Source organism: Solirubrobacter soli DSM 22325, assembly GCF_000423665.1.
Classification (GTDB): domain Bacteria; phylum Actinomycetota; class Thermoleophilia; order Solirubrobacterales; family Solirubrobacteraceae; genus Solirubrobacter; species Solirubrobacter soli.
On the sequence record NZ_AUIK01000029.1, the window covers coordinates 57,672 to 168,998 of the forward strand.

Consider the following 111,327-nt stretch of genomic DNA (forward strand, 5'->3'; position numbering starts at 1 on the left):
CATCCTCGCCGAGCCGGACCTGATCGTCCCGGACCTCTCGCCCTGCTGGCTGACCCGCCTGCGCGGCCACCTGGACGCCAACCCGGACTTCGGCCTGATCGGCATGGGCCTGGACCCCGTCAACCGCCCGTCGGTGCTCGGGCCGGAGGTCATCGACCCCGCCTCCCGCCACGGCGAGGACATCGTCGAGGGCAACCTCGGCATGTGGTTCCAGATGCTCCGCCGCGACGCACTGCTCGTCCCGTATGAGCTCGACGCGCAGGCGTGCGAGGCGATCCGCAACGCCGGCTACCGCGTCGGCTGGACCGACACGCTGCGCTCGTACCACCTCGGCTGGGACGACTACAAGCTGCACCCGGGTCACCTCGCGTCCAAGAACCCGAAGGTGAACCGCGCGTACGCGCACTACAAGGAGATCGAGCTGATCGATCGCCCGCCGTCGCTGGTCGAGCTCGCCACCGCCGCGCCGGTCCTCGCCACGACGCGCGAGGCGGGCATCCCGGACGCGTCCGTGCTCGAGCTCGCGTGGGGCGGACCCGCGGTCGCCGCGTCGGTCAAGGGACCGGTCGCGCTCGACGCGCCGCCCGCGAGCGACCTCGGCCTCGCCGCCGGCGCCGCCGGCGCGGTCGCGCTCGTAAACCCGCCCGAGGCGCAGGCCACGTCGCTGCTCGCCGAGGCCTTCCGCATCGCCGCCGACACGGTCGTCGTCAGCGCGCCGCTGACGACCTTCGGCGGCGCGCTCGCCCCCGACCTCGCTCCCGAGGGCTGGACCGGCCGCGAGCTCCCCGGACCCGCCGTCGTCCCGATGGCGCTGGCCAAGGCCGCCGACGCCGACCCCGAGCTCGAACAGCACCTCGGCTACAAGACCCTCGACGAGCGCGAGAACTGGCTGGCCCTGTTCGCCCAGGCGGGCTTCGGCAACGGCCCGGGCCGACTCTGGGTCTGGCGCCGGACCGAGCCGCTCGCCGTTCCGGCCGAGGTCTCCCTCGCCGGCGCCCGCGTGCCGGCCTGGCAGCCCAAGCCGCCGGAGGTCGCCGCGGCGCCCGCGTTCACCTTCATGGACCGCGTCCGCGGCAAGCTCTACCGCACCGCGCTCAAGCGCCGCGTGCGCGCCGCCCAGGGCCGCGCCTAGCCCGCCCCGGGGGGAGTTCGTTCCGGTTCACCCTGTGTGAACCAAAACGGAACACCCCCCTTAGCGGCGCGGGAGCCAGCGGGTCTTGTGGGCCGTGCGGCGCGGTTTGGACGTGTCGGCCGACGGAGCCGGGCCGGAGGGGACGGCGGCGGCGGTGACCGGGGTGTCGCGGTCGATCGCGAGCTCGGCCGGGGAGAGCGCGCGGTCGTAGACGCGGACGTCGTCGAGGGTGCCCTTGAACGCGTCCGGCCAGAGGCGTGTTCCGCCGATGCGCAGCGGGCGGGTGGACGAGGTGAGCGCGCCCTTGAGCGGCGAGTGGGCGAGCTCGCGGCCGTCGCGGTAGAGGCGGGCGGTGCTGCCGTCCCAGGTGATCGCGAGGTGGCTCCAGCGGCCGCGTGGAAGCTTGGACGGCGCCGCGAGGCCGGTGTCGCGCGAGACGAAGACGTGGCCGCTCGGGAGGCCTGAGTCGCTGGCGGCATAGAGGCCGTAGGCGAGTTTGCCGGTCTGCTCCTTGACGACGACCGCGCGCCACGCGCCGGTGACGGTCGCCGGCTTGACCCACGCCTCGAGGGTGAGCGCGCGGCGAAGGTCGAGCGAGGGCGCGTCGGGGATCGTGACGAGGTCGTCGACGCCGTCGAACGCGAGGCCCCGGCCGCTGTGGCCCGCGACCCGCCGGGCGCCGGAGATCGTGCCCGCGTTGCCCTGAGCGGACGCGTCGGCCACGACCGCGCCGGAGGGCTCCTCGAAGCCCCATGCGCCGACGAGCCCAGCGGAGTGCGCCGCGACGTCCATGACCGCGGGCGGGCGCTCGCTCGGGGCGGGAGTCGGGGTCGCGAGAGGCAGCGCGATCGGCGTCGGGGAGGCGGTGACGGTCGCGGTCGGCGTGGCCGTGGGCGTCGCGCTGACGGTCGGGAAGACGGTCGCGGTCGCGGTGGGCGTGGGGTCGGCGGTCGCGGTGGGCGTGGGGTCGACCGTCGCCGTGGCGGTCGCCGTCGCCGTGGCGGTCGCCGTCGCCGTGGCGGTCGCCGTCGCCGTGGCGGTCGCCGTCGCCGTGGCGGTCGCCGTCGCCGTGGCGGTCGCGGTCGCGGTGGGCGTGGGGTCAACGGTCGCGGTCGCCGTGGCGGTTGCGGTCGCGGTCGCCGTGGCGGTCGCGGTCGGCGTCGCTGTCGCGGTCTCCTCGGGCGTCGCGGTCGCGGTCGCGGTCTCGGTCGGCGTCGCGGTCGCGGTCTCGGTCGGCGTCGCGGTCGCGGTCTCGGTCGGCGTCGCGGTCGCAGTTTCGGTCGCCGTCGCGGTCGGTGTCGCGGTCTCAGTGGGCGTCGCCGTCACCGTCGCCGTCTCGGTCGGCGTCGCCGTCGCGGTCGCCGTTTCCGTCGGCGTCGCCGTGGCCGTCTCGGTCGGCGAGGCCGTCGCGGTCTCCGTGGCCGTCGCGGTCTCCGTGGCCGTCGCGGTCGGCGTGGGCGTCGGGTTCCCCACGGGCGGCACGCCGTCGAACTCGAACGCACCCGCGTCGGGCACGCCGTTGCGTCCCCACCCGCGCGCGTCGTACACAGGCGAATCCACCGGGTCGCCGTTGTCGACTGCGATCGCGCCCGGGAGCAGGCGGAAGTCGCCCGCCGCCGGGTCGACGAACTGGTTCATCGCCTCCGGCCGCTGGCGGTCGGTGTGGCCGCAGCGCGTGTCGGTGAAGATGTTGTGGGAGTACGCGAGGTCGGTGCGGCAGCCGCCGATCGGGCCGATGTTGTTCGAGAGCCGCGAATTGACGTAGGTGCCCTGGAGCGCGGGCGCCTGCTCCCAGACGTTGTTGCGCAGCACGAGCCCGTCCCAGGGCAGGTCGCCGGTCATGAACGTGAAGAAGCCCGGCTTGCCGTCGAGGTCCGTCGACGCGCCGAAGACGGTGTTCTCGATCAGGACGTCGCGCGGGTTGGGGTCGTCGCCGATCGCCGAGAGCAGGATGTCGAACACGGCGCAGTTGGTGAAGCGGCTGTTGCGGATCGTCAGCCCCTGCACGCCCGCGGCGAGCAGGCATTCGGTGTGCACGTCGCCTGAGGAGCGCGTCGCGTCGTGCCAGACGACGCCGTCGTACACGGCCCCGTAGCTCGCCGGCGTCCCGCCGATCATGCTGACCTTGTCGTCGTGGGAGGGCCCGATCGACCCGCCCTGCCAGAAGAAGTCGCGCGTCCCGAGCAGATAGTGATTGCGCGCGCTGAAGTTGTAGATGCGCACGTCGTCGGCGGTGTCCTCGATGCGACCTTCGACCGTCAACGCGCCGTTGCTGACCATGTCGCGGACGACGATGTGGTCGGCGTTGATGTCCAGATGCCCGAGCTCCACGCGAGCGCCGAGCGCCGGCTCGAACGTCACCGACGGGCCCTCGCGCCCCAGCGCCGGGATCAGCTGGTCGCCGTAGACCCCGCCCGCGACCTCGACGACGTCGCCGGGCGCGGACAGCTTGTACGCGCGCTCGAAGCTCGCGCACGGCACCAGCACCGAGCAGTCACCGTCGGCCAACCCGTCGGGGGCCACGTGAAGGGTCGCGGCGCGGGCGGAAGCGGGAAGCGTCAGGCACGCCGCAACCACAGCGAACACCCGACAAGACCACCCCAGCCGAACCACACAAACCCCCGACAAAGAACCACAAACCGAACCGTCCGACTATCGCAGACAGCGGACGCTGCGTGTGACTATTCCGGCGCGCCGCCGCGCAGCGCGACGGAGAGCCGCTGCCGCGCCCGCAGCGCGTCGATGACGCGCGCGTCAGGGCAGCGCGGCGCGCGCGTGAACGCACCCGTCACGTAGCCCCAGATCAACCCGACCGCGGCGCGATCCCCGCGCGTGCGATAAAGGCTGCGCAGCACCAGGTACGAGGGCCGGTAGCCCATGTACCAGGCGGCACGCCCGGACAGCGCGTGCGCCCGCACCCGCGAGGACTCGCGCAGCCCTTCGGGCCGATGGTGCTCGAACGGCAGGTCGATCATCGTGCCGGTCTTGAAGCCCGCGAGCTGCGCCTGGATCTCGTCGATCCCGTCCCAGCCCACGTTGGGCTCGAGCGCCAGCGCGATCGACACGCACTCGCCGGCGCGGTACGCGCGCGTCGCGCCCCACACCGCGGAGGGTACGACCTTACGCCTCACCCACTCGCCATCCTGCAGCTCATGGCACGAGCCACCCGCCATCCCCAGCGAGGGCTCGGCCTCGAACCAGCCGATCAGCCGTTCGAAGAAGTCCGGCTCGAAGTTGACGTCCGCGTCGACCTTGACCACCACGTCGACCTCGCTCGGCAGCGAGCGGATGCCGTACTGGAACGCGAGCAGGTCGCGCCCCTGGCGGCGGCCGTCGCGCAGCGCGCCGTCCGCGTTCTCCGTGCCCACGACCATCAGCGCGGGGTCGAGCTCCCCCAGCGAGCGGGCGAGCTCGCGCGTGCCGTCGGTGGAGCCGTCGTCGACGACGATCCAGTGGGCGGGACGGCGGGTCTGCTCGCGCACCGCGGTCGCGAGACGCTCGAGATTCGCCCGCTCGTCGCGAGCCGGCGTGATCAGGGCATAACGGAGCACGAGGCGGATGCTAGGTGCGCGCCGCCTGGCCGAGCCTGTGCGGAAGGGTAGGTGCAAGCCGCCCGACCACGACCATCATCCACGCCATGTGCGGAATCGGCGCCCTTCTCGACCCCGCGGGCATCGCGGGGCCCTCGACGGCGGAGGCCATGGTGCGCGCGCTGCGCCACCGTGGACCCGACGGCGACGACTGGCGGCGCGTCGGTCCCGCCCTGCTCGTCCACACCCGGCTCTCGATCATCGACGTCGCGGGCGGCGACCAGCCGTTCACGTCCGAGGACGGGACGATCACGCTCGTCGCCAACGGCGAGATCTACAACTACCTCGAGCTGCGCGCCGGGCTGGAGCAGCGCGGCCACACGTTCGCGTCGCGCTCGGACTGCGAGATCATCCTCCACCTCTACGAGGAGGACGGCCCGGAGTGCGTGCACAAGCTCAACGGGATCTTCGGCTTCACGCTGTGGGACGCGCGCCGGCAGCGGCTCGTCGCCGCCCGCGACGCCTTCGGCGTCAAGCCCGTCTACTGGGCTGAGCGCGGCCGCCGCGTCGCGGTCGGCTCGGAGGTCGGCGCCGTCCTGGCCGCGGGCCTCGGCTCGACGATGATCGACCCGATCGCGCTCGACCACTTCCTCGCCTGGCGCTTCGTGCCCGCGCCGCGCACGCTGTTCGCGGGCGTCCAGAAGCTGCCGGCGGCCTCCTACCTGGTGGCCGAGGTCGACCAGCCGGTCAAGGTCACGAGCTACCGGACGGCGCCCGGCGCGTCCTTCGACGCCTCGCCGGCCGAGCTCGCCGACGGCCTCGCCCACGAGTTCGGCCAGGCGGTCGGTCGGCAGATGATGTCCGACGTGCCGTACGGCGCGTTCCTGAGCGGGGGCATCGACTCCGCCGGCATCGCGGCCGCGATGACCGCCCACGACGACAAGCCGATCCAGACGTTCACGATCGGGTTCCCCGGCCACGACGACACGCTCGACGAGCGCGCGGCGGCCGAGGCGTCGGCGAAGGTGATCGGCACCGACCACCACAGCGTGGCGATGAGCGCGACGGACTTCCGCGGCCAGATCCGCGACACGATCCACCGCCTGGAGGAGCCGTGCGGCATCCCGTCGGCCCCGGCGCTCCTGCAGCTGAGCGAGTTCACGACCAAGTCGGTGACGGTCGTGCTGTCCGGCCAGGGCGCGGACGAGCCGCTCGGCGGCTACTCGCGCCATCAGGCGGCGGCGATGCTCCAGTACGTCGCCAAGCTGCCGGGCGCGGTCGCCGGACCCGCCAGGAGGCTCGCGGGCGCGCTCCCGCGCAACGAGAAGGCCAAGCGCGCCGCCGGGCTGCTGGGCGCGGGTGACGCGACCGACCGCCTGCTCGGCATCTTCGACATCGCTCCTTCAGAGCTGCGCGCCGCGCTGACCGGCGCCGACGGCAGCGAGGCGGCCGCCGAGCGCCGCGCGCTCGCCGAGGCGGTCCTCGACGACGTCCGCGACCGCGACCCGCTCGAGCAGACGCTGTACCTGGACACGCATCTCTTCCTGCCCGACGGCCTGCTGATCTACGGCGACAAGATGTCGATGGCGCATGGCCTCGAGCAGCGCGTCCCGTTCCTCGACGTCGAGCTGATGCGCTACGTCGAGCGGATCCCGGCCAAGGTGCGCGTGAAGGGCCTCAAGCGCAAGTGGCTGCACAAGCAGGCGATGGCCAAGCTCGTGCCGCGGGAGATCATCGACCGCCCCAAGCTCGGCTTCTCGACGCCGTACGACCGCTGGCTGCGCGAGGAGCTCGGCTCCGAGGTCGCGCGCCGGTTCGCTCCCGGCACCGACCTGGCGGCGACGATCGACCCGGCCACCGTGAGCGCGCTCGTCTCCGGCCACCAGAGCGGCCGCGCCGACAACAAGCGCCTCCTGTACTGCCTGCTCGAGCTGTCGGAGTGGCAGTCGCTGTTCTCCGGCGCCGAGGCGCCCGAGCTGGTGGCCTCGTGAACGTCGACGTCGCGATCGTCGCCTACAACAGCGGCGACACCCTGCGCGGCTGCGTCGAGCCGCTGGCGGGCGTCGAGGGCGTCAACGTGGTCGTGGTCGACAACGCCTCGCCGATCGACCCGTTGCCGACGATCGCCGACCTACCGGTCAAGACGATCCGCGCCGAGCGCAACGGCGGCTTCTCCTATGGCTGCAACATCGGCGCGAACGCCGGCAGCGCCGACTACGTCCTGTTCCTGAACCCGGACGCTGTGCTCGCGCCCGCCGACCTCCAGAAGCTGGTCGACCTGCTCGACGCCAACCCGGAGATCGCCTGCGCGGGGCCGAAGATCCTCGGCGGCGACGGCGAGCTGCTCTTCAGCCGCCGGCGCGAGCCGCGCCTGCGGACGACGCTGGCCAACGCGCTCTTCCTGCACCGGGTGTTCCCGAAGGCGGCGTGGACCGACGAGATGGTGCTCGACCCCGCCGCGTACGAGCGGCCGGGCGACGCCGAGTGGCTCTCCGGCGCCTGCCTGTTCATCCGGCGCAGCGCGCTGGAGGAGATCGGCGGCTTCGACGAGTCGTTCTTCCTCTACTGCGAGGACACCGACATCTGCGTGCGGCTGCGCGCCGCGGGCCATGCGGTCCGCTACGAGCCGTCCGCGATCGCCCGCCATCAGGAGGGCAGCTCGGCGCCGCGCTCGGAGCTCGCCGCGATCCACGCGGAGAGCCGCGCCCGCTACGCCCGCCTGCACTATCGGCCAGTGGCCGCCCGCCTCGAGGCGGCGCTGCTGGCGCTTTCCGCGGTGACCCACGCGATCGTCGCCTACCCGCGACGGCGCGCGCACGCTCGCGGCCATGCCGCCGCGCTGCGTGCCCTCACCAGTCGTGGTGCCCAGAACTAGCCGATCGTCCTGGCTCCGCCCCTTATCAACTCCTCCTCCCGTCCTTAGGTTCCAAGACATGTCCTCCTTGCGCGATGCCAGCCGGCCGGCCGCCGGCACTACTGATGTGAACGTGGTGCCGCTGGTCGACCCGGCGCACGCGCGCCACGTGTACCGCGGCCACAAGAGCGAGTTCCCGGCGCAGCAGCGCGACGCGATCGTCCACGTCGTCGGCGCCCGCCCGAACTTCGTCAAGATGGCGCCGATCATCACCGCGCTGGGCGCCCGGCACACGTTCCGCCAGGTGATCGTCCACACCGGCCAGCACTACGACAAGAAGCTGTCCGAGGACGTCCTGGCCGACCTCGACTTCCCGGCTGTCGACCGCTTCCTGGGCGTCGGCTCCGGCTCGCACGGCGAGCAGACCGCGAAGGTCATCTCGATGTTCGAAGAGGTCCTGCTCGAGGAGCGCCCGGTGGCCGTCGTGGTCGCCGGCGACGTCAACTCGACGCTGGCCTGTGCGCTGGTCGCCGCCAAGCTCGGCATCCCGGTCGCGCACATCGAGTCCGGCCTGCGCTCGGGCGACTGGACCATGCCGGAGGAGGTCAACCGGGTCCTGACCGACGCGATCTCCGACCTGCTCTTCACGCACAGCCCCGAGGGCGAGGCCAACCTGGCCGCCGAGGGCATCGGCGCCGACCGTGTCCACTACGTCGGCAACACGATGATCGACTCGCTGCGCCGCTGCGAGCGTCGCGCCCGCGGCCGCGCGGTGTGGCTGGATATCGGCCTGCGCGAGCGCACCTACGTGCTCGTCACGCTGCACCGGCCGTCGAACGTCGACGACGCCGGGCAGCTCGGCCGGATCGTCGAGAGCCTGCTCGAGCTGGCCTCGCGCCACCCGGTCGTCTTCCCGATCCACCCGCGGACGCGCAACAAGCTCGCGAGCATGGGCGCGCTGGAGCGCCTCGAGGGCGCCGGCGTGCGCTGCATCGAGCCGCTCGGCTATCTCGACTTCCTCTCCCTGCAGGCCGGCGCGGGCGCGATCCTGACCGATTCCGGCGGCGTCCAGGAGGAGTCCTCCGCGCTCGGCATCGCGTGCTTCACGCTGCGGCCGAACACGGAGCGCCCGGTCACGATCACGCACGGCACGAACGTCCTGCTCGGCGACGACGCGTCGCTGATCGCGAGCGTGCGCCCGCCGGTGTGGGAGCCGACGCCGTCGGCGATCCCGCTGTGGGACGGTCACGCCGCCGAGCGCGTCGCCGACGTCCTGGTCGCGAACTACGCGGTCCTGCGCATCAACGGCGCCGCCGCGACCGCCTGATGCGCGTCAACGTCCTCGGCTGCGAGATCGATGCGCTCACGATGGATCAGACCGTCGCGCGCTGCGACGAGCTGATCCAGACGCAGGGCGGGTTCGCTCAGCACATGGCGATCAACGCCGCCAAGGTCGTCAAGCTGCGCGAGGACGACAAGCTGCGCGACATCACCAACCGCTGCGAGCTGATCAACGCCGACGGCGCGGCGGTCGTGTGGGCGTCGCGCCTGGTCGGCCAGCCGCTGCCCGAGCGTGTCGCCGGCATCGATCTGATGCACCGCCTGATGGCGCTGGCGGCCGAGAAGGGCTACCCGGTCTTCGTCCTCGGCGCCAAGCAGGACGTGCTCGAGACCGCGGTCGCGAAGCTGCGCGAGGAGCATCCGGCGCTGCGGTTCGCCGGCTACCGCAACGGCTACTTCTCCGACGAGGAGACGCCCGCGCTGATCGACGAGATCCGCGCGTCGGGCGCGAAGCTGCTGTTCGTCGCGATGTCGACGCCGCGCAAGGAGTACTTCCTCGGCGAGCACGGTCCCGCGATGGGCGTGCCGTTCGTGATGGGCGTGGGCGGGGCGATCGACGTCGTCGCCGGCCTCACCCGCCGCGCCGGCCCGACCTGGCAGAAGCTCGGCCTCGAGTGGCTCTACCGCCTGCTCCAGGAGCCGCGCCGCATGTTCGGTCGCTACGCCCGTACCAACACGGCCTTCATCTGGCTGCTGGGCCGCGAATTGGTCCAGCGCAAGACCCGTCCGGCCTAGCCGCCTGGCCAGGGTCCCCAAGCTGTTCCAGACGTACGGTGAGGTGCGATGAACCCTGATGAGATCCGGAGTCGCGTCGTGCGCGGCATCGGCTGGGTCGGCGCGGCGCAGGTGGTGCTGCAGATCACCCGGTCGATCGGCGCGATCGCCATCGCGCGGCTGCTGACGCCCGACGAGTACGGCCTCGCGATGCTCGCGCTGGTCTTCTCGAGCCTCGTGCTGGTCTTCTCGGACCTCGCGTTCGGGGCGGCGCTCGTGCAGCGGCCGAAGATCAACGAGGCCGACAAGAACACCGCGTTCTGGATCACGATGGGCAGCGGCGTGCTGTTCACCGGGCTCGGCGTGCTGCTCGCCCACCCGGTGGCGAGGGCGTACGGCGAGCCGCAGGTCGCGCCGCTCCTGGCCGCGCTCTCGGCGAGCTTCATGATCGGCGCCCTGGGCTCGACCCAGCAGTCGCTGCTGCTGCGCGAGATGGCGTTCAAGAAGACCGAGACCCTCGGGATCGTGGCCGCGATGGCCGGCATGATCGGCGCCGTCGTGTTCGCGGCGATGGGCACCGGCGCGTGGGCGATCATCGTCCAGCAGCTGGTCACCGCGGCCGTCTCGAGCCTGCTGCTGTGGCGCGCCTCGAGCTGGCGACCGCGCCTGCAGTACTCCAAGGCGAGCGCGAAGGACCTCTGGAGCTTCTCCTCCTACCTCGTCGGACACCGGCTCCTCTACTACGCCCACGCGAACGCGGACCGGTTCATCATCGGCCGGTACCTGGGCACGGCCGCGCTCGGCGCCTACGCCGTCGCCTACAACGTGATGCTCCAGCCGGTGGCGAAGGTGGCCGGGCCGGTGCAGCGCGTGCTGGCGCCCGCCTTCGCCCGGATGCAGGACGAGCCGGAGCGGATCGCGGCCGCCTGGGCGCGCGCGACGCGCCTCGTCGGGATGCTCTCGATCCCGACGCTCGCCGGCGTGATCGTGGTCGCGCCCGACTTCGTGCCGGTCGTCCTCGGCGACAAGTGGGACGCCGCCATCCCCGTCATCCAGATCATCGCCGTCGTCGGCATGGTCCAGGCCGTCCAGGGCGTGAACGTCGACATCCTGATGGCCCGCGACCGCACCAAGACCCTCTTCCGCTACAGCATCGTCTTCACGGCCGCCCACATCACCGCGTTCCTGATCGGCGTGCACTGGGGCATCAAGGGCGTCGCCATTGCTTACGCGATCTCCACCGCGCTCGTCGAGCCGATCCTGACCGTCCTCACCTCGCGTGCGCTGGGCGTCTCAGTAATGGTCTTCGTGCGCAGCCTGTCGGGTGTGGTCCAGGCCTCGGCGGTCATGGTCGCCGTGGTGTTCCTCGAGCGGATGTGGCTCGTCGACATGGGCGTCCCCGCGGCCGCCCGCCTGCTCTTCTGCGCGCTCACCGGCGCCGCCGTCTTCCTCACGCTCTGCGTCTGGCGCGTGCCCGAGGTCGCCCGCGACATCCGTCAGCTGCTCGCCAGCCGCCGCGGCGCCTCGCTCGCCGAGACCCCCGCCTAGCCGCCGCGGTACTCGTACGCGCCGGCGTCGGGCTTGCCGGTGCGGGAGTGGCCGCCGGCGTCGCGGGTGGGGGCGGCCTTCGGGTCGCCCGCGTTGATCGCGGCGGCGCGGGGCTTGAGGCGCCAGTTGCCCTCGCGGGGGTCGACGAACTGGGTGAAGGCGGACGGGACGACGCGGTCGCTGCGGTCGCAGCGCTTGTCGGTGAAGACGTTGTTCGTGTAGCGGACGCCGTCGGCGCAGGAGGCGGCGCGGCCGATGTTGCCGGTGATGTGGCCGTTGGCGATCGGGCCCTGGAGGGCGAGGCCGAGGTCCCAGACGTTGTTGCGCAGGGTCAGGCCGTCGAGGGGGTCGGCGCCGGTCATCAGCGAGTAGAAGCCGGGCTTGTCGCCGAGGTCGATCGACTTCTCGAGCACGGTGTTCTCGATGACGACGTTGCGCGGCGGCGGGTCGGCGCCGATGCGCGAGAGCAGGATGTCGAACACGGCGCAGTTGGTGAAGCGGCTGTTGCGGATCGTCAGGCCCTGGACGCCGAGCGCGAGCAGGCACTCCGTGTGGACGTCGCCCGAGGTGCGGGTGGCGTCGTGCCAGGTGACGTGGTCGTAGGTGATGTCGTAGCTCGTCGGCGTGCCGCCGATCATGCTCGCCTTCTCGTCCACCGAAGGGCCGATGCTGCCGCGCTTCCAGACGAAGTGTTTGACCCCGAGCAGGAAGTGGGTGGCGGTGTGCATGTCGTAGAGGCGGACGTTCTCGACGGGGTCGGCGGCGTTGCCGCTGTCGACGGTCAGGTAGGACGTGCTGCTCATCCCGCGGAGGATCACGTTGTCGGCTTTGATGTCGAGACCGTCGAACTTGACGCCGCGTCCGGAGGCCGCAATTTCTACTGGTTTTCCGGGCTTTGTCAGCACGGGAACAACTTGAGCGGGATATGAGCCTGGGGCGACCGCGACCAGGTCGCCTGCCTTGGCTGCCGTATAGGCCGCTTCCAGGGACCCACAAGGTGCCGATTTGCTGCACTTTGTGCCAGTGGCGCCGGGCGCCACATAGAGCTGCGGGACCCGCTTCGGCGCGACCGGGATCGCGGCGGATTCGCCACAGGCCCCTAGAAAAAGGGCGATCAACGACAGCGCGAAAGACCGCTTCATAGACGTCATTGATAGTGGGTCGTCCGCTATAAGGAACGCAGTCGGGCAGGTTTCGTGCTCGTCGTTGGCGAGCATCAGCGGGTCCGGAAGTTCGTCAGGGGAACATCGCAGGTTGGTCAACCCTGTGGGAGCAGGGGTTCCTGCGGTACATAGCGGGTCGAGGGGTGCCATGGGAGGCGCTTCGGCTTCGCGCTGCGTCGCGTTGATGCGCGGCGCAGGTGGAACGCATCGGGAGGTGCAATGTTCGTGCAGGGGAGCACGGCGGCTTCGGGCCGTCGTTGGTCGACGTACCCGCGCAGCAAGCGCGGTCAACTTTTCGGGAAGCTCGTAGCGGGGGCCCTCGTGGCATCGGCGTTGGTCAGCGCCGCTCCCGCGGCAGCGGCACCCGCAGGCCTCGTCGGGGCATGGAGCTTCGACGAGACGTCGGGGACGAAGATCACCGACACGTCCGGCGCCGGGAACAACGGCACCGCGGCCAACACCACGTTCACGACCGGCAAGTACGGCGGGGCGCTGAACTTCGACGGGACGAGCTCGATGGTGACCGTCCCCGACTCCGCGTCGCTGGACGCGACCACCGGCGTGACGGTCGAGGCGTGGGTCAAGCCCTCGTCGCTGAGCGGCGCGTGGCGCACGATCCTGGTCAAGGAGCAGCCGGCCAACATCGTCTACGGCGTCTACGCGGTCGATGCCAACGGCCGCCCGAGCGGTCACGTGTGGACGAACGGCGACAAGGTCGCGACGGGCAGCTCGGCGCCGGCGCTCAACGTGTGGTCGCACGTCGCGCAGACATGGGACGGCGCCACGATGCGCCTCTACCTCAACGGCACGCAGGTCGGCAGCCTCGCGGTGAGCGGCCGGGCGATGACGAGCTCGAGCCCGCTGCGCATCGGCGGCAACTCGATCTGGGGCGAGTACTTCAAGGGCGCGATCGACGACGTCCGCGTCTACAACCGAGCACTCACCGCCGCCGAGGTCGTGAGCGACTCCAACACGCCGGTCACGAGCGCGAACCCCGCGCCGACGCCGACGCCGACGCCGACCGCCACGCCCACGGCGACGGCGAGCCCGGACCGGACGGCACCGAGCGTCCCGCAGGGCCTGAACACCAGCGCCCGCACGCAGACGTCGGTGACGCTGAGCTGGAACGCGTCCACCGACAACGTCGGCGTGACCGGCTACCGGATCTACAACGGTGACACGACGAGCCTGCGCGGCACGACGACTCAGCCGAGCTACACGATCACCGGTCTGGCGTGTGGCACCAACTACTCCTTCGGCGTGACCGCGGTCGACGCGGCCGGCAACGAGTCCTACCGCCCGGAGGCGGTCGCCGGGACGTCGACCGCCGCGTGCTCGGCGACGCCGACGCCGACGCCCACCCCCACGGCAACGCCGACGGCCACGCCCAGCGCCACGCCGACGGCAACGCCCACCGCCACGCCCACCGCCACCCCGACGCCGCCCGCCTCGGACAAGGCGAACCTGTGGGTCGACACCAACGGCGGCAGCTGCTCGCGCCAGTCCACGGCGGGCGCATACGCCGACGCGGCCGCCTGCGGCACGCTCGACGCCGCCTGGAAGGCCGCCTCGATGGGTGACACCGTCGGGATCCGCGCCGGCAGCTACGGCTCCCAGACGCTGAGCAACCGCAGCGTCCGCGGCACCTCGCCGGGCGTCACGTTCCGCGCCGTCGGCGGCACGGTCGCCATCAACGGCCAGCTCGACTTCGGCGCTGACCCGGTGTTCGGCGGCTCCGGTCAGCTGCGCGCCGACTGGATCACGATGGTCGGCCCGTTCACGATCGGCAGCATCCGGTTCTTCCACACCACCAACATCACGATCGACGGGTTCACCTCCGACAAGAAGTGGACCGAGGGCAAGGCCGTCTACTTCGGTGGTGACACCGACAAGACCACGCTGCGCAACGCGGACATCTGCTGCAACCTCGACAGCCCGCTGATGGAGTCCACCGTCCCGGGGCCCGCGTCCAACGGCTACGGCCCGAACGCGAACATCACGTTCCAGGACGCGGAGATCCACGACATGCGCCGCACCGCGGCCGACGTCCACAACGAGTGCTTCCTCGCACCGGCGACGCCCGGCCTGACGCTCAACCGCACGCACTGGTACGGCTGCAATGTCATGAACATCAACATCGGCGCCTTCGGTGACTCGACGCCGTACTCGCAGTCCAACTACACCTGGACCAACAACATCTTCGAGTCGCCCACGGACCGCAACGAGAACGACAAGACCGGCTTCCCGATGTTCCAGGGCTGCAACACGCCCAGTCCCTCGACCAAGCCGGGCTGGGTCGTGGCGTACAACATCATCGAGACCGGGTGGTACTCCTGCCCCGGCGAGAGCGGCCTGACGCTGCGCGCCAACGTGGGCAAGATCGGCTCCAGCTGCCTCGGCGGCGGCGTGACCTTCGAATACAACGTCTGGTCGGACCGCACCTGCGGCAGCACCGACAAGATGAGCTCGACGCTCTTCTCGAGCGCGAACTTCACCAACATCGCCGCCCACGACTGGAGCTACCGCCCCGGCGCCTTCCAGATCGACAAGGGCAACCCGTCGAACTATCCCTCGACGGACATGAACAACCGCGCGCGGCCGGTGGGCGCTGCCCCTGACGCGGGCGCCTACGAGTACGGAAACTAGCCGCCCGGAAGGCGCGGCGGTCCTGCCCCCAGGGCCGCCGCGCCGCTTATAGCAGCACCCGCGCCTCCCCGAATAGGGGGAGCACCCTATGCCGCCTGGACCGCCGCGTGGCCGATGGGAGAGGGAATTCGTTTCGAAGCCCCCGTTGGTCCGGGGGCCTGGTCACAACCCCCTCTTCCGCTTTGGAGGTCCAGATGTCGCACATCGATCAATCGATGCGCTCCCGCATGCAATCGCTGCACAGAACGGCGCGGCGTTCCGCCGCCATCCTGGCCACGCTCGGCCTGGCGATGACAGTCCCGGCAGGCGTCGCCGCAGCGCAGTCCAACGGCCTCGTGGGTGCATGGTCGTTCGACGAGACCTCCGGCAGCACGGTCGCCGACGTCTCCGGCGCCCGCAACAACGGCACCGTCGCCAACATCGCCCGCACGACGGGCAAGAACGGCGGCGCGCTCGACTTCAACGGCACCAGCTCGATGGTCACGGTGCCGGACTCCGCGTCGCTCGACCTCTCGGGCGCGCTGACGATCGAGGCGTGGGTCAAGCCCTCGACGATCACCGGCCAGTGGCGCACGGTCGTGCTCAAGGAGCAGTCCGCCAACCTCGCCTACGCGCTCTACGCGGGTGATGACGCCAGCCGCCCGGCCGGCCACGTCTGGGCCGGCCGCGACGCCGCCACGCAGGGCCCGTCCACGCTCGCGCTGTCGAAGTGGACCCACCTCGCAACGACCTGGGACGGCGCGACGCAGCGCGTCTTCGTCAACGGCACGCAGGTCGCCTCCGCCGCGCTGAAGGGCTCGGCGCCGATCTCCGGCAGCCCGCTCCGCATCGGCGGCAACTCCGTCTGGGGCGAGTACTTCAAGGGCGCGATCGACGACGTCCGCGTCTACAACCGCGCGCTGACCGCGACCGAGATCATCGCCGACTCCAACAAGGCCGTCACGACGCCCGCCCCCGCGCCGACCCCGACGCCCACGCCCACGCCGACGTCCACGCCGAGCCCGACCCCCACGGCGAGCCCGACGCCCACGCCGGTGCCGGACAGCACCGCGCCGAGCGTCCCGCAGGGCCTGAACACCAGCGCGCGCACGACCACGTCGGTGACGCTGAGCTGGAACGCCTCGACCGACAACGTCGGCGTGACCGGCTACCGCCTGTACAACGGGACGACGCTGCTCGGCTCGACCGTCTCCCCGTCCTACACCTTCTCCGGTCTGACCTGCGGGACCGACTACGCGTTCGGCGTCACCGCGGTCGACGCGGCCGGCAACGAGTCCTACCGTCCCGAGGCCGTCGCGAGCACCTCGACCGCGGCGTGCCCGGTCGCGACGCCCACGGCGACGCCTTCGCCCACGGCCACCCCGTCGCCCACCGCGACCGCGACCCCGAGCCCGACCGCGACCCCGACCCCGACCGCGACGCCCACCCCGCCGAGCGGGAACCTGAGCTCCGCGAACCTGTGGGTCGACACCAACGGCGGCAGCTGCGCCCGCCAGGCGACCGCCGGTGCCTACAACGACGCCGCGGCCTGCGGCTCTTTCGACGCCGCCTGGAAGGCCGCCTCGATGGGTGACGTCGTCGGCGTCAAGGCCGGCAGCTACGGCGCTCAGACCTTGAGCAACCGCAGCGTCCGCGGCACCTCGCCGGGCGTCACGTTCCAGGCCGCCGGCGGCACCGTCGCCATCAACGGCCAGCTCGACTTCGGCGCCGACCCGGTCTTCGGCGGCTCCAGCCAGCAGCGCGCCGACTGGATCACCCTGATCGGCCCGTACACGATCGGCAGCGTCCGCTTCTTCCACACCACCAACATCACCATCGACGGCTTCACCACCGACAAGAAGTGGACCGAGGGCAAGGCCGTCTACTTCGGCGGCGACACCGACAAGACCACGCTCCGCAACGCGGACATCTGCTGCAACCTCGATACGCCGCTGATGGAGTCCACGGTGCCGGGTCCGGCCAGCGCGGGCTACGGCGCGAACTCGAACATCACGTTCGAGGACGCGAAGATCCACTCGATGCGCCGCACCAGCGACACGGTGCACAACGAGTGCTTCCTCGCCCCGGCGACCCCGGGCCTGACGCTCAACCGCACGCACTGGTACGGCTGCAACGTCATGAACATCAACATCGGCGCCTTCGGTGACTCGACCCCGTACTCCCAGTCCAACTACAAGTGGACGAACAACATCTTCGAGTCCCCGACCGACAAGAACGAGAACGACAAGACCGGCTTCCCGATGTTCCAGGGCTGCAACACGCCCAGCCCTTCCACCAAGCCCGGCTGGGTCGTCGCCTACAACATGATCGAGACCGGCTGGTACTCCTGCCCCGGCGAGACGGGCCTGACGCTGCGCGCCAACGTGGGCAAGATCGGCTCCAGCTGCCTCGGCAGCGGCGTGACCTTCGAGTACAACGTCTGGTCGGACCGCACCTGCGGCTCCACCGACAAGATGAGCTCGACGCTCTTCTCGAGCGCGAACTTCGCCGACATCGCCAACCACAACTGGTCGATCAAGGCCGGCGCCGTCCAGATCGACAAGGGCAGCCCGACCAACTACACGGCGACTGACATCAACAACCGGCCGCGCCCGGTCGGCGCGGCGCCGGACGCCGGGCCCTTCGAGTACGGAAACTAAACCTCGAAGTTCGATCGGCCCGCGCCCACCGGCGCGGGCCGATTCGCTTCTACATCTGGTTTCCCGGGCGGCAGTCCGAGGTATCAACGCTGCCGAGAGGTTCGTCAGGGGAACTTCGAGCATCTCATTTGACCTCGATGTCACACGGGTCGGTCGCGCGTGGCATCACTTCGATCTGCCGTACGTGCGCCTAGGGGAGGTGCCGATGACGCGTATGGGGTCTGAGCCCTATCCGGATCAATTTCGGTGCGCCGATGACCTTCAAAGACAGGTCATTGCCACCGCCGCTCTCCCCTCGGAGGACCCGATGCCGGACCGCCTCACCCTCATGACGACCATCCGCCGCTGCTCGGCAGCACTCGTGACCGCCGCGGCGGCCGCCGCGCTGCTCCCCGCCACCGCATCCGCGGCCGGCTCCGGGCTGGCCGGCGCCTGGGCGTTCGACGAGGCCTCCGGCGACGTGTTCTCCGACGCCTCCGGCGCGCAGAACAACGGCACCGCCTCAGACGTCGCCCGCACCGGCGGCCGTCATGGTGGCGCCGCCCTCTTCAACGGCAAGACCTCGGTCGTCACCCTGCCGGCGACCGCGGCAAGAGCCGTGACCGTCGAGGCGTGGGTCAAGCCGACCGCGCGCAACACGCGGCGCGTCGTGCTGGTCGCGGCCGGCCGCGGCGGTGCGCAGCTCGTGCTGGGCGCCGGCCTCGAGGTGGCCTCCGACAAGCGCCTGACGCTCAACCGCTGGGCGCATCTGGCCGTCACCACCGACGGCCGCACGCAGCAGGTCTTCATCGACGGCAAGCGAGTCGCAAAGGGCACGCAGACGACGGCCGGCGCGGCCGACGCCCTGCGGCTCGGCGCGGGCTTCAAGGGCGCGCTCGACGACGTCCGCGTGTACACGCGGACCCTGAGCACGGCGGATCTGAAGGCCGACCGCGCCGCGGCGGTCCTGCCGCCGGCGTTCACGTCGGTCGACCCGGGCCCGCTGGTGCCGACGTTGCCGCCGCTCCCGCCGCTCCCGCCGCTGCTCCCGACGCCCACCGCGACGCCGGAGCCCACCGCGACGCCCGCGCCGACCGTCACGCCGACGCCGACCGCGACCGCCACGCCGACCCGGACGCCCACGCCGACGCCGACCGCAACGCCCACCCCGACCGCGACGGCGACCGCCACCGCCACGCCCACGGCGACCCCCACTTCGACCCCGACGGCCACGCCCACGGCGACCGCGACCGCCACGCCCACGGCGACCGCCACGGCCTCCCCGACGGCCACGCCGGACCGCCAGGCGCCGAGCGTGCCCCAGGGCCTGACGACCAGCAACCGCACCACGACCTCGGTGACGCTGAGCTGGAACCCGTCGACCGACAACGTCGGCGTGACCGGCTACCGGATCTACAACGGCAACACCTCCAACCTGCGCGGCACGACGACGCAGGCCACCTACACGGCCACGGGCCTGGCCTGCGGCACCAGCTACGACTTCGGCATCACCGCCGTCGACGCGGCCGGCAACGAGTCCTACCGGCCTGAGGCGATCGCCAGCACGTTCACGGCGGCCTGCCCGGCCACGCCGACGCCGACGCCGACGGCGACCCCCACCGCGACGGCGACCCCCACGGTCACGGCGACCCCGACCGCGACGCCTACGGCCACGCCTTCGCCGCAGCCGACGGGCTCGGCCAACCTGTGGGTCGACACCAACGGCGGCAGCTGCTCGCGCCAGTCCACCGCGGGCGCCTACGCCGACGCGGCTGCCTGCGGCTCGCTCGACGCGGCCTGGAAGGCCGCGAGCATGGGCGACACGGTCGGCATCAAGCCGGGTACGTACGGCTCGCAGACCATGAGCAACCGCAGCGTCCGCGGCACCTCGCCCGGCGTGACCTTCCGCGCCGACGGCGGCACGGTCGCCATCAACGGCCAGCTGGACTTCGGCGCCGACCCGGTCTTCGGCGGCTCCAGCCAGCAGCGCGCCGACTGGATCACCCTCGTCGGGCCGTTCACGATCGGCAGCATCCGCTTCTTCCACAGCACGAACATCACGATCGACGGCTTCACCACCGACAAGAAGTGGACCACCGGCAAGGCGGTCTACTTCGGCGGCGACACCGACAAGACGACGCTGCGCCACGCCGACATCTGCTGCAACCTGGACACGCCGCTGATGGAGTCGACGGTCCCGGGTCCGGCGTCCAACGGTTACGGCCCGAACTCGAACATCACCTTCGAGGACGCGAAGATCCACTCGATGCGCCGCAACAGCGCCGATGTCCACAACGAGTGCTTCCTGGCACCGGCGACACCCGGCCTGACGCTCAACCGCACCCATTGGTACGGGTGCAATGTCATGAACATCAACATCGGTGCGTTCGGTGACTCGACGGACTATTCACAGTCCAACTACAAGTGGACGAACAACATCTTCGAGTCGCCCACCGATCGCAACGAGAACGACAAGACGGGCTTCCCGATGTTCCAGGGCTGCAACACGCCGGCGCCGTCCACCAAGCCCGGCTGGGTCGTCGCCTACAACGTCATCGAGACCGGCTGGTACAGCTGCCCCGGCGACAGCGGGCTCACGCTGCGGGCCAACGTCGGCAAGATCGGCTCGAGTTGTCTCTCTGGCGTGACGTTCGAATACAACGTCTGGTCGGACCGCACGTGTGGCAGCACCGACAAGATGAGCTCGACGCTCTTCTCGAGCGCGAACTTCACCAACATCGCCGCCCACGACTGGAGCTACAAGGCCGGCGCGTTCCAGATCGACAAGGGCCACCCGTCCAACTACACCGCGACGGACATGAACAACCGTGCCCGTCCGGTCGGCGCGGCACCTGACGCCGGCCCGTACGAATACGGCAACTGACACCCGTGGGCGAGGCGTCCCGGGCTCCGGGACGCCGCCCCGCGGCGGGGTCGTACACCTTTCGGCTTCGTTGACTATCTCCTCCTAGCCGAGGTCTGTATATTGACCCCGCCGAGGCGGCATGAGTCGCTTCGTCGTGGGCGTACCTGTACATGGTCAGTGCAGGCTGGGGTCCGCGCATGGTCAGCGCGGTCGAATCGCACATGCCGGATTTGCGCAACGGGATGCGTAGACGGCGAACGGGGTGGTCGTCTTGAGGATGGGTTCGTTCCCACGCGTATCCGCGCGTGTCCGGGTGGGTCTGGTGGCGGTGGCGCTCGCAGCGCTCGTCTGCCCGACCGCCGCGCATGCGGCGCCCGGCACCCCCGCGATCAACTCACCGGGGAGTTACACGTGGAGCACCTCGAGCACGATCGTGTTCACGGGTACCGCCGAGGCCAACGTGACGGTCGAGCTCTTCGACGACACCACCTCGGCCGGCACGACCACCGCCAACAACTCCGGCGCCTGGTCCAAGACGCTCACCAACGTCGCCGACGGCGATCACCTGTTCAGCGCGAAGGCGTCCAACGCCACCGGCACCTCGCCGGCGTCCGCGATGAAGGTGATCCGCGTCGACTCCACCGCGCCCGCCGCGCCGGTCTTCACCGCGCCCGCCGAGGGAAGCTCCGTCCCGTCGGACTTCACGCTCACCGGCACGGCCGAGAACGGCGCCACGGTCGAGGTCTTCGAGAACGGCTCCTCGCGTGGCACCGTCGCGGTCAGCGGGGGGTCGTGGTCTCGCGCGATGACCGGCGTGACCACCGGGACGCGCACCTTCACCGCCCGCGCCCGTGACATGGCGGGCAACATCTCCGCCGCCGGCACGCGCACCGTCACGGTCGGCAACTCGCCCGCGCCCGACACGACCATCACGTCCGCCTCCACCGGCGCGTCGTCGTCGTTCAGCTTCAGCGCGACGATCTCCGGCTCGACCTTCGAGTGCCGCCTGGACGGCCCCAGCGGCGCCGGCAGCTTCTCGCCGTGCTCGTCGCCGAAGTCCTACAGCGGCCTCGCGGCCGGCAGCTACACGTTCCTCGTCCGCGCGATCAGCCCGTCCGCGACCGCCGACCCCAGCCCGGCGTCGAACGCGTTCACGGTCGCCGCGGCCGCCCCGCCCGCGCCTGCGATCACGAGCCCCGCGGACAACGCCTGGTACACGTCGTCGACGGTCACCCTGTCCGGCACCGCCGCGACCAACACGACGATCACGGTCTACGAGGGCGCGACCGTTCGCGCCACCGCGACGACGTCGATCTCCGGCACGTGGTCGGCCTCGATCGGCGGCGTCGCCGACGGCACGCACACGTACACCGCGACCGCCACCGCCTCCGGCGGCGCGACCTCACCCGCCTCGACGGCGCGCAGCGTGCGCGTCGACACGCGGGCCCCGGCCGTTCCCGTCGTGCTCACGCCGGCCGACGGCAGCGTCCAGGGCTCAGCGACGGTGACCGTCTCCGGCACGGGCGAGGTGGGCGCGACGATCGCCGTCTACGACGGCGCCGTCTCGCGCGGGAACACCACGGTCAACGGCGGCGGCAGCTGGAGCCTCGTGCTCAGCGCCGTCGGCGAAGGCGCGCACGCGTACTCCGCCTACGCCTCCGACGCCGCCGGCAACACGTCGGCGGCCTCGTCCGCGAACCGGGTCACGATCGACACCGTCGCGCCGGCCGCGCCCGTCGTCGGCTCGCCGGCGGACAACGCGCTGCTCGCCTCCTCCTCGGTGACGCTCTCGGGCACCGCCGAGGGCAACGCCGCGATCGCCGTCCTCGACGGCGCGACCACGGTCGCCACCGCCCAGGCCGCCGCCGGCGGCGCCTGGACCGCGACGGTCAACGGTGTCAGCGATGGCACACACGGCTTCACGGTCACCGCGACCGACGCCGTGGGCAACCGCTCGGGCGCGTCCGCGACCCGCACCGTCCGGATCGACACCACGGCGCCTGACGCGCCCGCGATCACCTCGCCGGACGAGGGGGCGCTGCTCGCCTCCAAGACGGTGTCGGTGTCCGGCACCGGCGAGGCGAACGCCTCGGTGGAGCTCTTCGAGGGCCTGGCTTCGCTCGGCGTCGCCACGGCCGACGACTCGGGTGCCTGGTCCGTGCAGGTCCCCAACGCCGCCGACGGCTCGCACACGTACTGGGCGCGCGCCACCGACGCGGCGGGCAACCCCTCCGCGCCCTCTTCGGCCCGCACGCTGCAGGTCGACTCGTCCGTGCCCGCCTCCAACATCAACTCCGGCCCGTCCGGCCTGACCTCGACCCGCAGCCCCTCGTTCACGTTCGCGGCCGACGCGAGCGGGGCGACGTTCAGCTGCCGCCTCGACGGCCCGGGCGCCACGACGGGCAGCGACGGCGCCTGCACGTCGCCGAAGGCGTACTCGTCGCTCGCCGACGGCGCCTACACGTTCTCGGTCGTGGCGACCAGCGCCGCCGGCCGCACCGGCGCCCCCGTCACCCAGACGTTCACGGTCGACGCGACCGCCCCGTCGGCGCCGACGTTCTCGTCGCCGTCGGAGAACGCGTGGGTGACCACGTCGACCTTCACGCTGAGTGGCACCGCCGAGGCGGGCTCCTCCGTGACCGTGTCCGAGTCGGCCGGGCCGCGAGGCACGACGACCACCAACGGCTCGGGCGTCTGGACGCTCCAGCTCACCGGTGTCAGTGACGGCACGCACGGCTACTCGGCGCGGGCGACCGACACCGCGGGGAACGTGTCCACGGCGTCGTTCACGCGCACGCTGCGCATCGACACGATCGCGCCGGACACGAGCATCTCGTCGGGTCCGTCGGGCTCGCAGACCGCGACGTCGGCGTCGTTCGCCTTCACCGCGACCGAGAGCGGCTCGACGTTCGACTGCCGCCTCGACGGCCCGGGCTCCACGACGGGCAGCTGGAGCACCTGCACCTCGCCGAAGGCGTACAGCAGCCTGGCGCTCGGCGCCTACACGTTCCGTGTCCGGGCCAAGGACGGGGCGGGCAACACCGATGCCAGCGACGCGACGCGCGCGTTCACGGTCGACGCGGCGCCCACGCCGACCCCGACCCCGACCGCGACGCCCACGGCCACCCCCACGGCCACGCCCACCGCGACCCCCACCGCCACCCCGACGGCCACCCCGACGGCGACGCCGACCGCCACGCCCACGGCGACGGCGACCCCCACCCCGACGCCCGACAAGACCCCGCCGAGCGGGATCAAGGGCCTGGTCACCAGCGCCCGCACCGACACGTCGGTCACGCTGAGCTGGAACGCGTCGACCGACAACGTCGGCGTGGTCGGCTACAAGGTCTACAACGGCGACACCAACAGCCTCCGCGGCACGACGGTGCAGCCGACGTACACGATCACGGGCCTGGCCTGCGGGACGAGCTACCAGTTCGGCATCACCGCGGTCGACGCGGCGGGCAACGAGTCCTACCGCCCCGAAGCGGTCGCCGGCACCTACACGAACGCGTGCCCGACGCCCACCCCGACGCCGACGCCCACCGCGACCGCGACGCCGACCGCCACGGCCACGCCCACGGCCACGGCGACCCCGACCGCCACGGCCACGCCGACGGCGACCGCTACGGCCACCGCCACCGCCACGGCCACCCCGACGGCGACCGCGACGGCCACGGCGACCGCCTCCCCGACGGTCACCGCCACGCCCACGTCGGTGCCTGACACCGGCGACCTCACCCAGGCCAACCTGTGGATCGACCCCAACGGCGGTACCTGCGCCCGCAAGACGACCGCGAGCGACTACGTCGACGCCGGCGCGTGCGCGACGTTCGACGCCGCCTGGAAGGCCGCGAGCATGGGTGACGTCATCGGCGTCAAGGCCGGCAGCTACAGCGGCCAGAAGCTGAGCAACCGCAGCGTCCGTGGCACCGCCCCGGGCATCACGTTCCGCGCCTCCGGCGGCACGGTCGCGATCAACGGCCAGCTCGACTTCGGCGAGGACTCCGCGTTCGGTGGCACCGGCCAGCGACGCGCGGACTGGATCACGCTGATCGGCCCGTTCTCGATCGGCAACGTCCGCTTCTTCCACACGACCAACATCACGATCGACGGCTTCACGATCGACAAGAAGTGGTCGACCGGCAAGGCCGTCTACTTCGGTGGTGACACCGACAAGACGACGCTGCGCCACGGCGACATCTGCTGCAACCTCGACACGCCGCTGATGGAGTCCACGGTCCCCGGCCCGTCCACGAGCGGGTACGGCCCGAACTCCAACATCACGTTCGAGGACGCGAAGATCCACTCGATGCGCCGCACCGCGGCCGACGTCCACAACGAGTGCTTCCTCGCGCCCGCCACGCCGGGCCTGACGCTGAACCGCACCCACTGGTGGGGCTGCAACGTGATGAACATCAACGTCGGCGCCTTCGGCGACTCGGCCCCGTACGACCAGACCAACTACACCTGGACGAACAACATCTTCGAGTCCCCGACCGACCGGACGGAGCTCGACAAGACCGGCTATCCGTTCTTCCAGGGCTGCAACACCCCCGACCCGTCGAAGAAGACGGGCTGGTTGGTCGCCTACAACGTCATCGAGACCTCCTGGTACGGCTGCTCCGGCGACTCCGGCGCGGTCATCCGCGGCAACGTCGGCAAGATCGGCAGCTGCCTGAAGGGCTCGGTGACGTTCGAGTACAACGTCTGGTCGGACCGCACCTGCAGCTCGACCGACCGCATGGTCTCGACGCTGTTCTCGACGGCGAACTTCACCAGCATCGCCAACCACGACTGGTCGTACCCGAAGGGCGCCGTCCAGATCGACAAGGGCAGCCCGACGAACTACCCGTCGGTCGACATGAACAACAAGCCCCGCCCGGTCGGCGCCGCCGCCGACGCGGGTCCCTTCGAGTACGGAAACTAGCCACCTAGCGAATGGTCGAGGTCGAGACTGACCAGGGGTCGACGTGACCCGGTCGGGGATGCACTAGCGTGACGAGCGATGCACGAGACCGCTCAAGCGCTCCGCAGCGCCCCCGAATCGGCGTCCGCGCCCCTGGTGTCGGTCGTGGCCGCCACCCACAACCGCCGCGAGCGCCTGCAGCGGATGCTGGACGCGCTGGCCGCGCAGACGGTCGGAACGGACACGTTTGAGGTCATCGTGGTCGACGACGGCTCATCCGACGACACGCCGGCGCTGCTCGCGGCCGGCGGGCCGGAGGCGCTCGCGCTGCGCACGCTGCGCCAGCCGCAGAGCCGCGGTCCCGCCGCCGCCCGCAACCGCGGGTGGCGTGAGGCGCGCGGCACGCTGATCGCCTTCACCGACGACGACTGCGAGCCGCAGCCGTACTGGCTCGAGCAGCTGCTCGCCGGAGCGGGCGGGCGCACGGACGTCATCGTGCAGGGCCGCACGCTCCCGAACCCGGCGGAGGCCGACCGCAACGGCGCGTTCGCCCGCACGCTCGAGGTCAACGGGCCGAGCCCGCACTACCCGACGGCGAACATCCTCTACCCGCGCGCGGTCCTCGAGCAGCTCGACGGCTTCAACGAGCACTACGGCGCCCCGGCGGGCGAGGACACCGACCTCGGCTGGCGCGCCAAGGGCCTGGGCGTCGAGAGCGTCTACACGGAGGACGCGCTCGTCTACCACGCCGTCCACGAGCGCGGCCCGATGAACACGCTCAAGGACGCGTTCCGGGCGACGGACTGCATCAAGACCTACAAGGACTACCCCGAGCTGCGGGCGCACCTGGACAAGGGGATCTTCTTCCACCCCTCGCACCCGCTGCTGGCGCAGGCCGTCGTCGCGGGCGTGCTGGCGCGCAAGCAGCCGGCGGCCGCGGTGTTCGCGCTGCCCTACGCCGCCCACGTCGTGCGCCGCGCGCGCCAGGCCGGCGCGCCCGCCTACATGGCGCCGTTCTTCGCCGTGCGGGACGCGGTCGAGGTCGTGGCGGTGCTGCGCGGCTCGGTCAGGCACCGCACGCCCGTCCTCTGATGGCGCCCGGGCCGCGCGGCCAGGACGTCGTCTTCAGCTTCTTCCTCAGCTCGTGGGCGCATGGCGTGTCCACGGGCTCGTCGTTCTCGGAGGACCGGCTGGCGGCCACGCTGATGGCCCACCCGGACGTCCGGAGGCTGCTGATCGCCAACCCGTACCGCAGCCTCGCCGGCAAGCTGACCGCCCGCGTGCGGCGCAGCGGCGATCCCGAGTTCCCCGCGACGGCGACGCGGCAGCTGTTCGAGCCGATCCGCCTGCGCCGCACCGACCCGCTGGACCCCGCGCGCACCGTCGCCCGGTATGAGGCGCGGCTGCGCCGGGCCGCGCGCCGGAACGGCCTCGAGCGCCCCGCGATCATCACCGGGAGCCCGCTGATCGCCGGCTTCGGGGACTTCGCCTGGGCCGGTCCGGTCACCTACTACGCGTGGGACGACTGGCTGGCATCGGAGCCGCAGCGGCAGTACTGGCCGGCCTATGAAGAGGCCTTCCGGCGCGTGCGCGAGCGCGGCCGGCGCGTCGTGGCCGTCACCGCCAAGGCGCTGGACCGGATCGCGCCCACCGGCCCGAACGCGGTGATTCCCAACGGCGTCGACGCGGACGAGTGGGCGACGCTCGGCGCGCCGCCGGCGTGGTTCGCCGGCAAGCCGCACCCGCGGCTGCTCTACGTCGGCAGCCTCGACTCACGCGTGGACGTCGGCCAGGCGCAGGCCGTGGCCGAGGCGTTCCCCGACGGCTCGCTCACGTTGGTGGGGACGATGCTCGACGAGGCCCAGTTCGCCACACTGCGGACCTTGCCCAACGTCGAGATCCACGATCCCGTGGCGCGCGAGGAGGTCGTGCGCCTGATCGGCGCCGCCGACGCCTGCCTGGTCCCGCACGCGCGCAACGCGCTGACGGAGGCGATGAGCCCGCTGAAGCTGTTCGAGTATCTCGCCGGCGGGCGGCCCGTCGCCGCCGTCGACCTGCCGCCGATCGCGGCCGTGCAGGGCGCGGTCGAGCTGGTGGGCGAGGGCGGCGACTTCGCCGCGGCCACGCGCCGCGCTCTCGAGCGCGGTCCGGCGGGCGAGGCGGACCGGCTCGCGTTCGTCGCCGCCAACAGCTGGGCCAGCCGCTTCGACGCGTTCCTCGAGCTCGCGCTCGCGGACTGATGCGGGTCCTGTACTCGTTCCCCACCCGCCTCGGGACGAGCGGGATCGGCACGACCGCCTGGCACGGCGTGACCGGGCTGACCGGGATCGGCGTGACCGTCGACGTCACCGCCGGCAGCGTCGAACGCCCGGCCGACGGCGCGACAGTCCGGTTCGAGTCGATGCGCGTCGGCCCCTTGAAGCTGCCCTACCGGGCGCTCGGCCTCGAACGCGCGATGGCCTACCACGACGCCCGCACCGCCCGCCTGATCGCCCGGCACGCGGACCGCTACGACGTCGTGCACACCTGGCCGCAGGGCGCCGAGCGGACGCTGCGCGCCGCGCGCGCCGCCGGTGTCCCCGCCGTGCTCGAGCGCCCCAACGCCCACACCGCGTTCGCCGCCGAGGCCGTGCTGGCCGAGACGCGCCGGATCGGCGTGCCGATCGACCCGAGCAGCCCGCACCTGGTCGAGCCCGCCCGGCTGGAGCGCGAGGAGCGCGAGTACGCCGCCGCCACGGCCCTGCTGTGCCCGTCGGACTTCGTCGCCCGCACCCACCGCGAGCACGGGACCCCGCCGGAGAAGCTCCTGCGGCACCGGTACGGGTACGACCCGGCGCGCTTCCCGGTCGGCCCGCCACGCCCGCCCGGACGCCCCTTCACGGCGGCGTTCGTGGGCCGGATGGAGCCGCGCAAGGGCCTGCACACGGCGCTGGAGGCGTGGATCGCCGCCGGCCTGCACGAGACGGACGCGCGCTTCGTCGCCGCCGGCAGCATCGACGCCGGCTACGACGTGGTGCTCGCGCCGCTGATGCGCGAGGCGCGCGTCGAGCACCACGGCTTCCACCCCGACCCGGGCGCGCTGATGCGCGAGGCCGACGTGCTCGTGCTGCCGTCGGTCGAGGAGGGCTCGGCGCTCGTGACCTACGAGGCGCGCGGCTCAGGCTGCGTGCTGGTCGTCTCCGACCACAGCGGCGCCCAGTGCACCGACGGCGTCGACGCGCTCGTGCATCCGGCCGGCGACGTCGCGGCGCTCACAGCGCACCTGGCGACGCTCGCCGGCGACCCTGCGCGACTCGCGCAGCTGCGCGAGGCGAGCCTGGCGGGCATCGGCGACCTCACGTGGGAGGCCGCCGCACACGCGCTCGCGGCCGCCTATGCGGCGGCCGCGAAGCTTCAGGCTCAGGCTTAGGCTCAGGCCGCCGCGGCGGCCAGGACGCGGTCGGCCAGGATCTCGGCGATGCGGGTCGCGGAGCGGCCGTCCCACAGCGGGATCGCGGCGGGCGTCGCCGCCGCCGGGCCGGTCTCGACGAAGCGGATGTCCCCCGGCTCGTCGCCCAGCAGGATGTTGGTGCCGTAGGTCAGCGTGGCGATCCGCTCGGTGCTGCGGCGCAGCGTGTAGCAGCGCACGCCCAGCGCGGACGCCTCGTCCTGCACGCCCGCCGAGTCGGTGAGGATCGCGCCCGCGGACTGCTCGAGCGAGAGGAAGTCGAGGTAGCCCAGCGGCGGCGTGACGTGCACGCCGGCGGCCTCGAGCCGCGAGACGTCGCCGAGCTGCTCCATCAGCGCGCGTGTCATCGGGTGCAGCGGCATCACGACGGGCGTGCGGCGGGCCAGCTCGACCAGCTCACCGGTGATGGCGAGCATCCGGGCGTCGTCGCGGACGTTCTCGGAGCGGTGCAGCGTGGCCAGCACGTAGCCGCCGGCGCGCAGGCCGAAGCGACGGTAGGCGGCGCGCTCGCGCGCGGCGGCCTCCCAGCCGCGCATCAGGTCGATCGCGGGGTTGCCCACGACATGGACTCGGTCGCCGCCGATGCCCTCGCTCTCGAGCGCGTCCGCGGCCAGGCGGCTGTCGGTGAAGATGATGTCGGCGACGCGGTCGCCCATCACGCGGTTGATCTCCTCCGACTGGGAGAAGTCGCCGCTGCGCAGGCCGCCGCCGACGCGGGCGATGCGGATGCCGAGCTTGGACGCGGCGAGCGCGAAGGCGAGCGTGCCGTCGGCGTCGCCGCCGAGCACGAGCATCGAGGGCGGGCTCTCGACCAGCGTCCGCTCGGCCGCGGCGAGCGCGCGGGCCGTGTGCTGGACCTCAGAGCCCTGGGGATGGTCGACGAGGGCCTTGGTGTCGGGGCGGCCGTCGGCGTCCAGGACGTCGACGTCGGCGCCCTGTGGGCCGACCAGGCGGGCGATCGTCTGACGGATGCCCTTGGCCCGCAGCGCCGCGATGACCGGCGCCAGGCGCACGGCCTCCGAGCGGGAGCCGATCGCGTGGAGGATCGCACCGCCCGCGGGGCGGTCGGTGTCCTCGACGCGCTGAGTGAAGATGCGTACGGTGTTGTCTGAGATGCTGGTCACGGGAATCTCCGGCGAGCTTAAGCTGCTGCAATCAAGGGGTCGTGCGATCCTCCCCCTTCGTTCAGGGTCCCTCCAACCGGAGGGCCAGCCGAGCAGATGTCCCACGCGGTGGACGCGGTCGCGTAGATTGGAGCGGCGGCCGTAGCGCCGACCTCCTCGTATGAGCTCGCACGGACGACGACTCGACCACTGGACCACCTCTCTCGACGCCGTCGAGGCCCTGCGCCTGCGCATGGCCGAGGTCGAAGGCGCGCAGGAGGATCCGATCACGCGGCGCCTGATGGCCCAGGTCGCGCACGCCAAGTCGTCGAGCTTCATCGCGCTGCTCGACGGCGACGGGCACGTCCTGGACGTCAACCCGGCGGCGCTGATCGCGGGCGGCGTCGACCGCAGCGAGGTGATCGGCCTGCCGCTGTGGACCACCGGCTGGTGGCTCGGTGCCGACAAGACGGCGATCATGACCCTGCGCCAGGCGATCGAATCGGTCGCCGACGGGCGGTTCGTGCGCTTCGACACCGATGTGCGGATCGAGAGCGCCGGGCGCGACATCGGGACGCTGGACCTCCTCCTGCGCCCGCTGCGCGGCCGTGACGGCCAGGTGGCGTTCATCGTCGCCGAGGGGCGTCCGATCACGGACCGCAAGCGGGTCGAGCAGCGGCTCGCCCGCCAGAACGCCGAGCTGTCGGCGCTGACGCAGCGACTGGCGCGGGTGCACGACTACCGGGAGCGACTCCTCGGCGAGCTCTCGCACGACCTTCGCGCGCCCCTGCACGTCGTCATCACCCGCTCCGAGCAGGTGCTGCGGACCGCCGCGAGCGACGACGTGCGCGCTCAGGTGACGGGCATCCGGCTCGCCGCGATGGACGCGCTCGAGCAGATCAACGACATGCTCGAGCAGGTCAAGGCCGACCATGGCGAGGTCCAGCTCACGCTCGTCAACGCGGACATGTCACAGGCCGTCCGCACGGTCGCGGAGCAGTTCGCGCCGCTGGCCGAGGACCGCGACATCGAGCTCGAGCTGTCGCTGCCGAACGCCGTCTCGGCGCGGTTCGACGTCGAGCGGCTGAGCCGGGTCGTCTCCAACCTGCTCGCCAACGCGATCCGGCACGCGCCGATCGGCGGCCGCGTGCGCTGCTCGCTCGCCGCCGGTGACGGCGCGGCGTCGCTCGAGGTCGCCGACTCCGGCCCGGGCGTGCCCGAGGAGCACCGCGCGAAGGTCTTCGGCCGCTTCCGCTCCGGCCTCGACGGCGACGGCCGCTCCAGCGGCGCGGGCGCCGGCCTGGGACTGGCGATCGTGCGCGAGTTCGTCGAGCTGCACGGCGGTGAGATCGAGCTCGGCCAGGCGCCGGAGGGCGGCGCGCTGTTCACGGTCACGCTCCCGCTGCGCCCGCCGGAGTCCACGAGCGCGACCGCCTCGCTCGCCCAGCTGGCCGCGGCGGCGCAGCGCACGGAGTACGTGCGCTCGCACCTCGAGGTCGAGCTGATGGGCGAGCCCGTGGCTCCCGCCGTTCCGACCGTGGTCATCGTCGAGCGGGTCCCCGGCCGCGCCGAGTCGATCCTCACGGGCATCGGCAGCGCCGCGGTGACCTGCGTCGCCGAGGACGCGGAGGAGGCGTTGCGCCTCGCCGTCGAGCTGCGGCCGGACGCCGTCGTCGTCGGCACGGCGACGGGCGACATGCCCGCCACCTCGTTGCTGCGCCGCCTCGCCGCCGACGACCGGCTGGTGGGCGTGCGGCGCGTGGCGCTCGCGGGCGAGCGCGAAGAGGACCCGTCGCCCGAGTCGCTGATCACCGCCGGCGCGCAGCTCGTCCTCCCGGCGGGTGCCGCCGAGGAGCTCGGCGGCCGCCTGTGGGCGGCCGCCACCGCGGCCGATCGCTGACGGCCCGCGGCACCGCCGCGCGGTGCCGCGCGCCTCGCGGCGCCGTCCCTACTCGACCGTGACGGTCTTCGCCAGGTTGCGCGGCTGGTCGACGTTCAGGCCGCGCAGGCGCGCGATCCGGTAGGCCAGCAGCTGCAGCGGGATGACCGCCAGCAGCGGCTGGAGCATCCAGTCCGTGCGCGGCACCTCGAGCGTCTCCTCCGCGTACTCGCCGAGGTCGGTCCCCTCGCTCGCGACCGCGATCACGTGCGCGCCGCGGACGCGGACCTCCTGCATGTTCGAGATGACCTTCTCGAGCACCGGCGAGTCGGTCGCGACGACGACGACCGGCGTGTCCTGGTCGAGCAGCGCGATCGGGCCGTGCTTCATCTCGCCCGCCGCGTAGGCGTCGGTCGCGATGTAGGAGATCTCCTTGAGCTTGAGCGCGCCCTCGAGCCCGACCGGCAGGCCGACGTGGCGGCCCAGGTACAGGAAGAAGTCCTTCTTGAAGTGCCGCTCGGCGGCGCGGTCGATGGCCTCCGAGCCGCGGTCGAGCATGGCGCCGATGTCGTGCGGGATGCGCTTGAGCCGGGTCACGAGCTCCGTGCGGCGCTCGACGCTCAGCGTGCCCTTGAGCTCGCCGATACGCAGCGCGAGCAGGTACATGACCGCGACCTGGGCGACGAAGGTCTTCGTCGCGGCGACGCCGATCTCCAGGCCCGCGCGGGTGTAGATGACGCCGTCGGCGTCGCGCGTGGCCTGCGAGCCCATGATGTTCGTGACGGCGATGACGCTCGCGCCGCGCTCGCGGGCGAGCCGCATCGCGGCCAGCGTGTCGAGCGTCTCGCCCGACTGCGTGATGCCGATCACGAGATCGCCGGGGCCGACGACCGGGTTGCGGTACCGGTACTCGGAGGCGATGTCCATCTCGACCGGGACCCGCGCCCACTCCTCGATCGCGTAGCGGCCGATCAGGCCCGCGTGGTAGGAGGTGCCGCAGGCGACGATGATGATGCGCGAGACGCCGCGCAGCAGCTCGTCGTCGAGCTCGGGGAGATCGACGCCGTCGGGGCGGACCGTGCGGTCGGCGATCGTGTCGGCCACCGCGTCGGCCTGCTCGTGGATCTCCTTGAGCATGAAGGTCTCGAAGCCGCCCTTCTCGGCGGCGTCCGCGTCCCAGTCGATCCGCTGGGTCTCGCGCTCGAAGCTCTCGCCGGCGGCGGTCAGGAACGTCGCGCCGTCCTCGGTGAGCACGACCAGCTCGTCGTCCTCGAGCGCCTGGACCGTGCGGGTGTGCGCCAGGAAGGCGGGGATACCGGAGGCGAGGAAGTTCTCGTCGTCGCCGCGGCCGACGATCAGCGGGCACTCCTTGCGGGCGCCGACCAGGACGCCGGGCTCCTCGGCCGCGACGGCGACGAAGGAGTAGTGGCCGCGCAGGCGGTTGTAGGTCAGCCGGGTGGCCTCGACCAGGCCGTGCTCGTCCAGGAGGTCGGCGATCAGGTGGGCGATCACCTCGACGTCGGTCTCCGAGCTGAAGTGCGCGCCCTTGGCGAGCAGCTCCTGCTTGAGCTCGGCGTAGTTCTCGACGATCCCGTTGACCACCACGTGGACCCGGTTCTCGGGGTCGTAGTGGGGATGCGCGTTGTCCTCGGTCACGCGCCCGTGCGTCGCCCAGCGCGTGTGGCCGATGCCGGTCGTGGCCGGCGGCGCCATCACGGCGACCGAGCCGTTCGCGTCCTGCTCGCCCATGGCGGCCTTCAGCGACGACAGGTTTCCGACTGCGCGGATCGAGCTCAGACCCTCATCGGTCTGCATCGAGATCCCGGCCGAGTCGTAGCCGCGGTACTCCAATTTCTCCAGGCCGGACAGGAGGATCTCCTGCACCGACCGCTGTCCGACGTAGCCCACGATGCCGCACATGGCCGTGCCTCCTTCCGGCGGGTTTGAACGCATTCTAGGCCGGGCCCCAGGGTCCTCCCCCGGCCTTCAGTTCAGGATGGCGTCGGCGCGGGGCCCGGCGAGAGCCCCGCGCGAACGTGGTCTTGCTAGCGGCTCGGGCGGTTGAAGATCGACGAGAACGCCGACCAGATGCCTGAGACGTCGAGCGCGTCGGACCACACCATCACCTGGTCGATGTCGCCGGTGAAGAGCAGGTCGCAACCGGCGTGGTAGCCGCCGATGGTGGTGTTTCCGGACGGCAGGCCGTAGTCGATCGTGGCCGAGGAGCTCGAGCCGCCCGGCTGCAGCTTGCCGTCGATGTAGAGCTTGGAGAGCGTGCCGTCCCAGGTGCCGGCGACGTTGTGCCACTTGCCGTCCCAGATGGTCTGCGGCGCGGCGCCGGAGAGGTACTGGTGCGCGCCGTCCCAGACGTAGAAGTCCAGGCCGCCGTGCCAGCCGGTCTGGATGCCGTAGGACGCGGCGGTGCAGGCGTTGCCGCCCTTGGCCAGCAGGTACTTGAAGGTGCCCGGGGAGCTCGAGCCCCGGAACCACATCGAGACCGTCAGCTTCTGCGGCTCGAGCTTGTCCGAGTCCGGGATCGTGACGAAGTCGTCACCGGTGAAGCGCAGGCCGGCGCCGATGCCGAAGATGCCCTTGATCCACGTCGGATCGTTGCTGTCAACGCCGGTTGTCGACCCGAGGTAGCCGTTGAGCTTGTTGCCGGACCAGTCGCCGACGGTCTGCCCCTTGCCCTCGTACAGCGGCCACCAGGCGCGCAGCGGGAAGTCGGCGGCCGACGCGATCGAAGGCGCGGCAAGGACGGCGGAGACGGCGAGAGACCCGGCCACAGCGGCCAGGCGAGTGCGAAAGTGACCGTTGCGGCTCATGTGTTCAGCTTCTCGTCACGGGTGTCTGCACACAACTGGCCAGTAGTCAAGGCCTTGATAAAGAATGTGACTGAATCGATCATCACGCACCGATCAGTGCCGAGGTGCCGGCGGCCTCGAGCGTCCGCTGCAGGCCCTCGCGCAACTGGACCGTCGGCTCCCAGCCGAGCAGCTCGCGGGCGAGCGAGATGTCGGGCTGGCGGACCTGCGGATCGTCGGTGGGGAGCGCCTCGAAGACGATCTCCGAACGCGAGCCGGTGATCTCGATCACCGCGTGGGCGAGCTCGAGCAGCGTGAACTCGTTCGGGTTGCCGATGTTGACGGGCAGGTGGTAGCCCGAGTCGGCGAGCCGGATGATGCCGTCGATCAGGTCGTCGACGAACGTGAACGAGCGGGTCTGCGAGCCGTCGCCGAAGACCGTGATCGGCTTGTCCTGCAGCGCCTGGCGCAGGAACGTGGGGATCGCGCGGCCGTCATGCGGTCGCATCCGCGGCCCGTACGTGTTGAAGATCCGCACGATCGCCGTGTCCACGCCCTGCTGGTTGTGGTAGGCCATCGTGAGGGCCTCGGCGTAGCGCTTGGCCTCGTCATAGACGCCGCGCGGGCCGATCGGGTTCACGTGCCCCCAGTAGGTCTCGGGCTGCGGGTGGACCTGCGGGTCGCCGTAGACCTCGCTCGTCGACGCCGTCAGGAACCGCGCGCGGTGCAGCTTGGCCAGGCCGAGCGCATGATGCGTCCCGTAGGAGCCGACCTTGAGCGTGTGCAGCGGCAGCCGCAGGTAGTCGATCGGGCTCGCCGGGCTCGCGAAGTGGTAGACGAAGTCCACCGGTTCGTCGACGAAGAAGGGCTCCGTCACGTCCTTGTGCATGAACACGAAGTGCTCGCCGCGGAGGTGATGGATGTTGGCGAGCGATCCGGTCTCGAAGTTGTCGACGCAGATCACCCGGTGACCGCGTGACAACAGTGCATCGCACAAGTGCGAGCCGAGAAAACCGCTGCCACCGGTCACGAGACATGTGGGCATGCTCGACATTGTTGTTCGGTCAGGGTCGGTGGACCCTGACCGGAGGGCTAGCTACGCCGCGGCTTCGAGCACCGCGACCAGGCGGGCGCAGGCGGCGTCGGCCTGCTCGGCCGTCGGCGCCTCGACCATCACGCGGACGAGCGGCTCGGTCCCGCTCGGGCGCAGCAGCACGCGGCCAACGCCCTCGAGCGCCGCCGATTCGCGGTCGACCGCCTCGCGGACGCTCGCGGCCTCCGCGACCGACCGGTCGCTGACGCGGACGTTGACGAGCTTTTGCGGGAGCTTCTCCATCGCGTGCCGGTGGGCGAGGTCGGCGCCGTTGAGCGCCTCGAGCGTCAGCAGCGCGGACGCGATCCCGTCACCGGAGGGCACGAAGTTACGGTCGATGATGTGGCCGGACTGCTCGCCGCCGAGCGCCCAGTCGCGCTCGCGCAGCGCCTCGAGCACATAGCGGTCCCCGACGCCGGTGATCGCGACCTCGACGCCGTGCTCGCGCATCGCCGTGTGGAAGCCGAAGTTCGTCATCACCGTCACCGCGACGCCGTTGCCGGGCAGGCGGCCGGCCTCGCGCAGGTGGATCGCGGCGAGCGCGATCAACTCGTCGCCGTCGACGACGACCCCGTTGCGGTCGACCGCGAGCATGCGGTCGCCGTCGCCGTCGAAGGCGAAGCCGGCGATGTCGTCGCCGGTCTGCATGCCGGCGCGGAGCTTGCCGAGGTGCGTCGAGCCGCAGTCGTCGTTGATGTTCCGGCCGTCGGGCTCGTGGGCGATGATCCCGATGTCGGCGCCGAGCCGGCGGAAGATCTCCGGGGCGGCGCGGAACGTCGCGCCGTTGGCGCAGTCGAGCAGGATCCGCTGGCCGGTCAGGTCGAGGTCCTTGAAGCGCTCCTGGAGCGCGCGCAGGTAGTCCTCGAGCGCGCCGTGGAACGTGCGCACCCGGCCCGGATGGTCCGGCACCGCGAACGGCTGCTCCAGCGCGGCCTCGATCTCGGCCTCGGTGGCGTCGGAGAGCTTGTAGCCGTCGCCGCCGAAGAACTTGATCCCGTTGTCCCGGTACGGGTTGTGGGAGGCGCTGAGGACGGCGGCCAGGTCGAAGCCGTGGCGCTCGATCAGCAGCGGCGCGCCCGGGGTGGGCAGGATGCCGCCGATCAGCGCTTCGCCACCGGCGGCCGCCACACCCGCGGCCACGGCGGACTCGAGCATCTCGCCCGACTCGCGCGTGTCGCGGATGATCAGGACGCGCGGGGGGCGCCCGTCGGGGCGCTGGATGCGCGCCGTGGCGGCGCGCGCCAGCGAAAGGGCGAGCTCCGCGGTGAGGAACTCGCCCGCGACACCGCGCACACCGTCGGTGCCGAACAGCCTGCGGGCGGCGCTGTAAGGCGCCGCGCTCACTACCGCTTCGAGAACTGCGGCCGCTTACGGGCCTTCTTGAGGCCGGCCTTCTTGCGCTCCTTCACACGCGCGTCGCGCGTGAGGAAACCGCGCCGCTTGAGCTCGGTACGCAGGTTGGGGTCGGCCTCCAGGAGCGCGCGCGAGATGCCGTGGCGCAGAGCGCCGGCCTGAGCCGACACGCCGCCGCCGTGCATCGACGCGACCACGTCCATCCGATCGTCGTAGCCGACCGTCTCGAGCGGCTGGCGGATCGTGCGCTGGAGCGTGGCGCGCGGGAAGAACTCGTTCAGCGTCTTGCCGTTGATGACGTAGGCGCCGGTGCCCGGCTTGAGCGTGACGCGCGCGACGGCGGTCTTGCGCTTGCCGGTCGCGCGGTAGCGCGCACCCGCGGCGAGGTCGATCGAGGCGTCCGCGATCGTCTGCGGGAGCTCTTCCTCCTGCTCGTCGCCTTCGGCCTCGTCCTCGTCGTACTCGTCGTCCTCGCTGTAGCGCGGACGGTCGCCGCCGAGCAGCCCCTCGCCCTCGCGGACGATGTCGACCTCGAGGTCCATGCCCGGGATCGCCGGCTTCACGCGCGGCGTCTCGTCCTCCTCGATGTACTCGAGGTCCTCGTCGGTGTCGACCTCGTCGCCTTCGACCACGATCTCCTCGGCGGTCGGTTCGACGGGCGCCTCGGCGGCGGGCGTCTCGGGCGCGTCAGCGGCGGGAGTCTCCTGCGACGGAGTCTCCTCGGGCTCGTTGACCTGGTCCTCGTTCTCGGCCATGGGAAGTCTGGTTCTCCTACTTCTGCTCGATCAGCGCCATCGGCTGCGGCTGCTGAGCCGCATGCGGATGGTCGGGGCCCGCGTACACCTTCAGCTTGGTGAGCTGCTTACGGCCGAGACGGTTGCGGGGCATCATGCCCTTGACCGCGAGGCGGATGACCTCTTCGGGCCGGCGCTCGAGCATGTCGTTGAGCGTGCGGGACTTCAGGCCGCCCGGATACCCCGAGTGGCGGTAGTACATCTTGTCCGTGCGCTTGGTCCCGGTGACCGCGATCTTCTCCGCATTGATCACGACGACGAAGTCGCCCGTGTCGATGTGCGGCGTGTAGGTCGGCTTGCGCTTGCCGCGTAGGGCGTCGGCGATCTGGGTCGCCAGACGACCGAGGGTCAGGCCCTCAGCGTCGACGACGAGCCAATTGCGCTCGCGGTCTGTGGGTTTGGCGACGTAAGTCTTCACGTTTGGATCTCTGGCCGAGGGCGTAAAACGGCCACGCGAAGGCCGCGCGGCGGCGTTGGATGATAGCGAGCGCCGACACGGGCGCACCAGCCTGGTCATTCGGGGGGTGGCCGCGCGGTCCGGGCACTCAAGACTCTCCACTGATCGGCGAGCCCTGTGCGGCTCGCGAGCAGCTGAGAGGAACGCCAGTGTCTGCACGTCCATCGCTCCGCACCGCGCGCGTCGTCAGCGCCGTGGTGGCGGCGCTGCTGCTGGCCGCCGGCCCCGCAGCCGCGGCCGCACGCGCCATCCCGCCTGACAATTTCACCCCGCCGCAGATCCAGCGCGTGGGCTCGCAGCTCGATTGCCTGGGCGGTGAGTGGGAGGGTCAGGACCGCCCGCTCGCGTACGCGTGGGAACGTGATGGCGTGCTGGTCGACGGCGCGAACGACCACCTCTACACGCCTTCTGCCCAGGACGCGGGACGCGCGTTGGTCTGCGTAGTGACCGCGACGAACTCCGACGGGTCCAATACCGCACGTTCCGCACCGGTGACGATCGGCGCGCTGCCGACATATCGGTTCGGGCTCTACTCGCGCGTGGTGAGCGGCGACGTCGGCTCAGGCGTCGCGGGCTGGACGGTGTCCGCGTCGCTCGTGCGCGCGGGCGAGACCGTGGATGTGTCGCCGGCGGCCCCGGTCAATGCCGTGGACGGCACGTGGGCGGTCACGCTGGGCGCGCACGGGTTGGCCGAGCGCGACCGCGTGGTCGTGCAGTTCACGGGTGCGGGCGCGCCGCCGGCGCGGACGTTCGTCGTGGGCGACAAGTCCCTCGGTGCCGGCGAGGACGCGACGCCGCTGTTCGCGTCGGCCGGCGTGTCCGCCGACGGGTCGGCCTTCTCGCTCGCCTGCGATCCCGCGTGCGACCCGGCGTTCGTCGACTTCACGTTGACCCGCGCGGGTGAGACGTCCGACCACGAGTTCACCTGGCAGTTCCCGGCCGTCCCGGCGGACGTCGCGCCGCTGACCGCCGACGACGCGGTCGTGATGCACTACCGCAGCCCGATCTACGCGGGCGGGTCGAGCGAGGTCGCGTACGCGACGCTCGACGTGCCCGCCGGGATGCCGGGGACGGCGCGCGCGGCATCGTGCGACGGCGACCTGGTGACCGGTCGCGTCAGCTGCTCGCCGCTGGCGCCCGGGGACTACACGCTCGTGCGCCGCCGCGGGGGCGTCTCGACGACGGACACCGTCGGCTCCGGCCACGTGTTCACCGCGACCCTCGGCGGGCTCGTCGCGGGCGACGTGGTCGAGCTCCGGCGCGGCGCGCGGCTGGTGACGGCGCTCACGCTCTCGCCCCTGCGTGTGGACGTCGACGCCGACGGCAACGTCACCGCGCTCTGCTCCGGCGGCGCGTGGCTCACCGCTGAGCTCGTGTGCGGCGACACGGACTCGATCTACGTCGCGGGCGGCCCGATCGTCGGCGGGACGCAGGTCGACGACACCAGCGGCGGGCACACGACCCTCGACTACGCGTCGGTGTCCGAGACCGCGCCGCTGTACGGCGAGTCGGTCTACGCGGGCACGTTCCGGTTCTACGCGGAGACGGTGGGCGGGTCGGCCCACGGCGTCGCGGCGCCCGAGGTCACCTTGAGCGTCTCCAAGGTCGGCTCGGGCGTGGCGTCCGAGCCCGTCGAGGTCGACCCCGACACGGGCGCCCGCGTCGACGCGCTGACGCCCGGGCGCTGGGAGGCGACGTGGGCGGCGACCGACGCCCACGGCGACGTCGTCCGCAGGCGCACGAAGTTCTACGTGCAGGAGGCGCCGACCGGCGGCGGCGCTCCGGGCCCGACCGGCCCCGCAGGCCCGGCTGGTCCCGCAGGCCCGGCCGGCCCGGCCGGCCCGACGGGCCCCGCAGGCTCGACAGGCCCCGCAGGCCCAGCAGGCCCGGCCGGCTCGACCGGTCCCGCCGGTCCCGCCGGCTCGACGGGCCCCACAGGCCCGGCAGGCCCGACAGGCCCGGCAGGCCCGGCAGGCCCGGCAGGCCCGGCAGGCCCGGCAGGCCCGGCAGGCTCGACCGGTCCCGCCGGTCCGGCCGGCTCGACGGGCCCCGCAGGCTCCACGGGCCCGGCGGGTCCGGCGGGCGCGACCGGCCCGGCCGGCGCCGCCGGCAAGGACGGCGCCAACGGCACCTCCGTCCTCGGCTCCCCGGGCGCCACGGGCCCGGCCGGCCCCGCCGGTCCGGCCGGCCCTGCGGGCCCCGCCGGTCGCGACGCCAAGATCGGCAAGATCACCTGCAAGCTCAGCGGCAAGAAGGTCACGTGCACGATGGCCGGCGCCAAGAGCGGCACCCTCAAGGCCCGCCTCTCCCGGGGCGGCCGCACCCTCGCCCTCGGCCACACCCACAAGGGCCGCCTGAGCCTCCGCACCGCCCGCCGCCTCACCCGCGGCCACTACACCCTCACGCTCGTCCAGGGCACGACAACCACCACCCACACGATCGTCATCCACTGACGCTGTTCGGGGCGCCCACCAGGGCGCCCCGACCCTCGCTGAGGGGACGCCACAACCCGGGGGGGCCAGGAAAACCGTCCTCTGAGTCAAGAAATCCTGGCCACCCCCCTGCCTCACGCCGCACCGCCTCCCCGCGCCACCCCCTCCGTGCCGCGCGCCGCCCCGCCCCTCCGCGCCGCCTTCCCGTGCCGCGCTCCCCTCCGCGCAACGCCTCCGCGCCCCGGCGCCTCATCGGCGCCCGGCAGCTCCCGGCCCCGCCGCGACCTCACCGCGCCGCGCCGCCTCCCCACGCCGCGCCACTCCCCGCGCCGCGCCACACCCACGCGCCCCCTCTCGACGCCGCGGCACCCCACGCCGCGCGCCCCACCCCTCGACGCCGCGGCACCCCACGCCGCGCGCCCCACCCCTCGACGCCGCGGCACCCCACGCCGCGCGCCCCACCCCTCGACGCCGCGCCACCCCACGCCGCGCCCACCCCTCGACGTCGCCCCACCCCTCGACGCCGCACCGCCGTCGACGCCGCACTCCCTCCCCACGCCGCGCGCCCCACCCGACGCGCCCTCTCCGCGCCGCGCCACCTCCCCACGCCGCGACCCTCTCGCCGCCGCGGCGCCGAGACGGGGAGGGGGTGGGCGACGCGGAGGTCCACAGCGGACCTTCCTGTCGCCCACCCCCCCGAACGACGGAGGCCGCCCACAGGGGGCGGCCTCCGGATGCAACAGGGACTCGGGCCCGGCGCTAACTGACCGGCGTGTTCATGTCGGTCGTGATCTGCGCCGCGGTCAGGGCGGTGTTGTAGATGCGGATGTCGTCGAGCTGGCCCTTGAACCATTCGCCCCACACGGCGTTGCCGCCGATCTTCACCGGGCCGGTGCCGACGGCGATGCTGCCGGCGCGGGTCACGGAGCTGATCAGCGTGCCGTTCTTGTAGAGCTTCAGGGTCGTGCCGTCGTAGGTGCCGGCGAGGTGCGTCCAGGTGTTGTTGGCCGGCGCCGAGCCCGCGACATTGCCCGCCTCGCCGTAGCCGGACTGGCCGGTGTTGGTGATGGTCGCCAGCGGCGTCGTGGCGCCGCCCGAGTACAGCGCGTAGGAGAGGTCGCCGGACTTCTCCTTCATCACGGCGGTGCGCCAGTTGGTGTTGGCGGTCGGGTTGACCCAGGCCTCGAGCGTCATGCCCGTGGTCAGATCGAGGTCGTCGGCGTCGGCGACGCTGACGAAGTTGCTCGTGCCGTTGAAGCTCAGCGCGCCGCCGGTCTTGCCGGTGGTGGTGCGCGTCGCTCCGCTGATCGTGCCGGTGTGGCCCTTGCCCGTGGTGTCGGTGACCGTGGAGCCGCTCGCCTCATTGAAGTTGTAGGCGGCGACCGGGACCGGGCCGGCGGGGACGCTGTTGTCGACCGTGACCGACACGTCACTCGCCGTCATCGAGTTCCCCGCGGCGTCGCGGGCGACAGCGGTCAGCACGTGGGCGCCGGCCGAGGCGGCCGTCGTGTCCCACGCGACCGAGTAGGGCGCGGTCGTGTCCTCCGCCCCCAGCGCGGCACCGTCGAGCTTGAACTGGACGCCGGCCACGCCGACGTCGTCGCTCGCGCTCGCGGTCACGGTGACGATGGATTTGACCACCGAGCCCGCCGCGGGCGCGGTGACGGCAACGGAAGGAGCGGTCGTGTCGGCCAGCGCCGTGCCCGAGACCTCAGGCGAGGCCGGCCCGATGTTGCCCGCGGCGTCGACCGCGAACACGCGGTAGTAGTAGGTCCCGGCCGTCAGCGGCGTGTCGTTGAACGTCAACCCGGTCGGCGTCCCCACGCGGTTCGCGGCCGAAGGCGTGAACCCGGAGGTCGTCGAGCGGTGGACGTTGTAATGGTCCACGCCCACGTTGTCCGTGGCCGCGCCCCAGCTCAGCCCCACGCTGCCGAGCGCACCGGTGGCCGTGACGGTCCCGGGCGCCGACGGCGCCGTGGTGTCCGGCGCGGGGGCGCCGCCGACCGGCGTGTTCATGTCGGTCGTGATCTGCGCCGCGGTCAGCGCGGTGTTGTAGACGCGCACGTCGTCGATCTGGCCGGCGAACCACTCGCCCCAGATCGCGTTGCCGCCGATCTTCAGCGGCCCGGTGCCGGCGTTGATGCTGCCGGTGACCGCCTTGGAGGAGATCAGCGCGCCGTTCTTGTAGAGCTTGAGCGTCGTGCCGTCGTACGTGCCCGCGAGATGCGTCCACGTGTTCACGGCCGGCGCCGAACCGGCGGGCCCGGGGGCCTCGCCGTAGCCGGCGGAGGTGGTGATCGTCGACAGCGGCGTCGTCGACCCGCCCGCGTACAGGGCGTAGGTCAGGTCGCCGGTCTTCTCCTTCATGACCGCCGTCCGCCAGCCGGTGTTGTTCGTCGGGTTCACCCACGCCTCGAGCGTCATGCCCGTCGTGAGATCGAGGTCGTTGGCGTCCGGGACGCTGACGGAGTTGCTCGTGCCGTTGAAGCTCAGCGCCCCGCCGGTCTTGCCGGTGGTGGTGCGCGTCGCGCCGGTGATCGTGCCGGTGTGGCCCTTGCCGGTGGCGTCGATGACCGAGCTGCCGCTCGTCTCGTCGAACGCGTACGCGGCAACGGGCGTCGGGCCCGGAGGCGTCGTGTTGTTGACCGTGACGCTCACGTTCGCCGCGGTGCCGGGGTTGCCCGCGGCGTCCTTGGCCACCGCCGAGAGCACGTGCGAGCCGGCCGTGGCCGTGGTCGTGTCCCAGTTGACGGTGTAGGGCGACGACGTGTCGAGCGAGCCGAGGTCGGCCCCGTCGAGCTTGAACTGCACGCTGGCGACGCCGACGTCGTCGGACGCGTTGGCCGTCACCACGACCGTGCCGGAGACGGTCGACCCGCCCGCGGGCGCGCTGATCGACACCGTCGGGGCGGTCGTGTCGCCCGGCACCACGCCGGACGCCTGGTTGGACGGCGTGCTCGTGTTGGAGGCCGCGTCCTCGGCGACCACCTTGTAGTAGTAGGTCCCGGGCGAGCGGCCGCTGTCCACGTAGGAGAGCGTCGCGGCGTTGACCGTCGCCACCAGCGTCGAGGAGCCCGGGGTGAAGCCCGCCGTCGTCGAGCGGTGGATGTCGTACTTGGTGACCGCGACGTTGTCCGTCGAGGCGGACCAGTTGAGCGTGACCTTGCCGGTCGCGCCCGCCGCCGTGAGGTTCGTCGGCGCCGACGGGGCGACGGTGTCGTCGCTGGTCAGCATCGGCAGCATCGCCGCGACGGACGGGACGCCGTTCCCGTTGACGAGGAAGACGTAGTAGACGCCGGGCGGAGCGAGGTTCGAGTTGGCCGGCGCGTCGATGACGAGCTTGCCGTTCTGCTTGGTGAACGTCGCCTCCATGTAGCGCTGGTCCATGTTGAGCCCGTGCGTGACCGAGCCGGTGCGGATCAGGGCGACCTTGGCGATCGAGTCCGCGTCAGGCGTGTCGATCGTGAACTGCGTGCCGTACTGCATCCGCGTCGGCGCGGAGGTGATCGTCGGCCGCGGGCCCTTGTTCAGGTAGGGCGGCGAGAAGATCTCCGCCGTCTGCTCGTTGGGCATCAGCGAGCCGTCCAGCCGGCCCGAGCCGGCCAGCAGGATGCGGCCGTCCGGGAGCAGCAGCGAGATGTTGTGGTAGCCGCGCGGCCGCTGCGACGAGGCCATCGAGGTCCACGTGTCGGTCTCCGGGTGCCAGATCTCCGGCTCGAGCACCGCGCTCTGCGTGACGTCGTTGCCGTTCGGGGTGCGCGTGCCGCCCATCGCGAGCACGTCGCCCGTCGGGAGGACCGTGAGCGTGTGGAAGGTGCGCTTCCACTTCATCGGCGACACCTCCTGCCACGTCGGCACCGTCTGGTTGAGGTCCAGGACGGCCGCGCGGTTGGTCACCGGGGTGTCGGTCGGGAAGTCGGGGTCGGCCCAGGTGCCGGACTTGAGGATCTTGCCCGGGCGGTACATGACCGCGCTGTGACCGTCGATCGGCGACTGCGACGCCAGCGTGCTCCACGTCCCGGTCTGGACGTTGAGGATGCGCGTCACCTTGTCCGGGCCGGCCGAGACGACACGGCCGTCCGGCGCGACGAACATGAACGGGTACAGCGGCATCCGCAGCGCCGCGCTCGGCATCGCGGTGATCGTGTTGGTCGCCGGGTCGTAGATCTCCGGGATCGTGTCCGACGGCCGGTAGAAGGCGTTGTAGCCGCCGGGCGTGTCGGAGATCCCGTCGCCGGAGACGATCAGCACGCGCCCGTCGGGCAGCGTCGTGGTCGTCGGGTACCAGCGCCCGCGCGCCATCTGCGGGCCCGCGGTCCAGGAGCCGGTCAACGGGTTCAGCAGCTCGGTGTCGGTGATGCCCGCGTACGCGAGCACGTGCCCGCCCGCGGTGAACAATCGCCCGTCGGGCAGCAGGACGTGGCCGGCGCAGAAGAGGTTCAGCCCGGAGGGCGTCTGCTGGAACGTGCCGGTCGCCGGGTCCCAGATCCGCTCGGAGCCCATGGCGGCGCCGAAGGCGTCCCACATCGCGACCTTGCCGTTGGAGAGCATCGACGCGTGCACGGCGACCAGCGGCCAGTTGACCGGCGGCGTCCAGCTGCCGACCGTCGAGGGTGACGGCGGCTGCGGGTCGGCGTTCGGCGGCGTGCCGGCGACGACGGGCGCGGCCATGTCGGCCTGGATCTCGGTCGCGGCCAGCGCGCGGTCGTAGATGCGGACCTCGTCGATCGTGCCGTCGAACCACTCGCTCCAGACGTTGTTGCCGCCGATGTAGAGGTCGCCGGTGCTGACGTTCAGCGAGCCGCTGTAGGCGGAGGACGCGGTGAGCACGCCGTTGATGTAGAGGCGCAGCGTCGCGCCGTCATACGTCGCGGCGAGGTGCGACCACGTGCCCTGCGGCAGGACCGACGAGCCGTCGGCGCGCTTGTAGTCGCCCGCCCCGGCCGTCAGCTGCGCGCTCGGGGTCGACGGGCCAGACCCGTACAGCGCCCAGGCGAGGTCGCCGGGCCGCTGCTTCATGACGACCGTGCGGTACGCGCCGGCGCTCATGGGGTTCACCCACGCCTCGATCGTCATGCCGGCCGTCAGGTCGAGCGAGTTCGAGTCGAGGACTCTGACCCAGTCACTGGTTCCGTCGAAGGACAGGGCTTTGCCGAACTTGCCGGTCGTTACCCGGGTTGCACCGGTGATGGTGCCCGTGTTGCCGTTGCCGGACGAGTCGGTGGCGGTACTGCCGGACGTTTCTTCGAAGCCGTAGGAGGCGACTGGATTGGTCGCCGCGGAGGCCATGGTGGGAGCGATGAAGAACGCGAGGGAGACGAGAAGGGGGAGGGTCCTGCGCATCCCACGAGTGTCCCGCTCCTGACGTTTCGCCGGTACTGGCCGGAGGTCCAGCAACGATGAGTGTCCGCCTGCATATGTATAGTGCCCGCTCGTTCGAGCACGCTTTGGTCGGCGTGCGCAGAGGGGGATCGTGGGTCGCAGACTGCGGAAAACCGCATACGTCGTCGTTGCGTGCTGTGCGCTTATGGCACCGTCCACCGCGCTCGCGCAGACCGGCGGCGCCGTCGTCCCCACTCCCACGCCCACGCCCACGTCGACGACTCAGTCGACCGCGTTGACCAAAGCCGCCATGACCGCGCCGATGGCCTCGAGCCCGGCGTCGGTCGCCAAGCTCGCGTGCGCGTCCGGTTGCGCCGCCGCGGGTGCCGTGCGCCCCGGCTCACTCCTGCGCGTGCGCGGGAAGACGCTGTCGAAGGCCGACGAGGTCGTGTTCCTCGGCGCCGAAGGGCTCGACGACGACGTGACCGCGGCGACGACCGTGCGCCGCAAGACCTCGGTGGACGTCCGCGTCCCGCTCGGTGCCGCGCCGGGGCCGGTCGCGATCGTGGACTCCAACGGCGCCGTCTCCGCGCCCTCCGCGGGTCCGGTCGTGGTCGCTCCGGCCGTGCCCGCCACCGCGCCCTCGATCGAGGTCGCGATCCGCGCGCCGCGCGCGTACTACGACGCCGCGACCCCCGCGGCGGCCACCTACGTCGTCCACAGCGCCACGCCGGTGGCCGTCGGGGTCGACGTCGTGCGCGCGACCGACGGCGCGGTGATCACCCACTGGGACGTGCCGAACGTCGCCCCCGAGCTCGCGCAGCGGGTCGTGTGGGACGGGACCGTCGCCGGCGCCCCGGCCGCGGACGGCCAGTACGCGTTCCGCCTCACGGTCACGGGGCTCGCGCCCGCGAGCGCCCCGTTCGAGTTCTACGCGGACCGCTTCCCGATCCTCGGCGGGTCGCGCTTCGGCACCGGCGTCGCGGCCTTCGGCGGCGGGCGCAACCACCAGGGCGAGGACACGTTCGCCGCCTGCGGCACCCCGCTCGTGGCCGCGCACGGCGGCAAGGTCAAGTTCGCCGGCTATCACTCTGCGGCGGGCAACTACCTCGTGATCGACAACGCCGGGGTCGGGACCGATTACGTCTACATGCACCTGCGCGACGTCGCCCTGGTCAAGACCGGCGACCGCGTGCTGACGGGCCAGCCGATCGGGTTCGTGGGCCAGACGGGCCGCGCGACCGGCTGCCACCTGCACTTCGAGATCTGGACGGCGCCGGGCTGGTACTCCGGCGGCTCGCCGATCGACCCGCTGCCCACGCTGCGCAGCTGGCTCGCTCGCTCCTAGTCTCTTCCGGGTGCGCGTCCTCACCGTCGTCGGCAACCGGCCGCAGTTCGTCAAAGCCGCCGCCGTCTCCTCGCGGCTGCGCTCGGTCGCGACCGAGGTGCTCGTCCACACGGGCCAGCACTACGACGACGCGCTGTCGCGCGTGTTCTTCGACGAGCTGTCGTTGCCGCGGCCGGAGCACCGGTTCGACCTCGGGGGCGGGTCCAACACCGAGCAGACGGCGCGGATGCTGTCCTCGCTGGCGCCGCTGCTGGAGGCCGAGAAGCCCGATGTGGTGCTCGTCTACGGCGACACGAACTCGACCCTCGCGGGCGCGCTGGCCGCGGCCCAGGCGGGTGTGCCGGTGGCGCATGTCGAGGCGGGGATGCGCTCGTATGACCGGCGGATGCCGGAGGAGCTCAACCGCGTGCTGACGGATCACGCGTCGTCGCTGCTGCTGTGCTCCGCGCAGGCCGCGGTCGACACCTTGCGGGCCGAGCAGGTCGTCGGCGAGGTCGTCCTGGTGGGCGACGTGATGGTCGACGTCTTCGAGCTGCTGGCGCCGCGGGCGGACACGGCGGTGATGGCTTCGCTCGGCGTGGTCTCAGGGGAGTACCTGCTGGCGACCGCGCACCGGGCGGGGAACGTCGACGACCCGGTGCGGCTGCGCGCTCTGGTGGACGTGCTGACGGGGATGCCGCTTCCGGTCGTCCTACCGCTGCACCCGCGCACGCGGGCGCGGTTGGTCGAGTCCGGGCTGGCGGACGCGTTGGACGGCGTCGTCGTCGCTCCCCCGCTCGGCTACCTCGAGTTCGCGGGGCTGCTGCTGGGGTGCCGGGCGGTGCTGACCGACTCGGGCGGCGTGCAGAAGGAGGCGTACCTGGCGGGCAAGCCGTGCATCACGCTGCGCGACACGACCGAGTGGCGCGAGACCGTCGAGGCGGGGTGGAACGTGCTCGTGGACCTCGACCGCGCGGCCGCGCTGGACGCGCTGGCCCGTCCGGTCCCGGTTGCGCGGCCGCCGCTGTACGGCGACGGGCGGGCGGGCGAGCGCGTCGTCGAGGCACTGGTCAGGATGGCGGGATGATCCATCCGACCGCCGTGGTGTACGACGGCACGATCATCGGCGAGGGCGTCGAGATCCAGGCCGGCGCGATCGTCGGCAAGCCACCTTCGCTCTCACGCTCGTCGACGGCGTCGCGGGCAGCGCTGCCGCCGCTGGAGATCGGCGCGGGCGCGGTGATCTGCGCCCAGGCGATCGTCTTCGCGGGCTCGCGTGTGGGCGAGGGCGCGATCGTCGGCGACCAGGCGTTCGTGCGCGAGCGGGTGACGCTCGGTTCACGCTCCGTGGTCGGCCGCGGCTCGACCGTCGAGAACGACACGGCGATCGGCGCCCGCGTGAAGATCCAGACGCAGGTCTACATCACCGCGTACATGACGATCGAGGACGACGTCTTCGTCGGCCCCGGGGTGACGACGACCAACGACGACACGATGGGCCGTCACTCGCGGGAGTACGCGCTGCGCGGTCCCGTGTTGCGCCGGGCGTGCCGGGTGGGCGGCGGCGTGACGCTCTGCCCGGGCGTGGAGATCGGCGAGGAGGCGTTCATCGCCGCCGGCGCGGTCGTCACGCGCGACGTCCCCGCCCGCGGCGTCGCGATGGGCGTCCCCGCCCACGTGGTGCGCGAGGTCGGCGACGAGGACCTGCTCGAGCGCTGGCGCTGAGCGCCAGCGCTCGCTGTCCCCCTAGGGGCCGGTGACCGCCCGTGTCGAGTCGCTCTGGATCTCGACCGCCGACAGCGCACGGTTGTAGACCCGGACATCGTCGATCAGGCCCTTGAACCACTCGCCCCAGACCGCGTTACCACCGATCTTCAACGCTCCCGTCGAGTTGCCCATCGCCCCGGGCGCGGTCTTGGTGGCCACCTGCGTGCCGTTGACGTAGAGCCGGACCGTGGAGCCGTCGAACGTCGCGGCGAGATGCGACCACGCGTTGAGGGTCAGACCCGCGGTCCCGCGCGCCTCGTACTCGTCGTTGGTGAACACGTTCCCGCTCGGCCGGCCCGTGTCGGTTCCCGCGTAGAGCGCGTACTGCAGACCACCCGTGCGTTCCTTGAGCAGCACCGTCCGCCACGTCGAGCCGAGCGCGTTGGGATTCACCCACGCCTCAAGCGTCATCCCGTTGCTCAGGTCCAGCGCGTTGTTGTCGGCCACCGTGACCAGGTCATTGACGCCGTCGAACGACAGCGCGCCCGCGTTCTTGCCGCTCGCCGAGCGCACCGCGCCCGAGATCGTGCCCGACCGCCCGTTGCCCGAGTTGTCCGTGGCCGTCGTGGCCGAGGACTCGTCGAAGCTGTAGGCCGCGACGAGCCCGGTCGGGGTCGCCGTCGGGGTTGCCGTGGGCGTCGCGGTGGGCGTGGCCGTGGGCGTCGCCGTCGGGGTCGCCGTGGGCGTCGCGGTCGGCGTCGCCGTCGGGGTCGCCGTGGGCGTCGCGGTCGGCGTCGGCGTCGGCGTCGGCGTCGGCGTCGGGTCCGGGTGGTCGACGGTCACCTGGATCGTCGACGACGCCCCGATCGTGCCGTCGATCCGATAGATCTCCGCCTTGAGCGTGTAGTTGCCCTCGGCAAGGCTCGTCGTGTCCCAGATCGGCATCGGGTCGATCTTCCGGCGGCTGCTGTCGAGGACCGTGCCGTTGACGCGGAAGATCAGCTTGTCCTGGGTCACGCCGCCGGTCCAGTTGAGCGCGATCTGGACCGCGCCATCGACCGCCGCGCCATCTGTAGGCGTAGCCCACGAGAGCGAGATCGCCGGCGGCAGGTCGACGACGAAGCTCCTGGGTGCCGACGTCCCGACGTTGCCGGCGGCGTCACGCGCGGTCGCCGTGACCGTGTGGGTTCCGTTGCTCAGCGAATACACGTTGAGCGGGACGTCCCAGCCCCAGTTCAGCGCGGTCACCGGTGAGCCGTAGTTGACACCGTCGACCTGGAACTGCACCGTGGTCAACCCCGGATTGTCGTAGACCGTCGCCTGCAGGCCTTGGGTGATGTTGTCGGTCATCACCTGGTTCGCGTACGGCCCGGTGATCGTCACCTTCGGCGCCACGTCCTCGACCGTCGCCTGGACCGGGTCAGACTCGCTCTGATTGCCCGCGGCATCGCGCGCCACGACCGTATACGAGTACGTCCCGGGCGCGAGCTTCGGGTCGGTGTAGGCCCGGGTCGTCGACCAGTCGCCGATGAACCCGCCGTCGCGCTTCACGCGGTAGCCGGTCACGCCGGCGTTGTCGGTCGAAGCATCCCACGCGAGCTTGACATCCGGCCCGTCGTCGTCCGCCGTGACGTTGCCGGGCTTCGACGGCGCGGCGTGGTCGGAGTTGTCGACCGTGACCTTGAACGCGTCGTACCCCATGATGTGCAGCAGCGACCAGCGTTGCACCGTGATGGTGTACGTGCCGTCGGGCACCGTCGTGGTGTCCCACGTCCTGCCGGGCGACGTGCGGGGCTCGCGAGCCCCGAGCGGCGTGCCGTTGATGAGCCACTGCGCTTCCTCCCATGGCGCGCCTGGGTCGCCCGCGAACTCCGCGTCGAGGTTGACGGTGCCGGACACGGTGGCGTTTTCCGTGGGCGACGTGATGTCGATCGTGTAGTCCTGGTCGCCCTTGATCAAGAAGCGCGCCGCGGAGTCGGTCCCGGTGTGACCCGTCGAGTCCGTCGATTCAGCGATCAAGACGTGCGGGCCGACCGTCAGCATCGACGCGGGGATTCCGAGCTGGATGTTCGTACCCGCGTCGCGCACGATCGGTGCGCCGACCGGCACGCCGTCCAGCTTGAACTGCGTCGTGATCACGCCCGGGTTGTCGTAGACCGTGGCGCTGATGAGAATGCTCCCCGGCGAGTACCACTCACCCTCGCCGCGCGGCCAGATGATGAACGTGCGCGGCGTGACGTCGGCCACCATTGCCTGGACCCCGTTGGACGGCGCGCTGAGGTTGCCGCCGGCGTCCTCGGCCACCACCTTGTAGGAGTGGGACCCGGCCGGAACGGACTGGTCGGACCAGGAGTACTGGGTCCCGGGGACGGTGGCCTGCAGGTCCGCCGCGGTGGGCGTGAAGCCGGAGTCCGTCGAGCGATAGATGCGGAACTTCGACGCGCTCGGGCTGGGCGCGTCCCAGGCGAGATTGACCCGCTCATTGGCGACCGTTGCGACCAGACCGGTCGGCTTCGCGACCGTCGGCGTCGCGGTCGGGGTGGGCGTGGCGGTCGGAGTTGGCGTGGGCGTCGCGGTCGGTGTGGCCGTCGGGGTCGTGGTGGGTGTGGCCGTCGGGGTCGGGGTGGGCGTCGGGTCCGGACCCGGGGTCGTGATCTGCGTGGCCATGTCGGTCGCGATCTCCGTGGCCGTCAGCGCGCGGTTGTACACACGGACCTCGTCGATCAGGCCGGAGAACCACTCGCCCCACACGGCGTTGCCGCCGATCCGCAGCGGGCTCGACGACGCCTTCAGGGCACCGGTGACCGCGCGACTGGAAGCCTGCGTGCCGTTGACGAACAAGCGCAGGTTCGCGCCGTCGTACGTCGCGGCGAGATGCGTCCACGAGTTCAGCGCCAGGTTGGCCGTGCCGCGCGTGTCCAGCTCGGAGTTGGTGAAGGTGTGGGCACTCGGGCGCGCCGTGTCCTCGGCCGCGTAGAGGGCGTAGGCGAGAGCGGCGGGCTGTTCCTTGATCAGCACCGTGCGCCACTGGCCGCTGAGCGTGGTCGGCTTGACCCACGCCTCGAGCGTCATGCCGGTCGCGAGATCGAGCGAGTTCGAATCAGGGACGTCAACCTTGTCGTTGACACCGTCGAAGGACAGCGCGCCGCCGAACTTGCCGGCGGTCGAGCGCGTCGCGCCGGAGATCGTCCCGGTGTTGCTCGATCCAGACGCATCGGTGACCGACGCCCCAGAGGCTTCATCAAAGCTGTACGCGCCGACCAGGCCAGCGCTGTCGGCATTGGCGGCAGCCGGCACCGCTAGGCAGATGGCGGCGCAGGCGGCCGCGACGAAACGTGAGAACCGCATGGAACCGACGCTATGCGACCGCGCAGCGATCTCACACTGGTCGAAGGGCCGGGTTTGCGGACCAGTAGGTGTTGAGGTCTCTACACGCCCGCGAGCGCTCCCGCGGCGGCAACGACCTGATCTGCCTGCTCACGGGTGAACACCGGGCTCATCGGGACGGCGAGGTTCGTGCGCGAGGCCTCCTCGGTCCCGGGGAGATCGACCCGCGCGGGGTACTCGCGCATCGCCGGCTGCAAATGCACCGGCACGCGGTAGTACGCGGCGGTGCCGATGCTCGCGTCCTTCAGCACGCCGAGAAGCTCGTCGGCGCGGTCGGACTTGACCACGTACAGGTGCCACGCGGGCTCGGCGCCGGGAGTCGGGACGGGGAGCGACACGAGCTCGCCGAAGCCCGCCTCCTCATAGGCCCGGGCAGCGGCGCGACGCCCGTCGGACCAGGTGTCCAGGTGCGGGAGCAGCACGCGCAGAATGCCTGCCTGCATTGCATCGAGACGTGAGTTGTGGCCGACCTCGGTAAACGTCCGTTTGTCCTTGGAGCCGTGGAAGCGCAGGGTCTTGATGCGGTCCGCGAGCTCATCGGAGTTCGTCGTCACCGCGCCGCCGTCGCCGAACGCGCCGAGGTTCTTGGACGGGAAGAAGGAAAAGGTCGCCAGCGTGGCGCTGAGCGCGCCGGGGCGGCGGCCGTCGGTCAGGCGGGTGCCGGCGGACTGCGCGGCGTCCTCGATCACGGGCACGCCGAGCGCCTCGATGTCGGCGATCGGCGCGACGTTGCCGAACAGGTGCACCGCGATCACGGCCTTCGTGCGCGGTGTCAGCACCGCGCGCACGTGCTCCGCGGTGCTCACGAACGTCACCGGGTCGATGTCGCACCACACCGGGGTCGCGCCGACCAGCGCGATCGGCTCCGCGGAGGCGAAGAACGTGAACGACGGGACGATCACCTCGTCCCCGGGCCCGATGCCCAACGCCCGCAGCGCGAGCAGCAGCGCGTCCGTCCCGTTGGCGACGCCGACGGCATGGGTCGTGCCGATATACCGCGCGAACTCGTCTTCGAAAGCCTCGACCTCAGGCCCGAAGATGAAGCGCTTGGAGTCGATGACCTCGTTGACCTTCGCGCGGATCTGCGCGTCGATCGGGGCGAGCGGTGTGGCGGTGTCGAAGAGCGGGACGGCCATGCCGTCCACCCTAGCGACGCTTCCGTTTGCGTCGTTCGTCGACTTCCTTGAGCAGCAGGAAGACGACCACGCCGCCCAGCAGCCCGCTGACGACGCCGGGAAGCCAGCCCGTGCGCGGGCCGAACGTGACGATGTAGAGCGCCGCGAAGACGACGCCGACGATCGCCCGGTTGCGAAGACCGAGCAGATCGTCGTGCGGCGGTTTCTCGGGCTCTACTCCCACTCGATCGTGCCCGGCGGCTTGCTCGTGATGTCGAGCACGACGCGGTTGACCTCGCGGATCTCGTTGATCATCCGCGAGGCGATCTGCTCGAGCAGGTCGTACGGCAGGCGAGCCCAGTCGGCGGTCATGGCGTCGTCCGACGTCACCGCGCGAATGGCGACCACGTAGCCGTACGTGCGCTCATCGCCCTGGACGCCCACCGTGCGGATGTCGGGCAGGACGCAGAACGACTGCCACAACTCGCGGTAGAGGCCGGCCTTGCGGATCTCGTCCTGCAGGATGAAGTCCGCGGCACGCAGGGTGTCCAGACGCTCCTTGGTGGCCTCGCCCCCGACGACGCGGATCGCGAGCCCGGGGCCCGGGAACGGCTGGCGCCAGACGAACTTCTCCGGCAGGCCGAGCTCGGCGCCGACGGCGCGGACCTCGTCCTTGAACAGCGCCCGCAGGGGCTCGACGAGCTCGAACTGCAGGTCGTCCGGCAGCCCGCCGACGTTGTGGTGGGACTTGATCGTCGCCGCCCCCGTGCCGCCGCCGGACTCGATCACGTCCGAGTACAGCGTGCCCTGCACGAGATAGTTGGCGTCGCCGATCTTCGCCGCCTCCTCCTCGAAGACGCGGATGAACTCGGCGCCGATCGCCTTGCGCTTGGCCTCCGGCTCGCTCAGCCCCTTCAGGCGCTCGAGGAAGCGCGCCTCGCCGTCCACGGCCACCAGCGGCACGTGGAACTGGTCGCGGAACGCGGCGATCACCTGCTCGCCCTCGTTCTTGCGCATCATCCCGTGGTCGACGAACACGCACGTCAGCTGGTCGCCGACCGCCTTGTGGACGAGCAGCGCCGCGACGCTCGAATCGACGCCGCCGGAGAGCGCGCAGATGACCTTGCCGTCGCCCACCTGGGCGCGGATCGCCGCCACCTGCTCGTCGATGATGTTCGCCGCGCTCCACGTGCGCGCGCACCCGCAGATGTCCTCGAGGAACGTCGTCAGGACGTGCTGGCCGTACGGCGTGTGCACGACCTCGGGGTGGAACTGGATGCCGTAGAGGTCGCGTTCGACGTCCTCGACCGCCGCCACGGGCGACTCGGTCGAGCTCGCGAGCGCCGTGAAGCCCTCAGGCGCCTCGTAGACCGTGTCGCGATGCGACATCCAGCACGCCTGCGAGTCCGGCGTTCCCGCGAGCAGGCGGCCGTGCTCGGCCACGGTGAGCTGCGAGCGCCCGAACTCCCCCACCTCGGCGCCCTCGACTCGGCCACCGAGCGTCAGCACCAGCGCCTGCATCCCGTAACAGATGCCGAGCACGGGGATGCCGAGCTCGAGCAGCGCAGGGTCGAGCTTCGGCGCGCCCGGCGCGTACACCGACGCGGGCCCGCCGCTGAGGATCAGGCCCTTCGGCGCGCGCTTGCGCACCTCCTCGACCCCCACGTGATGTGGCAGCAGCTCAGAGAACACGCCGAGCTCGCGCACGCGGCGCGCGATCAGCTGCGAGTACTGGCCGCCGTAGTCGAGGACGACGACCTCGTCCGTGGCGAGCTCGCGCTCGAGCGCGAGCTCCTCGACCGGCTGATCGGCCGGCAGCGAGGAGCCGTGCCCCAGTGAGGTGGTCTCAGTCAACTGCAACCGCGACGGCGCCGCCGCGAGCGCCCATGCCGATGGCCTGGTCGCGCTGGAGCGCCTTGCCCTCGGTCTGCAGCGCCGGCGCGATCATCAGCTCAGCGCGGTTGAACTCCGCGATGTCCTGGTAGCCGCAGGTCGCCATCGAGGTGCGCAGGCCGCCCATCAGGTTGAACGTGCCGTCGTTCTCGCGCGCGGGACCCGTGACGATCTCCTCGAGCGTGCCGTTCTGCGTCGTCTTGACGCGGGCGCCGCGCGGGAGCGTCGGGTGGAAGGTCGCCATCCCCCAGTGGAAGCCGTGGCCCGGCGCCTCGTAGGCGCGCGCCAGCGGGGAGCCGATCATCACCGCGTCGGCGCCGCAGGCGATCGCCTTGGCGACGTCGCCGCCGGTGCGCATGCCGCCGTCGGCGATCACGCGGCAGTACTCGCCGGTCTCCAGCATGTGCTGCGAGCGGGCCGCGGCCACGTCGGCGATCGCGGTCGCCTGCGGGACGCCGATGCCGAGCACGCCGCGGGTGGTGCAGGCGGCGCCGGGGCCGACGCCCACGAGCACGCCCGCCGCGCCGGTGCGCATGAGGTGCAGGCCGGTCGAGTAGGAGGCGCAGCCGCCGAGGACCACCGGGATCGGCAGCTCGCGGACGAACTCCTTGAGGTTGAGCACATGGCCCTGCGAGGAGACGTGCTCGGCCGAGATGACCGTGCCCTGGACGACCAGGATGTCGAGGCCGGCATCGAGACAGAGCTCGTAGTAGCGCTCTACCCGCTGAGGAGTCAGCGAGGCGGAAGCGACGACACCGTGGGCCTTGATCTCCTGGATGCGCTGGGTGATCAGCTCTTCCTTGATCGGCTCCTGGTAGATCTCCTGCATCTCCCGGGTCGCCTCTTCCTTGGGCAGCGAGGCGATGCGCTCGAGGATGTCGTCGGCGTCCTCGTAGCGGGTCCAGATGCCCTCGAGGTTCAGAACGGCGAGGCCGCCCAGCTTGCCGATGATCCCCGCGCTGTCCGGGGAGACCACGCCGTCCATCGCCGAAGCGAGCAGCGGAAGCTCGAAGCGGTACGGACCCAGGGTCCACGTGATGTCGACGTCGTCGGGGTCGCGCGTACGACGAGAGGGGACAATGGCGACGTCATCGAAGCCGTAGGCGCGGCGCGCCTTCTTGCCTCGGCCGATCTCAATTTCCATGACGGAATCCTAGGGTGGGGTGCGGACGACGGCCCGTGCGGGGAACCCTCTACGTTAGCCACCTCGCGGGTGGTTATGGAGACCTGGTTCCGGCAGACTGCGCACGATGCCCGAACCTGCGCACGCGCCCGCGCCTCCCGCTCCCGCGGTCAGCGTGGCCGAGCAGATCGCGGCCGTGCCCGACGCGCAGGTCGAAGCGGTGCTCTCCCTCCAGCGCACGGCGGGCAACCGTGCCACGCGCCGGGCGATCGGCCGGGCGCCGGACGATCGCACCGAGGAGATCGACCGCCACGCGGCCGACGTCGGTAACGGCCTGTCCCAGCAGACCGCCGATGCTCACAACACCGCGTTCCGCATCCTCGCCGGGCTGGACATGAAGCTGTTGCTCGACGTGCTCGCGCGCATGCGCCAGCTCGGCACGCTGCACACGGTCGAGGAGGAGCTCGCGGCGTCCGACCTCGACGAGGGCGCGAAGAACCGGGTCCAGAGCGCGCTCGACGCGCTGCGCGGGCGCGCGGGGATGGGCGAGGGCGACGTCGACGCCCTGCCCGCGGGCGAGCGCGACACGGTGGGCGAGTTCGGGCCCGCCAAGCCCGGCACCAGCGGCGACGACCCGGAGGGCAACACCTACGTCGTCTACGACGGGCAGGTCAAGACCTACTTCATGACCAAGGTCGAGCCCAAGCGCCGCTCGTCGGTCTGGCTGGCGAACAACCCCGGCAACTCCGACCAGCTCGGCGGGATGGGCTACGGCACGAGCATGAAGTGGGGCAGCCACAAGTTCGCGATCTTCCCGACGATGACCGCCGGACGCGCGGCGCTCTGGGCGAAGATCAAGGAGAAGCCGACGCTGCAGGCCTATCTGAACTACCACCTCGGTCAGCAGACGGATGGGACGTTCCCCGAGGGCAACGACCCGAACACCTATCTCAAGCACATCCAGGACAAGGCGCCCTTCGTGCAGTTCTCGACCCCGCCGAAGGAGATCGAGGAGCGCGGCGCCGTGGAGGACCTGCTGAACGGCTTCATGAACGCCGAGGGCATCGTCGAGGGCAACACGCTGACGGGCAGCGCGACCGTCAGCGCCGGGATGACCCCGGCGCAGCAGAAGACGATGACCTTCTACCTGAAGCTGCTGGGGATCAGGGCTAAGTGACCGGACTCGGCCGCTCGACCTCGACCTCGCCGAGCAGGCGCTCGACCCGCTCGGGGTCGACGAGGCCGGCGCCGAGGTGCTGCGTGGACTCGGCGCCGCACGCGACGCCGAACGCCAGCGAGTCCTCCACCGACTTGCCCTGGTAGCGGGAGGCGACGAAGCCGGCGAGGAACGCGTCGCCGGAGCCGACCGTCGCGCGCGGCTCGATCGCGCCGCCGCGGACGCGCACCCGGTACAGCGAGGGCTCGGGCGATCCGTCGGCCGGCAGCATGCGGGCGAACACGCCGTCGGTCATCGTCATGATCGCCTCGCGCGCGCCGAGCTCGCAGATCTCCTTGACGGCGTACGTGCGGTCCTCGTCGTCGTTGAACTCGTGACCGACGAGCTCCTCGGCCTCGAGCACGTTGGGCGTGATGATGTCGGGCTCGGAGCGGACCGCGCGGCGCAGCGGGTCGCCGTCCGTGTCGATCACGGTCGTGACGTTCAGCCGCCGCAGCTCGCGGATCAGGAACGCGTAGATGTCGGTGTCGACGTCGCGCGGCAGCGAGCCCGCGAACACGCACACGCTCGCGCCCTTGGCCAGGTAGAGCAGCTTGTCGACGAACAGCTCGACCTCGTGCGGCGTGACCTTCGGCCCGCGCTCGTTGATCTCGGTCTGCTCGCCGGTGGTCGGGTCGATCACCGCGGTGTTCGTCCGCGACTCCTCGCCGATCCGGACGAAGTCGCTGAGCACGGAGAGCTGCGTGAGCTGGTCGACGATGCGGGTGCCGGTCGCGCCACCCGCGAGCCCGGTGGCGATCACGGGCGCGCCGAGTGTCTTGAGCACGCGCGCGACGTTGACGCCCTTGCCGCCCGGCATCGTCGTCTGCTCGACGGTGCGGTGGCGGCGCCCGAGTCGGAAGTTGGGCACCGACAAGGTCTTGTCGATGGCCGTGTTGAGCGTGACGGTGACGATCATGCGGCGCTCGTCTGGCGGGGCCGCCGGCGGCGGATGGTCCGCGCCCGGCGACGTGCTGCCAGCAGGACCGTAGCGGCAAGCACGGCGAATGCGACGCCGATGATCAACCACGGGCTCCCCGCGGCCGCCTTCGTACGCTGCGCCGTGTTCGCCGCCGGGACCGCGGCCTGCGCGATCAGCGCCACCGTCGCGACGACCTTCCCGCCCTGGCGCACCTCGACGCTGCCCAGCCGCTGTCCGCTGCGGATCGGTCCCTCGACGACGCTCGGCGCGTCGACCTTGAGCGTCACCGCGTCGCGATGCCCCCGCTGGACGATCCGCCGGATCGTCCGATCCGGCACCAGCCTGAGCTTGGCGCCGGCCCGATAGCGGATCTTCGCCGTCGCCATCGGCCGGCCCTCGATCACCGCGCGAATGCGCTGGAACTTCGGGAATGCGTAGCGGTACAGCGCGAGCGTGTCGGCGTCGCGGGCCGCCTCGGACGGCGTGGCGAGCACGGCGCTCACGAGCTGGATCCCGTTGCGGCTGGCACTGCCCACGAGGACGTAGCCGGCGCCGCGGGTGTGACCGGTCTTGACGCCGTTGACGAACGGGTACTTGACGACCAGCGAGTTGCGGTTCGTGAACGTCCGCGGGTGGATCCCCGTCTTGAGGGTCCCTCGCGGGGAGTCCACGATCTTCTTGAAGAACGCGTTCGTGCGCAGGACCGTCGCCAGCGTGACGAGGTCGCGTGCGCTCGAGTAGTTGCCCGGGCCGTCGAGGCCGATCGGGTTGTCGTAGTGCGTGTGGTCGAGCCCGAGCTTGCGGGCGCGCTGGTTCATCTCCCTGACGAACGCCTTCTTGGAGCCGGCGACGCCCTCCGCCAGCGTCATCGCCGCGTCGTTGCCCGACTCGAGCAGCAGGCCGCGCATCAGGTCGGAGACCTTCATGCGTTCGCCCGGCTGCAGGCCGATCTGCGACTCGATCGGCGACGGCCGGTAGCTCGATGCCTTGAACGTGTCGCTCAGCTTCGCGTCCTCGAGCGTCAGCAGCGCGGTCATCAGCTTCGTCGTCGAGCCGATCGAGCGCTCCTTGTCGGCCTGGCGGGCGCACGCCACGGTCCCGGTCGAGACCTCGATGACGATCGCGCTCGGCGCCTTGACCGTGTCCGGGCAGTCCGGCGGCTTGGCCGCGTGGGCGGGCGTGGCCGTGGCTGCGAGCGCGACTGCGGTTGCGAGCGCGAGCGCCGCCTGCAGGGCCGCGCCCGGGCGGGACAGCCGGCTCACCTGAGCCTGAGTTTCTCGCCCGGCGAGAGGGTGTCCGCGTCGGGGTTGAGTTTGTTCAGCGTCTCGAGCGACACCCCGGTCTTCTCCGCGATGCCGGACAGCGTGTCGCCCGACTTGACCGTGTAGGTCTTGCGCTTCTTGCTCGCCTTGGACTTGCTCGAGGACTTCTTGGAGCCGGCGGTCGGCGTCGCGGTCGCGTTCGACCCGTTCGAGTTGGTCGGCGACTTCTGGGTGTCCTGGACGACGGAATACAGCGCGAAGGCGAAAGCGACCAGCGCGATGGGCGCGAGGAACCGCGCGGGGCTGCGACGCATCCTGAACAAGTCTATCCGAGGTTCCACGCCTGCTCGCGCAGGCGTTCCGCCTCCTCACGAGCGGCTTCCGGCGGGGGGACGTTGCGGTTGACGTGCGCGTTGGCGATCGAACGGCTCGCGGTCACGAGCCCGCCTGCGCGGCCTGGCGCGAACGCGGGAGCAAGCGCGGCGACGTCCCCGCCCTGGGCCCCGATGCCCGGCAGCAGGAACGGCGTGTTCGGCATCAGTTCCCGGAGCCGCGCGAGATGCTGCGGCTCGGTGGCGCCCGTGACGGCGCCGACGTCCTTGAGGCCGCTCGGCCCTTGTTCGCCGAGCTCATCGACGATCATCGCCAGGCGTTCCCAGAGCCGCTCGCCCGTGGAGAGCTCGAGATCCAGGATGTCCGCGGCGCCCTTGTTCGAGGTGCGCACGAGGACGAACGCCCCCGCCTCGTGGGCGCGGGCGGTGGTGATCAGTGGGATGAGCGTGTCGCGGCCGAGCAGCGGATTGGCCGTGAAGGCGTCCGCTTGGAGGCCCGACACCGGGCCGAACGGGCTCGGCGTGCTCGACACCAGCGCCTGCCCGTAGGCCTGCGCCGTGACGGGGACGTCGCCCCGCTTGCCGTCCGCCAGCACGAGCAGCCCGCGGGCGCGGGCGTGCTCACACACGTGTTCCAGCGCGAGCCAGCCCGGCGCGCCGAGGCGCTCGAAACAGGCCAGCTGCGGCTTGATGGCGATCACCGCGGGAGCCGCGGCGTCGACCAGCGCACGGCAGTGCGCAAGCACCGCCGCCGCTGTTTCCAGGCGCGAGATCACACCGGCGTTACTGAGGCCGGTGCCCGCGTCGCCCACACCCCCGGCGGCCTCCTCGGCCTCCGAGAGCGTGGACGCGAGGCGCGCCCGCGCCTCGCTCGTGGACTCGACCGCCGCCGGCCACAACTTCGCCGGATCGGGATCGATGCCCAGCACGATCTGGGACTGGCGTTCGGCCACCGCTCGGGTGAGCCGATCGCCGAAATTCGGGCGCGGGGCCGGGCGGCCATCGCCGTTGCCGTTACGCGCGGTCACTGTTCCTCTGCGCGCATCGTTCGCCCGCGTGCCCGTTCGGGCGCCGGCGAATCACCGGCGCCCCTCGAGGCGTCTTACTTGACGGCCTTCTTGAGGCCGGAGCCCGCCGTGAAGCGCGGGACCTTGCTGGCGGCGATCGTCATCGTCTCGCCGGTGCGCGGGTTGCGACCCTCGCGGGCGCCGCGCTCGGCGACGTGGAACTTGCCGAAACCGGTGAAGTTGACTTCCTCGCCTGCACCGAGAGCGCCCTCGATCGACTTGATCACGGAATCGACCGCGGCTCCGGCGTCCTTCTTGCTCAGTCCGCTGTCGGCCGCGACTCGGTCGACGAACTCGTTCTTCGTCATGCGTCCTCCTGTGTATCCCTCGGGGGATTGGGGTGGAGGGCCGAAGCTAACAGTGGCTCCGGACGGGGTTGGAGGTTTTCTCGCGAAAAAGTCGCAAATTGCGACATTTTGAGGCTCGAATTCGTACGTTTTCTTGGCTCTGGGACGCCGAAAACGGTCCTAGACCGCGTCCAGAAGAGCCCCCGTCCGGGCCTCGTCGAGGCGCCCGATCGGCCCGATCGGCGCGTTTTGGCCCCCCAGCGCGGACAGCGCCGTCCGAAGGTCATGACGCGTCACCCGCGCGAGCGCGAACGGCCCCGTGACCACCACGATCGTGTGCCGCTCGTCACGTGCGACGAACACCTTCCCGCGGGTGTGTTCACCGACGAGCTCGCCCCACGGGGCGGCGTCGTCGGGGCCGCGGACACCGGCCGTGTCGGCGCCGCCCGCCACCTCGCCCGCCGTGTCGTCGCCGCCCGCCGCCTCGCCCGCCGTGTCGTCGCCGCCCGCCACCGCGCCCGCCGTGTCGTCGCCGCCCGCCACCGCGCCCGCCGTGTCGTCGCCGCCCGCCACCTCGCCGCCGCCGCCCGCCGCGCTGCCGCCGCCCGCCACCGCGCCGCCCGCACGCGCCGCGCCGCCCGCGCCCGCCGCGCCGCCGGCCGCCGCCGTGTCGTCGCCGCCCGCCGCCTCGCCGTTCACGTGCGCGAGCGCGCGTGCCGCCTCGGCGAGCCGGGCCGGGCCGGCGAGGTGCGCGCCGCCGGCGTCGAGCACGACCGCGGCGCGGATGTCGGCACTCAACGCGGTGATGAAGTCGAGCGCGAGGGAGGGGGTGAGGGACGCCGTCGTCACGGTTCGCGACAATAGAGCGCGGTCATGTCCCAACTCGCGCGAATCTCCTGGCTCGTCACCGTCGGCATCTGCCTCATCGCGGCGCTGATCCTCCTCATCTCCGGCTACGACGGGTACGCCGGCGTCACGCTCGCGGTCGCCATCGCCGCGGGCATCAACCTGCTCTGACGCGGCGCGATCCGCGGAGCGGATCCTGGGGGTGTGATTCTCCACCGTCCCCACGGGACGGTAGATCAACACACCCCCGCCCGGACCCGCCGCCGCCGGGGGGTGTGATGCTCCGCTCCCGCATAGCGAAACACCAGCAGCACACCCCCCGGCCAGGTCGGTCGCGTCACACCGCCGGGCAGAGGTCGGTCGCGTCACAACGCCGGCCGAGGTCGGTCGCGTCGCACGGGCCGACCGGAGGGCGGTCAGCCGCGTCACGCCGCCCAAGGGGCATGGTCGGTCGCCTCACCCCGCCGGCCGGGCGACGGTCAGCCGCGTCACGCCGCCCACGGGCCGTGGTCGGTGGCGTCACAGCGCCGGGCCGACCGGGCCGAGGTCAGCCGCGTCACGCCGCCCAAGGGGCATGGTCGGTCGCCTCACCCCGCCGGCCGGGCGACGGTCAGCCGCGTCACGCCGCCCACGGGCCGTGGTCGGTGGCGTCACAGCGCCGGGCCGGCCGGGGCGAGGTCACCCACATCACGCCGCCCGGCCGGGCCGACGTCAGCCGCGACACACCCCGCCGGGGTCAGTCGCGTTTGAGGGCCTCGCCTGGGCGGACGCGGTCTTCGGGCTCGAGGTGGATCAGGACGTCGGCGCCCTTGAGCTCGTCCTCGATCGTGTCCTGGATCTCGTGGCCGAGCCGGTGCGCTTCTTCAAGTGTGGTGCCGTGGACGAACTGGACGTGCAGGTCGACGTAGCGGCGGGCGCCGGCCTGGCGGGTGCGCAGTTGGTGGTAGCCGACGACGCCGCGGTCGGCGAAGGACTCGATGGCGCTGGTGATCGCGGCGACGTCCTCGTCAGGAAGTGCCTCGTCGACCAACACGCGGATCGACCCGGCGGTGATGCGGACGCCGGTGATGACGATCGCGGCGGCGATGATCAAGGCGACGACGGGGTCGAGCCAGTGTGCGCCGGTCACGCTGACGAGACCGAGGCCGATGAGGACGCCGATCGACGTGTAGGCGTCGGTTCGGAGGTGCGCGGCGTCGCCTTCGAGTGCGGGGCTCGAGGTCTCGCGCGCGCGGCGGAACAGCCAGGTCGAGACGCCGAGGTTCGCGATGCTGGCGAAGCCGATGACGACGATGCCGATGCCGAGGTTCTGGAGCTCCGGGCCGTGGATGAGCGCGCGGATCGCGGCGTAGGCGATCACCGCGCTGCCGGCGAGGATCAGCATGCCCTCCGCGGCCGCCGCGGCGTTCTCGAACTTCTCGTGGCCGTAACGGTGTGACGCGTCGGCCGGCTCTTCCGCGCGGCGGACGGAGAAGAAGGCGATGAAGCTCGCGAGCAGGTCGATGCCCGAGTGCAGGGCCTCGGTGAGGATCGCGACCGAGCCGGTGAGCACGCCCGCGATGATCTTCAGCGCGATCAGCGTCGTGTTGGAGATGATCGAGATCGCGGCGGCGCGGCTGCGCGCGCGGGCGTGCTGCGGCTGCTCCGTCGTGGCGGCGCCGTTTACCGCGTGGCCAGCCATCGGGAGAGCTCCCGGGCGGCGTGACCACGGTGCGAGATCGCGTCCTTCTCCGCATCCGAGAGCGCAGCCATCGTCCGGCCGGGCGTCTCGTCGGCGACGAAGATCGGGTCGTAGCCGAACCCGCCCGCCCCATGCGGCTCCGCCGCCAGCGTCCCCTCGCAGCGGCCCTCGAACAGCCGCTCCTCGCCGCCGGGCTCCACGTACGCGATCACGCACACGTAGCGCGCGCGGCTTCCCGCCGGGGCCTCGCGGTGCAGCTTGGCCAGGTTCTCGCCGTCGCTGGCGTTCTCCCCCGCGAAGCGCGCGGTCCGCACGCCCGGGCGCCAGTCGAGCGCCTCGGCCTCGATCCCCGAGTCGTCGGCGAAGGCGGGCTGGCCGGTCGCCTCAGCCGCCGCCCGCGCCTTGATCAGCGCGTTCGCGCCGTAGGTCTCCCCTGTCTCCTCGGGGCTCTCCAGCCCGTCCGGCAGGGGCGCGAACGGCACCCCGGGCAGGAGGCGCTCGAACTCGCGGACCTTGTGCGCGTTGCGCGTGGCGAGGATCACGCCAGCGCGGCTTCCTGCGCGGCCCGCAACCCTTCGATGCCTGACTGCGCGAGCGCGAGCAACTCGTCGAGGTGGGTGCGCGACAACGGCGTGCGCTCGGCGGTCGCCTGGACCTCGACGAGGCCGCCGTCGCCGGTCATGACCACGTTCGCGTCGACCTCGGCGGTCGAGTCCTCGGGGTAGTCGAGGTCGAGCATCGGAATCCCGTCGACGACCCCGCACGACACGGCGGCGATGCTCCCCGTCAGCGGACTGCGTGCGATCAGGCCGTCGGTCTGCAGCTTCCGGACCGCGAGCGCGAGCGCCACGTAGCCGCCGGTGATCGCCGCGCAGCGGGTCCCGCCGTCGGCCTCGAGCACGTCGCAGTCGATGTAGACGGTCCGCTCGCCGAGCACGCCGAGGTCCGCCACTCCGCGCAGGCTGCGGCCGATCAGCCGCTGGATCTCGATCCCGCGCCCGTCCTGCTTCCCGCGCGCGATGTCGCGCTGCTTGCGCTCCCCCGTCGACGCGGGGAGCATCCCGTACTCGGCAGTCATCCAGCCTGTGCCGCGGCCCGCCATCCAGCGCGGGACCGACTCCTGGACCGACGCCGTGCAGATCACCCGCGTCCCGCCGCACGAGATCAGCGCCGAGCCGGCCGCAGTGCGGACGAACCCAGGCTCGATCGTCACGGGCCGCAGCTCATCCGCGGCCCGCCCGCCGCTGCGCGTGCGCACGCTCGTCATCGCGGCACCAGCTCCGTCTGCACCGCGACGTGCTCCACCGAACCGATCGGCAGCTGCAGGAACCGGGTGCCGGACGCGCGCAGGGCCTCGGGGTCGCCGGACGTGAGGAACCGGTATTCGCCCTCCATGCTGGAAGTGTTCCCCAGCCCGCGGCTGCCGAGCACGTGCTCCACCTGCCGCGCGATCGCCGTGCCGGAGCTGACGATCTCCACCCCGCGGCCGAGCATCCGCTGCAGCAGCGGTCCGATCAGCGGGTAGTGGGTGCAGCCGAGGATCACCGTGTCCACCTCCGCCTCGCGCAGCGGGCGCGTGTAGTGGCGGACGGCGTCGACCATCTCGGAGTCGAACGGCGATCCGCGCTCGATCAGCGGCACCAGCCCGGGGCAGGCGACGCCCGTGACGGTTACGAACGGGTCGGCCGCCGCGATCGCCTTCTCGTAGGCGCCGCTGCGGACCGTCGCCTCGGTCGCCATGTAGCCGACGCGGCCGTTGCGGGTCGCGGCCACGGCGCGCACCGCGCCGGGCTGGACGACGCCGAGCACGTCCACGCCGAGGGTCGTCTGCATGAGCCGCTCGCGCAGCGCCGGCAGCGCCGCGGAGGACGCGCTGTTGCATGCGACGACGAGCAGCTTGATCCGGCGCGCCAGGAGCTCCTCCGCGATCTCGAGCGAGAACGCCTCGATCTCCCCCCGCGGGCGCGGGCCATACGGCACCCGCGCGGAGTCGGCGAAGTAGACGAAGTCCTCGTTGGGCAACTGCACGAGCAACTCGTGCAGCACCGTCAGGCCACCGACCCCGGAATCGAATACGCCGACGGGCCGACGGCGCAGCGCGTCGGGCGCGGACGGGGGCACGGACGGCGCGACCACGCCGCCAGTCTGGCAGGCCGTCCGGACCCGCCGTCCGTTCGCCGCGCATCAGGACTTGAGCCCGTCGATCGTCTTCTTGAGCTTGTCGGCGATCGCCCCGGCGATCTCGCCGCCCTTGATGTCCTTCGTCGCGGCGACCACGCCCGCGAGCAGGACGCCCATCAGCAGGATCAGGCCGACGTACTCGACCGTCCCCTGCCCTCGTTCTCGCAGCAGCGCGGCATGCGCGCGCCCCATCCACTCGTACACACGAGCCTCCTTCGAATCCCTGCCCGGCACCATGCGGGGCACGGTCGGGAGTCTCGGTGCGGGGCCTGCAACGTCTCTACGCGCATTCGTGACTTTTCTGCACCAAAAGTGCAACAAAAGTGTTCCCTGGCCCCATGACCAGGGGCTGGACCTGTACCTATGCGATCGGAGGGGGTCACAAGGGCCCGCCCGGCTTAGCGTCAACACGCGATGTACACAGTCCAGGACAGCAGCGCGATCCGAAAGAACCTCACGACGGGGCGTCTCAAGCAGCGCGTGGGCGGCACGGTGCTGCTCCTCGGCACCTGCTCGCTGCTGACCGACATCTCCTCGGAGATGGTGTCGGCGATCCTGCCGCTGTACCTGGTCGCCACGCTCGGCTTCTCCCCGCTCCAGTACGGGATCGTCGACGGCCTCTACCAGGGCGCGAGCGCGATCGTGCGGCTGATCTCGGGTTTCCTGGGTGACCGGCTGAACCGGCACAAGACGGTCGCGGCGTTCGGGTACGGGCTCTCGGCGGTCTGCAAGCTCGGGCTGGCGGTGGTCGGCGGCGCGCTCGGGAGCCTCAGCGCGCTGATCCTGCTCGACCGCACCGGGAAGGGCATCCGGACCGCGCCGCGCGACGCGATGATCTCGCTGACCGCGCCCAAGAAGGATCTCGGCCTCGCGTTCGGCGTGCACCGGGCGATGGACACCGCGGGCGCGATGATCGGGCCCGTGCTCGCGTTCGTGCTGCTCGCCGCGGCGCCGAACGCGTGGAGCAACCTGTTCCTGATCTCGTTCTTCATCGGGATGCTCGGCTTCTTCGTGATCGCGCTCCTGGTCCGCGAGCCGCGCCAGAAGGCACCCGCCGCCGAGAAGCCGGACCTCAAGGCCGCGGTGAAGCTGCTCGACGGCCAGAAGTTCCGCTCGCTGACGATCGCCGGCGCCGCGCTCGGGCTCGCCACCGTCAGCGACGGCTTCATCTACCTCACCCTGCGCCAGCAGGTGGACTTCTCCAACGCGGTCTTCCCCCTGCTCGCGACCGGGACCGCGCTGCTGTACATGCTGCTCGCCGCGCCGCTCGGGCGGGTGGCGGACCGGTTCGGCCGCGGGCGGGTGCTGATCGGCGGCTACGTCGTCCTGCTCGCCGTGTACTGCATCCTGATGCTGCCGTCGGCGGGCTACGCGTCGCTGGTCCTCGTGCTCGCCCTGCTCGGCACGTATTACGCTGCGACCGACGGCGTCCTGATGGCCATGGGTTCCCAGCACATCCCTGAGCAACTGCGCGGCAGCGGGCTCGCGCTGCTCGGGACCGCGACGAGCGTCACGCGCCTGTTCGGGTCGATCCTGTTCGGCGTCTTGTGGACGGTGGCCGGCGTCGAGGCCGCGATCGCGATCTTCGCCGCGGGCCTGATCGTGGCGATGGGGCTGGCGGTGCGCGGGCTCCAGGTGGCGCGTGCGTAGCCGCAGCATCGCGTTCGCCGCGCTGGCCGGGATCTGTGTCGTCGCCGCGATCGTGTCGGGCGCGATCGCCGTCGTGGGCAACAAGAAGACCGTCGAGAAGGGCAACAAGGCCGTCGCCGCGGCGCGCCCGAACGCCGAGCGCGTCATCGGCGGCGGGGAGCCGTTCGTCGCGTTCCGCACCCTCGACCGCACGAACCCGGCCAACTACGGCAGGTTCGCCGTCGCGCCGCTGACCGCCGAGGGCCCCGGCAAGGCGGTGCTCGCCGGGCCGGTGTGCGAGCGGGTGACGTTCCGCGCGTCGACCGGCATGTGTCTCGCGCGGGCGGGAGCGACCACGTTCCCCGCGATCCAACTGGACCAGGACATGAAGGAGGTCCACCGGTACACGATCGCCGGCGTCCCCAGCCGGACGCGGATCTCACCGGACGGCCGCTACGCGGGCATCACCGCGTTCCTCACCGGTCACTCCTACGCGCAGCCCGGCCAGTTCTCGACGGCGGCGACGATCATCGACCTCAAGGCCGGGAAGGTCGTCGGCGACCTCGAGAAGGACTTCAAGGTCTTCAACGACGGCAAGCTGATCGACGAGCGCGACCGCAACTTCTGGGGGCTGACGTTCGCGGGGGACGGCGACACGTTCTACGCGACCGTTGCCACCGGGACAGAGAACACGTGGCTCATCAAGGGCTCGATCAAGGCCAAGCGCGCCGAGACGATCCACGCCAACGTGGAATGCCCGTCGCTCTCGCCGGACGGGACGCGCATCGGATACAAGAAGGCCGTCGGCCACGGCCCCACGGTGTGGCGCTTCACCGTCCTCGACCTTAAGACCGGCAAGGAGACGCCGACGGCGGAGACGCGGCCGATCGACGACCAGGTCGAGTGGCTCGACGACCAGCACCTGCTCTACCGCGACGGCGAGACGACCTGGATCGTCAATGCGGATGGAAGTGGCGAGCCGCGCCTGTGGATGAAGGCGAGCGACTCGCCCGCCGTCGTGCGCCCGTAGGTGCGTTACGCCGCTCCCGCCAGGCGGGAGCCACGTCACCCACGTCCCTAGGGTGTGACGCGCGTGCGCGTCCTCGTCGTCACGAACATGTACCCCTCACGCGAGCGGCCGTGGCTCGGCCCGTTCGTCCGCGACCAGGTCGAGGCGTTCCGCCGCCGCGACGATCTCGACGTCGAGCTGTTCGCGTTCGGGCCCGGCCCGCGGGCGCTGGCGCGCGCGGCGCTGACCCTGCGCTCGCGATATCGCGGGCAGCGCTTCGACATCGTCCACGCCCACTTCGGGTTGACCGCCTGGCCGGCGCTGCTGGCGAGGCTGGGGCCGGTGGTCGTCACGTTGCACGGCAACGACCTGCTCGTGCGGCGGTCCTACCTGGCCACGCGCGCGGCGATGCCGTTCACCGCGCTGGCGGCGGCCGTGTCGCGCGAGTTCAGCGAGAACCTGCCGGGCGCCGGCGTGACGCGGCGCGTCGCGGTGCTTCCGGTCGGGATCGACCTCGAGCGGTTCCGCCCGATCCCCCGTGCCGAGGCGCGTGCGCGGCTCGGTCTTGATCCGGACGGGCGCTACCTGCTGTTCCCGCACGATCCGGTGCGGCCATTGAAGCGCTACGACCGGGCGGTCGAGGCGGCGGGCGATGTCCCGCTGCTGACGCTCGGCGACGTCCCGCCGGATGAGGTCCCGTACTGGATCAATGCCGCCAACGCGGTGCTCGTCCCGTCGGCGGCGGAGGGGTTCGGGCTCTCGGTGATCGAGGCCCTGGCGTGCGGCGTCCCGGCCTTCGGGACACCGGTCGGAATCCACCCGGTGGCGCTTCACGGCATCGATGGCGCGTATTGCGGCGAATGGGATCGCGACGCCTGGCGAGCCGCGCTGCGACCCCACTTGGAAGCGGCCGATCCGCGGGTCGACGGGCGCGCCCGCGCGGGGCTCTTCAGCGCCGACGCGATGGCCGCTCGTGTGGTGGAGGCGTGGCGCGATCTGCTCACTCAGACCTAACGATCGGCTCAACCGGGGTCGTGTGAGGACGAGCCGACCCTATACTCGACGTGCGGGGCCCCGTGCCGACGAGGCCCTTTAACGACCTATGAGCGGCCTGTTCAAACGCTTGTCAAGCCGGCGCTCCGCGGGTCCCGAAGGCTCAGAGCCGCAGCAGGCGCACGAGCCCGGAGCCGCGGACGCCCCCACCCCCGCCGAGCCGGCGGGGCATCAGTCGCTGCTCACGGACCCGGCCGCGCCGACCCGCGTGCTGCCCGATAGCGGTCTGACGTCGGGCGATCCGCTCGGCGCCGGCCACCCGAACGACCCGGCTGCGGCACCCCAGCCCGACCCGTACCGACCGGCGCCGGCGGACGCACATCAGCCCGATCCGTCCGCGCCGGCCCCGTTCGACCCGCCCGCGCATGATCCGTTCGCGCCGCCGGCGGTCCCGTTCGGGCCGCAGCCTGCGGGCGCGCAGCCGAACCCGTTCGGCCCTCAGCCGGCGGGCGCGCAGCCGAACCCGTTCGCCCCGTCGCCGTACGGCCCGCAGCCCGCGCCGTACGTCGCGCCGCCGGTCGAGCCGGTTGCCGACCTCCCGGCGGGCCTCGATCCGGACGAGCTCGCCGCCGCGCCGGGCATCAGCGCCCGCCGCGGGAAGCTCCGCCGCCGCGCCGCGTTCCTGCGCGCCGCCCGCGAGCTCCTGCTGCGCGACCTCGGCGGCTTCGTCTACGAGCTGCATCGCACGGCCCACGACATCGAGGCCGACGCCCATCGGCGACTGCGCGAGACCAAGCTCGCCCGCCTCTCACGGGTGGACACGGAGTTGCACGAGCTCGAGATCCGCCTCGACGACGTCCGCCGCCAGGTCCTCGTCCGCGAGCCCGGCGTCGGCGGCGAGTGCCCGCACTGCGGCGAGCTTTTCAGCAGCGCCGCCCACTACTGCTCGCACTGCGGCAACCCACTGACCGAGGCCGCCCGCCGCGAGCTGGCCAAGGCTCAGCAGCCGATCGAGCCCGTCGTCGCGCCCCAGCCGGCCCCGGCCGACCAGTCGACGCAGGAAATCGCGTCCCCCGAAGCCTTCCAGTGGCCCGCCCGCCCGGCCACCGACGCGGCCGCGCCGGTCGGCGAAGGCGAGCCGGCGACCACCGTGCTCGGTGCAGACGAGAAGGCCGCCGTGGCCGACGACACCCCACGTGGCGATGAGGCCGCGGCACCGATCGGCGAGGGCGACGCGGCGACAACGGCAGGCGCCGAGGCAGCGACGCCGGTCGGCGAGGTCGAGCCGACGACCACAGGCGCGGCGCGCGAAGACGCGCCGGTCGTGGCCGAGGGCGCCGAGGCGGCGACGTCGGTCGGCGAGGACGACGCGGCGACGACGGCCGGCGCGACGCACGACGACGCCGCCGTGGCCGACGACGCGCCCGAGGGCGCGGACGCGGCGACGCCGGCCGGCGAGGGCGAGCCGACGACCACGGGCGCGACACGCGAAGACGCGGCGACCGCGGCCGACGATGTGCCCCGAGGCGGCGAGGCGGCGACGCCGGCCGTCGAGGGCGAGCCGACAACCACGGGCGCGACACGCGAAGACGCGGCGGCCGTGGCCGACGAGGCGCCCGAGGGCCCGGAGGCGGCGACGCCGGGCGGCGAGGGCGACGCGGCAACGACGGCCGGCGCGACGCACGACGACGACGCCGCGATCGACGACGCGCCCGAGGGCGCGGAGGCGGCGGCACCGGTCGGCGAGAGCGACGCGGCCGCCGAGGCCGACGACGCGCCGCATGGCGACGAGGCGGCGCCGTTCGGCGAGGGCGAGCCGACGACGACCGAAGGCGCGGCCGGCCAGGACGCCCCGGTCGTGGGCGAAGAGGCGCCCACGAGCACCGACGCGACGACGTCGCAGGACGGCCCGCGCGGGGACGAACCGTCCGGCGGGCCGGACGGGTCCTCGACCGGCGACGGGGAGCGTGCGAACGGGGCCGGGGAGGCCGGTCGGGCGCCGGGTGAGTACGAGACGTGGCGGGGACAGGCCGCCAATGGTCATGATGAGTCGATCTTCAGTCCTGTGGAGCGGCGGCAATGAGCACGATGGAGACTCCCCCACCTGAGACGCCGGTGCAGGCCGGGCCGCCGGAGCGGCGGTGTCCGCGATGCGGGCACCAGCTCGCGCCGGAGCAGGAGTGGTGCCTGAACTGCGGGGCCGCGGCCGGGACCGAGGTCGTCGAGGCCAGCGGGTGGAAGGTGCCGCTGTACCTGGGTGGCGGGCTGGCGGCGTTGGCGGTGATCGGGGTGATCCTGGCGATCGTCGCGCTGGCGAGCCGGAACGACGTGGTGGCGGGCAGTCCGACGCCGACGCCGACGCCGTCGGCGGCGGTGCCGCCTGGCGCGACCGCGACGACGCCGCCGCTGGCGACGGAGACGCCGCTGCCGAGCACGACGCCGGACCCGAACGCGACCGCGACGACGACGCCGGACCCGAACGCGACGGCCACGACCACGCCGGCGGCGACGCCGAGCCCCACGGAGACGTCGACGCCTGAGGCGACCTCGACGCCGGACGCGAGCAGCTCGACGTTCCCCGGGTGGACCGGCGCCGACGGCGACTACACGATCATCCTCGAGTCGGCGACGTCGCTGGAGCAGGCGGAGAAGGCCGCGCAGAAGGCTCAGGACGCGGGCATGGCGGACGTCGGGATCCTCAACTCGGACGACTACTCGTCGCTCAACGGCGGCTACCAGGTGGTCTTCTCCGGCACCTACACCAGCAAGTCGGACGCCGAGGACGCGCTGAGCAGCGCGCGCGACGTGGTCAAGGACGCCTACGTCAAGCAGATCAAGACCTAAAGGGGTCAGGCCCCTTTAGGTGAGCGACCACCACGCGGAGAGCCGGTCGAACGCCCGCCGCGCCAGCGGGTGGACCTCGACCTCCTGCGCACCCGGCGTGACGCTGTCGATCAGGACCGGCATCAGCGCCGCCATCGACCCGCTCAGCGCGCCGAGGTCGTAGCCGCCCTCCAGCACAAGCCCGAGCGGAGCGCCGACCGCGTCACAAGCGCGCCGCAGCGACGCGGTCATGCCCGCGAACCCCGCCTCGCTCACGCGGCACGTCGCCAGTGGGTCATCCCGGTGGGCGTCGAACCCGGCGCTGATCAAGACGAGTTCGGGCTCCCACGAGCGGATCAGCCCGCACGCCACGTGCTCGATCAGGGACCGGTACACGGCGTCTCCGCTGCCACCCGGCACCGGCAGGTTCACGGTGTAGCCGACGCCGTCGCCGGACCCGACGTCGCTCGCCGGTCCGGTCCCGGGATACAGCGGCGACTCGTGGATCGACAAGAACAGGACGTCGGCATCGGCATGGAAGATGTCGTTGGTCCCGTTGCCGTGGTGCACGTCCCAGTCGACGATCATCACCCGCGAGAGCCCGTGCGCGGAGGTCGCGCGCCGCGCGGCGACGGCGACGTTGCCGAAGAAGCAGAACCCCATCGCCCGCGCGACCTCGGCGTGGTGCCCGGGCGGGCGGAGCGCGCTGACGCCGACCGCAGCGTCCCCGCCCAACAACGCGTCCACGAGCGCGACGGCACCGCCCGCGGCCCGCAACGCGGCGGCATACGTGCCGGGGACGGCGAACGTGTCGGCGTCGATGGCACCGCCGCCCGCCTCGGACAGAGAGCGGATGAAGTCGATGTGCGACCCCGGGTGCACGAGTTCCAGCGCCTCACGTGAGGCCGACGGCGCCTCCACCCGCCGCACGCCGAACCAGTCATGGGCGCTCATCTCGGCCTCGAGGGCGCGGATCCGCGCCGGACGCTCGGGATGACCGGGCACGTCGTGGGCGAAGATGTCGTCGTGGCGCAGCCAGACGGCGCGGCGTGAGGTCTCCTCCATCGCCACACCGTAATACCGTGTTCACGCGTGCGATCCGACCTCGTCGTCGTCGGCGCCGGCGCGGCCGGACTCTTCGCCGCACTGACCGCTGCCCGCGAGGGCGCCACCGTCACCCTCGTCTCCGCCCGCCCGCTGGCCGAGACCGCCTCCTACTGGGCCCAGGGCGGGGCCGCCGCGGCGCTCGCGGTCGACGACAGTCCCGAGCAGCATCTCGAGGACACGCTGATCGCCGGCCGGGGCCTCACGCGACGAGCCGCGGCCGAGGTGCTCACCGCGGAGTCCCCGGCGCGCGTCAAAGACCTGATCGACCTCGGCGTCCAGTTCGACGCCGACCGCCACGGCGACCTCGCCCTCGGTCTCGAGGGCGGCCACAGCCACCGCAGGATCATCCACGCGGGCGGCAGCGCGACCGGCCGCCGCATCCTCAGAGGCCTGTCGGCGCGGGTCGTCGAACACGACAACATCACGGTGCTGGAAGGCACGCGGGCGGCGGCGATCCTCAAGCACGGCGGCGTCCGCCTCACCGACGGCACCGACCTCACCGCGCGCGCCACGATCCTCGCCACAGGCGGCGCCGCGGCGCTCTACAGCCGCACGACCAACCCGCCGGGCTCGTTCGGCTCAGGGATGCTCCTCGCCCGCCACGCGGGCGCGATGCTCGCCGACCTCGAGTTCACGCAGTTCCACCCCACCGCGGTGGTCGGGCTCAAGGGCAAGGAGGGCTTCCTGATCTCCGAGGCCGTCCGGGGCGAGGGCGCGACCCTGCACGACGAGACGGGCGAGCGCTTCGTCAACGAGCTCGATCCGCGCGACGCCGTCGCCCGCGCGATCTTCAACACGCTCAAGCGCACGAACGCGACGTCGGTCGGGCTCGATATGACGATGGTCGACCCTGGGCGCTTCCCGAACGTCGTCGCCGCCCTCCAGGAGGCTGGCCTGGACCCGACCACCCAGCGGGTTCCCGTCGCGCCGGCGAGCCACTACGTGATGGGCGGGATCGTCACCGACCTCGACGGGCACGCCACCGGGGTCGAGCGGCTCTACGCCGTCGGCGAGTGCGCCTGCACCGGCCTCCACGGTGCCAACCGGCTGGCGTCGAACTCGCTCAGCGAATGCTTCGTCTTCGGGCGTCGCGCCGCGCTCAAGGGCCTCGACGAGCACGAGCCGGGAGCTCCTGAGCCGTTCGCCGGCGATCCGGTCCAAGCGCCCACGCGTGAGACCCGCAAAGCCGTCTGGGCGCTGGCCGGCCTCGAACGCAGCGCCGACGACCTGGCGCAACTGGCGAACGACCCCCACCCACTCGCCCGCCTCGTGGCCGTCTCCGCGCTGGCCCGGCACGAGACGCGGGGCTCCCACGCCCGTACCGAGTTCCGTCAGCGCGACGAGACCCTCGACGCCCACCACACGATCCTGGACGCCGGCAGCGACACGCCACGGTTCGAGGTATGGCCCTCCTGATCGACTGGGGCGGCGTGCTCACCACGAGCATGCTGGACGCCTTCGACGCCTTCAAGCGACGCGAAGGCGCCGACCCGCGCGCCGCGTTCCTCGGCCCTGGCCGGGAGGCACTGGTCGAGCTCGAGTGCGGGCGGATCGACATCCCGACGTTCGAGCGGCGGCTCGCCCCGATCCTCGGCGTCGAGCCCGCCGGCCTCGCCGACCGCCTCACACAGGATCTGCGCCCCGACACCGCGATGCTCGACGCCGTCCGCGCCTTCCACGACGCCGGCATCCCCACCGCGCTCGTCAGCAACTCGTGGCGGGAGGACGACTACGACGTCGACGAGCTCTTCGACGCGATCGTGCTCTCGGGCCGGATCGGCATCCGCAAGCCGGACCCACGGATCTACCGGCACGCCGCCGACGCGCTCGGCATCCCGCCCGCCGCCTGCGTCTTCGTCGACGACCTCGGCGGGAACCTCAAGCCGGCAAAAGCCCTGGGTATGACCACAATTCGTCACACCGGAGCTTCGTCCACGATCGCCCGGCTACAGCGGCTACTTTCGCCTCCCGCTCCTTCTTAACGCGAAGTCAACAAACAAGACGTTCGAGTTCTCGCGTGTGCGGCAAACACTCCCGCACCGGGCCACGGAAGGGGACCGCCGCCGGAGAGGGCAGTCCCGGGGAGACGAGGATGTACCACTTCAGTCGTTCCATCTATCGCGAGCTTGCTTCCGACATCGTCGAGGAGCACGATGGCGGGACCACGAACCACGAGCGCGTACTGCGGTCGTGCGAGATGTGCGTCGAACGGCTCGCCACGGACTGGCACTACTTCGCCAAGCCGACCAAGACGCTGTTCAACGACATCCGGATCTACTTCCCGATGTCGGCGCAGTTGCGGGTCTACAAGACCGTGGATCGCTACATGACGTTCGCGCGCGACTACTTCGCGAGCAATCCGGTCGCCGAGCGTCTCGAGTGCCGCGCGACCACGCGCCGCGGCACGCCCTGTCAGCGCACGCCGTTGCCGCACAACGGCTACTGCCCCTCGCATCAGCACCTGGCTGAGACCGAGGAGCTGCACCAGCTCGCAGCCTGAGCCCTAAGCGCTAGCGTCCACGCCCTGTCCGGGGGCGTGGACGCGCCTCACCCTCCAGTTGAGGTTGAGAGAGTTATGGCTGAGCAGGTCGGTTTCATCGGGCTCGGGATCATGGGCTCGCTCCAGGCGATGAACCTCGCCAAGGCGGGCTACGAGCTGACGGTCTTCAACCGAACGCGTGAGAAGGCCGAGGCCTGGGTCGCCGAGCACGGCGGGACGGTCGCCGACTCGCCGCGCGCGGTCGCCGAGGCCTCGGACGTCGTGATCACGATGGTCGTCGACGGCGCGCAGGTCGAGGACATGATCGGCCAGGCGCTCGAGGGCGCACGGCCGGGAACCCTCTTCGTCGACATGTCGACAATCGCTCCCGGCACGGCGCGGGCGCTGGACGAGCGCCTCGGCGCGGCCGGCCACACGTTCGTCGACGCACCGGTCACCGGCTCCTCTCCCAAGGCGCGCACCGGCACGCTGACGATCATGTGCGGCGGTGCTGACGCTGACATCGAGCGCGCGCGCCCACTGTTCGAGGTCATGGGCGAGAAAATCGTGCTCTGCGGCGAGGCGGGTCAGGGCCAGGCGGTGAAGGTCATCTCACAGGCGATCACCGCCGTCAACTGCGCCACGCTGGCCCAGGGATTGGTCCTGGCGCGCCAGGTCGGGGTGAATGTCGACGCCCTGCTGCAGACGATGGACGGCGGCTCGTCGGACTCGACGATGCGGGCGCTGAAGGGCAAGCCGATGCTCGAGCACGACTTCACCCCGCTATTCAAGCTTGCTCACATGCTCAAGGACGTTCAACTTTGTCTGGCCGAGGCGCGCACGGCCGGCTCCGCTTTTCCATTTGCCGGTCTAGCGGCAGAGCTCTACGGCGCGGGTATGGGACGCGGCCTCGGCGACCAGGATTTCGCCGCGGTGCTCGAGGTGGTCGAGGGCATCACCGGCACGCGTCTGTAAGCAATGTGGCGCAATTGCACTCTGCGCGAAAATTCGTGCGTCGATCGTAAAACTCGCTCATTTGCAGCGATGTTTTGAGATTTCTCGAGCTTGTGCATAGTATGTGACGCCTGGACCGGAGGTTTCCCGGTCCGAGTCGCGGGCAGGGTCGTGGCGCATAGTCCCTGTGCGGGACAAGCAGGCTTTTTCAACTCTCTCTTCACCCACCTTTATGCCGATCGCTTTCAAGGAATGGGCCGTCACCGTGCGCGCTCTTGCCGAGGGTGAGCAATTGCTCACACTTCGCAAAGGCGGCATCCGCGAGCCGGGTAAGCACTTCTCGCTCGAGCACGACCGCTTCTTCCTGTACCCGACGTTCGATCACCAGCGCAACGACCTGGTGCGCGAGTCGCACCAGCCCGAGTTGCGGCGCGCCCTTGAAGAGGGCGTGTGGCCGGAGGGTGAGCCGCCTGCACGGGCGCTGACGATGGACGGCGGGATCCCCCAGCCGGACCGCGTGCGCATCCGAGCGTGGGCCGAGGTCGCCGGCGCGTGGACGATCACCGATCGCCGCGCCCTCGACGCCCTCTGCCCGTTCCACGTGTGGACGACCGACTACGCCGAGAAGCGCCTCGCCTGGAAGCGCCGCCACCCGCTCAACGTGCTGCTCCTGCGCACGTACCGCATCCCGCGCCCGGTCACGGTGCGCGTGCGTGAGGACTACGGCGGATGCCGCTCCTGGCTCGAGATCACGCGCGACCTGCCGTTCGAGGGCACTCCGGTGCTGTCGGACGAGGAGTTCGAGCGCGCCTCCGAAGAGATCGCCAGCATCGCCGCCAACAACGGCGCGCCCGCGTACGCCTAGGGCGTCGACCCGCGCCGCGCGCTGACGGCGCGCGGCGGCGCGGCGACCCCCGCGCGGCGGGGGCGGCGTCAACGTCCCGCGCGCTGAGGGCGCGCGGCGGCGCGGCGACTCCCGCGCGGCGCCAACGTCCCGCTCGCAGACGGCGCGCGGCGGCGCCGACTCCCACGCGGCGGGGGCGGCGCCAACGTCCCGCGCGCTGACGGCGCGCGGCGGCGCGGCGACCCCCGCGCGGCGGGGCGGCGTCGACGTCCCGCGGGTTTGTGATCATCGTCACGGATTGACCGCACGGTTTCCGGGGTATCGGGTCGCGGTGTTTGTCCGCACCGTCGCCGGCCCCCTTACCGCCCTCGCGCTGTTCGCCGCCCCCGCGAACGCGCAGCTGCCGCCCGCGCCCCAGCCCTACCAGGCCAACGACGCCACGGGGTTCCGTTCGGTCCTGCCGAGCGGCACCCGCGGGCGCTACTCGCTGCCGGAGCTGGCCGCCAACCTGACCACCGGCGCGACCGTCCCGCATTGCTGCGACCAGCTGCCGATGTACGAGCGCCTGGTCTACGCGACGCCCGGCCTGCAGTCCCAGGACATCCCGAAGTACTTCAAGGACGGCTCGTTCGGGGTGCAGCCCGGCAGCGTGGAACGCACCTACTCGCCGCGCCCTGACGTCACCATCGTGCGCGACAAGGGCTTCGGCGTCCCCCACATCTACGGCACGACGCGGTCAGGCGCGATGTTCGGCCTCGGCTACGCGGGCGCGGAGGACCGGCTGTTCTTCATGGACGTCCTGCGCCACGCGGGACGCGGCGAGCTGTCGAGTTTCGCGGGCGGGGCGAACGCGGGCCAGGACGCCGAGCAGTGGTCGGTGGCGCCGTACACGGAGCAGGACCTCGAGCGCCAGGTGAACGACCTGCCGAAGTACCTCGGCGCCCAGGGCACGCAGATCGTCGCCGATGCCACCAACTACCTCGCGGGCGTCAACCAGTACATCCTCGAGGCCAAGCTCGACCCGGCCAAGCTGCCCGGCGAGTACGCCGCGATCGGTCGCCTGCCGGAGCCCTTCAAGCCCGCTGACATCATCGCCACCGCCGCCATGGTGGGTGGGATCTTCGGCAAGGGCGGCGGCGAGGAGCTGCAGTTCTCCCAGCTCGCGGACGCGCTCGAGGAGCGCTTCGGCGGCAGACAGGGCGCCAAGGTCTTCAAGGACTTCCGCAGCGCGGAGGACCCCGAGGCGCCGGTCACCGTCCCCACTCGCTTCCCGTACCAGGTGCCGCCGAAGAAGGCCGTCGGCGTCGCGCGCCCTGACAAGGGCACGCTGAAGCTGAATGCCGTCAGCACCACCGGCTCGTTCTTCCCCACCCGGATGTCCAACGCGCTCCTGATCAGCGCGAAGCGTTCCGCGAGCGGGCACCCGCTGATGGTCGCCGGCCCGCAGGTCGGCTACTTCAACCCGCAGATCCTGATGGAGCAGGACGTCCACGCGCCCGCGAGCCCGGACGGGCCGGGGATCGACGCCCAGGGCGCGTCGTTCGTCGGCATCAACCTCTACGTGCAGCTCGGCCGCGGCCGCGACTACGCGTGGAGCGCGACCTCCGCGGGCCAGGACATCATCGACACGTTCGCGCTCGAGCTCTGCGACGACACCCACTACCGGTTCCGTGGCAAGTGCGAGCCGATCGAGGTGCTGACCAAGACCAACCGCTGGACCCCGACGCTCGCCGATCAGACCAAGGCCGGCTCGCAGACGCTCACCGCCGAGCGCACCAAGCTCGGCCTCGTCGCCGGCCGCGGCAAGGTGCACGGCAAGCCGGTGATCTTCACCCGCCTGCGCTCCACGTACTTCCACGAGGTCGACAGCGCCGCGGGCTTCATGGACTTCAACACGCCCGAGGTCGTCAAGGACGCGGCGTCCTTCCAGCGCGCCGCGTCCAAGATCGGCTACACGTTCAACTGGTTCTACGCCGACGCCGACCACATCGCCTACTTCAACTCCGGCGCGAACCCGGTCAGGGCGGCCGATGTCGACCATGACTTCCCGACCACCCGCGAGTGGCAGGGCTGGAACCCGGACACGTGGCAGTCGAAGGTCACGCCCTTCGAGCAGCACCCGCAGGCGATCGATCAGGACCACTTCGTCAACTGGAACAACAAGCAGGCGCGGGCGTACCGCTCCGCGGACGCGAACGCCTACTCGAGCACCTACCGGTCGGTGCTGCTCGAGGACCGGCTGAAGCCCAAGATGACCCTGCCGGAGCTGATCGACGCGATGGAACTGGGCGGCTCGACCGACCTGCGCGCGTGGGTGGACCTTCCGCTGGCGCTGCGGGTGATCGGCAACCCGTCGGACCCGGCCCTCGAGGACGCCGTCGCCAAGCTACGTGCGTGGCGAGCGGACGGCGGGCTACGCCGCGACGCCGATCGCGACGGCCACTACGAGCACAGCGACGCGATCCGCATCCTGGACCAGTGGTGGCCGCTGTGGGTGAAGGCGCAGTTCGAACCGACCCTGGGCGCTGAGGCGTTCAAGACGCTCACAGAGACGGTCGCGACCGACAACCCGCCCAACAACCACGGCGAGCACCTCGGCTCGGCCTTCCAAGGCTCCTGGTACGGCTACGTGAGCAAAGACCTGCGAACCACCCTCGGCGACCCCGTGAAGGGCCGCTACGCGCGCCGCTACTGCGGGTCGCGCAAGCGCTGCCGAGCGGCGCTGCGCGCGTCGCTGAGGGCCGCGCTGAAGGCGCCCGATCCCTACGCCGGCGACGCGGTCTGCGCGGCCCAGAAGAGCCTCGACCCGCAGTGGTGCTTCGACGCGATCCGCCAGCGCCCGACCGGCGGAACGAGCCAGCCGCTGATCCACTGGATCAACCGCCCGACCTACCAGCAGGTGGTGGAGATCCCGCAGCGCCTGCCACGTTGAAACGGCGCGGCTAGCGTAAGGACCCACATGGCCTGGGTCGACACCGCTTCAAGGACGTTCGTGGCGCGCCACGACGAGCGTGACGCTGATGATGCCGACCGCGTGCTCGCGCAGCTCGAGTTCGCCCGCGAGCGGCTCGAGGAGCGGTTCGAGACGCGGCCGGGCGAGCTCGCGGTCGTCCTGCACTCGAGCACGGCGCAGCTCGACGCCGCCCAGCCGTGGCTCCCGCTCGCCCGCCGCCTCACGGCGCCCGCCGCGCGCCGCTATGTCGTCGGCGTCGCCGGCCAGCGCGAGTTGCACGTGCTCTGCCCGCGTCAGCTCGCCCACCGGGCCTCGAACGTCGAGGGCTCGCTGGAGATGCTGATGCTCGCGCCCTCGGCGCTGCTCGCGCGCCGCTATGTCGCCGACAGCCACCCGAAGCTGCCGCCGCCCATGACCCCCGGCCGGCTCTCCCGCTGGAACCGCTGGGCCTGGCTGGTCGAGGGCGCCGCGCAGTGGCTGTCGGGGCAGACGCGCCACGTCCGCCCGGCCGTCCAGCGCCGGCTGCGCGAAGGGCCCGAGCCGGCCTTTCCCCCCTCGCGCACGGACGCGCTCCTGCTCGGCGGCTCGGTGTTCGATCTCCTCGCCCGCGAGGAGGGCGACCGCGCCTGCGTCACGCTCGCCCGCGGGCCGCACCCGGACGGCCCGATCCGTGCGCTCGAGATCGCGTTCCCGCGTTCGATCCGCCACACCGAGAACGCGTGGCGCGCCCACCTCGAGCGGCTCGCCGACTAGTGCCGAGCCCTCGCGGCGAGTCGCGCGGCCGCCGCGACCGTGAGCACGGCGGCGATCACGACCTGGGCCATGTCCCACAGCAGGAACAGCCAGCTCTCCTTCACCTCACCGCTCGCGAACGCCGCCAGCGAGCCGAGCGCGATCGCCGCGGCGGCGATCAGCCACCTTCGCGCGCCCGAATCGAGACGCACGGCGACGAGACCGGTGAGGACGCCGCCAAGGATCGGGATCAGCTCGTACACGTCGTCCTCTCTAGCCGTCGGCCACGGCTTGCAGATGGAGCAGCAGTGCGCGGTGCGTGCCCTGGAGCCCCGCCACGTCGCCGCGCTCGACCGCCTGCTGCAACGCTCCCACGAGGCGCTCGAAAGCGGCGGCGTCGCCCTTGCGCTTGAGTGCGGCGAAGCTCGGCTGCGTGCCGCGTAGGAGCGTCACGTACTCCGCGTCGCCCGCCTTGCGCGCGCCGTACGCGGCGACGAACTTGACCGCGGGCGCGGAGAGCTTCGCGGCGGCCGGGTCGGTGCCGAACGGCTTGTCGCGATCGAAGAGCTCCGCGTGCCAGCGCGCCGTCTGGAGGATGTCGCCGCGGTTCCCGGGCTCGAGCACCCGCATCGTGATCGCCATGTCGGCGCGTTCGAGCAAGCAGCCCAGCGCGACGATCGCGTCCGCGGGCTTGCCGCCGAGCACGGCCTTGGCCGCGTCGACGCGGCGCTTGTCAACGCCCGCCGCCACGAGCAGCGCGGCGATGCGGTCGAACCGCCCCTGCACGCCCTTGACCCAGACGGCCGCCGTCGGCGGCTTGCGCTGGGCCGTGCGCGCGGCCTTGACCTCGTCGTCGGCGCCGGCGACGCCCAGCGCCGCCGCGCGCGTGAAGACGGACCGGTGGCGTTCGAGGACGTACACGACGGTCTGCGCGCTGTCGGCGAGGCGCGTCCCGAGACTGAAGCCGTTGACCGCCATGCCGTTGACCAGCTCGGCGAAGTCGACGCGCGCGACGTCGCCCGCACGCCCGGCCGGCGGGACGAAGCTCACCGCGATCCAGCGGTTCTCGCCGGGCTCCATCGCCTTCAGCGTGAGGGTCCCGGATGGCTTGGCCCGCACCTTGCGCAGGTTGAGGCCCTCGAGGCCGACGGTCTCGACGCGCTGCAGCAGGCCGTCGAGCGCGTAGCCGATCACGACGTCGCGGCGGAACGTGGCGGCGTTGTGCACCAGGCCGCAGAGGCACGTCTCAGCCGCCTCCACCCCGCGCGCGGGCGTGGTCGACAGGCCCATGTTGCGCTGCGCCTTGTTGTTGTCGTCGAGGATCTCGAGGTCCTGGTCGGGCCAGCCGGGCGCCCGGCCGCGCAGGCTCTGACCCGCGAACGGATCGCCGGGCGAGCTCAGCTCGACCGCCAGGCACAGATGCGTCGAGGCGACGGGGTTCAGATGCCACGGGAACGCGACGGTCGTGATCGGCCCCGCGTCCGCCGGGGCGAAGTTCACCGTCGGATCGGGGTCGGGGAACGCGACGTCGGGATCGGCGGAGCTCGCGTCGAGGAAGTTGCTGCCGGTGCCGAGCGGTGAGACGAGGAAGTGCGCCGTCGCGGCGACCGCGGCGCCGGCGGCATCGGCGCGCCGCCGGCGCACCCGCGCGAACGCCCAGTTGTCGCCGAGGTTCCCGACGCCGTTGCCGGCGGGCTCGTTCGACGGCTGGTCGTTCGGGAACGGGCCCGGCAAGGTCCCGCGCCGGTTCCAGACGTCGGGCACGGCCCAGAACGCCGGTCGGATCGACGGCTCGACGCCGGTGTCGAACACGGTCGGGCTATCGGTCCAGTCGCGCACGAAGACGTCCTGCTCCGGCGCGACGTCGCTGAAGAACGCGTAGAACGGGTCGATCGAGTTCGCCCGTACGGTGACGCCGTCGTTGCCCAGCAGGCGCTGGTTGGGGAAGTCGGCGTTGCGGAGGTAGGTGACGCCTTGCGGGAAGTTGGCGGCGACCGGCTGGTTGAACCCGCAGAACGCGGCGTGGAAGTCCTTGCCGACGGCGATCAGGTTCGCGTAGTCGCCGATCGTCGGCTGGAACGTGCCGCCGAGGTCGGGCAGGTTCGCGAGCGTCAGGTCGGTGCGCACCGTCGCGAACCGATCGACCGAGATCTCGAGGTGGGTCTCGAAGCGGTTTCCGCCCGCCGGCGTCGTCAGCCGCTGGTAGAGCAGCCCGACCGTGCCGCGGACGTTGACCGCCAACCCGGGGTTCGTGACCTGGTCGATGGTGCGCAGGTCGCCCGTCCAGGTCGCGCCGCCGTCGTCGGACCGGCGCAAGTGCAGTCGGAACCCCGGCGGCACGGCCGGCATCCCGTCGCACCAGGCGAGGTACACCCGCCGCCGGTTGCGGGGGTCGACCGCGATCGCGATCCGCGAGCTCACGCGGACGCTCCCGAGCAGCGTCCCGACCGGCGGCACCGTGACGCCGGTCACGACCCGCCGGCCCGCCACCCCGTCGCCGGGATCGACCAGCGCCGCCCATCCGCCATTGCCGCCGTCGTCGTCGCGCACGACCACGACGTCCGAACCGCCGGCTCGCACGCCGATGAAGGTCGCGTACACCACCCCGGCGCGATGGACCGCCGTGCGCACCGACGGCCGGTCGCTCCCGGCCCGCGCCTCGATGTCCACCGCCGCTCCGAACCCGGCCGGCGCCCCCGCGGTGCCGGCGTCGAGCGAGAACTGCGCCTCGGCGGTCCCCGTGTTCGCGGTGACGTAGACGCGGTCGCGCGTCGTGTTGCCGCCTGCCCCCGCCCACGCGGCCTCGACCCACGGCTGGTCCGGGCCGGCGCGGTCGATCAGGACGGTCATCAGACCGACCGGCGGGAACGACGGGGCGCGGAGGATGTCCATCCGGCCGTTGTCCGCACGCAGGATGCCGCCGTAGAGGCGGCCGTCCGAGCCCGAGAAGCGCAGCGAGATGTCGCCGGTCATGTTCCCGCCCGGGACGCACACGTTCAGCGCCCAGGTCGCGCCGCCGTCCGTGGACACGAAGATCGGCGCGCTCCCGGAGCCGGCGGGATCGCTGGTGAACGCCGAGAGCGCGATCTGGCGCGGGTCGGCCGGGTTGGCCGTGACGCTCGCCTCGCTGTCCTGGCGCGTCTCGTCGCTGAGCGTGTTCGGAATGACGTTGACAACCCGCGTCGCCATCGCTCAGCGCCCCGTCTCGGCGATGAGGATCTCGAGGAAGGGCAGCAGCCCCGGTGCCTGGAAGTCCAGCGGGTGCAGCGCGGTGAACCCGTTCGGGACGTCGGGTACCTCGACCTTCCCGGCGGCGAGCGTCTGGCCCCGGGCGGGTTGGAGGAGCCACACGCCCTCTTGGCCTTCGACGAACAGCGGCACCTCGGACCATTTCTGCGTGCGCGGGAACGGGTGGACGACGTGCGGGTCGGGATCGGGCGCGCCCTTCAGCGTCCGCCAGACCTTCAGGACGGCGGAGCGGAAGCGTGGCGCCGCCTCGCCGACGACCTGCGCGCCGACGGACCCGTCGGCGGTGACGGGCTCGATGCGGCTCACGACCCCGTAGACCACGGTCGAGGCCAGGCGCAGCCGATCCGCGAGGACGTCGCGCTGCTCGCCGAGCCGCGCCTCGAACACCTCGTCGCGGAGCCGTCGCTCGTCGCGGCGCCCCGCCGGGACACGGGCGAGCTCGGCGACCGCGATCTCGTCGCCGAAGTGCAGGCTCGTCGCCACGAACAGGTGGCGCGAACCCCGGGTCAGCCGCTCCGCCGCACTGAGGTGCACGGTCAGCTCACGGCCCGTGAGGTCGCCGACCGCCTCGGGTGCCGTGACCGGCTCGTCCACGCGCACGACCGCTGTCGGATACTCGTCGCCGTCCAGCATCTCCACTGTCGAGCCGGTAGGGCGGAGAACGGTGGCGAAGAACACGAACGGCGCTGTTCGAGCCGCCGTCAGGAGCTCCGGAGGAGCCGGCATACTGCCGTTCCTATCCCCTCCAGCACTACCGAGTCAATGACCGAACGGGCAGACCGTTCTCAATCGAAGAACGGCGCGATGATGCTCGCGGCGAACACCACGACCACCGTGAACGCGAGCGTGAACGCCAGCGCTCGCATCCAGGCGGGGTGACGCTCCGCGGGCAGGCGGCGGGGCGCGCGGGGGTCGCCGAGGATCTCGCGGGCGGCCTCGAGGCCGCCGGCGGCGACCATCACGTCGCGCGGGCCGGCGGCGAGGAAGTCCGGGACGTCGAAGCCGCCGGAGCGGCGGGCGAGCGACGGGATGCCCTCTTCGAGCAGCAGGCCCTGGATCAGCTCGGCCTCGGCCTGGTTGCGCGCCCACGCGGCGCGGACGAGCGGGCCTTCGGCGTAGGTCTTGTGGACCTTGCGGGCACGCTCGGCGAGCTCGGAGCGCGGCGGCTCCTCGGCCGGGCCTTCACGCACGAGCGGAAGGCCGCAGTCCAGGCAGAAGCGCTCGTGCGGCTCGTGCGTTCTCGCGCACGAGGGGCACACGAGCGCCGGGCTCAATCGGTGACCTCGAGCTCGACCTGCTCGTAGGACCGGCCGACGATCGACCACAGGCGCAGGTCCGGCTCCGCGTTCTTGGTGCCCACGATCAGGTACAGCGTGCCGGGCCACGCGGGGTCGTCGGTGTCGCCGAAGCGGGCGAGGTTGACGTCGGTCTCGGACGGGATCGGGTCCGAGCGCGTATGCGAGTGGTAGATCATCCCGAGGTCGAGGCCCGCGTCCTCGATCTCGTCGGTGATCCGCAGCTGCTCGCGCGGGTCCATGACGTACTTGAACTTGCTCTTGGCCGTGTTGACCGTGCGGTACACGGCGACGGCCTCGCCGTCACGGGAGGAGATCAGGCCGCAGCACTCGTTCGGAGCGTCGGCGTATGCGTGCTCGACGACGTCGTCGAGGAGTGCCTTGGAGATGCGCAGGGGCCGGTTAAGGTCGGATGATCGGGGTGGGGCGGAGGGGCTGCTGCCGTTACTTCGCTCTATTGAGAGGAGTCTCGTCCTCGTCGTCGCTCGTCGAGTTGCCGCTGAGCGAGTCCTTGAACTCCCGCATCCCGCGGCCGAGTGACTTGCCGACCTCAGGGAGGCGCTTGGGCCCGAGTACGAGCAGGGCGATGATGAGCACCACAACCAGCTCACCCGGCCCGATGTTGTTGAACGGCATGGAACGTTCCCTTCGGCGGTATGACCTCTTAGCTTACCCGCCGTCAGTCTGGCGCCGGAGGATGAGCGCGTGCTGGGAGTGCGACGCCAGGATGGTCGCCGCCGTCATCGCGATCTTCGAGTCCGACAGGTTCGGGAGCGCGTTCTGGTAGAGCGCGACGAGCTCCTCCTCGAGCACGAGCGCGCGGGTCTTGGCGGTCTCGGCGTCGGCGCGGGCGAGCAGCTCGGCGCTGGCATCGATCTCGCTCACCCACTGCGGCGGCCGCGGCGTCCCGAGCCCGACCGCGGCCAGCTCGGTGGCGATCGCGGCGGCATGGTCGAACTCGTGTCCACGCAGCGTGACGAACAGCGGCTCGAGGTGCGCGACCCGGTCGTACGCGAGCGACGCCCCCATCTCGCGCCGCCACAGCCCGAGCAGGAGCCCGCCCTCGTCGGTGGCCGCGCCGGCGAGGGCCGGCCGCGCGAGGACGCCGGCGGCGAGGGCGGCCGCACCCGCGCGCAGGGCGGCGCGGCGAGAGACACGCCGCGGCGCGTCGGCGCGGGGCGTGGCCGCGGCGGGCTCGCCCGCGCGGGTGTCGTCGCGGCGCGCCATCAGACGGGCTGTCCCGGGAAGGCGGTGGGCGCGGCGGGGCGCTTGAGCATGGTCAGGAGCGCGGACTCGCTCGCGGCGGCGTCGGCGATCAGGCCCGCCAGGAGCTCGCGGTACGTGGGGTCCTCGAGCTCGCCCACCGCGGCGACGTGGCCGCGCAGCGCGGCCTGCTCGGCGGCCAGCGCCGCCTCGACGCCCGTCGCGCCGGATGCAACACGCGGCGGCGTCCCGCCCGCGGCGCGCAGCGCGGCCTCCAGCTTCTCGACGCGCCGCGACGCGCCCACCCCACCCTCGCCCGCGACGCCCGAGTAGGCGTCGGCGACGGCCTGGGTCAGCCGCAGCTGCTCCGACAGGACCGCGGAGGCATCGGCCGGGGGCTCCTCCTGCGGCCCGCAGCCGGCCAGCAATGCGAGAGCGCCGGCGCCCAATAGCGCACGGCGCGTTACCACCAGACCGTCGTGTCCAGGTTCTCGAGCTCGTCGACGGGCGTCGTGTAGAGCCCGCTCGACAGGTACTTCCAGCCGTCGTCGCAGACGATGAAGACGACGTTGCCCTCGTCGAGCTCGTTGGCGATGCGGACGGCGATCGAGGCGATCGCGCCCGTCGAGACGCCCGCGAAGATGCCCTCCTCGTCGAGCAGCCTCTTGGTCCAGAGGATCGCGTCGCGGTTGGTGACGAAGATCTTCCGGTCCAGCAGCGAGAGGTCGATGATCGGCGGGATGAAGCCGTCGTCGAGGGAGCGCAGGCCCTGCACCGGCTCGCCCTGCATCGGCTCGGCGGCGACGATCTTCACCGCGTCGCCCAGCTCCTCGCGCAGGCGACGGCCGACCCCCATCAGAGTCCCGCCCGTGCCCAGACCGGCGACGAACGCCGTGATCTCGTCGAGCTCCTCGAGGATCTCCGGCGCGGTGCCGTAGTAGTGGGCGTTCGGGTTCGCCTGGTTGCCGTACTGGTACGGCATGTAGTACGAGGGGTCGGCGGCGGCCATCTCCAGGGCCATCGCCACGGCGCCGTTGGAGCCCTGGTTGCCCGGCGAGTAGACGATCTCGGCGCCGTACATCTTCAGCAGCTGCGTGCGCTCGGGCGTCACGTTGTCGGGCATGACGACCTTCAGCCGGTAGCCCTTGCGCGAGCAGATCATCGCGAGCGAGATGCCCGTGTTGCCCGAGGTCGGCTCGAGGATGGTCTGGCCCGGGCGGATCGCGCCCTTCTCCTCGGCGTCCTCGATCAGGGCGCGGGCGACGCGGTCCTTGACCGAGCCCGTCGGGTTGAACGACTCCATCTTCGCCCAGACGCGCACGCCCGGCTTCGGCGAAAGTCGCTTCAATTCCACGAGCGGCGTGTTGCCGATCGCTTGGACGATGTCGCCGTAGCGGCCGCCGCATGGACGGTTGCGGAGTTCCTGGGCCATGACTTCACGAAGTGTAGTGTCCGATCCCCTGCGCGCGCTCAAGGCTTCCTTGGCCGAACAGCTGGCAACTCTGCGCGGTGTGCAACCTGACCAACTGCCGCCGGCGCTGCTGGACATCAGCGTCAGAAGGGTGGGTGACGCCTACTACGTCTGCCCAGCCGACTGGGAGCAGCTCCGGCACGAGGAAGGTGGTGCGGGACGCCCCGTCCCGTACTGGGCGCGGCCGTGGCCGAGCGGCCAGACGCTCGCCGCCCACCTGCGCGAGCGACCGGTCGAAGGCCGCGTGCTCGAGCTCGGCTGCGGGCTCGCGCTCCCCTCCGTCGTCGCCGCGCAGGCCGGCGCGAGCGTCCTCGCCACCGACGGCCACACGGACGCCGTCGCCTTCGCCGCCCACGTGCTGGCGATCAACGAGGTCGAGGGCGAGGTCGCCCACGTCGACTGGGCCGAGCACGGCGACCAGCTGGTCGAGCGCGGCCCGTGGGACCTCGTCCTGGCCGCCGACGTCCTCTACACGAGCGCGAACGTCAACGCCGCGCAACACCTCTTCCACCGCCTCGTCGCCCCCACCGGAACGCTGATCCTCGCCGACCCGAATCGCAAGGGGGCGCAGGGCTTTCTCGCTTCCGCGCGGGCGCGCTTCGATTTGGTGAGCGCCCGCGGACCCGACGTCTCGCTGCACACGCTGACGCCCCGAAACGGTTAGACGCCGGGACCGGTGGGCATACAAAGGAGTGGCGGGGGCCACTTTCTTCGCCGACGCGAGCGCGTCGGTTCAAATCCCCAACGGGCCGCTCGCCGCTCCCTCACGTGCAAGCTCAGTCCACCAGACCTGGGCGGTCACGACACGCGCGCCGCGTCGCGGCGCTCGTCGGCGTGGCCGCCATCCTCACACTCCTCGCCGGGCGGCTCCTGCCCGCCACGGCGGGCACCCCGGACCGCAAGTGGCCCGGCGGCGTCGTCCACGTCTACGACGACAGCGGAATGACCGACACGATCATCACGGCCGCACATCGCTGGACGGTGTCCGGCGCCAAGGTCGACGTCGAGGTCGTCAGCCACCCCAAGGACGCCGACGTGATCGTGCGCGAGGACGACCGCCGCCTGCTCGAGCTGTGCGGGCGCGACTGCCTCGGCTACAGCACCTCGATCGGCCGCCCGAGCGATGGCCACAGCGAGATCCTGATGCGCTCCAACCTCGGCGGCGATCCACGTCCGCTGTCGGTGTGGGTCGCCGCGCATGAGCTCGGTCACGTGCTCGGCCTGCACCATCGCGACGGCCATCACTGCTCGGTGATGTCACCACGCGCGTTCGACACCAACTGCGCGCCGTCGCTGGCGGCGAGCCGGCCCACGTCGGACGAGCTGGCCTGTGTTCCCGCGCCGGCCGACGTCGACGTGGCGGCGAAGCTCTACGGCGGTGCCGCGACGACGCGGGATCCGCGCTGCCAGTAGCGTTCCGCCGCGTGATCGCGTCTCGCCTGAGCGGCTTCGGAATATCCATCTTCACCGAGATGTCGGCGCTGGCCGTCGAGACCGGCGCCATCAATCTCGGTCAGGGCTTCCCGGACGAGGACGGCCCGCAGGCGGTCCTCGAAGCCGCCCAGGCGGCGATCCGCACGGGCCACAACCAGTACGCGCCGCTGCCGGGCGTGCCCGCCCTGCGGCAGGCGATCGTCGAGCACCAGCAGCGTTTCTACGGCCTCACGCCGGAGGACGTCCAGGTCACGATGGGGGCCACCGAGGCGATCGCGGCCGCGATCCTCGGCCTGGTCGAGCCCGACCAGGAGGTCCTGGCGTTCGACCCGACCTACGACTCCTACGGCGCCGCCGCGAAGATGACCGGCGCGCGGCTCGTCCCGGTCCCGCTGCACCCGCCCGACTGGCAGTTCGACCCTGACGAGCTGCGCGCGGCGATCACGCCGAAGACCCGCGCGTTCCTGATCAACACGCCGCACAACCCGACGGGCCGGGTCCTCAGCCGGCAGGAGCTCCAGACGATCGCCGACATCGTCATCGAGCACGACCTGATCGCGATCACCGACGAGGTCTACGAGCACCTCGTCTTCGACGGGCTCGAGCACGTCCCGCTGGCGACCCTCGAGGGGATGGCCGAGCGCACGCTGACGATCTCCTCGCTCGGCAAGACGTTCAGCGTCACCGGGTGGAAGGTCGGGTGGGCGAGCGGGCCCGCGAGCCTCGTCGCCGGCGTGCGCGCCGCCAAGCAGTTCCTGACCTTCGCGGGCGCGACCCCGTTCCAGCACGCGGGCGCCGCCGCCCTGCGCATGGACGACGCCTGGTACGCCGCGTTCTCGAAGGAGCTCGAGACCAAGCGCGACCACCTGATCGCCGGGCTGACCGCAGCGGGGCTGAAGGTGAGCACGCCGCAGGGGACCTACTTCGCCAACGCGGACGTGGGCCAGGACGCGACGGCGTTCGCGCGTGAGCTCCCCCACCGCGCCGGCGTCGTGGCGATCCCGACCGCGGTCTTCTCCACGCGCGCGCGTGAGCTCGCCCCCTACCTGCGCTTCGCGTTCTGCAAGCGCCCCGCGGTCATCGACCGCGCCGCGGCTCAGCTCGCCGCTCTGGAGTCGTAGTTCCAGAAGCGCGGGAGCGCGAGCGCGAGCACCACCGATCCGGCCACCACCAGCGCCCCACCGCCGACCACCGACGCGCGCAGGCCGAACAGCGACGCCCCCACACCCGCGCGGGCGTTGCCGAGCAGCGGGCCGGACGACCACGAGATCATCTCCACGCCCGCGAGCCGGCCGCGCATCGCGTCCGGGATCGTCTCGTTCCACAGGGCGCTGCGGAAGATGCCGGAGATGCCGTCTGCAGCGCCCGCGAGCGCGAGGAACAGCAGCGCGAGCCAGAGCGTCGAGACGAGCCCGAAGAGCGCGATGAACACGCCCCAGGCCGCCGCGGCGAGCACGATCGCGCGGCCGTTGTGGTGCACCCGCGCCGCCCACCCGCTGGTCGCCATCGAGGCCAGCGCGCCGACTCCCGGCGCCGCCCACAGCAGCCCGACGACCTGCGTCCCGCCGTAACGGTCGGCCAGGGCCGGGAACAGCGCGAACGGCATCCCGAAGAACATCGCGTTGATGTCGACGACGTAGGAGCCGAGCAGCTCCTGGCGCGACACCGCGTAGCGCAGCCCTGCGATCACCCCGCGCAGCGACGGCGGCTCGGCGTCGGGCGGGGGCGGCGGCGTGCGCAGCAGCGCGAACGCGGTCAAGGAGGCGACGAAGCTCGCGAGGTCCAGCCCGTAGGCGTAGCTGACGTCGGTCGCCGCGATCAGGACGCCGGCCAGGGCCGGGCCGCCGATCGTGGCGATGTTCAACAGCGAGCCCTCGATCGCGCTCGCCGCCTTGAGCTCGTCACGCTCGACCAGACGCGGCAGCAGCGCGTCCAGCGGCGGGCGCAGCACCGCGGACGCGCCGGCGAAGATCACGGCGGCGACGTAGAGCACCCAGACCTGCGGCTGGTCCACGAGCGCGTTGACGAGCAGCGCGAGCGAGACCAGCGACGCGGTCAGCTCCGCGCCCCAGACGAGCTTGCGCCGGTCGAACGCGTCGGCCATCGCCCCACCCACGAGCGCCAGCAGCACGATCGGGATGAACTCGGCGGCGCCGAGCAGGCCGACCGCCAGCGTCGAGCCCGTGAGGTCGTAGACCTGGACCGCGAGCGCGACCTGGGTGAACATTGTCCCGAAGATCGAGACGGTGAAGCCGAAGATGAGCAGGCGCAGGTCCCGCCGGCGGCGCAGCAGCGAGAAGTCGGCGAGGATCACGCGCGCAAGCGAGCCAGGGTCCAGCGGGTGAGCGCGAGGATGCGATCCACGTCGAAGTCGTCTAGCACGAGCCGCGCCGCCTCGTCGGCGTAGGCGGACAGCATGTGGGCCGCGAGCTCAGGGTCCGGCAGGTTCGAACCCGACATCGCCAGGCGCTCGATCACCGCCGCCCGGCCGGCCGCGATGCGCTCGTGGAGCAGGCGCGGCGCGCCCTCCTGCGGCATCAGCACGAGCCGCCAGGTGTCCGGGTCGGCGCGCACCGCGTGCAGATAGGCCTCCAGCGCGGCGAGCAGGTCGTCGTAGGTCTCGGGCAGCTGCGCGAGCGCGCGCAGCGTCTCGCGCTCGACCAGCGCCTCGAGCAGCCCGCCGAGGTCGTCGAAGTGGCCGTAGACGATCGGTCGCGTGATCCCCGCCGCGCGGGCGACGGCCTCGATCGACACCGCATGGAAGCCGTCGGCGACCGCGATCGCCTTGGTCGCGTCGAGGAGCTGCTCGCGCCGTTGCGGGCCGGGCATCCGTGTGCTCATGCGCACACGAGGTTACAGAGCTGTAGCTTACGGTTATGTAACCAGCCATGGACGTGACGATCGCCATCGTCGGCAGCGGGTTCTCCGGGATCGGGCTCGCCGTCAACCTGCGCAGGGCGGGCGTCGAGGACTTCGTCGTTCTCGAACGTGGTGACGGCGTGGGCGGCACTTGGTATGCCAACACGTATCCGGGCTGTGCCTGCGACGTCCCGTCGAACCTGTACTCGTTCTCGTTCGCGCCCAACCCGGACTGGACGCGCACGTATTCCCGACAGCCTGAGATCCGCGCATACCTCGAACGCGTCGTGGACGAGTTCGGGGTGAGACCGAAGATCCGGCTGAACACGGCGGTACTCGAAGCCTCATGGCATGACGAGGGCCGCCGCTGGCAAATAGATACGTCAGCCGGGCGGTTCACCGCGAAAACGTTGGTCTCGGCCACCGGACCGCTGGTGGAGCCGCGGATCCCGGCCTTCCCGGGTCTCGAGCGTTTCGCCGGCCCGACGATGCACTCCGCCCGCTGGGACCACGACGTGGACCTGCGCGGGCTGCGGATCGCCTCGATCGGCACCGGCGCGTCGGCGATCCAGTACGTGCCGAAGGTCGCGGAGAACGCGGAACGGCTCTATGTCTTCCAGCGCACCGCGCCGTGGATCATGCCCCACAGCGCCCGCCCGGTGAGACCGATCGAGCGCCTCCTGTATCGCCGCCTCCCCGCCGTGCAGCGGGCGGTCCGTGCCGGGATCTACACGGCGCGCGAGCTGCTGGTGCTCGGGTTCGTCAAGCACCCGCGCGGGATGAAGCTGCTCGAGCGGATCGCGCGACAGCACCGCGCGCGGGCGTTGAAGGACCCCGAGCTGCTCGCGAAGACGACGCCGGGCTATACGGTCGGCTGCAAGCGCATCCTGCCGTCCAACGACTGGTATCCGGCGCTCGCGCGCGAGAACGTGGAACTGGTCACCGACGGCGTGGCGGAGATCCGCGAGCGCTCCGTGGTGACGACGTCCGGCCGTGAGCTCGAGGTCGACGCGCTGCTCTTCGGCACCGGTTTCGACGTCCTCGACACGCCGATCTCGCGGATCGTGCGCGGGCGCGACGGGCGGACGCTGGCCGACGTGTGGGCCGGCTCGCCGCACGCGCACATGGGCGCGACCGTCCCGGGCTTCCCGAACCTGTTCATGCTGCTCGGGCCGAACACCGGCCTCGGCCACAGCTCGATGGTCTACATGATCGAGTCCCAGATCGCCTACGTGATGGAGGCGATGGGCGCGGGCGACGTCGTCGAGGTCAAACCGGAGGCCGAGCGCGCGTACAACGAGGAGGTGCAGCGACGCATGGTGGGCACGGTCTGGAACACAGGCTGCTCGAGCTGGTACCAGGACGCCAAGGGCAACAACCCGACGCTGTGGCCGGACTGGACGTGGCGCTTCCGGCGCCGCGCGGCGCGCTTCGACGTCTCGGAGCATCTCGTCGCATGAAAGTCCTGATCACCGGCGCCGCGGGTGGCATCGGCACCGCTGCCACCGCCGAGCTGCGCCGCCGCGGGGCGACCGTCGTCGGGCTCGATCTGGCGGGCGCTGACATCGACTGCGACGTGCGCGACCAGGCCTCGGTGGACGCGGCGGTGGCGAGCGCGATCGAGCGGCTCGGCGGGCTCGACGTGCTGATCAACAACGCCGGCCTCGGCACCCCGCAGAGTGCCGCCGCCGCACCTGACGAGGACGCGCTCGACGTGCTCGCCGTGAACCTCGTCGGGCCGTGGCGGGTGACCGCGGCCGCGCTCCCCGCGCTGCGCGCCTCGCGCGGGCGCGTGATCAACGTCGCGTCGGGGCTCGCCCACATCACGGTCCCGTTCGCGCCCGCGTACACGATGAGCAAGCGCGGGGTCGTCGCCTACTCGGACTCGCTGCGGCTGGAGGAGGGCGACCGGATCACGGTCACCTCGGTCTATCCCGGCTACATCCGCACGCGCATCCACGAGCGCTCGACCGCCGCCGGGGTGCCGCTCGAGGGCGCGGTGCCGGTCGAACGGGTGCAGGACGCCGCCCGCGCGCTCACCCGCGCCGCGCTCGGCCCACCCGTCCGCGACCTCGCCACGACGCGCCAGGGCGAGCTGGGATACCGGCTTGCACGGCTTGTCCCACGCCGCGTCCTCGACCGGATCACGACCGCCCGGATGCGCAAGTTGGCGCAACGTGGGCATTTCGCCGCGTCGGGGTTGGCCGGTGATTACGCGGTCCGCCTGAGAGACTGACCCGAGCACGTCCGGAGCCCTGGCTAGGGTTCCGCAGCCCATGGTCCTGACGCTCTTGGCCTCCTCTTCGGATCTCCTCACCGCCCACCCGACGATCGGGTGCTCGACCGGCTACATGGACGACCTGCGCGAGGACTGGGACGGGCTGGTCGAGTCCGCGGCCCAGACCTCCGGGTTCGCGATCGAGCTGTCGGCGCTGTCCGAGGACGAGCTCGAGGGCCTCGTCGGGTTCCTGCGCTCCGCCCCACCGCTGCCGTTTCGCTTCGTGAGCGTCCACGGCCCGTCGAAGGACCGGCGGATGTCCGACGACGAGCTGGTCGCGCTGCTCGAGCAGCTGCCCGCGCGGGTGTCGGCGATCGTCATGCACCCGGACGCGATGGTCGACCTCGCGCCCTACCGGCGCCTCGGCCGCCGGCTGTGCCTCGAGAACATGGACGCGCGCAAGCCGATCGGCCGGACGGCGACCGAGCTGCGGCGCTACTTCGACGCGCTGCCCGACGCCCGGTTCTGCTTCGACATCGCCCACGCCAAGGCGGTCGACCCGTCGCTGGCCGTCGCGCGCGAGCTGCTGTCGGCCTTCTCGCTGCGGCTCAGCCACGTGCACCTGAGCTCGCTGGACGACGACCAGCACCACGTGCCGCTCACCGAGGCCGACCAGGAGGCCTTCGCCGCGGTGCTCAAGCGCTGCAGCGACGTGCCGTGGATCCTGGAAGCGCCGCCGATCTAGCGGATCCGGTCGGCGGGGTCGAGCGGCTGGAGGAGGCCGCGGGCGTCGCCTTCGATCACCTGCGCGCGGCGCGAGAGCTGACCGCGCGGCGCACCGCCGACGTCAGCGAGGTGCTCGGCCGGCTCGGGACGCTCGACGGCCTTTCGATCTGCGTCTTCGGCTCGTGGGCGCGCGAGGAGCTGACCACCGACTCCGACGACGACTGGGCGGTGCTGGTGGGACGGCCGTTCGCGCCGTATGACGCCGACGTGCTGCGCGAGGTCGTGGCCGCGCAGGCCGTGCTCGGCGAGGGCGAGCGCCGCCCGGGTACGCAAGCGGTGTTCGGCGGGCCGATCTGCGTGCCGGACCTGTGGGCGCGGATCGGCCTGGACGCGGACACCAACACGAACCTCACGCGCCGGATGCTGCTGCTGCTCGAGTCGCGCGAGCTGCACGGCGACGTGCGCCGCTCGGCGATCGAGCAGATCCTCGGCCGCTACCTGTACGAGTCGCACGCGCCCGGGCAGCCGCCGCGGTTCCTGCTCAACGATGTCGTCCGCTACTGGCGAACGATCTGCGTCGACTTCGAGGGCAAGGTCGCCGGCGGGCCGGACCCGAAGTGGGCGTCGCGCAACGCGAAGCTGCGCACCTCGCGCAAGCTGTTGTTCGCGGGCGGGCTCGTGCCGGTGCTGCTCTGCCACCTATGCGAGCCGTCCGCGACCGCGGGCTTCCTCACCCGCTGGTTCGACGCGCCGGCGCTGGACCGCGTCAGCACCGCGTTCGGATTCGCGGGGCTGATCGACGCGGGCGCGCGGGCGCTCGCCGCCTACGACCGCTGGGTGGGGCTGATGGCGCAGCCCGACGTCCGCGACGAGCTCGAGACGCTGACGTTCGCCACCCGCGACACCTCGACGCTCTACGCCGAGATCCGCGAGATCGGCCGCGAGTTCGAGGACGGCCTCGGCGCGCTGCTGTTCTCGTCGAGCCTCGGGCGCCTCACCCGCACCTACGCGATCTTCTGACGCTCCCATTGGTCGAAGATCAGATACGTCTGCACCGCCGCCACCTCGCGCCGGGCGGTCAGCTGGTCGAGGACGAAGTCGCGCAGCGCACCCGCACGCCGATGATCGCCGCCCGGGCCGCCGCCTCGACTTCACGACCGGCGTCGCGCTCCTCGGCCTCGCGGGCCTGATCGCGGCCGCCTAGAAGATCGGGAGCCACATGAACAGCGCGACCACGCCGATCATCAGCGCAACGGTCAGCACCATGGCGAGGATGAAGCGCAGGCGCACCAGGCGCGGCGGCGGCTCCTCCTTGGGGCGCGGCACGAACGGCTCGATCGCAGGCATGGTCAGAAGTTTGGCCGCTCAGGCGGCGTGTCGCAATGGGGAACGGTCCCCAACTAGAGCGAAACGACCACCCCGTCGCCGGCGGCGCGGTACAGCGCCTGGATCACGCGCGCCTGCGCGAGCGACTCCTCGCGGCCGAGTCGCGGCTCGCGGCCCTCGGCGATCGCGGCGCCGACCTCGTCGAGCTCGCGGCCGTAGGGGTCGACGGGCTCGGGGACGATCCGTTCGGTCTCCCCGCGGATCAGCAGGATCTCGGCGCCGGCCGGGGTCTGCCACGGCGAGGGGACGAGGATCGTGCCCTCGGAGCCGACGACCTCGATCGAGTGGCGGCGGTGGACGTCCATGCCACAGTCGAAGAGGCCGAGGACGTCGCTCTCGAAGCGCATGGTGCCGGCGAAGCGGATGTCGATCCCGCCGTCGCCGCCGAGCACCTGCTCGCCGCTGACGCGCACCGGCTCGCCACACAGCAGCCGCAGCGCGCTCACGCAGTAGCAGCCGACGTCCATCAGCGCGCCGCCCTCGAGCGCCGACTGCAGCCGGACGTTCTCGCTGCCGGAGATCCCGCCGAACCCGAACGACGCGCGGACGACGCGCACCTCTCCGACCGCGCCCTCGCGGACCAGCCGCACGAGCTCGTCGGTCTGGGGATGGAAGCGCCACATGAACGCCTCCATCAGCACGCGGCCCGCCCGCGCGGCCGCGTCGAACGCCTCGGTCACCTGCGCGGGGTCGCGCGAGAGCGGCTTCTCGCACAGCACGTGCTTGCCCGCCTCGAGCGCCCGCACGGACCAGGGCACGTGCATCGAGTTGGGCAGCGGGATGTACACCGCGTCGACCTCCGGGTCGGCGAGCAGGGCCTCGTAGGACCCGTGCGCGCGGTCGATCCCGTTGGCCGACGCGTACTCCTGGGCTCGCGCGAGGTCGCGCGAGCCCACTGCGACGATCTGGGCGTCCTCCGACGCGCTCGCGCCGTCGACAATGCGTTGCGCGATGCGCGCCGTCGAGAGGATGCCCCAGCGCGTCATCTACCGGTTGCCGCCGCCCTTCTGCGGGAGATGGCATCGACGCTGGCCGCGAGCAGGAGCACGAGGCCGTTGATGATGAACTGGATGCCCGACTTCTGCGTGACGAGCGGGAGGCCGTTGGCGATGATCGCCACCACCAGACCGCCGGTGATCGCGTCGTAGATCTTGCCGCGACCGCCGAACAGCGAGGTGCCGCCGATGACCGCCGCGCCCACCGCGTACAGCAGCGTCTGCGCACCACCGGTGGTGGGCGAGACGGAGTTGTCACGCGAGGCCAGCAGGATGCCGGCCACGACCGCGAGCGTCGAGCAGAGGATGAAGCAGGCCGTCTTGACGTTCGCGACGCCGATACCGGCGCGCCGGGCCGCCTCGGCGTTACCGCCGACGGCGTAGATGTGCCGGCCGAACGACGTCCGCATCAACATGAACGAGAGCACCACGACCAGCACGGTGACCAGCGGCACCACCCACGGCACGCCCTGGATCACGATCGGCGCGTTCGGGCGCTGACGCTCCTGGTTGAGCAGGTAGATCACCGCGAGCACGACGACCGCCAGCGCGATCACCTTGACCGCCCACACCGAGATCGCCGGCACCGGCAGGCCCGCCCGCTTGCGGGTCATGATCGCCCAGTAGGTCGCACCCGCGAACCCGGCGATCACGATGATCCCGAACAGCCAGCCGAGCCCGACGGCCATGTTCTTGTTCATGATCGTCAGGATCGCGTCGTTGCGGATCGGGATCGTCCCGCCCTCGCCGATGATCAACAACATCGCGCCTTGCAGGCCGAGGAAGAAGGCCAGCGACACGACGAACGACGGGATGCCCAGCCGCGCGACGAGCAGCGCGATCGCGAAGCCGATCGCCACGCCGGCGAGCAGCGCGGCCAGCACCGACAGCGGCCACGCCCAGTTGTGCTCGGTCAGCGTCACCGCGAGGATCGCGGCGCCGGTGCCGGCGGTGAAGCCGGCCGACAGGTCGATCTCGCCCAACAGCAGGACGAAGACCAGGCCCATCGCGAGGACCATGATCGCCGCGCCCTGGTTGAGCAGGTTGGCGAAGTTCTGCTCGGTCAGGAACGAGTCGGGCTCCATGATCCCGAACACGATCGCCAGCACGACACAGCCGAGAATGGCCGGCAGCGAGCCGAGGTCGCCGCCCTTGATGCGCTCCCAGTACGTGCCCGCGGCATCGCCGAGGCCTGCCTGGCCCGGCGTGGTCTCGATCTCGAACTGCGAGACGTCCTGTTGCTGCGTGGGAGTGCTCATACCGTCCCCACCGCCGCCGCCTCAGCCGGACGCAGCCCGATGTCACCGGACCGGCCGGCGGTGATCAGCTCGATGACCTGCGTGTTGTTGACGTCCTTGGCCCGGACCTGAGCGGCCATCTGCCCGAGGAACAGGCAGGCGATCGAGTCCGCGACCTGGAAGACGTCGTTCATGTTGTGCGTGATGAGTACCACGCCGAGCCCGTTCTCCGCGAGCCGGCGGACCAGGGCGAGCACCTGCTCGGTCTGGGCCACGCCGAGGGCGGCGGTCGGCTCGTCGAGGATCACCAGCTTGGAGTTCCACAGCACCGCGCGGGCGATCGCCACCGTCTGGCGCTGACCGCCCGACAACGAGGAGACGTTCTGGCGCAGCGAGCGCAGGGTGCGCACGCTGAGCGACTTCAGCGTCTCACCGGCCCGCTTCTCCATCTCGGTCTCGTTGAGCGTGATGCCCGACTTGACCTCGCGGCCGAGGAACATGTTGTGCACGACGTCGAGGTTGTCGCACAGCGCAAGGTCCTGATAGACGATCTCGATCCCGAGGTGGTTTGCGTCCTTCGGACCGTGGATCGTGACCGGCGAGCCCTCGAAGATCACCTCGCCGGAGTCGAACGGGTGGATGCCAGCGACGCACTTGATCAGGGTGCTCTTACCGGCGCCGTTGTCCCCCACGAGGGCGGTGACTTCCCCCGGACGAACGTCAAAATCCACATCCCGGAGGACGTGGACGGCACCGAAACTCTTATTGATCCCCCGGAGGGACAGCAGCTCGCGCTGCTGTCCCTCGGAAGCGCTACTCATCGCAAGCACCGCCCCACGATGCCCGAAACCGCACGCGCGGTCCCGCGGCAGCCGCTGGCCGGGCTCGTCATCCGCTGACGCCGTTCTTCTCGCAGGCCTTCTTCAGGGCATCAGTCGTGCAGATCTTGTCCGCGCTGGTGAAGCCGTCCGCGACCACGTCCTTGACGTTTTCGGGGAAGATCGCCTGCGGCTCGAGCAGCACGCTCTTGACCTGCTGCTTGGTCTCAGTGTCCTCGACCTGGCCCGTCGCCAACGCGTCGGCACCGGCCGTGTCGCCCTTCGCAAGCGCGATCGCCAGCTTGGAGGCCGCGTCGGCCTCCTTCTTGATCGCCTTGTACACCGTCATGCACTGCGTGCCCAACAGCACCCGCTGCAGACCTTCGTCGGTCGCGTCCTGACCCGTGGTCGGGATGTCCTTGGACGCGCCTTCACGCTTCAGGACCGCGGCGACCGCGCCGCCGAGACCGTCGTTGGCGGAGTCCACGCCGACGAACTTGCCGTTGGCCTTGGTGAACATCTGCTCGAAGATCGTGCCGGCCTTCGTGTTGTCCCAATCCGGCACGGACTGATCGGCCGCGATCGTGTAGCCCGCGTCCTTGATCGCCTTCTCGTAGCCCTGCTTGAACAGCGTCGCGTTGTTGTCGGTCGGCGAGCCGTTGAGCAGCGCCACCGGGCCGCTTGAGTCCCCGTTGGCCTGCATGCACTTCACGAGACCCTCGCCCTGCGCCGTGCCCACGGCGACGTTGTCGAAGGACACGTAGTACGACGCGCCGCCGCCGAGCGTCAGACGGTCATAGTCGATGACCGGCACGCCCTGCTGCTTGGCCTTGGCGATGACCGCCGCTGCCGACGGCGAATCAAGGTTCACGATCAGCAGCACGTTCGCGCCGCTGTTGAGCATCTGGTCGGCGATCGTCGCGAACTTCGCCTTATCACCGTTGGCGTTCTGGATGTCCGACTCCACGCCCGCGGCCTTGAACGCGTCCGCGAGCAGCGGACGGTCCGCGTTCTCCCAACGCGCCGAGGACTGCGTGTCGGGCAAGATCACCCCGACCTTGGCCTTCGCCTCCGGCGTAGAAGTGGCTCCGCTGCTCCCGCTCGAGCCCGAGCCCGAATTGTCGTCGCTACCACAGGCGGCGACGGTGAACGCGAGCGCACCGATCATTGCGGCGGCAGCGACCCGCGCGGACAGCTTGTGCTTCATGTACTCCCCTTCCTCCGGTTACCGCAGACTGGCGACTATCTGCGAATTCGAAGTATTCATAGCCGAATGCCGGAAAGTCAAGCCGTAGTTGCTTCTGCGCCCCTTCCTAACACCAGCGCAACAGCTCCCAACACTTCCGCACGATCTCCGAGTTCGCCCTGCACGACCGTGACGTCCTCCGCCGCGGAGCGGATCGCGCCACGAACCAGCGCTTCGCGTAGCGGTGCGAGCAGGAGCTCGCCCGCCGCGCCGAGGTCGCCTCCCACAACGACCCGGTGGGGGTTGAACAGATTGCAGAGGGTGGCCACCGCGGTGCCGATCGCGGCGCCCGCGTCGGCGATCGCCCGGCCGCAGCCGACGTCGCCGCGGATCGCCAGCGCGACCGCGTCCTGGAGCGTCAGCCCGTCGCCGTGGACGTCGCGCAGCGAGCTGAGGATCGCGGGCGCGCCGGCGAAGGTCTCCAGGCAGCCGCGGTTGCCGCAGCGGCAGATCGGGCCGCCGGGGTCGACCACGGTGTGCCCGAGCTCGCCCGCGGTACCGCCCGCCCCGACGTACGGCGCGTTGGCGACGATGAACCCGGCTCCTATACCGGTCGCGGCCTTGACGTAGGCCATGTGCGCGGCGCCACGGCCCGCGCCCCACATCCACTCGCCGAGGGCGCCGAGGTTGGCGTCGTTCTCGACCTCGACCGGCAGCTCGAGCGCCTCCGCCACCGCGTCCGCCGCGCGCGTCCCGGCCCAGCCGGGAAGGATCGTCGAGTTGCCGAGCTCGCCCGATGGCCGGTGCACCGGGCCGGGCAGGCCCAAGCCCACGCCGACCACCTCGCCACGTGCGACCTCGGCTTCGAGGAGCGCGTCGGCGAACACCTCCTTCGCCATCGCGATCGCTTCCTTGGCGGGCAGATCGGCGTCCAGCGCGCGGTGGCGCTCGGCCAGCAGCGCGTGCGAGAGGTCCGAGATCGCGAGCCGCAGGTGGCGCTTGCCGAAGTCGATCCCGGCGACGACGCCCGCCTTGCGATGCAGCGCGATCAGCACCGGCGGGCGGCCTACGGTCCCGCGCTCCGGCGGGTGCACGGGCTCGGCGGGCTCGACCACCAGGCCCGCCGCGTGAAGCTCAGAGACGACTGCCGACACGGTCGACGGGGCGAGTGCGGCACGGCGTGCAAGGTCCGCGCGCGACACGGCGCCGGCCTCGGCCAGCACCCCGACGACACGCGCGCGAGCGTCGCGGCGAGACGTCCTTTCCATCGGCGCGAACGCTACACGCGAAAGTGCCAGAACTACAAGGGGGTTAGATCGACAACGAACTAACCGGCCAGTGCAAGCCTGGTCGGGAGCGCGCGATCGGCCTCCGAGACGACCAAGGCGAGGGCGCCGAGGACCTGCGCACGCTCACCGAGGACGCCGGCGACGAGCTGGGCGCCGCGGCTGGTCTCCGGGAGCGCGGCGCGGGCGACCGACTCGCGGATGCCGTCGAGCAGCAGGTCGCCGGCCGCGGCGAGGTCGCCGCCGACGATCAGCATCTCCGGGTTCAACACATTCAGCAGCGTCGCCACCACTTGGCCGAGCGCGCGGCCCGCGTCGCCGATCACGCGGCGGCAGCCGGCGTCACCCTGCGTTGCCGCCTCGATCATCGCCGGGACCGTCAGGTCGTCGCCGTGCGAGCGGCGCAGCAGGTCGACCAGCGCGCCGGTCGCGGCGACGGTCTCCAGGCAGCCGCGGTTGCCGCAGCGGCAGACGATGCCGTCCGGGTTGACGAGCACGTGGCCGAGCTCGCCCGCCAGGCCCGCGCTGCCGCGGTACAGGCGGCCGTTGAGGATCAGCCCGGCGCCGATGCCGCTCGAGATCTTCAGGTAGATGAGGTCGCCGGCGTCGCGGCCGGCGCCGAACGCCGCCTCGGCCAGCGCGCCGAGGTTCGCGTCGTTGTCGACCATGACCGGCACGTCCAGGCGCTTGCGCAGCTCCTCGGCGGCGCCCATGCCGATCCAGCCGGGCAGGATCGCGGAGGAGCCGACGATGCCCTCGCCCTGGTCGACCGGGCCGGGCAGGCCCATGCCGGCGCCGATCACGGCCTCGCGCGCGACGCCGGCGTCGGCCAGCGTCTCGACGACGAGCTCGGCCGCCATCTCCAGGCCCTCGGTGGCGTCGTGGTCGGTGTCGAGCGGGCGGGTGCGTTCGGCGAGGATCGTCGACGCCAGGTCCGACACCGCGACGCGCAGATGCGAGTGGCCGAAGTCGACCCCGACGGCGGCGCCCGCGCTGGCGTCGAACGAGAGCAGGATCGGCGGCCGGCCGCCCTGCGCGCCGTACGCGCTGCCGGGCTCCGGGCGCTCGATCACCAGGCCGTCGGCCTGCAGGTCGGCGACCAGGCTGGAGACCGTGGAACGGCTCAGGCCCGTGCGGCGAGCGATGTCGGCACGCGAGATCTGGCCCTCGTCACGCAACGCGCGGATGACGCGAAGGCGATTGAGACGACGGAGCGATTCGAGTGAGCCGGCACGACCAGGGGGCATGTAAACGGTTCCATTGGAGCGAGAAAGGGACGGTCCGTCAACTTATCGACGGACCGCCTCCCCCAACCGGGTTACTGGACCGATTACCGGTACGCGTCAGCGGGCACGACGACGGTGCCGGCGATCTTGTCCTGCCAGCACTGCTTCTCCTTGTCCCAGAGCATCCAGAAGTACCCCAGGAAGAGCGGGATCGCCGCGATGTACTTGCCGATCTGGCGCAGGAAGCCGCGTCCGTAGCCGATCGCGCCGCCCTCGCGGAAGTCGTACACGCGGATGCCGAGCGCGCGCTTGCCGATCGTCTGACCGGTCGGGCCGCCCTCGAAGTACGTGTAGTAGCCGAGCGAGATGATCGTCTGGAAGAGGTAGTAGAGCCCGACGCTGTCCTTGAAGATCACGCGCAGGATCACCGTCGGGACGAGGAGGATCAGGCCGTCGAGGAACGCCGCGCCGAAGCGCTGCCAGAAGCCGGCGCGGGGTCCGCTAGGCCCGCTCGAGTAGGAGCCGGGAGGTGCCTGCGGTGCCTGTTCGTAGCTCATCGGTACGCGTCCGCCGGGACGACGACGTCATTGGCCGCCTTGTCATGCCAGCACTGCTTCTCCTTGTCCCAGAGCATCCACAGGTAGCCCAGGTAGAGGATCCAGCCACTCACGATCTGCATGAGGAGGCGGATGAACGCGCGGCCGTAGCCGATCGGGCCGCCACCGTTGAAGTCGATGATCTTGATCCCGCAGATCTGCTTGCCGTAGGTCGCGCCCTTCGGGCCGCCCGCGAAGTAGACGTAGTACGCGATCGCGCCGACGATCACGACGACATACGCCAGTACGGCGAGGCTCGAGCTGATGAGCGCGCAGACGAAGACGAGGATGAAGGCCGGGACGCCGACGATGAGGCCGTCGAGCAGGTAGGCGCCGAAGCGGATCCAGAACCCCGCGCGCGGGCCGCTGGGCCCGCTCTGATACGAGCCAGGTGGGGCCTGCGGGGCGGACTGGTATTGCGATGACATGACGGGGGCTGCTCCTCTCCTTGGGTGGGCCTCGTGCGGCTTATTGCCCGTTTTCTGTGTCTCTCATCCGTCCCCGCGCTTTTGCCGCCGCGAGGTGCTCCAGGAAGGCCTCGTCCCCGAGGCCGTGCTGCGCGCCCGCGACGAGCGGGCGCAGCCGTCCGGCCAGCTGCTCCGCCAGGGCGCGGCGCGCGCCCGGACGGAGTTGGTTGCGGCGTTCCAGGAACGACCGCACGGCGCCGGTCTCCTCCTCGCCGACGCCTGTGACGTCCCAGGTCGCGAAGCGATCCGGGCTGACATGCGGTGCTCCGGCACTCGCGTACACGGGCACCGTCTTGGTCTCGCGCACCACCAGCGTCCCCGCGGCGATGTCACCCAGCCGTTGGTTGTTCCTGGTCACCAGCACGCTGATCACGGCCGGTGCGTAGAAGAACAGGGCGAGCTCCAGCAGCCGGATGATGTTGCGGATCAGGCTCGCCCGCAGGCCCACCTGGCCGCCGCCGTCGGTCACGACGCGCAGCCCGGTCGCCCGCTTGCCGAGCGTGCGGCCGCCGCCGAGGACCTCGAACAGCGTGAAGTAGGCGACGTTGATCACCAGGACGGCGGTGACGAAGATGATCGTCGCCGCGATGCCCCCGGCCAGCCACAGCACGGCCAGCACGACGATCAGGTACGCGACGCCGATGATCGAGTAGTCGAGCGCCCCGGCCATGAAGCGCGAGCCGATCCCCGCCAACGGGAGGGCGAGTTGCACGCCCTCCGGCGTCGAAATAGTGCGGCGATCCTCATACTCCATGTGGGGTGCCCATCATGCCTGGATCAACGGCGGCTGTGGATCTTTGAGTCCTGAGCGGTTCGCGGCCGAACGACAAGCCGCCTGGGAAGAGCTCGAGAACGCGCTGCGACAGGCCGGCGACCGGCCCGAGAAGCTGGGGCGCGCCGGCGTCCGGCGGCTCGGCACGCTGTACCGCGCGGCGGCGGCCGACCTCGCGTTCGCGCGCCGCCGCTTTCCGCGCGACCCGCTGGTCGCGCGGCTGGAGGCGCTCGTGCTGCGGGCCCGGGCGACGGTCTACGCGCGCTCTGGCCGCCGGGCCTCGATCGTCTCGTTCCTCACCCGCGGGTACTGGCGGCGACTGGCCGAGCGTCCGATGCTGATCCTCGTCGCGTGGCTGCTGCTGGCCGGTCCCGCTCTGGCAGGTGGCGCGTGGGGCGCGGCCGACCCCGCCACGGCCGCGGGCCTGATCCCCGCGCAGTTCCAGGCCGCCGCCGACCCGCCGCCCGAGGGCCGCGACTACGACCCGGCGACCGCCTCGGCGTTCTCGTTCCAGGTGATGTTCAACAACATCCAGGTGACGCTGGTCGCGTTCGCCGGCGGAATCACGTTCGGAGTACTGACGGTCTACGCACTGTTCTTCAACGGCCTGCTGTTGGGGGTGATCGGCGGGCTCGCCATCGGCGCGGGGAACGGCACGGCCTTCCTGCGCCTGATCTCCTCGCACGGGCCGCTGGAGATCTCGTGCATCGTCGTAGGCGGGATCGCGGGACTGCGGGTCGGGTGGGCGCTGATCCGGCCGGGGCCGCTGCGGCGCGCGACGTCGCTGCGGCGCGAGGCGCTGCCCGCGGTCGAGATCGCCGCGGGCACGATCCCGTGGCTCGTCCTGTGCGGCTTCCTGGAGGGCTTCGCCACCGGCCCGGATCTCCCGGTCGCCCTTCAGGCGACCCTGGGCGCGACGCTGTTCGTGATCTTCTGGTCGCTCGTGTACTTCAGAGGACGGCGCGCGACTTCGCCCGCAGATAGGCGGCGACGACGGTCGCGGGCAGCCGGTCCGGCGGTGCTTCGAGCACCCGCGCCCCGGCAGCCTTGAGCTGCGCGGCGACGCGGCCGCGCGCCTGGAGGACGTCGCGCGCGATCACGCCCCGCGCGTCGTCGGCGTCGGCGAGCTCGGCCAGCGCGGGATCGCTGGGGCTCGCGACGACGACGGCGTGCCGGCGCGACAGGACCGGGACGGCCTCGACGAGCGGGCGGGCGGCGGCCTCTTCCAGGAGGTCGGTGAAGACGACCACGAGGGCGCGCTTGGCGCCCTCGGCGCGGCGGAACGCGGCCTCGTAGTCACTGTCGAGCGGGCGCGGCTGCAGGTCGAAGAGCGCGCGCACCATGACCTGCCCGCCCGCGCGGCGCGGCGTCAGTGCGATCCGGACCTCCTGGTCGAACGCGACGGCGCCGGTGCGGTCGCCGAGCTCGTCGGCCACGAACGCGAGCGCCGTGGCCGCGTCGAGGCACGCGTCGAGGACGTTGAGGTCGCCGAGCGGAGCGGCGCTCAGGCGCCCGGCGTCGAGCAGCAGCTGCAGGTCGCGGTCCTGCTCGAGCCGGTACTGGTTGCTCATCGGCCGCCCGAGCCGCGCGGTGGCGCGCCAGTTGACCTGGCGGATGTCGTCGTCGGGCTGGTAGTCGCGGATCAGCTCGAACTCGGTGCCGAGGCCGAGCGGCCCGCGCGCCGTGGCGCCCTGGTCGCGGAAGCGGCCGCGCGCGACCGCCAGCGCGAGCCGCCGCGCGGTCTTCAGGTCGGGGAAGACGCGCACGTCGAGCGCGGTCCCGATCGTGTGGTCCCAGCGGGCGAGGCCGAGCGGGCCGGTCGAGCGGGTCGCGACGGCCGGAAGCGTGTGCCGGCCGCGGCGCGTGGCGGTCACGGTGGCGGTGAGCTCGCCGTCGCCCTCGCGTGGGGCGATCGTCAGCTCGGGCGGCGCGGGCTGCCGGAGGCGCACGGTCGACCCCGCGGGCGCGTTCGCCCGAATCATCATCTGTGCAGGGATTCCGCGCGAGAAGACCGCAGGAATCTGACGGTCGACTTGAGGTTTACGGTTGGCCGATCTGGCGTCGATGACGACCGCGACCAGCAACGCGAGCGCCGCGAGGCCGACGATCGGGAGCGGGACGAGCAACGCCGCCAGCGCGATCACGCCGAAGGCGATCACGGTGCGCGGCGCAGGCGTCATCGCGGCACCGGCACGTCTTCCAGCGCGGTGCGGATCGCGCCCGCGGCGGTCGCGCGCTCGAGCTCGGCCTCCGGGGTGAGGACGAGGCGGTGGCGGAGGACCGGGGCGGCCATGCGCGAGACGTCGTCAGGGGTGACGTAGGCGCGGCCGGCGAGGCGCGCGGCGGCCTTCGCCGCGCCGAGCAGGTGCACGGCGGCGCGCGGGCTCGCCCCGAGCGCGACGCTCGGCAGCTCGCGGGTGCGGCGGACGATCGCGACCACGTAGCCGACGACCTCCTCGGTGATCTCGGTGGCGTCGACCTCCGCGCGGGCGTTTCGCAGGTCCTCGGCGCTCGCCACCGGCTGCACGTCGTCGAGCGCGGCGGGCACAAGGCCGCGGCGCTGGAGGCGCAGCATCGCGCGCTCCTCGTCGGCGCTCGGGTAGCCGATCGCGACGTGCACGAGGAAGCGGTCGCGCTGCGCCTCGGGCAGCGGGTAGGTGCCTTCGTACTCGACCGGGTTCTGGGTCGCGAGCACGAGGAACGGGTCCGGGAGCGCGTGGCTGACGCCGTCGACGGTCACCTGGCCCTCCTGCATGGCCTCCAACAGCGCCGCCTGGGTCTTCGGGGGCGTGCGGTTGATCTCGTCGGCGAGGACGACGCCGGCGAAGACCGGCCCCGGGCGGAAGACGAGCTCGCCCGCGCGCAGCGCCATCGTGCCGGTGACGTCCGACGGGAGCATGTCCGGCGTGAACTGCAGGCGCCGGAACTCGATCCCCAGCGCGCGGGCGGTCGCTCCCGCCAGGAGCGTCTTCGCCGTGCCGGGGACGCCCTCGAGCAGCACGTGCCCGCCGAGCGCGAGCGCCGCGAGCATGTCCTCCAGCGCCTCGGCCTGGCCGACGACGACCTTGCGTACCTCGCCCGCGACGCGGGCGTGCAGCTCCTTCACGACGATCGCTCCTTGTCCTTGTCCGGTTTCGCCCGCTCGAGCGCGGCGGCGAGCGCGTCGACGTAGGCCATCCGCGGCGGCGGCGGCTCGGTGTCCGGGTCCTCGGGAGGGCCGAACCGCCGGCCTGCGGTCCACACCGCGAGCAGCGCGGTCAGCGCGAGCCCGAGCAGCGCCCACTTCACCTGCGCCGGCAGGCCGCTGAACCCGCGCGAGACCCCGTAGCCGTGCACGGTCTCCAGGAACGCGACCGTCCGCTTCTCGCCGCCCGCGAGCGCCAGACCGAGCGCCGCCCCGTCGCCCTGGTCGATCCCGCCGTTGGTCAGCGGCGTCGCGTCGGCGAGCAGGGAGACGTTGCCGCGGCCTTCGCGAGTGGTGACGAGCAGCGGCCCGTCCGCCGGGCCGATCACGGGCAGCGCGGGGCCGAGCTCGTGCCACCCGCCGCCGTCGGAGGCGACCGCGTCCACGCCGGTGGTCACCCCCACCGGCACGAGCGTGCGCCGCTTCCCGCCGTCCCCGGACTCCCAGGTCGGCGGGTCGGTGAGCACCTCCTCCAGCCACGACGCGTCGCCGGCCCCGCCCGCGACGAGGTTCCCGCCTGAGCGCACCCAGTCGCCGATCGCGCGCGCCTCCTCCGGCTCCATCACGTCCGGATCGAGCACGACGAGCGTCTGATCGGTCGGTGGCCGCTCGTCGGCGACGCGCGTGCGCACCCGCCGTACCGCGTGCCCGTTGCGCTGCAGCACCGACGCGTACGCCGCCAGCCCCTGCGGCGTGGTCGCATACGAGGACGACGGCGGCCCGCTCGGCTCGGGCGTGAGCCGGTCGACGATCACCAGCACGATCGCGAAGCCGACGAGCGCCGCGGCGATGCCGAGCGCGAGCCGCACCCGTCCGTCACGAGGCATCACCACCCACCCCCCACCAAGGGGTCAGACCCTTTAGTGCGGCTACGCAGGTGTTTCACGCAGCGGCCTTTGTTGAGGGGTCAGACCCTTTAACTATGCGCGGCCAGCGCTCGCGGGCGGCGGCGAGGTCGTCCGGCAGCGGAGGGCGGCCGCCGTAGACGACGTCGTCGAAGGTCGCGGCCAGCGCGTCGAAGTCGTCGTCACGGAGGCTGCGGCGGACCTCGTAGGTCGAGATCGACGGGCGGAACTCGATCGCCCCACGCGCGTCGAGGCGGAGCAGGCCCGCGCGGAAGCGCAGCCGCAGGGCGCGTTCGAGGTCCCCGGCGGCCTCCGCCTCGTCGGCGCGCCGCTCGAGCGCCCGCGGGTCCTCGTCGCGCGCGGCCGCGAGTGCCTGCTGCTGCGCGGCGGACGCGCGGACGCGGGTCGTCAGGAAGCGACGCGAGACGAAGACCGCGAGCACCACGACGACCGCGGCGAGCAGCGCCCACGCGGGCCCGGGCCCGAGCCCGAGGAACCCGAGGTCCGGCACGAGGTCGCGCAGCCAGCGGATGATCCCCCGGAACGGCCCGGGCACCTCCGTCTCGTGGAACCGCCGCTCGGCGAGCACCTCGCGCGCGTCCTGCGCCGGATCGCGACCGCCGGGAACGACCTCGTGGTCGGCCGCGAGCGCCCGCAACCGCGCCTCGAGCGCCTCCCCCCGCGCGCCCTGCAGCGCGCCCGCGACATCGACCCGCCGCCCGTCCACGGCGGTGACGTCGCGCAGCCGCGAGAGCGCGCCGGGATCGTCGACCGCCTCCGCGGCGAGCGAGCGGAGCTCGGCGGCCGAGACCTCCGACGCCCACGCGGGGCCGGCCGCCAAGAGCAGCGCGAAGAGGGCGGCGACGAGGGCGAGGGCCGCGCGAAGCCGGGCGGGCGTGGCCGCCGCGCGAGGCCGCGCGGGCGGGGCGGCCGCGCGGCGCGGGGCAGCGGCCGGCGGGGGTGCCGCGCGAAGCCGCGCGGGCGTGGCCGCCGCGCGA

The 111,327-nt window shown here is 71.8% G+C and carries 92 protein-coding genes and 1 pseudogene (1 of these 93 cut by a window edge); 40 read left to right on the top strand and 53 right to left on the bottom strand.

Annotated features, from left to right (window positions below; genetic code table 11):
• A protein-coding gene (locus tag G569_RS0123595) for a glycosyltransferase (RefSeq protein WP_028065252.1) crosses the window boundary here: on the top strand, positions 1-1,132 show its 3' portion. It extends 251 nt beyond the left edge of the window; 1,132 of the gene's 1,383 nt are visible here — the last part of the coding sequence; its start codon lies beyond the left edge, outside the window; it ends in the stop codon at positions 1,130-1,132.
• Positions 1,133-1,192: 60 nt separating this feature from the next.
• Here the strand turns inward: G569_RS0123595 and G569_RS0123600 are convergent, their stop codons facing one another.
• Positions 1,193-3,718: a LamG domain-containing protein gene (locus G569_RS0123600; RefSeq protein WP_157592253.1), complete on the bottom strand. Its 2,526-nt coding sequence runs from the start codon at positions 3,716-3,718 to the stop codon at positions 1,193-1,195.
• 95 nt (positions 3,719-3,813) lie between these two features.
• Entirely contained in the window at positions 3,814-4,683 is an 870-nt protein-coding gene (locus tag G569_RS0123605; RefSeq protein ID WP_028065254.1) for a glycosyltransferase family 2 protein, read from the bottom strand.
• Between the two features lie 86 nt (positions 4,684-4,769).
• On the opposite strand from G569_RS0123605, the gene asnB reads away from it, so the two are divergent.
• The 5 genes from asnB to G569_RS0123630 are packed head-to-tail and all read left to right on the top strand — an operon-like array spanning position 4,770 to position 11,119.
• Positions 4,770-6,653 carry an asparagine synthase (glutamine-hydrolyzing) gene (asnB, locus tag G569_RS0123610; RefSeq protein ID WP_028065255.1) on the top strand — a complete coding sequence of 628 codons (1,884 nt, stop codon included), beginning with the start codon at positions 4,770-4,772 and terminating at the stop codon, positions 6,651-6,653.
• Positions 6,650-7,537 carry a glycosyltransferase family 2 protein gene (locus G569_RS0123615; protein WP_028065256.1) on the top strand — a complete coding sequence of 296 codons (888 nt, stop codon included), beginning with the start codon at positions 6,650-6,652 and terminating at the stop codon, positions 7,535-7,537. The genes asnB and G569_RS0123615 overlap by 4 nt, the downstream gene beginning before the upstream one ends.
• Before the next feature lie 58 nt (positions 7,538-7,595).
• The gene (gene wecB / locus G569_RS50965) at positions 7,596-8,843 is read left to right on the top strand and encodes a non-hydrolyzing UDP-N-acetylglucosamine 2-epimerase (RefSeq protein WP_084285442.1); all 1,248 of its coding nucleotides are present in this window, start codon (positions 7,596-7,598) and stop codon (positions 8,841-8,843) included.
• Positions 8,843-9,592 (top strand): WecB/TagA/CpsF family glycosyltransferase, encoded by a 750-nt coding sequence (locus G569_RS0123625; protein WP_037498610.1) that lies wholly within the window; start codon positions 8,843-8,845, stop codon positions 9,590-9,592. Before wecB (G569_RS50965) ends, G569_RS0123625 begins: the two co-directional genes overlap by 1 nt.
• Positions 9,593-9,640: 48 nt before the next feature.
• The gene (locus G569_RS0123630) at positions 9,641-11,119 is read left to right on the top strand and encodes an MOP flippase family protein (protein ID WP_028065258.1); all 1,479 of its coding nucleotides are present in this window, start codon (positions 9,641-9,643) and stop codon (positions 11,117-11,119) included.
• Here the strand turns inward: G569_RS0123630 and G569_RS0123635 are convergent.
• A complete protein-coding gene (locus G569_RS0123635) occupies positions 11,116-12,024 on the bottom strand; it encodes a choice-of-anchor Q domain-containing protein (RefSeq protein WP_211233057.1) in 909 nt (302 codons plus the stop codon). The two genes, G569_RS0123630 and G569_RS0123635, sit on opposite strands and share 4 nt — an antisense overlap.
• Before the next feature lie 579 nt (positions 12,025-12,603).
• Between G569_RS0123635 and G569_RS58735 the strand changes: the two genes are divergently transcribed.
• The 7 genes from G569_RS58735 to G569_RS50995 all read left to right on the top strand — a co-directional run bounded on the left by G569_RS58735 (position 12,604) and on the right by G569_RS50995 (position 28,730).
• Positions 12,604-14,928 carry a LamG-like jellyroll fold domain-containing protein gene (locus tag G569_RS58735; protein ID WP_053226875.1) on the top strand — a complete coding sequence of 775 codons (2,325 nt, stop codon included), beginning with the start codon at positions 12,604-12,606 and terminating at the stop codon, positions 14,926-14,928.
• 227 nt (positions 14,929-15,155) lie between these two features.
• Positions 15,156-17,567 carry a LamG-like jellyroll fold domain-containing protein gene (locus tag G569_RS58740; protein ID WP_211233058.1) on the top strand — a complete coding sequence of 804 codons (2,412 nt, stop codon included), beginning with the start codon at positions 15,156-15,158 and terminating at the stop codon, positions 17,565-17,567.
• Positions 17,568-17,895: 328 nt separating this feature from the next.
• Positions 17,896-20,430 carry a LamG-like jellyroll fold domain-containing protein gene (locus G569_RS63980; protein ID WP_169542225.1) on the top strand — a complete coding sequence of 845 codons (2,535 nt, stop codon included), beginning with the start codon at positions 17,896-17,898 and terminating at the stop codon, positions 20,428-20,430.
• 310 nt (positions 20,431-20,740) lie between these two features.
• Entirely contained in the window at positions 20,741-25,342 is a 4,602-nt protein-coding gene (locus G569_RS0123660; RefSeq protein WP_169542226.1) for an Ig-like domain-containing protein, read from the top strand.
• Between the two features lie 78 nt (positions 25,343-25,420).
• On the top strand, positions 25,421-26,413 hold the full coding sequence (locus G569_RS58750) for a glycosyltransferase family 2 protein (RefSeq protein ID WP_053226877.1): 993 nt from the start codon (positions 25,421-25,423) through the stop codon (positions 26,411-26,413).
• Complete coding sequence (locus G569_RS58755) at positions 26,413-27,561, top strand: glycosyltransferase (protein WP_053226878.1); 1,149 nt, start codon at positions 26,413-26,415, stop codon at positions 27,559-27,561. The genes G569_RS58750 and G569_RS58755 overlap by 1 nt, the downstream gene beginning before the upstream one ends.
• On the top strand, positions 27,561-28,730 hold the full coding sequence (locus G569_RS50995) for a glycosyltransferase family 4 protein (protein ID WP_053226879.1): 1,170 nt from the start codon (positions 27,561-27,563) through the stop codon (positions 28,728-28,730). Before G569_RS58755 ends, G569_RS50995 begins: the two co-directional genes overlap by 1 nt.
• Before the next feature lie 2 nt (positions 28,731-28,732).
• Here G569_RS50995 and G569_RS0123680 read toward each other — a convergent pair whose 3' ends face one another.
• Positions 28,733-29,893 (bottom strand): UDP-N-acetyl glucosamine 2-epimerase, encoded by a 1,161-nt coding sequence (locus tag G569_RS0123680; RefSeq protein WP_157592258.1) that lies wholly within the window; start codon positions 29,891-29,893, stop codon positions 28,733-28,735.
• Between the two features lie 160 nt (positions 29,894-30,053).
• Between G569_RS0123680 and G569_RS0123685 the strand changes: the two genes are divergently transcribed.
• Positions 30,054-31,772, top strand: coding sequence for an ATP-binding protein (locus G569_RS0123685; protein WP_028065264.1), 1,719 nt, complete (start codon positions 30,054-30,056; stop codon positions 31,770-31,772).
• Positions 31,773-31,820: 48 nt separating this feature from the next.
• Here the strand turns inward: G569_RS0123685 and glmS are convergent, their stop codons facing one another.
• From glmS to rplM, 6 genes are all read right to left on the bottom strand, one after another.
• The gene (gene glmS / locus G569_RS0123690) at positions 31,821-33,671 is read right to left on the bottom strand and encodes a glutamine--fructose-6-phosphate transaminase (isomerizing) (RefSeq protein ID WP_028065265.1); all 1,851 of its coding nucleotides are present in this window, start codon (positions 33,669-33,671) and stop codon (positions 31,821-31,823) included.
• Positions 33,672-33,796: 125 nt separating this feature from the next.
• The gene (locus tag G569_RS0123695; RefSeq protein ID WP_028065266.1) at positions 33,797-34,537 is read right to left on the bottom strand and encodes a LamG domain-containing protein; all 741 of its coding nucleotides are present in this window, start codon (positions 34,535-34,537) and stop codon (positions 33,797-33,799) included.
• Between the two features lie 121 nt (positions 34,538-34,658).
• Positions 34,659-35,600, bottom strand: coding sequence for a UDP-glucuronic acid decarboxylase family protein (locus G569_RS0123700; protein WP_028065267.1), 942 nt, complete (start codon positions 35,598-35,600; stop codon positions 34,659-34,661).
• A 51-nt stretch (positions 35,601-35,651) separates the two neighbouring features.
• Positions 35,652-36,992 (bottom strand): phosphoglucosamine mutase, encoded by a 1,341-nt coding sequence (glmM, locus tag G569_RS0123705; RefSeq protein WP_028065268.1) that lies wholly within the window; start codon positions 36,990-36,992, stop codon positions 35,652-35,654.
• Positions 36,992-37,504 carry a 30S ribosomal protein S9 gene (rpsI, locus tag G569_RS61395; RefSeq protein ID WP_371683486.1) on the bottom strand — a complete coding sequence of 171 codons (513 nt, stop codon included), beginning with the start codon at positions 37,502-37,504 and terminating at the stop codon, positions 36,992-36,994. The genes glmM and rpsI overlap by 1 nt, the downstream gene beginning before the upstream one ends.
• A 268-nt stretch (positions 37,505-37,772) precedes the next feature.
• Positions 37,773-38,213 carry a 50S ribosomal protein L13 gene (rplM, locus tag G569_RS0123715; RefSeq protein ID WP_028065270.1) on the bottom strand — a complete coding sequence of 147 codons (441 nt, stop codon included), beginning with the start codon at positions 38,211-38,213 and terminating at the stop codon, positions 37,773-37,775.
• Between the two features lie 1,802 nt (positions 38,214-40,015).
• Between rplM and G569_RS66450 the strand changes: the two are divergent.
• Positions 40,016-40,237 (top strand): annotated as a pseudogene (locus tag G569_RS66450) (hypothetical protein); the annotation flags it as partial.
• 1,206 nt (positions 40,238-41,443) lie between these two features.
• Here the strand turns inward: G569_RS66450 and G569_RS58760 are convergent.
• Positions 41,444-46,027 carry a LamG-like jellyroll fold domain-containing protein gene (locus G569_RS58760; RefSeq protein ID WP_084285447.1) on the bottom strand — a complete coding sequence of 1,528 codons (4,584 nt, stop codon included), beginning with the start codon at positions 46,025-46,027 and terminating at the stop codon, positions 41,444-41,446.
• A 184-nt stretch (positions 46,028-46,211) separates the two neighbouring features.
• Here G569_RS58760 and G569_RS0123730 point away from each other — a divergent pair, with 184 nt between their 5' ends.
• The 3 genes from G569_RS0123730 to G569_RS0123740 are packed head-to-tail and all read left to right on the top strand — an operon-like array spanning position 46,212 to position 49,058.
• Positions 46,212-47,354, top strand: coding sequence for a M23 family metallopeptidase (locus tag G569_RS0123730; RefSeq protein WP_028065271.1), 1,143 nt, complete (start codon positions 46,212-46,214; stop codon positions 47,352-47,354).
• A gap of 10 nt (positions 47,355-47,364) precedes the next feature.
• Positions 47,365-48,420, top strand: a complete 1,056-nt coding sequence (wecB, locus tag G569_RS0123735; protein WP_028065272.1) for a non-hydrolyzing UDP-N-acetylglucosamine 2-epimerase — start codon at positions 47,365-47,367, stop codon at positions 48,418-48,420.
• A complete protein-coding gene (locus G569_RS0123740) occupies positions 48,417-49,058 on the top strand; it encodes an acyltransferase (RefSeq protein ID WP_028065273.1) in 642 nt (213 codons plus the stop codon). The genes wecB (G569_RS0123735) and G569_RS0123740 overlap by 4 nt, the downstream gene beginning before the upstream one ends.
• A 21-nt stretch (positions 49,059-49,079) precedes the next feature.
• On the opposite strand, the gene G569_RS62915 is transcribed toward G569_RS0123740, so the two are convergent.
• From G569_RS62915 to G569_RS0123765, 5 genes are all read right to left on the bottom strand, one after another.
• Positions 49,080-52,388: a LamG-like jellyroll fold domain-containing protein gene (locus G569_RS62915; protein WP_028065274.1), complete on the bottom strand. Its 3,309-nt coding sequence runs from the start codon at positions 52,386-52,388 to the stop codon at positions 49,080-49,082.
• Between the two features lie 80 nt (positions 52,389-52,468).
• Complete coding sequence (locus G569_RS0123750; protein WP_028065275.1) at positions 52,469-53,563, bottom strand: DegT/DnrJ/EryC1/StrS family aminotransferase; 1,095 nt, start codon at positions 53,561-53,563, stop codon at positions 52,469-52,471.
• Positions 53,564-53,573: 10 nt separating this feature from the next.
• Positions 53,574-53,786 carry a hypothetical protein gene (locus G569_RS0123755; RefSeq protein ID WP_028065276.1) on the bottom strand — a complete coding sequence of 71 codons (213 nt, stop codon included), beginning with the start codon at positions 53,784-53,786 and terminating at the stop codon, positions 53,574-53,576.
• On the bottom strand, positions 53,777-55,360 hold the full coding sequence (guaA, locus tag G569_RS0123760) for a glutamine-hydrolyzing GMP synthase (RefSeq protein ID WP_053226898.1): 1,584 nt from the start codon (positions 55,358-55,360) through the stop codon (positions 53,777-53,779). Before guaA ends, G569_RS0123755 begins: the two co-directional genes overlap by 10 nt.
• A 28-nt stretch (positions 55,361-55,388) precedes the next feature.
• The gene (locus tag G569_RS0123765) at positions 55,389-56,579 is read right to left on the bottom strand and encodes a GuaB3 family IMP dehydrogenase-related protein (RefSeq protein ID WP_028065278.1); all 1,191 of its coding nucleotides are present in this window, start codon (positions 56,577-56,579) and stop codon (positions 55,389-55,391) included.
• A 106-nt stretch (positions 56,580-56,685) separates the two neighbouring features.
• Between G569_RS0123765 and G569_RS0123770 the strand changes: the two genes are divergently transcribed.
• Positions 56,686-57,735, top strand: a complete 1,050-nt coding sequence (locus G569_RS0123770) for a hypothetical protein (protein ID WP_157592259.1) — start codon at positions 56,686-56,688, stop codon at positions 57,733-57,735.
• On the opposite strand, the gene G569_RS0123775 is transcribed toward G569_RS0123770, so the two are convergent.
• From G569_RS0123775 to G569_RS58770, 6 genes are all read right to left on the bottom strand, one after another.
• Positions 57,728-58,693 carry a 1-phosphofructokinase family hexose kinase gene (locus G569_RS0123775; protein WP_028065280.1) on the bottom strand — a complete coding sequence of 322 codons (966 nt, stop codon included), beginning with the start codon at positions 58,691-58,693 and terminating at the stop codon, positions 57,728-57,730. The genes G569_RS0123770 and G569_RS0123775 overlap by 8 nt on opposite strands.
• Positions 58,690-59,958, bottom strand: coding sequence for a D-alanyl-D-alanine carboxypeptidase family protein (locus G569_RS0123780; RefSeq protein ID WP_028065281.1), 1,269 nt, complete (start codon positions 59,956-59,958; stop codon positions 58,690-58,692). Before G569_RS0123780 ends, G569_RS0123775 begins: the two co-directional genes overlap by 4 nt.
• A complete protein-coding gene (locus G569_RS51015; RefSeq protein ID WP_157592260.1) occupies positions 59,955-60,272 on the bottom strand; it encodes a LysM peptidoglycan-binding domain-containing protein in 318 nt (105 codons plus the stop codon). The genes G569_RS0123780 and G569_RS51015 overlap by 4 nt, the downstream gene beginning before the upstream one ends.
• Before the next feature lie 11 nt (positions 60,273-60,283).
• Positions 60,284-61,318 (bottom strand): orotidine-5'-phosphate decarboxylase, encoded by a 1,035-nt coding sequence (gene pyrF, locus G569_RS51020; RefSeq protein WP_053226881.1) that lies wholly within the window; start codon positions 61,316-61,318, stop codon positions 60,284-60,286.
• Between the two features lie 74 nt (positions 61,319-61,392).
• Positions 61,393-61,665 carry an HU family DNA-binding protein gene (locus tag G569_RS0123795; RefSeq protein ID WP_028065282.1) on the bottom strand — a complete coding sequence of 91 codons (273 nt, stop codon included), beginning with the start codon at positions 61,663-61,665 and terminating at the stop codon, positions 61,393-61,395.
• A 159-nt stretch (positions 61,666-61,824) separates the two neighbouring features.
• Entirely contained in the window at positions 61,825-62,493 is a 669-nt protein-coding gene (locus G569_RS58770) for a hypothetical protein (protein WP_053226882.1), read from the bottom strand.
• A 24-nt stretch (positions 62,494-62,517) separates the two neighbouring features.
• Here G569_RS58770 and G569_RS63985 point away from each other — a divergent pair, with 24 nt between their 5' ends.
• Positions 62,518-62,661 carry a hypothetical protein gene (locus G569_RS63985; RefSeq protein WP_169542228.1) on the top strand — a complete coding sequence of 48 codons (144 nt, stop codon included), beginning with the start codon at positions 62,518-62,520 and terminating at the stop codon, positions 62,659-62,661.
• Between the two features lie 565 nt (positions 62,662-63,226).
• On the opposite strand, the gene G569_RS0123810 is transcribed toward G569_RS63985, so the two are convergent.
• The 5 genes from G569_RS0123810 to G569_RS0123830 are packed head-to-tail and all read right to left on the bottom strand — an operon-like array spanning position 63,227 to position 66,556.
• Positions 63,227-64,171 (bottom strand): cation diffusion facilitator family transporter, encoded by a 945-nt coding sequence (locus G569_RS0123810; RefSeq protein WP_053226883.1) that lies wholly within the window; start codon positions 64,169-64,171, stop codon positions 63,227-63,229.
• On the bottom strand, positions 64,153-64,713 hold the full coding sequence (rdgB, locus tag G569_RS0123815) for an RdgB/HAM1 family non-canonical purine NTP pyrophosphatase (protein ID WP_028065284.1): 561 nt from the start codon (positions 64,711-64,713) through the stop codon (positions 64,153-64,155). Before rdgB ends, G569_RS0123810 begins: the two co-directional genes overlap by 19 nt.
• Complete coding sequence (gene rph, locus G569_RS0123820) at positions 64,710-65,438, bottom strand: ribonuclease PH (protein WP_028065285.1); 729 nt, start codon at positions 65,436-65,438, stop codon at positions 64,710-64,712. The genes rdgB and rph overlap by 4 nt, the downstream gene beginning before the upstream one ends.
• Positions 65,435-66,307, bottom strand: a complete 873-nt coding sequence (gene murI / locus G569_RS0123825; protein ID WP_053226884.1) for a glutamate racemase — start codon at positions 66,305-66,307, stop codon at positions 65,435-65,437. Before murI ends, rph begins: the two co-directional genes overlap by 4 nt.
• A gap of 48 nt (positions 66,308-66,355) precedes the next feature.
• The gene (locus G569_RS0123830; RefSeq protein ID WP_028065287.1) at positions 66,356-66,556 is read right to left on the bottom strand and encodes a hypothetical protein; all 201 of its coding nucleotides are present in this window, start codon (positions 66,554-66,556) and stop codon (positions 66,356-66,358) included.
• A 210-nt stretch (positions 66,557-66,766) separates the two neighbouring features.
• Here G569_RS0123830 and G569_RS0123835 point away from each other — a divergent pair, with 210 nt between their 5' ends.
• The 5 genes from G569_RS0123835 (at position 66,767) to G569_RS58780 (ending at position 72,827) form a co-directional block, all read left to right on the top strand.
• Complete coding sequence (locus G569_RS0123835; protein WP_028065288.1) at positions 66,767-68,002, top strand: MFS transporter; 1,236 nt, start codon at positions 66,767-66,769, stop codon at positions 68,000-68,002.
• Complete coding sequence (locus tag G569_RS62920) at positions 67,995-69,011, top strand: hypothetical protein (protein ID WP_028065289.1); 1,017 nt, start codon at positions 67,995-67,997, stop codon at positions 69,009-69,011. Before G569_RS0123835 ends, G569_RS62920 begins: the two co-directional genes overlap by 8 nt.
• Before the next feature lie 63 nt (positions 69,012-69,074).
• The gene (locus tag G569_RS58775; RefSeq protein ID WP_157592261.1) at positions 69,075-70,004 is read left to right on the top strand and encodes a glycosyltransferase; all 930 of its coding nucleotides are present in this window, start codon (positions 69,075-69,077) and stop codon (positions 70,002-70,004) included.
• A gap of 109 nt (positions 70,005-70,113) precedes the next feature.
• On the top strand, positions 70,114-72,066 hold the full coding sequence (locus G569_RS0123850) for a hypothetical protein (RefSeq protein WP_211233060.1): 1,953 nt from the start codon (positions 70,114-70,116) through the stop codon (positions 72,064-72,066).
• Positions 72,063-72,827, top strand: a complete 765-nt coding sequence (locus G569_RS58780) for an SPOR domain-containing protein (RefSeq protein ID WP_157592262.1) — start codon at positions 72,063-72,065, stop codon at positions 72,825-72,827. Before G569_RS0123850 ends, G569_RS58780 begins: the two co-directional genes overlap by 4 nt.
• Before the next feature lie 15 nt (positions 72,828-72,842).
• Here G569_RS58780 and G569_RS0123860 read toward each other — a convergent pair whose 3' ends face one another.
• Positions 72,843-73,871: a histone deacetylase family protein gene (locus G569_RS0123860; RefSeq protein WP_037498626.1), complete on the bottom strand. Its 1,029-nt coding sequence runs from the start codon at positions 73,869-73,871 to the stop codon at positions 72,843-72,845.
• A 27-nt stretch (positions 73,872-73,898) separates the two neighbouring features.
• Here G569_RS0123860 and G569_RS51040 point away from each other — a divergent pair, with 27 nt between their 5' ends.
• The 7 genes from G569_RS51040 to G569_RS0123895 all read left to right on the top strand — a co-directional run bounded on the left by G569_RS51040 (position 73,899) and on the right by G569_RS0123895 (position 81,896).
• Positions 73,899-75,329: an L-aspartate oxidase gene (locus tag G569_RS51040; protein WP_037498629.1), complete on the top strand. Its 1,431-nt coding sequence runs from the start codon at positions 73,899-73,901 to the stop codon at positions 75,327-75,329.
• Positions 75,317-75,895, top strand: coding sequence for an HAD family hydrolase (locus G569_RS0123870; protein ID WP_028065293.1), 579 nt, complete (start codon positions 75,317-75,319; stop codon positions 75,893-75,895). The genes G569_RS51040 and G569_RS0123870 overlap by 13 nt, the downstream gene beginning before the upstream one ends.
• Positions 75,896-76,005: 110 nt before the next feature.
• On the top strand, positions 76,006-76,413 hold the full coding sequence (locus tag G569_RS0123875; RefSeq protein ID WP_028065294.1) for a hypothetical protein: 408 nt from the start codon (positions 76,006-76,008) through the stop codon (positions 76,411-76,413).
• Between the two features lie 75 nt (positions 76,414-76,488).
• Positions 76,489-77,367, top strand: coding sequence for an NAD(P)-dependent oxidoreductase (locus G569_RS0123880; RefSeq protein ID WP_028065295.1), 879 nt, complete (start codon positions 76,489-76,491; stop codon positions 77,365-77,367).
• Between the two features lie 211 nt (positions 77,368-77,578).
• Positions 77,579-78,211, top strand: a complete 633-nt coding sequence (locus tag G569_RS51045; protein ID WP_037498632.1) for a DUF1802 family protein — start codon at positions 77,579-77,581, stop codon at positions 78,209-78,211.
• Between the two features lie 310 nt (positions 78,212-78,521).
• The gene (locus G569_RS51050) at positions 78,522-81,122 is read left to right on the top strand and encodes a penicillin acylase family protein (RefSeq protein ID WP_053226887.1); all 2,601 of its coding nucleotides are present in this window, start codon (positions 78,522-78,524) and stop codon (positions 81,120-81,122) included.
• A gap of 27 nt (positions 81,123-81,149) precedes the next feature.
• The gene (locus tag G569_RS0123895; RefSeq protein WP_028065296.1) at positions 81,150-81,896 is read left to right on the top strand and encodes a hypothetical protein; all 747 of its coding nucleotides are present in this window, start codon (positions 81,150-81,152) and stop codon (positions 81,894-81,896) included.
• On the opposite strand, the gene G569_RS0123900 is transcribed toward G569_RS0123895, so the two are convergent.
• From G569_RS0123900 to G569_RS0123940, 9 genes are read right to left on the bottom strand one after another with little or no spacing between them, the layout of a single operon-like run.
• Positions 81,893-82,138: a hypothetical protein gene (locus tag G569_RS0123900; RefSeq protein WP_028065297.1), complete on the bottom strand. Its 246-nt coding sequence runs from the start codon at positions 82,136-82,138 to the stop codon at positions 81,893-81,895. The genes G569_RS0123895 and G569_RS0123900 overlap by 4 nt on opposite strands.
• 10 nt (positions 82,139-82,148) lie before the next feature.
• Positions 82,149-85,064 (bottom strand): hypothetical protein, encoded by a 2,916-nt coding sequence (locus G569_RS0123905; RefSeq protein WP_028065298.1) that lies wholly within the window; start codon positions 85,062-85,064, stop codon positions 82,149-82,151.
• Positions 85,065-85,067: 3 nt separating this feature from the next.
• Entirely contained in the window at positions 85,068-85,850 is a 783-nt protein-coding gene (locus G569_RS0123910; protein WP_157592263.1) for a hypothetical protein, read from the bottom strand.
• 59 nt (positions 85,851-85,909) lie between these two features.
• Positions 85,910-86,398: a putative signal transducing protein gene (locus tag G569_RS0123915; RefSeq protein WP_028065300.1), complete on the bottom strand. Its 489-nt coding sequence runs from the start codon at positions 86,396-86,398 to the stop codon at positions 85,910-85,912.
• Positions 86,395-86,877, bottom strand: coding sequence for a M67 family metallopeptidase (locus tag G569_RS65500; protein ID WP_245602549.1), 483 nt, complete (start codon positions 86,875-86,877; stop codon positions 86,395-86,397). Before G569_RS65500 ends, G569_RS0123915 begins: the two co-directional genes overlap by 4 nt.
• Positions 86,864-87,055, bottom strand: coding sequence for a Sec-independent protein translocase subunit TatA/TatB (locus G569_RS63995; protein WP_028065301.1), 192 nt, complete (start codon positions 87,053-87,055; stop codon positions 86,864-86,866). The genes G569_RS65500 and G569_RS63995 overlap by 14 nt, the downstream gene beginning before the upstream one ends.
• Before the next feature lie 33 nt (positions 87,056-87,088).
• Positions 87,089-87,646, bottom strand: a complete 558-nt coding sequence (locus tag G569_RS0123930; RefSeq protein ID WP_028065302.1) for a ferritin-like domain-containing protein — start codon at positions 87,644-87,646, stop codon at positions 87,089-87,091.
• A complete protein-coding gene (locus tag G569_RS62925; RefSeq protein WP_157592265.1) occupies positions 87,646-88,092 on the bottom strand; it encodes a hypothetical protein in 447 nt (148 codons plus the stop codon). The genes G569_RS0123930 and G569_RS62925 overlap by 1 nt, the downstream gene beginning before the upstream one ends.
• On the bottom strand, positions 88,086-89,054 hold the full coding sequence (locus tag G569_RS0123940) for a PLP-dependent cysteine synthase family protein (RefSeq protein WP_053226889.1): 969 nt from the start codon (positions 89,052-89,054) through the stop codon (positions 88,086-88,088). The genes G569_RS62925 and G569_RS0123940 overlap by 7 nt, the downstream gene beginning before the upstream one ends.
• A gap of 79 nt (positions 89,055-89,133) precedes the next feature.
• Here G569_RS0123940 and G569_RS51060 point away from each other — a divergent pair, with 79 nt between their 5' ends.
• The 3 genes from G569_RS51060 to G569_RS0123955 all read left to right on the top strand — a co-directional run bounded on the left by G569_RS51060 (position 89,134) and on the right by G569_RS0123955 (position 91,648).
• Entirely contained in the window at positions 89,134-89,757 is a 624-nt protein-coding gene (locus tag G569_RS51060; RefSeq protein ID WP_169542229.1) for a class I SAM-dependent methyltransferase, read from the top strand.
• A 170-nt stretch (positions 89,758-89,927) separates the two neighbouring features.
• Entirely contained in the window at positions 89,928-90,506 is a 579-nt protein-coding gene (locus G569_RS0123950) for a zinc metalloprotease (RefSeq protein WP_028065305.1), read from the top strand.
• Positions 90,507-90,517: 11 nt separating this feature from the next.
• The gene (locus tag G569_RS0123955) at positions 90,518-91,648 is read left to right on the top strand and encodes an aminotransferase class I/II-fold pyridoxal phosphate-dependent enzyme (protein ID WP_245602544.1); all 1,131 of its coding nucleotides are present in this window, start codon (positions 90,518-90,520) and stop codon (positions 91,646-91,648) included.
• Here G569_RS0123955 and G569_RS51065 read toward each other — a convergent pair.
• Both G569_RS51065 and G569_RS0123965 read right to left on the bottom strand, forming a co-directional pair.
• A complete protein-coding gene (locus G569_RS51065; protein WP_211233061.1) occupies positions 91,624-92,841 on the bottom strand; it encodes an MFS transporter in 1,218 nt (405 codons plus the stop codon). The two genes, G569_RS0123955 and G569_RS51065, sit on opposite strands and share 25 nt — an antisense overlap.
• The gene (locus G569_RS0123965; RefSeq protein WP_084285456.1) at positions 92,838-93,368 is read right to left on the bottom strand and encodes a TetR/AcrR family transcriptional regulator; all 531 of its coding nucleotides are present in this window, start codon (positions 93,366-93,368) and stop codon (positions 92,838-92,840) included. Before G569_RS0123965 ends, G569_RS51065 begins: the two co-directional genes overlap by 4 nt.
• Before the next feature lie 47 nt (positions 93,369-93,415).
• Between G569_RS0123965 and G569_RS0123970 the strand changes: the two genes are divergently transcribed.
• The 4 genes from G569_RS0123970 to G569_RS0123985 are packed head-to-tail and all read left to right on the top strand — an operon-like array spanning position 93,416 to position 97,350.
• Positions 93,416-94,846 (top strand): flavin-containing monooxygenase, encoded by a 1,431-nt coding sequence (locus G569_RS0123970; protein WP_028065308.1) that lies wholly within the window; start codon positions 93,416-93,418, stop codon positions 94,844-94,846.
• Positions 94,843-95,622, top strand: coding sequence for an SDR family NAD(P)-dependent oxidoreductase (locus G569_RS51070; RefSeq protein WP_037498642.1), 780 nt, complete (start codon positions 94,843-94,845; stop codon positions 95,620-95,622). Before G569_RS0123970 ends, G569_RS51070 begins: the two co-directional genes overlap by 4 nt.
• A 40-nt stretch (positions 95,623-95,662) precedes the next feature.
• Positions 95,663-96,349, top strand: a complete 687-nt coding sequence (locus G569_RS51075; RefSeq protein ID WP_053226891.1) for an IolE/MocC family protein — start codon at positions 95,663-95,665, stop codon at positions 96,347-96,349.
• Entirely contained in the window at positions 96,322-97,350 is a 1,029-nt protein-coding gene (locus G569_RS0123985) for a hypothetical protein (RefSeq protein WP_028065309.1), read from the top strand. Before G569_RS51075 ends, G569_RS0123985 begins: the two co-directional genes overlap by 28 nt.
• A gap of 180 nt (positions 97,351-97,530) precedes the next feature.
• On the opposite strand, the gene G569_RS62930 is transcribed toward G569_RS0123985, so the two are convergent.
• The 10 genes from G569_RS62930 to G569_RS0124040 form a co-directional block, all read right to left on the bottom strand.
• Positions 97,531-97,677, bottom strand: coding sequence for a hypothetical protein (locus G569_RS62930; protein WP_157592266.1), 147 nt, complete (start codon positions 97,675-97,677; stop codon positions 97,531-97,533).
• A 53-nt stretch (positions 97,678-97,730) separates the two neighbouring features.
• Positions 97,731-98,702, bottom strand: coding sequence for a Gfo/Idh/MocA family protein (locus G569_RS0124000; protein WP_028065310.1), 972 nt, complete (start codon positions 98,700-98,702; stop codon positions 97,731-97,733).
• Entirely contained in the window at positions 98,699-99,970 is a 1,272-nt protein-coding gene (locus G569_RS51080; protein ID WP_084285458.1) for a sugar ABC transporter permease, read from the bottom strand. Before G569_RS51080 ends, G569_RS0124000 begins: the two co-directional genes overlap by 4 nt.
• Positions 99,967-100,770: an ATP-binding cassette domain-containing protein gene (locus tag G569_RS0124010; protein WP_037498645.1), complete on the bottom strand. Its 804-nt coding sequence runs from the start codon at positions 100,768-100,770 to the stop codon at positions 99,967-99,969. Before G569_RS0124010 ends, G569_RS51080 begins: the two co-directional genes overlap by 4 nt.
• A 67-nt stretch (positions 100,771-100,837) precedes the next feature.
• Complete coding sequence (locus G569_RS0124015; protein WP_053226892.1) at positions 100,838-101,974, bottom strand: sugar ABC transporter substrate-binding protein; 1,137 nt, start codon at positions 101,972-101,974, stop codon at positions 100,838-100,840.
• A 77-nt stretch (positions 101,975-102,051) separates the two neighbouring features.
• Positions 102,052-103,221 (bottom strand): ROK family protein, encoded by a 1,170-nt coding sequence (locus tag G569_RS51085; RefSeq protein ID WP_037498648.1) that lies wholly within the window; start codon positions 103,219-103,221, stop codon positions 102,052-102,054.
• A gap of 59 nt (positions 103,222-103,280) precedes the next feature.
• Positions 103,281-104,486: an ROK family transcriptional regulator gene (locus tag G569_RS51090; RefSeq protein ID WP_037498651.1), complete on the bottom strand. Its 1,206-nt coding sequence runs from the start codon at positions 104,484-104,486 to the stop codon at positions 103,281-103,283.
• Between the two features lie 83 nt (positions 104,487-104,569).
• A complete protein-coding gene (locus tag G569_RS51095) occupies positions 104,570-105,022 on the bottom strand; it encodes an RDD family protein (RefSeq protein ID WP_037498653.1) in 453 nt (150 codons plus the stop codon).
• Positions 105,019-105,489, bottom strand: coding sequence for an RDD family protein (locus tag G569_RS51100; protein ID WP_053226894.1), 471 nt, complete (start codon positions 105,487-105,489; stop codon positions 105,019-105,021). Before G569_RS51100 ends, G569_RS51095 begins: the two co-directional genes overlap by 4 nt.
• Positions 105,490-105,529: 40 nt before the next feature.
• Positions 105,530-106,282, bottom strand: a complete 753-nt coding sequence (locus tag G569_RS0124040; RefSeq protein ID WP_084285460.1) for an RDD family protein — start codon at positions 106,280-106,282, stop codon at positions 105,530-105,532.
• Between G569_RS0124040 and G569_RS61435 the strand changes: the two genes are divergently transcribed.
• Positions 106,281-107,351, top strand: a complete 1,071-nt coding sequence (locus tag G569_RS61435) for a stage II sporulation protein M (RefSeq protein WP_157592267.1) — start codon at positions 106,281-106,283, stop codon at positions 107,349-107,351. The two genes, G569_RS0124040 and G569_RS61435, sit on opposite strands and share 2 nt — an antisense overlap.
• On the opposite strand, the gene G569_RS51105 is transcribed toward G569_RS61435, so the two are convergent.
• The 4 genes from G569_RS51105 to G569_RS51110 form a co-directional block, all read right to left on the bottom strand.
• Positions 107,251-108,480: a DUF58 domain-containing protein gene (locus G569_RS51105; protein WP_053226896.1), complete on the bottom strand. Its 1,230-nt coding sequence runs from the start codon at positions 108,478-108,480 to the stop codon at positions 107,251-107,253. The two genes, G569_RS61435 and G569_RS51105, sit on opposite strands and share 101 nt — an antisense overlap.
• Positions 108,477-109,406: an AAA family ATPase gene (locus G569_RS0124055; protein WP_028065315.1), complete on the bottom strand. Its 930-nt coding sequence runs from the start codon at positions 109,404-109,406 to the stop codon at positions 108,477-108,479. The genes G569_RS51105 and G569_RS0124055 overlap by 4 nt, the downstream gene beginning before the upstream one ends.
• Entirely contained in the window at positions 109,403-110,311 is a 909-nt protein-coding gene (locus G569_RS0124060; RefSeq protein ID WP_157592268.1) for a DUF4350 domain-containing protein, read from the bottom strand. The genes G569_RS0124055 and G569_RS0124060 overlap by 4 nt, the downstream gene beginning before the upstream one ends.
• 55 nt (positions 110,312-110,366) lie before the next feature.
• Positions 110,367-111,327 (bottom strand): DUF4129 domain-containing protein (locus tag G569_RS51110; protein ID WP_157592269.1); only part of this gene is annotated, 961 nt, incomplete at its 5' end.

What these genes read in the sequence shown, in the direction of transcription:
- asnB (WP_028065255.1), top strand. Translation starts at nt 4,770, where the DNA reads ATGTGCGGAATCGGCGCCCTTCTCGACCCCGCGGGCATCGCGGGGCCC.
- wecB (WP_084285442.1), top strand. Translation starts at nt 7,596, where the DNA reads ATGTCCTCCTTGCGCGATGCCAGCCGGCCGGCCGCCGGCACTACTGAT.
- G569_RS0123625 (WP_037498610.1), top strand. Translation starts at nt 8,843, where the DNA reads ATGCGCGTCAACGTCCTCGGCTGCGAGATCGATGCGCTCACGATGGAT.
- G569_RS0123630 (WP_028065258.1), top strand. Translation starts at nt 9,641, where the DNA reads ATGAACCCTGATGAGATCCGGAGTCGCGTCGTGCGCGGCATCGGCTGG.
- G569_RS58740 (WP_211233058.1), top strand. Translation starts at nt 15,156, where the DNA reads ATGCAATCGCTGCACAGAACGGCGCGGCGTTCCGCCGCCATCCTGGCC.
- G569_RS63980 (WP_169542225.1), top strand. Translation starts at nt 17,896, where the DNA reads ATGACGACCATCCGCCGCTGCTCGGCAGCACTCGTGACCGCCGCGGCG.
- G569_RS58750 (WP_053226877.1), top strand. Translation starts at nt 25,421, where the DNA reads ATGCACGAGACCGCTCAAGCGCTCCGCAGCGCCCCCGAATCGGCGTCC.
- G569_RS58755 (WP_053226878.1), top strand. Translation starts at nt 26,413, where the DNA reads ATGGCGCCCGGGCCGCGCGGCCAGGACGTCGTCTTCAGCTTCTTCCTC.
- G569_RS50995 (WP_053226879.1), top strand. Translation starts at nt 27,561, where the DNA reads ATGCGGGTCCTGTACTCGTTCCCCACCCGCCTCGGGACGAGCGGGATC.
- G569_RS0123685 (WP_028065264.1), top strand. Translation starts at nt 30,054, where the DNA reads ATGAGCTCGCACGGACGACGACTCGACCACTGGACCACCTCTCTCGAC.
- glmS (WP_028065265.1), bottom strand. Translation starts at nt 33,671, where the DNA reads ATGTGCGGCATCGTGGGCTACGTCGGACAGCGGTCGGTGCAGGAGATC.
- G569_RS0123700 (WP_028065267.1), bottom strand. Translation starts at nt 35,600, where the DNA reads ATGCCCACATGTCTCGTGACCGGTGGCAGCGGTTTTCTCGGCTCGCAC.
- G569_RS58760 (WP_084285447.1), bottom strand. Translation starts at nt 46,027, where the DNA reads ATGCGCAGGACCCTCCCCCTTCTCGTCTCCCTCGCGTTCTTCATCGCT.
- G569_RS0123730 (WP_028065271.1), top strand. Translation starts at nt 46,212, where the DNA reads ATGGCACCGTCCACCGCGCTCGCGCAGACCGGCGGCGCCGTCGTCCCC.
- G569_RS0123740 (WP_028065273.1), top strand. Translation starts at nt 48,417, where the DNA reads ATGATCCATCCGACCGCCGTGGTGTACGACGGCACGATCATCGGCGAG.
- G569_RS62915 (WP_028065274.1), bottom strand. Translation starts at nt 52,388, where the DNA reads ATGCGGTTCTCACGTTTCGTCGCGGCCGCCTGCGCCGCCATCTGCCTA.
- G569_RS0123750 (WP_028065275.1), bottom strand. Translation starts at nt 53,563, where the DNA reads ATGGCCGTCCCGCTCTTCGACACCGCCACACCGCTCGCCCCGATCGAC.
- G569_RS0123765 (WP_028065278.1), bottom strand. Translation starts at nt 56,579, where the DNA reads ATGGAAATTGAGATCGGCCGAGGCAAGAAGGCGCGCCGCGCCTACGGC.
- G569_RS0123770 (WP_157592259.1), top strand. Translation starts at nt 56,686, where the DNA reads ATGCCCGAACCTGCGCACGCGCCCGCGCCTCCCGCTCCCGCGGTCAGC.
- G569_RS0123775 (WP_028065280.1), bottom strand. Translation starts at nt 58,693, where the DNA reads ATGATCGTCACCGTCACGCTCAACACGGCCATCGACAAGACCTTGTCG.
- G569_RS51015 (WP_157592260.1), bottom strand. Translation starts at nt 60,272, where the DNA reads ATGCGTCGCAGCCCCGCGCGGTTCCTCGCGCCCATCGCGCTGGTCGCT.
- G569_RS0123795 (WP_028065282.1), bottom strand. Translation starts at nt 61,665, where the DNA reads ATGACGAAGAACGAGTTCGTCGACCGAGTCGCGGCCGACAGCGGACTG.
- G569_RS63985 (WP_169542228.1), top strand. Translation starts at nt 62,518, where the DNA reads ATGTCCCAACTCGCGCGAATCTCCTGGCTCGTCACCGTCGGCATCTGC.
- G569_RS0123810 (WP_053226883.1), bottom strand. Translation starts at nt 64,171, where the DNA reads ATGGCTGGCCACGCGGTAAACGGCGCCGCCACGACGGAGCAGCCGCAG.
- rph (WP_028065285.1), bottom strand. Translation starts at nt 65,438, where the DNA reads ATGACGAGCGTGCGCACGCGCAGCGGCGGGCGGGCCGCGGATGAGCTG.
- G569_RS0123835 (WP_028065288.1), top strand. Translation starts at nt 66,767, where the DNA reads ATGTACACAGTCCAGGACAGCAGCGCGATCCGAAAGAACCTCACGACG.
- G569_RS58780 (WP_157592262.1), top strand. Translation starts at nt 72,063, where the DNA reads ATGAGCACGATGGAGACTCCCCCACCTGAGACGCCGGTGCAGGCCGGG.
- G569_RS0123860 (WP_037498626.1), bottom strand. Translation starts at nt 73,871, where the DNA reads ATGGAGGAGACCTCACGCCGCGCCGTCTGGCTGCGCCACGACGACATC.
- G569_RS0123870 (WP_028065293.1), top strand. Translation starts at nt 75,317, where the DNA reads ATGGCCCTCCTGATCGACTGGGGCGGCGTGCTCACCACGAGCATGCTG.
- G569_RS0123875 (WP_028065294.1), top strand. Translation starts at nt 76,006, where the DNA reads ATGTACCACTTCAGTCGTTCCATCTATCGCGAGCTTGCTTCCGACATC.
- G569_RS0123880 (WP_028065295.1), top strand. Translation starts at nt 76,489, where the DNA reads ATGGCTGAGCAGGTCGGTTTCATCGGGCTCGGGATCATGGGCTCGCTC.
- G569_RS51045 (WP_037498632.1), top strand. Translation starts at nt 77,579, where the DNA reads ATGCCGATCGCTTTCAAGGAATGGGCCGTCACCGTGCGCGCTCTTGCC.
- G569_RS0123895 (WP_028065296.1), top strand. Translation starts at nt 81,150, where the DNA reads ATGGCCTGGGTCGACACCGCTTCAAGGACGTTCGTGGCGCGCCACGAC.
- G569_RS0123905 (WP_028065298.1), bottom strand. Translation starts at nt 85,064, where the DNA reads ATGGCGACGCGGGTTGTCAACGTCATTCCGAACACGCTCAGCGACGAG.
- G569_RS0123910 (WP_157592263.1), bottom strand. Translation starts at nt 85,850, where the DNA reads ATGCCGGCTCCTCCGGAGCTCCTGACGGCGGCTCGAACAGCGCCGTTC.
- G569_RS63995 (WP_028065301.1), bottom strand. Translation starts at nt 87,055, where the DNA reads ATGCCGTTCAACAACATCGGGCCGGGTGAGCTGGTTGTGGTGCTCATC.
- G569_RS0123930 (WP_028065302.1), bottom strand. Translation starts at nt 87,646, where the DNA reads ATGGCGCGCCGCGACGACACCCGCGCGGGCGAGCCCGCCGCGGCCACG.
- G569_RS0123940 (WP_053226889.1), bottom strand. Translation starts at nt 89,054, where the DNA reads ATGGCCCAGGAACTCCGCAACCGTCCATGCGGCGGCCGCTACGGCGAC.
- G569_RS0123965 (WP_084285456.1), bottom strand. Translation starts at nt 93,368, where the DNA reads ATGAGCACACGGATGCCCGGCCCGCAACGGCGCGAGCAGCTCCTCGAC.
- G569_RS0123970 (WP_028065308.1), top strand. Translation starts at nt 93,416, where the DNA reads ATGGACGTGACGATCGCCATCGTCGGCAGCGGGTTCTCCGGGATCGGG.
- G569_RS51070 (WP_037498642.1), top strand. Translation starts at nt 94,843, where the DNA reads ATGAAAGTCCTGATCACCGGCGCCGCGGGTGGCATCGGCACCGCTGCC.
- G569_RS51075 (WP_053226891.1), top strand. Translation starts at nt 95,663, where the DNA reads ATGGTCCTGACGCTCTTGGCCTCCTCTTCGGATCTCCTCACCGCCCAC.
- G569_RS62930 (WP_157592266.1), bottom strand. Translation starts at nt 97,677, where the DNA reads ATGCCTGCGATCGAGCCGTTCGTGCCGCGCCCCAAGGAGGAGCCGCCG.
- G569_RS0124000 (WP_028065310.1), bottom strand. Translation starts at nt 98,702, where the DNA reads ATGACGCGCTGGGGCATCCTCTCGACGGCGCGCATCGCGCAACGCATT.
- G569_RS51080 (WP_084285458.1), bottom strand. Translation starts at nt 99,970, where the DNA reads ATGAGCACTCCCACGCAGCAACAGGACGTCTCGCAGTTCGAGATCGAG.
- G569_RS0124010 (WP_037498645.1), bottom strand. Translation starts at nt 100,770, where the DNA reads ATGAGTAGCGCTTCCGAGGGACAGCAGCGCGAGCTGCTGTCCCTCCGG.
- G569_RS0124015 (WP_053226892.1), bottom strand. Translation starts at nt 101,974, where the DNA reads ATGAAGCACAAGCTGTCCGCGCGGGTCGCTGCCGCCGCAATGATCGGT.
- G569_RS51085 (WP_037498648.1), bottom strand. Translation starts at nt 103,221, where the DNA reads ATGGAAAGGACGTCTCGCCGCGACGCTCGCGCGCGTGTCGTCGGGGTG.
- G569_RS51090 (WP_037498651.1), bottom strand. Translation starts at nt 104,486, where the DNA reads ATGCCCCCTGGTCGTGCCGGCTCACTCGAATCGCTCCGTCGTCTCAAT.
- G569_RS51095 (WP_037498653.1), bottom strand. Translation starts at nt 105,022, where the DNA reads ATGAGCTACGAACAGGCACCGCAGGCACCTCCCGGCTCCTACTCGAGC.
- G569_RS51100 (WP_053226894.1), bottom strand. Translation starts at nt 105,489, where the DNA reads ATGTCATCGCAATACCAGTCCGCCCCGCAGGCCCCACCTGGCTCGTAT.
- G569_RS61435 (WP_157592267.1), top strand. Translation starts at nt 106,281, where the DNA reads ATGTGGGGTGCCCATCATGCCTGGATCAACGGCGGCTGTGGATCTTTG.
- G569_RS0124040 (WP_084285460.1), bottom strand. Translation starts at nt 106,282, where the DNA reads ATGGAGTATGAGGATCGCCGCACTATTTCGACGCCGGAGGGCGTGCAA.
- G569_RS51105 (WP_053226896.1), bottom strand. Translation starts at nt 108,480, where the DNA reads ATGACGCCTGCGCCGCGCACCGTGATCGCCTTCGGCGTGATCGCGCTG.
- G569_RS0124060 (WP_157592268.1), bottom strand. Translation starts at nt 110,311, where the DNA reads ATGCCTCGTGACGGACGGGTGCGGCTCGCGCTCGGCATCGCCGCGGCG.